The sequence below is a fragment of the Streptomyces sp. SLBN-118 genome (assembly GCF_006715635.1).
Taxonomy (GTDB): domain Bacteria; phylum Actinomycetota; class Actinomycetes; order Streptomycetales; family Streptomycetaceae; genus Streptomyces.
In genome coordinates, this window is sequence record NZ_VFNP01000002.1 from 1986730 (window position 1) to 2101238 (window position 114509).

A 114509-nucleotide genomic window follows, 5' to 3' on the forward strand; every position below is an offset into this window, starting at 1 on the left:
CCATTCGGTAGAAGGTGCGGCCGCGGAGCTTGCGGTTGAGCAGCAGGGCGAGCCCCATGCCGATGCTGTAGTGCAGGGCCACACAGACAACGGTCCAGACGATGGTCCAGGTGAAGTGGGGCCAGAACTGGTGGTCGCCCCCGGAGAGGATCTCCGCGTAGTTGTCGAAACCCACCCAGGAGAAGCTGTCGGGGATCTTGTTGACGCCGATCGTCTTGCCGACGTTGTTGCTGTTGGCGTCGGTCAGCGACAGATAGATGCCGCGGATCAGCGGATAGAGCACGAGCACGCCGATGACCGCGACCACCGGGGCCACCATCGCCCAGGCGTACCAATTGCGGTTGTACGACTGCCTGATACGGCTGATCGGCCCGCGGCGCGGAGCTGGGCCACGCCGGGTCTTCTCGCTTCCGCCCTCGACGGCGACGGTCATCTTCGGCACCTTTACGACAGATTCTCAGGAGGGTGTACGGAGTGCGCCGTGGTGGTACGGCCGGGGTCTGCCGGCCGTACCACCACGGGCGGCAGTGTTAGGAGAAGTCCTTGAGCAGCTTCTTGTAGGACTCGGCGGTGGTGTCCAGGCCCTTCTGGGTGCTCACCTTGCCCTGCAGGATCGCGGTGAGGTTGGTGCCCAGGTCGGCGAAGAGCGAGCTGTACTCCGGCAGTTCCGGACGGGGCCGGGCGGAGCCGGCGAGGATCGCCTGGAACTCGGCGATGCCCGGGGTGGCCTTGACCTCGGCGGTGTAGGCGGAGGTGCGGGTCGGCAGGGTGCCGTTCTTCAGCGCGATCTTGGCCTGGGTCGCACCCGAGGTCATGAAGCCGACGAACTTCTGGGCCGCGGCCTGGTGCGCCTTGTCGGAGCCGGCGTAGACCGAGAGGTTGTGGCCGCCGGTCGGGGCGCCGGCCTTGCCGGTGGCGCCGGCCGGGACGCCGGAGATGCCGAGGTTGGCCTTGTCCTTGAACGCGGCGCCCTTGTAGATGTTCGTCAGCTCCCACGGGCCCTGGACGATCATCGCGACCTTGCCGGTGTTGAAGGCGTCCATCATGTGGGCGTAGGAGTCGGCGGTCACATCGAGCTTGGCGACACCCGGCGAGGCGAGGAGGGCCTTGCTCGCGTCGACGGCCTTGACGGCCTCGGGCGAGTTGACGGTGATCTTCTTCGAGGCGGCGTCGACCATGTCGGTGCCCTCGCCGAAGAGGAAGGGGAGCTCGAAGTAGGCGTCGGCGCGGAGCTGGAAGCCGTCGACTCCGGCCTTCTCCTTGACCGCCTTGGAGACCGTCTTGATCTCTTCCCAGGTGGTCGGGGCCTTGTCGTAGCCCGCCTTCTTCAGGATCTCCTTGTTCCACATCAGGCCGAGGGAGTCGGTGACGAAGGGGGCACCGTAGGTCTTGCCCTCGTACTGGGCCTGCTTGAGGAGCGAGGGGGTGATGTCCTCGGACTGCTTCAGCGCGTCCGTGCCGTCGAGCGGGGCCAGGAACTGCGACTTGGCCCAGGAGGCGGTCCAGCCGACCTCGGCGCGGATGATGTCCGGGGCGCCCTTGCTGCCGGCCGCGGTCTGGAACTTGTTCTGCGCCTGGTCGAACGGGACGTTGACGTAGTTGACCTTGATGTCCTTGTTGGCCTTTTCGAACTCGGCGATCATCGCCTTGTACGTGGGCGCCTCATTCGTCGCATTCGACGTGTCCCACCAGGTCAGGGTGACCGGGCCGGAGGCCTTGTCGCCGCTGTCGTCTCCGCCGCACGCCGTCGCTGCCAGTGCAAGGGCCGCTACCAGCGCGGTGGCCGCTATGCCACGCCGCATGTGAACTCCTTCAGAGATGCCCGAGATGGCGGAGGCGACCTTGGCCCCCTGCCGACCGCTCCCTCGCGGCGCCGGGTTCGGGCCAGAACGTAACAAGGATGAAAGAGAGTCGAAAGACCTTGCGGCAATTTTCTGCAAGAGCAGAGGATCGTTACATCCACGTGTCCTGACAGTTGCCGACGCATCGCTTGACGGCGGCCGTTTCTGCTGTCCGCGGCGCTCCGCAGTGGGCTGCAACTACTTTCGCAAGCTCTTGCAGGGCTGTTATTTTGGACCCCTGAGCACCGTCACCACCGGCCCCGTACCCACGTTGACCTCGTTAGTTGTACGTCCCCCCGCCCCGGACCTGACGAGAGGGACCCTGAATGACCCACGAGCTCACTTCCGCCGTCGGCCTTCCCGCCCCCACCGCGGCCGAGAGGCCGCTTGCTGCAAGCACTTCCAACCAGGGCCGCGGCTGGTGGCGCGATGCCGTCATCTACCAGGTGTACGTGCGCTCCTTCGCCGACAGCGACGGCGACGGCATCGGTGATCTGCGCGGGACCACCGAGCGGCTTCCGTATCTCGCGCAGCTGGGCATCCACGCCGTGTGGCTCACGCCGTTCTACGCCTCCCCGCAGGCCGACGGCGGCTACGACGTCGCCGACTACCGGGCCGTCGACCCGCTCTTCGGGAGCCTCGCCGACGCGGACGATCTTGTACGCACCGCCCACGAGCTGGGCATGAGGGTGATCGTGGACATCGTCCCCAACCACACATCGGACCAGCACCCCTGGTTCCGGGCAGCGCTCGCGGGCCCGACGGGCCAGTCGGCGGCGCGGGCCCGCGAGCGCTACCACTTCCGGCCCGGCAAGGGCCCGGCGGGCGAGCTGCCGCCCAACGACTGGCAGTCGGTCTTCGGCGGCCCCGCCTGGACCCGCACGGCGGACGGCGAGTGGTACCTCCATCTCTTCGCCCCCGAGCAGCCGGACCTCAACTGGGAGAACCGGGAGGTCCACGAGGAGTTCGAGTCGGTCATGCGTTTCTGGCTGGACCTCGGCGTCGACGGTTTCCGGATCGATGTCGCGCACGGCATGGTCAAGGCGGCCGGACTGCCGGACATCGGCCACAAAGAACAGGCCAGGCTCATCGGCTCGCAGAAACTGCCCTTCTTCGACCAGGACGGCGTGCACGAAATCCACCGCTCCTGGCGCAGGCTGCTCGACTCCTACCCCGGCGACAGGATCGGCGTGGCCGAGGCCTGGGCACCGAGCCCGGACCGGCTCGCGCTGTACGTGCGCCCCGACGAACTGCACCAAGCCTTCAACTTCCAGTTCCTGCGGTGCCCCTGGGACCCGGAGGCGATGCGCGCCGTGATCGACGAGTCACTGGCCGCGACCGCGTCGGTGGGAGCGACCACCACGTGGGTGCTCTCCAACCACGACGTGGTCCGCCACCCCACCCGTTACGGCGGCGGGCGGCGCGGCCTGCGCCGGGCCCGCGCGGCCGCGCTGCTGATGTTCGCGCTCCCCGGCTCCGCGTACGTCTACCAGGGCGAGGAGCTCGGCCTGCCCGAGGTCACCGAACTGCCCGACGAGGTGCGCCAGGACCCCGCCTTCTTCCGTGCAGCGGGCCAGGACGGCTTCCGTGACGGCTGCAGGGTGCCGATTCCCTGGACCGCCGAAGGCTCGTCGTACGGCTTCGGCCCCGGATCCAGCTGGCTGCCGCAGCCCGGGTGCTGGCGGGAGCTGTCCGTCGAGGCCCAGACCGGCGACCCGTGCTCGACGCTGGAGCTCTACCGCTCGGCGCTGGAGCTGCGGCGCCGGCTTCCGGCCGGTCCGATGCGCTGGCTGCCCGGGCCCGAGGGGCTGCTCGCACTGTCCCGGCCGGGCCTGGTCTGCACACTCAACACCACCGGATCCGTCATCGAAATCCCGTTGCCGGGACGGCTGTTGCTCTCCTCCGACGGTATGGAACCATCGGGAGACACAGCTCGTATTCCGGCCGATTCCTGCGTCTGGTGGGCAATCTGACATGCGACCGGTACAGTCCAATCCCGTGACCGCACGGCTCGCCGACATCGCAGCCCAGGCGGGGGTCAGTGAAGCCACAGTCAGCCGCGTGCTCAACGGCAAGCCCGGTGTGGCCGCGGCCACCCGTGAATCCGTACTCGCGGCGCTCGACGTCCTCGGATACGAGCGCCCGGTGCGCCTGCGGCAGCGCAGCGCGGGACTGGTCGGCCTGATAACGCCCGAGCTCGACAATCCGATCTTTCCGGCGCTCGCCCAGGTCATCGGCCAGGCCCTGACCCGGCAGGGGTACACACCGGTGCTGGCCACCCAGACCCCGGGCGGCTCCACCGAGGACGAACTCACCGAGATGCTGGTGGACCGCGGGGTCTCGGGGATCATCTTCGTCTCGGGCCTGCACGCGGACACCACCGCCGACATGCAGCGTTACGACCAGCTGCGCGGCCAGGGTGTCCCCTATGTCCTGTTGGGCGGCTTCTCGCCCAAGGTGAAAGCCCCCTTCGTCTCCCCCGACGACCGGGCCGCGATGCACCTGGCCGTGACCCACCTCGTCTCCCTCGGCCACACCCGGATCGGGCTCGCGGTCGGCCCCAAGCGCTTCGTCCCCGTGCTGCGGAAGATCGAGGGTTTCCAGCAGGCCATGGAGATCCAACTCGGCCTGACCGCCGAGGAGTCCGAGCAGCTGATCCAGCACTCGCTGTACAGCCTCGAAGGAGGCCAGGCAGCCGCCGGCGCCCTGATCGGTCTCGGCTGCACGGCCGTGGTCTGCGCGAGCGACATGATGGCGCTCGGCGCGATCCGGGCCGCGCGCGGTCTCGGCCTGGAGGTGCCTCGCGACATCTCCGTGGTGGGCTTCGACGACTCCCCGCTCATAGCGTTCACCGATCCGCCGCTGACCACGATCCGGCAGCCGGTCCTGGCCATGGGCCAGGCGGCCGTCCGGACCCTGCTGGAGGAGATCGGGGGCACCCCCGCCCCGCACAGCGAGTTCGTCTTCATGCCTGAGCTGGTGGTACGGGGCTCAACCGCTTCGGGGCCCGTACAGCGCCCCGCGGGGTGACTGGGAGACGCAGTAGTCCATAGGGTGGAGAGAATGCGTACTGAACCAGACCGAGGGATGATCGGTGTGGGACGCGAATCTGGCAGACTCTCTCCCCATGGGTGAAGCGACCGTGAAAACACTGGAAGGCCGGACGGCCACCCCGTCACCCATCGTGGACGAGGAACGCCCGGCGTCGACGTCTGCGCCGAGCGGTCGAGCGCGCTCACCGCGCCGTCCACGGCTGTGGTTCGAGATACTCCTGATCGCGGTCAGTTACTGGACGTATTCACTCGTCCGCAATGCGGTACCGGAGCAGAAGTCCGCGGCCCTGAGCAACGCGGACTGGATCTGGGGCGTCGAGCACTCCCTGGGCCTCGCCTTCGAGCAGTCGGTCAACCACGCCATGAACTCGGTGACATGGCTGATCGTGTCGATGAACTACTACTACGCGACGCTGCACTTCATTGTGACGATCGGCGTGCTGGTCTGGCTCTACCGCGGCCATCCGGGCCGTTATGCGGCCGCGCGTATGGCGCTCTTCGCAACGACCGCGGTGGCTCTCGTCGGTTACTACCTGTATCCGCTCGCTCCCCCGCGACTGATGAACGGCCACGGCTTCATCGACACGGTGCTGGTCCATCACACCTGGGGCTCGATGGCCTCGGGGAACCTGAAGAACATGTCGAACCAGTACGCCGCGATGCCGTCCATGCATATCGGCTGGTCGCTGTGGTGCGGCCTCATCATCGTGGCGCTGGCCTCCGCGCCGTGGGCGAAGATCCTCGGCGTCCTCTACCCGGTGGTCACCCTTGTGGTCATCGTGGCCACGGCCAACCACTTCTGGCTGGACGCGGTCGGCGGCATGATCTGTCTGGCCTTCGGCTTCGCCGTCTCGTACGCCTGGTACCGGGCGCTTCCACACCAGCTGCCGCAGCTGGTGGAGCAGCCGGAGCGGCCGGTCTGCCGGCTCCCCCGCCTCACCGCCAGGAGATAAGCCGCGCGGCGCTCGCCTCGAAGCGAGCGCCGAAGGAGCGCCGAGGGAGCGCCGAGGGAGCGCGGGGGCGTCAGCCCCCGCTGAGCCCACGCCCCCCGGCCGCTCCCCTACGCTCCGTAGAACAGCGCCTCCACCACCGCACGGGCGCGCCGCGTTATCCGCCGGTAGTCGTCCAGCATGTCCCCGCTGTGGCCCATGTGCGGCTCCCGCCCCGTCACCCCCGGCCCGTACCCCAGGTACCGCCCCACCGCCGCCAGCTCGCGGCCGTACGAGGGGAACGTGTCGCCCGGGCGGCCACGGACCAGCATCACGCCGTTGCGGACGCGGGTCGCCAGTACCCACGCCTCGTCGAGGATCTGCGCGTCCTCCGTGTCGATCAGGCCCGCCGCGTGTGCCGCCCGCAGGGCCTCGCGGGTGCGGGTCGTGCGCAGCCCGGGTTCCGCCCAGCCGTGGCGCATCTGGAGGAGCTGGACCGTCCATTCGACGTCGCTCAGCCCGCCGCGTCCGAGCTTCGCGTGAAGCGTGGGGTCCGCCCCCCGCGGCAGGCGTTCCGACTCCATCCGGGCCTTCAGCCGCCGGATCTCGCGGACGGCGTCCTCCCCGAGCCCCTCCGCGGGATACCGCAACGGGTCGATCAGGTCGATGAAGCGCCGCGCCAGTTCCTCGTCCCCCGCCATCGGTTCCGCGCGCAGCAGCGCCTGGCTCTCCCACACCAGCGACCACCGCCGGTAGTAGGCCTCGTAGGAGGCGAGCGTGCGGACCATCGGACCGCTCTTGCCCTCCGGCCGCAGATCCGCGTCGATCAACAACGGCGGGTCCGTCGTGGGCAGTTGGAGCAGGCGGCGCATCTCCGTGACGACCGCGTTCGCCGCCCGCGTCGCCTCCTGTTCGTCCACGCCCTCGCGCGGCTCGTGGACGAAGAGCACGTCCGCGTCGGATCCGTAACTCTGCTCGTGCCCCCCGAAGCGCCCCATGCCGATGACCGCGAACCGTGTCGGCAGCTCGTCGCCCCACTCTTCGCGTACCGCGGCCCGCAGCGCGCCCGCGATGGTCGCCGCGTTGAGGTCGGTGACAGCGCCGCCGACCCGGTCCACGAGCGCGCCCGGGTCCGCCTCGGCGGGGCTTTCCTCGGTGCCGTAGGAACCGATCAGGTCGGCCGCCGCGGTACGGAACAGCTCCCGCCGGCGTACGCCACGCGCCGCGGCCACGGCTCCCTCGGCAGTGTCGGCGCGCCCGACGGCCGCCAGGATCTCCTGCTCCAGGTGCTCGCGGCCGCGCGGCTTCAGGCCCTCCGGGTCGCCGAGCAGCGCCACCGCCTCGGGCGCCCGCAGCAGCAGGTCGGGGGCGAGCCGCCCCGCGGACAGCACGCGCGCCAGGTTCTCCGCCGCCGCGCCCTCGTCGCGGAGCAGCCGCAGATACCAGGGCGTCTTGCCCAGCGCGTCGGACACCTTGCGGAAGCCCAGCAGACCGGCGTCCGGATCGGCCGAGTCCGCGAACCAGCCGAGCAGCACCGGCAGCAGGGTCCGCTGGATAGCGGCCTTCCTGGTCATACCGGACGAGAGCGCCTCCAGATGCCGCAGGGCCGCCGCGGGATCCACGTAACCGAGCGCCTCCAGCCGCTGCCCGGCCGCCTTCGGGCTGAGCCGCGTCTCGCCGGGCGTGAGCTGTGCGACGGCGTCCAGCAGCGGCCGGTAGAAGAGCTTCTCGTGCAGCCGCCGTACGACCGCCGCGTGTCGCTTCCACTCCTTGTTGATCTCGGCGACCGGGTCCGTACGCAGCCCGAGCGAACGCCCCAGGCGCCGCAGATCGGCCTCGGCCTCCGGCACCAGATGCGTACGCCGCAGCCGGTACAGCTGGATGCGATGCTCCATGGCTCTCAGAAAGCGGTACGCGGCATCCATCTGGGCGGCGTCCGCGCGTCCCACATAGCCGCCCGCCGCCAGCGCCCGCAGGGCCTCCAGCGTGGTGCCGCTGTGCAGTGTCGCGTCGCTGCGCCCGTGGACCAGTTGCAGCAGTTGTACGGCGAACTCGACGTCACGCAGCCCGCCGGGGCCGAGCTTGAGCTCGCGTTCGATCTCGGCCGCAGGGATGTTGTCGACGACGCGGCGGCGCATCTTCTGCACGTCCGGGACGAAGTTCTCGCGCTCGGCGGCCTGCCACACCATGGGCGACACTGCCTCGATGTAGTCCTCGCCGAGGCCCGGGTCCCCGGCGACCGGCCGGGCCTTGAGCAGGGCCTGGAACTCCCAGGTCTTGGCCCAGCGCTGGTAGTACGCGACATGGCTGGACAGGGTGCGCACCAGCGGGCCGTTGCGTCCCTCGGGCCGCAGATTGGCGTCGACGGGCCAGATGGTGCCCTCGACGGTCGTCTCGGAGCAGATCCGCATCAGATGCGAGGCCAGCCGGGTCGCGGCCTGCATGGCCTTGCTCTCGTCGGCGCCGTTGGCGGGTTCGCCGACGAAGATTACGTCCACGTCGGAGACGTAGTTGAGTTCGTGGCCGCCGCACTTGCCCATGGCGACGACGGCCAGCCGGCACTGCGCCGCGTCGCCGGGCGCCGAAGCCCGGGCGATGGCCAGGGCGGCGCGCAGGGTGGCCGTGGCCAGATCGGCCAGCTCCGCGGCGGTCTCGGCGACATCGGTCGTACCGCACACGTCGCGGGCCGCTATGGACAGCAGGCACCGCCGGTAGGCGACGCGCAGCGACACCGTGTCGGTGGCATCGGCGAGTCCGCGCTCGAAGTCCGCGACGCCCGGGTGCAGATCGGCCGCCTCGTAGGTGATGAGCGCCTGCCAGTCGCGCGGGTGGCGGGCGAGATGGTCGCCGAGCGCCTCGGACGTGCCGAGCACGCCGAGCAGCCGGTCGCGCAGGGGCTTCGCGGTGATCAGGGTGTCGAGGAGGCCCTGCCGGCCGTCCGGGGGCTGCGCCTCGACGAGCCGTACGAGGCCGCGCAGCGCGAGGTCGGGGTCGGCGACGGCGCCGAGCGCGTCGAGGAGGACGGGGTCGGAGCGTACGGAGGCCATGTCGGCGAGGCCCAGGAGCCCCTCTGCGGCGGACGGATCGGTGAAGCCGTGCCGCAGCAGTCGCGTGAAGGTACTGCTTCTGCGCCCCGACACCGTCATCCCGTCGTCTCCCGTCCTGCCCGCTCAGGGACCGTCGCGCCCGATTCAGAGCACTGATTCGAGCCTAGGCCCCTGTACGGCCCGCCGGGCGATGAATAAGGGCGCCGGCCGCAGTCTGCACATTCGGTGACCCGAGCCGGAAGGACCACGCCATGCCCGAGAACGAACCCGTGACCAAGCTGGACGCCCGCTACAGCGACGAAAAGGCCACCGCCGACGAGTGGGCCGATGCGGTCGAGCGCCTGAAGGCGGCCGAGGTCTACTGGCTGTCGACCGTGCGCCCCCAGGGCCGTCCGCATGTCACCCCGCTGATCGCCGTCTGGCACGACGGCGGGCTGCATTTCTGTACCGGCGCCGACGAGCGCAAGGCGAAGAACCTCCGCGACAATCGGGAGGTGGTCCTCACCACCGGGGCCAATGCCCTCGATGAGGGCTACGACGTGGTGGTCGAGGGCTCGGCGGAGCGTGTGAGCGACGAGACACGACTGCGCGCGCTGGCGGAGGCGTACGTCGAGAAGTACGGCTCGGACTGGACCTTCGAGGTCCGCGACGGCGTATTCGTGCACCAGGGCGGCACCGCGCTGGTCTTCCGCGTGGAACCGCGCACGGCCTTCGGCTTCGCGAAGAGCCCGTACAGCCAGACCCGTTGGCAGTTCACCGAGTAGAGGAGCTCCACCGATGGCACCGGCAGAACCGATGGAACTGACCCTTGAAGTGATCATGATCCCGGTCACGGATCTCGACCGGTCGAAGGAGTTCTACGCGGAGGGCTGCGGCTTCAACGTCGACCTCGACCAGGAGGTGGCCCCGGGCATCCGCATCATCCAGATGACCCCGCCGGGCTCGCGCTGTTCCGTCTCCATGGGCAGCGGCCTCCCGGGCAGCCCCGGCCAGACCCCGATGGCCCCCGGCTCGCTCCAGGGCCTCCAACTGTGCGTGACGGACATCGAGGCGGCCCGCGCGGCGTTCGTCGAGCGGTCGGTGGACGTCAGCGAGATCCAGCACGTGGGCGCGGGCGGCTGGGAGGACGGCCCGGGCGAGACATGGAACTCGTTCATGTTCTTCCAGGACCCGGACGGCAACGGCTGGGTCGTCCAGGAGGCTCCGGCACCCCTCTCGGAGCGCTGAGCAGACGCGAGTTGCGTGATGTCGTACCGCGTCACACAACTACGCACCGTGATGAGCCCGTTGTCCAACCCACGTATCTTTCCGCCGACTTGGCCGACGTTTCCGCCCGCCCCTTTCGTCACCCTCAGTGATCATAAATGTGGCATGCGCGACAAAAGGCACCTATCTTGAGGGCAGGTGACGCGATACTTCCGTGACTAAGGACAGTTATGGGCACTCCGCGCGTACTCGTGATCGAAGACAATGTGGATGTCAGTGCCCTGCTGAAGCGTCATCTCAGTGGGCTGGGGTGCCAGGTGGCGGTCGCGGACACGGGTGAAGAAGGCCTGGAACGCGCCTTTGCCGACCCGCCCGACATGGCGATCATCGACATCATGCTGCCCGGTATCGACGGCCGGGAAGTCATCCGCAGACTGCGCGCGGACACCCGTACCAGCACGTGCCACCTCGTCGTCTCCACAGTGCTCGACCCGGAGGACGTGACCGAGTTGGCAGTGGACGCGATGCTTGCCAAACCCTTCCGGCGCTCGAGCGTGATGCGCCTCATCGACTCCTTCCGGAATTCCGCATCCCAGGAGACGTAATGCCTCGAGTTCTCATAGCCGATGACGATGGCGACATACGGGACCTCGTCGCGTTCAAACTGACCCAGAGCGGTTATGAGGTCATCGCCGTGGAGGACGGCATGGCCGCGCTCAAGGCAGCGCGCAGCGAGCCGGTGGATGTCGCCCTGCTCGACATACGCATGCCCGGCATGTCAGGCCTGGATGTGTGCCGCGAACTCCGCGCGGCGCCCGAGACCGCGTCACTCCCCGTCATCCTGATCACTGCCCGCTCCCAGGAGGGAGACGTCGAGACGGGTTTCGCCGCTGGAGCCGACGACTACATCATCAAGCCGTTCAGTCCGCGCGAGCTGAGCAGCCGCGTCCAGGCCGTGCTCACGAGGGCCACGCGGTGATCGCCACCGGACTCGTCACCGGCGCGCTGCTGTGCCTGACGTCCGTCGTGGTGCTGCTGGGGGTACTGATCGTCGGCCTGCGCGTCGTCCGCCGGTACCGGCATCGCCGGAGAGACCGGATCGTGGCGCCGGTGAGGGGGGTGCTGCTGGAGCTCCTGTGCGCGGAGGAGGACGAGCAGACAGAGGCGCTGGACCGGCTCACGGAGCTCGACGACCGCACCTGGGGGGCTCTGGAGCCAACGGTGGCGGTGATGTTCGGCAAAATCACCGGACAGGCCAGGACCGCGCTCATCCAGTTGTTCGAGCGCCGTGGGGCCACCGCGCATGCCGTGGCGGATCTGGGCCGCCGCGGCGCGGCCCGCCGGGGTCGCGCCGCGGAAGTGCTCGGCCAGCTGCGCCACCGGCCCGCGGCACCACCCCTGTGCCGCCTGCTGAACGACCACGACCCGGAGGTGCGGCTGGTCGCCGCGCGGGCGCTGGGTCTGATCGGAGAACCCTCGGTCGTTCCACAGCTGCTGGAGTGCCTCTACGGACCGCGGACCGTGCCGCCCGCCGTGGTCACCCGGGCGCTGACGTCCTTCGGGCCGGAGGCGCTGCGAAGCATCGCGGCGGGCCTGCACCACCCCGAGCCGCTGGTCCGGGCCGTCGCGATCGAGACGCTGGGCGCGATCGGCGGGGTCTCCAGGACCGCCGAGATCGCGCGTGCTCTGAGCGAGGACAGCCATGCGGAAGTGCGTATCAAGGCCGCCCGCGCGCTGGGCAGGCTCGGCATGCCCGACGGCCTTGAGCCGCTGCTGACCGCGGTGGACCCCGGTCAGCCGGTCGCCCTGCGCACGGTGGCCGCCGGGGCCCTGGGCAGCCTGGGTGCCGTGGCCGCCACGGCCCGGCTGCGGGAGCTGCTCGGCGACCCGGATGATCATGTGGCCGCCACCGCGGCCCGGTCGCTGCTGCGGCTCGGCGAGGCGGGCAGTGCCGACCTGCGGGCGGCTGCCGAGGGCCGCCCGGGCGACCGGGCGGCGGCGCAGGCCAGGGGGGCCCTCGCGGAGTCGGCTGCCGTGGGCGCGTCCTCCGCTCCCACGGCCGAGGTGGTCCTGTGAGTGTGGGGAGCGCTGCCGACATCCTGAGCCCGGTGAACGCGACCGGCGCCTGGAGCCTGGCGAGCGACGAGTCGTCGGGATGGCTCATTGACGCGGCGCGCACCCTGATCGCGGTGAGTGACGGCGCGATCCTCACGTACTTCGCCCTCATCAACACCAGCTATCTGCTGCTGATCCTCCTCGCCGTGGGAGAGCTCGTCAGAAGGCTGCGCCGGGCGCCCTTCGCAGGCTACGACGACACCTCCGCGAGCCCCTTCACCCCGCCGGTGTCGCTGATCATGCCCGCGTACAACGAGGAGGCGGGAATCGCGGAGGCGGTCCGGGCCATGCTCCTGCTGCGCTATCCGGTCTTCGAGGTCGTCGTCGTCGACGACGGCTCCAGCGACGGGACGCTGGATGCGCTCCGGGGGGCCTTCGGCCTCGTCGAAGTGGACCGCGTCGTGCCCGACGACGTACAGGTGCGCGGCGCGGTGGAGTCGGTCCATCTCCCCAGGGGCGGACCGGTGCCGCTCGTGGTGGCTCGCAAGGCGAACGGCGGCAAGGCCGACGCGCTCAACGCCGGAATCAACCTGGCGCGCTATCCGCTGCTGTGCATGGTCGACGCGGACTCGATCCTGGACTCCGAGTCGCTGCTCGCGGTGGCCAAGCCGTTCTGCGACGACCCGATGCGAGTCGTCGCCACCGGCGGCGTGGTCGGCATCGCCAACGGCTGCACCGTCGTCGCGGGCCGGGTTGTCGAGCCCCGCGTGCCCCAGGAGCTGCTGGGCCGCATCCAGGTGGTCGAGTATCTGCGGGCCTTCATGCTCGGACGTACCGGGTGGTCGAAGATCGGCGGCCTGCTGGTCATCGCCGGCGCCTTCGGTCTCTTCCGCAGGGACGTGGTGGTGGCGGTGGGCGGCATGGACGCGAACTGCATCGGCGAGGATGCAGAGCTGGTCGTCCGTATGCACCGGTATCTGCGTGACCAGGGCCGCGACTACCGCATCGTCTTCGTCAGCGAGCCGATCTCCTGGAGCGAGGCGCCGTCCACCGCGAAGATCCTGGGGAAACAGCGGCGGCGATGGCATCGCGGGCTGACAGAACTCCTGCTCAAGCACCGCCGCATGATCGGCAATCCCCGGTACGGCCGGATCGGGCTGGTGTCGCTGCCCTTCTACGTGGTCTTCGAGCTGCTCGCCCCGGTCGTCGAACTGGCCGGTCTCGTCCTGGTACCCGTGGGCCTGCTGGTCGGAGCGGTCGATCCGGACTTCCTGTGGCGCTTCCTTCTCGTTGCGTACGGCTACGCCCTGGTCGTCAGCCTGGTTTCGCTCGCGGTGGAGGAATACGCCTTCCACCGTTTCGCGCGGTCGCGGGACATCTGGGGCGCCGTGGTCGGCGCGATCGCGGAGAACCTCGGATACCGCCAGCTCACAGCGTGGTGGCGACTGCGTGGCATGTGGGACGCGCTGCGCGGCGCTCCGCAGGTGTGGGGCTCCATGACCCGCAGCGGATTCACCGAGTCCGACGAGGCGCGAGCGAGCGAAGGTGATCGTGCATGAGCGGACGCAGAGGACGTGGCGGCGACTCCGTGACGCGACGGCTCGGCATCGCCTTCTCTGTGATGACCGGCCTCATCCTGCTGGTCGGGGCGGGAGTGCTGACCGCCACGTTCATCGGCCACGGGGCGAGCGACGAGATCGTCGACCGGACACAGCCGGCCCTCGCCGACAATCTGCGGCTGCACGGCGAGGCTTCCGACATGCAGCGTTCCATGCGCGGCTATCTCCTCACCGGCGATCAGAAGCTGCTGGATGCCTACCGGGCGGCACGCCAGGCATACCCGGCCGTACTCGCCTCCGCCCTTGAGCACGGCGATCCCGCGACCGACCGGAATCTGAGGACACAGGCACAGCAGCTCCAGGCATATGTGCGCATCGCCGACCAACAGGCGGGAGTCACACAGAGAAGCGAGCAGGCGGCGCGGCTCACCCGCGAGGGCGCCGTCCGGTACAACGCGTTCGCGGCCACCAACCACGAGCTTGAGGTCCGGTTGAGCGAGGACGTCCAGCGGATGGACGAGCATGCCGACAGGATCGTCCGGGTCAGCGCCGCGTGGGTCGCCGGCCTGCTGCTCGCGGCGCTGGGCGCCACCGTCTTCACATCGCTGCGAACCACCCGTGCGCTGGTCCGGCCCCTCAAGAGCGTGGAGTACACACTCGGCCTGCTCACCGCCGGGGAGTACTCGGCACGGGCGGTGGAGCACGGGCCCGCCGAGATCCGCGCGGTGGCCCGCTCGGTGAACACGCTCGCCGACGAGGGGGACCGGCTGCGCGAGATCGAGGACGAGCGGCGCCGGCTGTCGGAGATCGCCCGGCAGGTCGGCATCCGGATCCGCGAACGCCTCGATGTGGATGAGGTCTTGGACACGGCGTGCGCGGGGATCGGCGAGGGTCTGGAAGCCGACCATGTGTTCATCCTGCTCACCCAGGAGGACAGCCAGGTGGTCCCGGTGGTCCGGGCATGGAGCGCGGAGCAAGGTCTGCTCTCGGCCAGGGGGCTTCAGGCACTCCCTCCCATCCCGTCAGAGGTGGTCCGCGACCACTACCGGCGAGGAGCGACCTGGTCCATCGACAATCTCCCCGAATATCTCTCCGCCGGTGTACCGCTGCCGGACGCCCCCGGGTCCTTCGGCAGGACGGGCCTGCCGGAGGAGAATCGCGACGCGGCCAGGTCCCTCGGCCTGTATTCGGTCGTGATGACCCCGATCGGAGTGGGGGAAGAGCCACTCGGAGCCGTATGCCTCTCCCGCAGTGACCCGGAGCACGTCTGGCACGCCGTGGAGATCGACATCGCGGAGTCGATGGCCACCGGTGTCGGCCGGGCGCTGCACAACTCGATGCTCTACGGGCAGGAAGCGAGCCTGGTGGAGAAACTGCGCGCGCTGGACCGGGCCAAGAGCGACTTCCTGTCGACCGTCTCCCACGAGTTGCGGACTCCGCTGACCAGCATCGTCGGATATGTCGAGCTTCTGACGGACGACGACACGGGCCCTCTCACGGAGCCGCAGCGGCGCATGCTGGACGTCATCGACCGCAATGCCAACCGACTGCGCTCGCTGATCGAGGATCTGCTGACGCTGTCCCGGATCGAGTCCGGCGCCTTCACTTCGCAGAGGGAGGACGTCGATCTGAGCCGGCTGGTGAGTTCGGCGGTGGACGCCATGAGGCCCGCCGCCGAGGCGGCTTCCGTCCGGCTGGAGACCGACTGCCCCGAAGAGCCCCTCGTACTGGAGGCGGACAGCGACCAGTTGGACCGGGTTCTGATGAATCTGCTGTCCAACGCGGTGAAGTTCACCCCGACCGGCGGGGAAGTACGCGTCCGCGCCGCGCGGGAGGACGGCGAGGTGATCCTCAGTGTCAGCGACACCGGTATCGGCATCCCCAAGCAGGAGTGCCAGCAGCTCTTCAGCCGGTTCTTCCGGGCCTCGAACGCCGTGGACCAGGCCATCCCGGGCACCGGGCTCGGACTGACCATCGTCCAGACGATCGTGACGAACCACGGAGGCACGACGGAAGTCACCTCCGAGGAGGGCCGGGGCACGACGGTGACCGCACGGATGCCGCTGGTGACAGCGGGCAGGACCGCGCAAACCGTGACCGATCGGTGAGCCACCGTGAGCGATCGCGGCCGGCCAGGAGGTGAAACCCGATGAAGCTGCCGCTGCGAAGCCGCCGCACGTGCGCCGCGATGGCGTCCGTGCTCGCCGTCCTCGCCGTCGGCTTCGGCCCGTCGACCGCGCGTGCCGCCCCGCCGTCCACCGACGAGTGGGCCGTCGAGTGGACCGATGACTTCGGGGGCGGAGCCGGGACCGCGCCGGACTCCAAGAACTGGATCACCGACGTCGGCACCGGCTATCCCGGCGGTCCGGCCCAGTGGGGAACCGGTGAGGTCCAGCGGTATACGAACGACCCGGCCAACCTGAGCCAGGACGGCCACGGCAACCTGCGCATCACTCCACTGCGGGACAGCGCCGGACGATGGACGTCCGGACGCATCGAGACGCGCCGCAGTGACTTCCGGCCGGCGGACGGCAAGAAGCTTCGCATTGAGGCCCGCCTCCAGCTCCCCGGTATCACCGGCCCCGCGGCCGCGGGCTACTGGCCGGCCTTCTGGACTCTCGGCCGGCCCTTCCGTACAGGCGAGGGAGTGTCACCCACCGTGGGCGAGTTCGACGTGCTGGAGAACGCCAACGGCGTCAACCGGGTGTGGGGCGCCATGCATTGCGGGACGAGCACGGGCGGCCCCTGCGAGGAGAGCACCGGCCTCAATGCCGACACCGCCTGCCCGGGCTCGGAGTGCACCGGCCACTTCCACACCTACGCCGTCGAGTGGGACCGCAGCGTCGAGCCGGAGCGGCTGACCTGGTCCGTGGACGGCAGGCCCTACCACTCCGTCAGCTCGGCACAGATCAACGAGGCCACCTGGGACGCCGCCACGGGCCACGGGCACTTCATCCTCCTCGACCTGGCCATCGGCGGCGGCTTCCCCAAAGCCATCGCCGGGCACAGCACGCCCACCCCGAACACGCGCCCCGGCAGCCCCATGCTCGTGGACCACGTCACCGTCCGTACTACAGGCGGGTCAGACTGACCCGGGCCGGTCGATCTCGGCCCACACGGTCTTGCAGGGCGCGGGCCCCAGCACCGTCCTTCAGCGATCGGCGTACGCCTCGACCAGCAGCAGGCCGCGCCCCGACTCGCCCTCGGGGAGCGGGCCTTCAGTCGCGTGGGGCAGCAGGTCGGCCCGGGTGTCGGTGACTTCGATACGCACCGTCCCCATATCCGTGAGGCGGACGGCGAGGCGGAAGTCCCGTCCCGCCACCCGCCCGTGCAGCGCGGCGTTCGCGGCGAGCTCGGCGACGATCTGCCCGGCGGCCTCGTACGGCTGCCCCCAGTCGGTGAGTTGCCGCACCGTCAGCCGACGGGCGAGCCGCGCTTCGGCGCGTGGGCGAGAGGAGCACGGTGAAGTGGCGTACAGCAGTCATGGTTCGGGTGATTTCTTGGTTCACATCACTCAGCGTGGCCGCCCGCACCTACTCTGAACAGTAATGAAGTCGGTACGCAGCGTAACCGTCCGGGTGGCGCCCGGGTGTGTCCGGACGGTGCGGACGGGTGGAGGTCGGCGGCATGGACGACGGTACGGAGCAGCAGAATTGGGACGACGAGAGCGGGGCGGTCCTCAGGGCGGTGGGCCGTCAGCTCAAGGCGTGGCGGGAGTCGGCGGGGCTCCGACAGGCGGAGCTGGGGACAGCCATCGGGTACAGCGAGGAGCTGGTCTCCTCCGTGGAGCGCGGGCGGCGGGCGCCGAAGGACGTGTACCTGCAGCGGGCGGACGACGTGCTGGGCGCGGGCGGCAAGATCATCGCGATGCAGAGGGACGTGGTGGAGGTCCGGTACCCGAAGAAGGTACGGGACCTGGCGAAGCTGGAGGCGGAGGCAGTTGAGCTCGGCGCGTTCAACAGCTCAGTGGTCCAAGGGCTGTTGCAAACGGAGGACTACGCGCGGGCGCTGTTCCGCATGAGGCGACCTCTGTACACCGAGGACGTCATCGAACGCGAGGTGGGTGCACGGATGGCACGACAGGACATCGTCGACAAGACGAAGGCTCTGCCCGTCTTCAGCTTCGTTCAGGACGAGGTGACTCTGCGCCGCCCGGTCGGCGGCAGAATGGTGCAGCGTAAGCAGCTCGAACGGCTGTTGGAGGTCGGGCAGTTCCGGAACGTCGAGATCCAGGTCATGCCGACAGGCCGGGAGGAACATGCGGGTCTGACCGGCGGGTTCCGCATCTTCAAGCTCCAGAGCGGCGCGACACTGGGGTATTCGGAGGTGCTGCACTTCACGCGTCTGATCCCCGAGCCGAGGGAGGTGCAGTTCCTGGAGATGCAGTATGGAAGCATCCGAGCGCAGGCTCTCACGCCACGGGAGTCGCTGGCCCTCATCGAGAAAGTGCTGGGAGACACATGAGTATCGAGCCGGAGTGGTTCAAGAGCAGCTACAGCAGCGGCGAGCCTGGCTCCGACTGCGTGGAGGTGGCATGGCGCAAGAGCAGCTACAGCACCGGCGAAGCCGGCTCCGACTGCGTCGAGGTCGCGACCACCACCCGCGCCGTCCACGTACGGGACTCCAAGAACACGACCGGCCCACAGCTCGCCCTCGCGCCCCAGGCATGGGCAGACTTTGTCACGTACGCAGCCGACCACTGACCCCGGAGGCCCCGTATGGACTGGACGCTCGAAGTGATCGTGGTCCCCGTCTCGGACGTGGACCGGGCCAGGGACTTCTACCGCGACAAGGTCGGTTTCGCGGTCGACGTCGACACCCGTGTCACCGACACCATGCGCATCGTCCAGCTCACGCCTCCCGGCTCGGGCTGCTCGATCGTCATCGGAGAGGGCATCGGCGGCCCCGACGGCAAGGGGCCCGAGCCCGGCTCGTACTCAGGGATGCAGCTCGTCGTCGCGGACATCAAGGCGGCGCACGCCGAGCTCACCGAGCGTGGCGTGGACGTGTCCGACCCGGTGGAGATCGCACCGGGCGACGGCGGCACCTTCATGTACTTCGCGGACCCGGACGGCAATACGTGGGCGGTGCAGGAGTACCGCGTACGGGCCACGAAGCCGCTGTACGAGGTGCTGCGCCCCGGCACGGCCGACAGCGACTGAGGGTGCCGCGCCCGACAGTTCGGGGCCGACGGTCGATGACCATCGGCCCCGGCTGGGTGCAGTTCGTCCCGCTCAGAGCACCGGGAGGTTCTTGCGCAGTTCGAAGGCCGTGACCTCGCTGCGGTACTCCTCCCACTCCTGCTTCTTGTTCCTGAGGAAGAAGTCGAAGACGTGCTCGCCCAGCGTCTCGGCGACCAGCTCGCTCCGCTCCATGAGCGTGATCGCCTCGCCCAGGTTCTGCGGCAGCGGCTCGATCCCCATCGCCCGGCGCTCCGCGTCCGACAGCGCCCACACGTCGTCGTCCGCGCCGGCGGGGAGTTCGTAGCTCTCCTCGATGCCCTTGAGGCCCGCGGCGAGCAGCACCGCGTACGTCAGATACGGGTTCGCGCCGGAGTCGATGGAGCGGACCTCGACGCGGGCCGAGCCCGTCTTGCCCGGCTTGTACATCGGGACGCGGATCAGCGCCGAGCGGTTGTTGTGGCCCCAGCAGATGTACGAGGGGGCCTCGCCGCCCGCGCCCGCGCTGCGGGCGGAGCCGCCCCAGATGCGCTTGTAGGAGTTGACCCACTGGTTGGTGACGGCCGAGATTTCCGCCGCGTGCCTGAGCAGGCCCGCGATGAAGGAACGGCCGACCTTGGAGAGCTGGTATTCCGAGCCGGACTCGTAGAAGGCGTTCCGGTCTCCCTCGAAGAGGGAGAGGTGGGTGTGCATGCCGGAGCCGGGGTACTCACTGAAGGGCTTCGGCATGAACGTCGCCTGGACGCCCTGCTCCAGCGCGACCTGCTTCATGACCAGGCGGAAGGTCATGATGTTGTCGGCCGTGGAGAGCGCGTCCGCGTACCGCAGGTCGATCTCCTGCTGGCCCGGCGCGCCCTCGTGGTGGCTGAACTCCACCGAGATGCCCATGGATTCGAGCATGGTGATCGCCTGACGGCGGAAGTCCATGCCGACATTCTGAGGGGTGTGGTCGAAATAGCCCGAATTGTCGGCAGGGGTGGGCCGGGTGCCGTCCAGCGGCTTGTTCTTCAGCAGGAAGAACTCGATCTCCGGGTGGGTGTAGAAGGTGAAGCCCAGGTCGGAGGTCTTGGCGAGGATCCGCTTCAGTACGTACCGCGGGTCCGCGAAGGAGGGCGAGCCGTCCGGCATCAGGATGTCGCAGAACATCCGCGCCGTGCCTGGGGCCTCGGCCCGCCACGGCAGAATCTGGAAGGTGCTCGGATCCGGCTTGGCGATCATGTCGGACTCGTAGACCCGCGCGAAGCCCTCGATCGCGGATCCGTCGAAGCCGATGCCCTCGTCGAAGGCCTGCTCCAGCTCGGCGGGGGCCACCGCGACCGACTTCAGAAAGCCGAGAACATCGGTGAACCACAGGCGCACGAAGCGGATGTCGCGCTCCTCGAGGGTACGGAGCACAAATTCCTGCTGCTTATCCATTTCCACCCATCCTTGCTGGTAAAGCCGCCTGCTCCGCACGAGCATGCCATCCGTGGGTTTCGGGCGCGTTGCACGCCTCGTCCCAATGGCACCTGTACCGACGAGCCCATTGTCGGTCAGAGCCCGCAGCGAGACGACCCTCAGGCCTCTCTCAACGCGTCCGCCACGGCCAGTGATGGCTGTTTGACGGTCCCGTATGAGGTGCCGGACGCGCCCGCACACTACGATCTGCGCCCATGGGGGCTCCCCGGCTCAGCGACATCGCGCGCACCGCGCGTCCCATGGCACTGCTCAGTGCCGTGGCGACGCTCCTCGGCGCGCTCTTCATCTGTCTGAGCCCGCCCGCCGGGCATCACACGGCCGCGCCCGCCTCCACGTCAGGCTCCACGTCCGCGTCGGGCGATGCGGCGGCCGCGTACACCTGCCCGTACGACAAGGGCGCCTGCGGCCTGATGCCGCTCGTCAAACCGGCCGTGCTCACCGCGCCCCCGCTGGACGCGCCCGTCGAGGCCGGGGCACAGCCCCCGCACCTCGGCGCACCGCCCGCCGGGGCGTCGCTGCCCCGCTCGGGAGCGCAGCCGCGGGCTCCCAGCCTTCACGTCCTTCAAGTGTTGCGGACCTGAGCGGTCCCGCCTCCCCCACAGCCCCTTGATCACTTCATTGACGAAGGACGACACATCATGGCTCCTCGCACCAACGACCGCAAAGCCCGAATAGAGCAGATGCGCCGCGCCGAGCAGGCCCGCGAGCGCCGCAGCCGGATCATCACGATCGCCGTCAGCGGAGTCGTCGTGGCCGGACTCGTCGGCTTCGGCGTCTACGTGCTCAACAAGGAGTCGGACAAGAAGGACCAGGAGCTCGCAGAGGCCAAGGCTCCCGTCACCGGCGAGAAGAGCTGGGACGCGAAGAAGCTCGGCCGCACGCACGTCACCAAGACGGTCTCCTACCCGATGAAGCCGCCGGTCGGCGGCAACCACAACCAGGTGTGGATGAACTGCAACGGCGACGTCTACAAGGAGCCGGTCCCCGACATGAACGCCGTGCACTCGCTGGAGCACGGCGCGGTCTGGGTCACCTACAACGACAAGGCCTCGGCGGCCGATGTGACCAAGCTGAGCGAGAAGGTCAAGAAGACCCCGTACACGCTGATGAGCCCCTTCAAGGACCAGGCCGGGGCGATCATGCTGAGCGCCTGGGGCAAGCAGCTGACGGTCGACAGCGCGAGCGACCCGCGCGTGAGCCAGTTCTTCACCAAGTACGTGCAGGGCGCGCAGACGCCCGAGCCGGGCGCCGCGTGCACCAACGGACTGGGCGGCAAGTGATCCGTATGAGCCGTCTGTCGCGAACGCACTGGGCCGCGATCACGGCGGTCGTGCTCGCGCTGCTGTTCGCCGGGGCCGCGACCATGGCCTCGGCGGGCGGCAGCGACGACTCCACGTCGCGCACGCCGCCCGCGGATTCGGCCGACGCGGGCTTCGCCCGGGACATGTCGGTCCATCACCAGCAGGCGGTGGAGATGTCCTTCGTCGTCCGGGACCGTACGCGGGACGACGAGGTGCGCCGGCTCGCGTACGACATCGCCAACACCCAGGCCAACCAGCGGGGCATGATGCTGGGCTGGCTGGATCTGTGGGGGCTGCCGAAGCTGTCGGCGGACAGCGAGCCGATGGCGTGGATGGGCGAGGAGCATGCGCACGGGTCCGGGCACGGCGGGCACGCCGGGTCCCCGGCCGGGGACGGCGCCCTGATGCCGGGCATGGCGACCAGGGCGGACCTGGACCGGCTGGGCAAGGCCAGTGGCAAGCAGGCGGAGATCGAGTACCTCCAGCTGATGATCATCCACCACAACGGCGGGATCTCGATGGCCGAGGGCTGCGCGAAGCGCTGCACGGTCGGCCCCGAGAAAGCGCTCGCCGAGGGCATGGTGGCGGCGCAGCGCTCGGAGGTCGAGCTGATGGTGGACCTGCTGCACAAGCGGGGCGCGGAGGTCCGTACGTCGTAGGCCGCCGCTGCCGTACCGGGGGCTCCGCCCCGGGACCCCCGCGCCTCGATCTCCCCCAGACTTCGTCCGGGGGACCCCCAAGGGCTGAAATTTCCCGCCGGTCGGCCTGAAGATTCAAGCCGACCGGTGGAAGTCCAGCCCGCCCCACGATTGAGGACATCCCGCCTAAGGTCGCATACAGGGGTCGGGGACGAAGCCCCCGGCTCGCGCCGCGAAACAGGCGCACGGGTCTGGGGCGAAGCCCCCAGTTCGGGAAGGGTCGGGATGGGGAACAGGCCCGCCGCAGGCGCACCCACCCCACCCCGCACCCCCCGCTGCGGTCGCGTCCTTCGAACGGCCCAATGACAATGGGTTCGCACGGGCCGTCACGGCATGCCAGGAGGTACGAAGCCATGACCACAGCCAGAGACATCATGCACCCCGGCGCCCAGTGGATCCCCGCGCACGAGACCCTCGACCGGGCCGCGCAGCTGATGCGCCAGCTCGATGTGGGCGCGCTGCCCATAGCCGACTCCAGCGAACGGCTCTGCGGCATCCTCACCGACCGTGACATCGTCGTGGGCTGTGTGGCCATGGGCCACGACCCCTCGCGGATCACCGCCGGCGACATGGCCAAGGGCACCCCGCGCTGGATCGACGCGGGCTCCGACGTGGGCGAGGTACTGCAGGAGATGCAGGGCCACCGTATCCGCCGGCTGCCGGTGATCGAGAACAAGCGGCTGGTGGGGATGATCAGCGAGGCCGATCTTGCGCGGCATCTGACCGACGAGCAGATCCACACCTTTGTGGAGCAGGTCTACGCGGAGGGCTGAGACCACGTCGTACGTACGGCCCGTCCGTCGCTCGCCGCGGCCGATCCGTCCAGGACCGCCCGTGCCACCGCGTCGGGGCGGTCCAGCATCATCAGATGGCCTGCCGGTGCGACCGTCTCGAAGCGGGCGCCCAGCAGCCGGGCGAGGGCGTGCTGGCGCTCCAGCCAGCGTTCGCCCGCGGCGTTCGCAGCGAGCACGGTGACCGGGACACCGGGCAGGGCGTACCGCTCGCGCAGGGCGAGGAGTTCGGCGGCGACCGCACGGTAGTGAGTGTTCTCCAGGAGGCCGCCCTGCAGCACGCGTGAGGTGGCGTAACAGCGGCGCACGAGCGCGGCCGGGGCCGGGTCGCCGCCGCCGGTGCGGGAGAGGCGGACGACGGCGCGGCGGGTGAGCGGGCCGAGGGCGGCGGGGACTCCCGCGGCGGACAGAACCCGGCCGAGCGCGCGGGCCGCGGCGGTGCGCACCGCGGGCGCGGCGGGCACGCGCGCATGCTCCTCGATCGACGAGTCGACGAGGACGACGGAGGCGGTGCGGGCGGGGTGCAGCCGGGCGAAGGCCTCGGCGTGGAACCCGGCGATCGAGTGCCCGACGACGGTGGCGGGCCCGTCCAGGCCGAGCGCGTCCAGTACGCCCGCGATGCGGTGGGCCTCTCCCGCCGCGGACGGCGGCACGGCGGCGGCGCCGCTCAGTCCGTGACCGGGCCGGTCGAAGCGGACGACGGTGCGGTACGGGGCAAGCAGCGGGACGACGGGGTCCCAGTCGAACCAGCTCATCGCGAGCCCGGCGCTCAGCACGCAGACCGGTCCGCTGCCTTCGACGACCACATGGTGTGGCACGTCTCCCACTCGTACGAACGTCACCGTCGCTCCTCCTCCCGCGCCATCCACAGCGCGAGCACCGGTGCCAGCCTGCCACGAACGGGATATGGAGCGGGTGTGGCCCACGCGTCGATACATACCCGGTGGGGGTAAGCTGCGGACCATGGTCATCGGTCGGCGCTCGCGTTTCGGACAGCTGGTGCTGTTCTTGGCGTTGCTGTTCGGCATCGCCACGATGCATACCCTGGGCCACCCGGTGGCGGATCACGGCTCAGGCGCGGCGGGGAACGCGGCCCCACCCTCGCAGGTCGCCACGGTGTCCCACGGACACCACCACGCCGCAGGCCCCGCAGACGCCGCAGGCCCCGCAAACGCCCAGCCGTCTTACGCCGGGCCGGAAGTGCCCGCCCTGGCCATGGATCCGATGAGCGTCTGCCTCGCCGTGCTGGACACCTTCACGGTCGTCCTGGTCGCCGCCGGGCTGTTGCGCACAGACCACGGCGCGCTGCTCGCGGGCTGCCACGCCCGGATACTCCGCGCCCTGCGGCCCAATCCGCCTCCCCGCAAGACCCTCCTCGCCAGGCTGTCGGTGCTGCGGATCTAGAAGCGGGTCCCGCCGCCCCGACTTTCCGCGCTCCGAGCGGAGTCCAGAAGCAGCAGACGCGCCCATCCGCACGCATCACCACACACCACGAGGTGCTCTCAGTCATGCGCACTCATTCCACCGATCTCACCCGCCGTACCGTGCTCGGTGCGGCAATCGCCGCCGCCGGCACGGGAGTTCTGGCCGCCTGTTCCGGATCGCCGGGCACGGACCACGGATCGATGAACCACGGCGCAACCCCCGCGGCGGCCCCGGACGGCTATGTCAGCCCCAACGGACCCGAGGTCGCAGCCGCCGAGCTGAAGCGGGGCTCGGGCCCCGTCCGCACCGTGAAGCTGACCGCCACGCCCACCCCGCTGGACCTCGGGGACGGGCTCAGGGTCAGATCCTGGGCGTACGGCGACCGGCTGCCCGGCAAAGAGGTCCGCGTCACGGCGGGCGACACACTCGCGCTCACCCTCGCCAACCATCTGCCGCAGTCCACCTCACTGCACTGGCACGGCATCGCCCTGCGCAATGACATGGACGGCGTCCCCGGCGTCACCCAGAGCTCCGTCGCGCCGGGCGGTTCCTTCACCTACCGCTTCGCGGTCCCGGACCCGGGGACGTACTGGTTCCATCCGCACTCGGGTGTCCAGCAGGACCGCGGGCTGTACGCCCCGCTGATCGTGGAGGACCCGAAGGAACCCCTGGTGTACGACAGGGAGTGGGTCGTCGTCCTGGACGACTGGGTCGACGGGGTCGACGGCTCCACGCCAGAGGCGGTGCTGGCCGAGCTGAGGCACGGCATGGCCGGACACTCCGGCGAGGACATGTCCATGGACATGCCGATGGACACGGCGTCCCCGTCCCCCTCCCCGAAGGCGGCCGCGGCCGCCAAGGGCCCGTCCCGGATGATGATGGGCGCGACGAGCAAACTGCTCGGCGGCGACGCGGGCGATGTCGCGTATCCGTACTACCTGGTCAACGGACGGACGGCCAAGGCTCCCTCGGTCTTCAGGGCCTCGCCGGGCGACCGGATCCGGCTGCGCATCATCAACGCCGCCGGGGACACTCCCTTCCGGGTGGCGCTCGGCGGCCATGAGCTCACGATCACGCACACCGACGGCTTCCCCGTCGAGCACGCCGAGGTCGACAACCTGATCCTGGGCATGGGCGAGCGGTACGACGTCCTGGTGACCGCGGGCGACGGCGTCTTCCCGCTCATTGCGGTCGCGGAGGGCAAGGAGGCACCGGGCAGGGAGGCTGCCGCGATGGCGCTGCTGCGCACCAGCAGCGGCAGCGCACCCACCGCCTCCGTACGTCCGAGCGAGCTGACCGGCAGGCTGCTGACCCCCAACCGGCTCAGGGCAACCGAGTCCGCCGCCCTTCCCGAACGGAAGCCGGACCGCACGATCCAGCTGCGTCTGACGGGCAATATGACGCAGTTCAACTGGGCCTTCGACGGCAAGCCCTACGCCCCGGGCCAGCGCCATCCGGTCCGGGCGGGCGAGCGGGTCCGGCTGGTCTTCGTCAACAACACGAAGATGTGGCACCCGGTCCACCTCCACGGCCACACCTTCGCCCTGGCGAACCCGGCCGGCCTGCGCAAGGACACCGCGGGCGTCCTGCCCGGCAGGACGGTGGCGGTGGACTTCGACGCCGACAACCCCGGCCTGTGGATGATCCACTGTCACAACGTCTACCACTCGGAGTCGGGGATGATGACGGTGCTCGGTTACCAGAGGTAGCACCCTGGGCGCCCCGCGAAGCGGTACGCGGGACGTGGGGCGCCCCACATCTCCCCGCCGGGACATCGCGTCAGAGAGACGATTACACTGAGCCGCGTGCCTCAACTACGCCTCGCTCTGAATCAGATCGACTCGACCGTCGGTGACCTCGCCGGCAACGCCGAGGCGATCGTGCACTGGACCCGGCACTCCGCCGAGCAGGGGGCGCACATCGTCGCCTTCCCCGAGATGGTGCTGACCGGCTATCCCGTAGAGGATCTGGCCCTGCGGTCGTCCTTCGTGGAAGCGTCCCGGGCCGCCCTGCGCGGGCTCGCTGTGCGCCTCGACGAGGAGGGCTTCGGCGAGCTGCCGGTCGTCGTCGGCTACCTCGACCGCTCCGCGCGGGCCCAGCCCCGCTATGGGCAGCCCGCGGGCGCACCCCAGAACGCCGGGGCCGTGCTGCACCGCGGCGAGGTGGTGCTGGCCTTCGCCAAGCACCACCTGCCCAACTACGGCGTCTTCGACGAGTTCCGCTACTTCGTGCCGGGCGACACCATGCCGGTGATCCGGGTGCACGGCGTCGATGTGGCGCTCGCGATCTGCGAGGACCTCTGGCAGGACGGCGGCCGCGTCCCGGCCACCCGTTCCGCGGGGGCCGGGCTGCTGATCTCGATCAACGCCTCGCCGTACGAGCAGAACAAGGACGACACCCGCCTGGAGCTGGTGCGCAAGCGCGCCCAGGAGGCGGGCTGCACCACGGCGTATCTGGCCATGATCGGCGGACAGGACGAGCTGGTCTTCGACGGCGATTCGATCGTCGTCGACGCGGCCGGTGAAGTCGTCGCACGGGCCCCGCAGTTCGCCGAGGGCAGCGTGGTGCTGGACCTGGAGCTGCCCGCCGCCTCCGCCGAACCGCGGGAGGGCGTGGTCGACGACGGGCTGCGCATCGAGCGCGTCGTCCTCTCCGAGGAGCCCGTCAAGGCGTACGAGGCGGAGCTGACCGGCGGCTACGCCGAGCGTCTCGACGACGACGAGGAGGTGTACTCCGCGCTGGTCGTGGGCCTGCGCGCGTACGCCGCCAAGAACGGCTTCCGTTCGGTGCTGATCGGCCTGTCCGGCGGCATCGACTCCGCACTGGTCGCGGCGATCGCCTGCGACGCGCTCGGCGCGCAGAACGTCTACGGCATCTCGATGCCGTCGAAGTACTCCTCGGACCACTCCAAGGGCGACGCGGCCGAGCTGGCGCGCCGTACGGGGCTCAACTTCCGCACCGTACCGATCGAGCCGATGTTCGACGCGTACATGAGCTCGCTCTCGCTGACCGGTCTCGCGGAGGAGAACCTCCAGTCGCGGCTGCGCGGCACGATGCTGATGGCGGTCTCCAACCAGGAGGGCCACATCGTGCTCGCGCCGGGCAACAAGTCCGAGCTGGCGGTGGGCTATTCGACGCTCTACGGCGACTCGGTGGGGGCGTACGGGCCGATCAAGGACGTCTACAAGACGTCCGTCTTCCGGCTCGCGAAGTGGCGCAACCGCGCCGCCGAGGAGCGCGGGCAGGTCCCGCCGATCCCGGAGGCCTCGATCACCAAGCCGCCGAGCGCGGAGCTGCGCCCCGGCCAGGTCGACACCGACTCCCTGCCCGACTACGACGTACTGGACCGGATCCTGGAGCTGTACGTCGACCGGGACCAGGGCAAGGACGCGATCGTGGCGGCCGGCTTCGACGAGGAACTGGTCGCCAGGACCCTGCGGATGGTGGACACGGCGGAGTACAAGCGGCGCCAGTACCCGCCGGGCACCAAGATCTCGGCGAAGGGCTTCGGCAAGGACCGGCGGCTGCCGATCACGAACCGCTGGCGGGAGACGACGCACTGACCTGTGGGTCCGGGGTACGGGGGCTTCCCGCGGCGGCGACGCGCGAGGGGCCCCTTTTCCCGTCCCGTCGGCAGTCCCACCGTCCAACGCGAGGCTGCGCCCCAGACCCGTGCGGGGGCTCCGCCCCAGACCCCCCGCTCCTCAAACTCCCCCAGACTTCGTCCGGGGGACCCCCAAGGGGCTGAATGCACTCGGGACCGCGCCCAAATCGCCGTCGAGGCTGGAATGCGCGGCCGGGCCGCGCATGTCAGCCCGTCCGGCGTTTGAGGGCATGCGGCCGAAGGTCGCATACGGGGCCAGGGGGCGAAGCCCCCACCCCCGCGCCGCGTACCAGGCGCAAGGGGGCTGGGGGCGTGCCCCCAGTTACGGGATGGGGGGTACCTCCCACGGCCGCCAGGCCGTAGGGGGACAGGCGGGGCTGGGAACGCTCAGAGCTCGATGCGCGCCGCGATCGGCAAATGGTCGCTGTCCGTCTTGGGAAGGGTCCAGGACGAGATCGGCTCCACGCCCTTCACCAGGATCTGGTCGATCCTCGCCATCGGGAAGGACGCCGGCCAGCTGAAGCCGAAGCCGTCGCCCGCCGCCCCCTGCGTGGAGCGCATCTGGGAGGTGATGGACCTCAACGAGCGGTCGTTCATGGTGCCGTTGAGGTCACCGAGCAGCACGACCTTGCCGGTCCGCTCGTGCGCGATCGCCTCCCCCAGCGCGTCCGCGCTGTTGTCGCGCTGGTTCGCGGTGAAGCCCGCGTTGAGCTTGACCCGTACCGACGGCATGTGCGCGACGTACACCGCGACCGCACCCTCGGGCGTCCGCACGGTGGAGCGCAGCGCGCGCGTCCAGCCGAGCCGGATGTCCACGGGCGACGTGTCGGTCATCGGGTACTTGCTCCACAGCCCCACGGTGCCCTGCACGGAGTGGTACTTGTACGTCCCGGCCAGCGCCTGTTCGTACGCCGAGACCTGACCGACCGGCAGTTCCTGCAGCGCGAGCACGTCCGCGCCCGACGAGGCGACCTTCTTCGCCGTGCCCTCGGGGTCGAGGTTGCCCGCGTTGACGTTGTGCGTGGCGACGGTCAGATCGCCCCCGCCGCCCGACTTGCCGGTGACCAGGCCGCCGAAGAGGTTGAGCCAGACAATCGACGGCAGCAGCAGTGCGATCAGCGCGGTGGCCGAACGCCGCAGCACGGCGACAACCAGGATCACGGGGATGAACACGGCGAACCACGGCAGAAAGGTCTCGCTCAGGCTGCCCAGGTTGCCGATGCGGTTGGGGACTTGCGCGTGCAGGATCATCAACAGGGCGATCAGTACGGCGAGTGCGGCGAGCACGAGGCCGCGCCGCCAGATGCCTGGGTCGCCCCGCCAGCCGTCGAGCAGGCTCCGGAACCGGGCTCCGGTGCGCCCGTTCTGGGGCCTGCCGTGACCGGTCTCCGTCTTGTACGCCTGCGCCATGGAGCTTTCCTCACTGCCTTGCGTCACACCGACCTCGCCGTCGACAGTAGGCGACGACGGGTGTTTCGCCGCCGTCGCCGGACGGCCGTTCTGCCTCGATGACGACAGGACGACGTACCGGGTTCCTCGTATCGGGCCAGGTGAGGGCGCTGTGACAGAACCCGAACACTTCGGGCAGCAGCCCGGACGGCGGTTCGGAATGCTTCAGCGTGGCGCGCGTACACCCTGGAGGACCGCGTCCACGATCCGTTCCGCGCCGCCCTCTTCGGGTGTGCCTTCGGGGCGCAGCACGGTTCGGACCAGCATCGGTCCCACGAACAGGTCGCCGAGGAGTTCGATGTCGATGTCGGAGCGGATCTCGCCGCTCTCGATGCCGCGGCGCAGGACGGCTTCCATGAGTTCACGGCGGGGGGCGACGGCGGTGCGGTGGTACAGCTCCCACAGTTGGGGATAGTTCTGCATCTGCGCGAAGACGCTGTGCAGGAGCGTGGAGGACCGCTTGGCGAGACCGCGTCGGCGCAGCATCTCGACGAGCGCGACCAGGTCGTCCCGCACGGAGGTGCCGGGCAGGGGCGGAGCGACCGGTTCCATGGACCGTACGACGTCGAGAAGGAGGGCTTCCTTGCCTTCCCAGCGGCGGTAGATGGTGGCCTTGCCGACCCCGGCGGTGCGGGCGATGCGCTCGATGGACAGCTCGGATATGGGGACGCCTCCTTCGAGGAGCCGCACGACGGCTTCGACGATGGACCGCTCGGCCGCCTCGCTGCGGGGCCGCCCTCGCCTTGGGTTCTTGCGTTGCTCCGCCTGCTGCCGCTCCATCTGCTGCTGCTCCCTCAGGGGCACGTTCGCTCCCTCCCTCACCTTGTCCGGTCCCCTCCGTGTCCAGCCCTCGCCCGTTTTTCCGATTCTCCCCGCCCCCGCCCGAAGCCCGGCCGTCGGCTCCGGGGGAGCGTTCGCGCAATGCAGGGCGCTCAGTCGCGCGCGGCCGTCTCCGGGACGCGTTCAGGGCCTTGGCGGTCCGGTCCCGCGCCCGGTCGGCCGGGCAGGAACGCCCCGACCACCACGGCACCGATGACGGCGATGGCCGCCGAGCAGAGTGACGTCAGATGCATGGCGTCGAGGAAGGCCTCGTTCGCCGGGCCGATCAGTGCCTTGCCCGCCGGGCCGAGCCTCTCCGCGGCGGCGAGGGTGGCCTCGATGGACTCGCCTGCGGCATTCCGTGCCCCGGCGGGCAACACGCCGAGGTGACCCTCGATCCCGTTGCGGTAGTGCGTGGCCAGCAGCGAGCCGAGTACGGCCACCCCGAGCGCGCCGCCGATCTGGCGGAAGGTGTTGTTGACCGCGCTGCCCGAGCCGGCCTTCTCCCGCGGCAGCAGCCGCACCACCAGGTAGGTCACCGGCGTGGAGACGTGTGCCATGCCCACGCCCTGGGCGAGGAAGGCGATCTCGATCGCCCATACCGGGGTCGAGGTGTCGAACAGCGCGAACGCCCAGAACCCGACCGCGATCAGCAGCATGCCCGCCGCGCAGGTGACCCGCGTACCGAACCGGGCCACGGCAAGCCGGGCCCGCGGCGCGAAAACCATCTGTGCCGCGGCCATCGGCAGGATGAGCAGCCCGGCCCGCAGGGCGCTGTAGCCGCGCACGCTCTGCAGATAGAACGCGGAGAAGAAGGTCAGGCCCATGAGGGCGAAGAAGACGAGCGCGACCGCGGCGACGGCCGCGGAGAAGGCGGGCTTCTTGAAGTACCCCATGTCGAGGGCGGGATGCCTGCTGCGCTTCTCGTGGAGGACGAAGAAGACGAGCACGGCGAGCCCCAGGGCCACCGGGCCGACCACGGACCGGGCCGTGAAGTCGCCCAGCTCGCCGGCGTGGATGATCCCGTACACCAGCAGCAGCATGCCGACGATCGACAGCACGACGCCGAGGGGGTCGAGGCCGCCGGGGTTCGGGTCCTTGGAGTCCGGCACCAGAAGTGCGACGCAGACCACGGCGATGATGACGACGGGCACGTTGATCAGGAAGATCGAGCCCCACCAGAAGTGGTCGAGGAGCATTCCGCCGGTGACCGGGCCGACGGCGATCGCGACGCCGACGCTGCCCGCCCAGATCCCCATGGCCTTGGGCTGCTCGTCACGCTCGAAGACGTGCACCAGCACGGCGAGCGTGGCAGGCATCACAAAGGCGGCGCCGAAGCCCATCAGCGCCCGGTAGGAGACGAGCTCGGCGGGTGAGCCGGACAGCGCGGCGAGTCCCGAGCCGAAGCCGAACAGGGAGGTGCCGAAGAGCAGGACCTTCTTGCGGCCCACACGGTCGCCCACCAGGCCGGCGGTGAACAGCATCCCGGCGAGGACGAGCGTGTAGGAGTTCATCGCCCATTCGAGCTCGCTCTGGGTGGCACCGAGGCCGTGCGGCGGTGGGCTGGCGATCGTTTTGACCGCCACATTGAGGATGGAGTTGTCCAGCACGACGATGATCAGGCTGAACATCAGGACCGTGAGGATCGCCCACCTGCGGCGGTGCACGGCTTCGGGAATCCGCGGGGCGGGTCTGCCGGACGGGATCGTCATGGGGGCAGCGTAACTCAATTTCGATACGAGACCGTCTCGTATCGAAAGCCGAAGAGAAGGTGCCGGATGCCCTTCCGCGCGGGCGGCACGAGGTGCCACCATGGACCTGATCCGGGGACGCCGTCAGGGCGCCTCGAGATGACGAAGGAGCCGTTGGCCATGACGCTTCAGGCTGCCCAGAGGCCCACCGACAGCAGCAAGGCGCTGTACGGCGGCAAGGGCACTCGCCGCATCACCGTCCACGACATCGCCGCCGCCAAGGAGCGCGGCGAGAAGTGGCCGATGCTCACTGCTTACGACGCGATGACCGCATCGGTCTTCGACGAGGCCGGCATCCCGGTGATCCTCGTCGGCGACTCGATGGGCAACTGCCATCTCGGCTACGAGACCACCGTGCCGGTCACCATGGACGAGATGACCCTGCTCTCCGCAGCCGTCGTACGGGGCACCAGGCGTGCCCTGGTCGTCGGCGACCTCCCCTTCGGCTCGTACCAGGAAGGCCCGGTCCACGCCCTGCGCAACGCCACCCGGCTGATCAAGGACGCCGGTGTCGGCGCGGTCAAGCTGGAGGGCGGCGAGCGCTCGCTGGGCCAGACGGAGCTTCTGGTGCAGGCCGGTATCCCGGTCATGTCGCATCTGGGCCTGACCCCGCAGTCCGTCAACACCATGGGCTACCGCGTGCAGGGGCGCGGCGACGAGGCGGCCCACCGGCTGATGCGCGACGCCAAGGCGGCGCAGGACGCGGGCGCCTTCGCCGTCGTCCTGGAGCTGGTCCCCGCGGAGATCGCCGCCGAGGTCACCCGCAGCCTGCACATCCCGACCATCGGCATCGGCGCGGGCCCCGACACGGACGCCCAGGTGCTCGTCTGGACCGACATGGCGGGCCTGACGGGCGGCAAGGTGCCGCGCTTCACCAAGCAGTACGCCAACCTCCGCCAGACGCTCGGCGACGCCGCGAAGGCCTTCGCCGACGATGTCGTCGGCGGGGCGTTCCCGCAGGAGGAGCACACCTTCCACTGAGCCATCTCCGGCACCACCGACAGCCCGCCGACATCCCCCATCGGCGGGCTGTCGTCCTGCGTGAGGCCCCGAAGCCCCGGTGCCCGAAGCTCAGGAAGCCTCCAGGAGCCCCGGCACGTAGCCTTGAAAGTGGACTCGGGGCTTGCTTGCATCACCCTTCGGGAGGCGGTCGACATGGCCGGAATCGTGCGCAAGACCTTCGACTCCCCGGAAGAGACCCGGCCCTTCGCCGAGGGAACCGGGAAGCTCGACCTCGTCACCGGCGAAGGCGGGCCGCCGGTCGGCCGGGCCGTGTACGAGCCGGGCTGGAAGTGGTCCAAGCACATCAAGCCCATCGTCGGCACCGACAGCTGCCAGTCGCACCATGTGGGCTATGTCGTCAGCGGCCGGATGAAGGTCGTCATGAACGACGGCGAGAGCGAGGAGATACGCTCCGGCGACTTCGTCGACATCCAGCCCGGCCACGATGCCTGGGTGGTCGGCGACGAGAGTGTCGTCGTGCTCGACTGGGCCGGTTTCGTCGACTACGCCAAGCCCGCATCCTGACCTGCCCTTTCCTGGGCGTCGGCAGGCTGTAGCCCGCCTGTCGGCAGCTTGTCGGCAGCTTGTCGGCGACGCCCGTCATCGTTGGCGGCATGACGCGAATCGACAAGAACGCCGTCGAGGTACGAGGCCTCGTCAAGCATTACGGCGACACCAAGGCGCTGGACGGGGTGGACCTCGATGTCCGCGAGGGCACCGTCCTCGGTGTCCTCGGCCCCAACGGCGCCGGCAAGACCACCCTTGTGCGCTGCCTGTCCACCCTCATCACCCCGGACGCCGGCCGTGCCGTCGTCGCGGGCTACGACGTGGTGAAGCAGCCGCGGCAGCTGCGCCGCACCATCGGACTCACCGGCCAGTACGCCTCGGTCGACGAGAAGCTGTCGGGCTGGGAGAACCTCTACATGATCGGGCGGCTGCTCGACCTGCCCCGCAAGGACGCCCGCCGCCGGGCCGACGAGATGCTGGAGCGCTTCTCGCTCACCGACGCGGCGAAGCGGCCCGCGCTGCAGTACTCCGGCGGTATGCGGCGGCGGCTCGACCTGGCCGCCTCGATGATCGGCAGTCCGTCCGTGCTCTATCTCGACGAGCCGACGACCGGCCTCGACCCGAGGACCCGCAACGAGGTCTGGGACGAGGTGCAGCGGATGGTCGCGGAGGGGGCGACCGTCCTGCTCACCACCCAGTACATGGAGGAGGCCGAGCAGCTGGCGAGCGAGCTCACGGTCATCGACCGCGGGCGGGTCATCGCCAACGGCCGCGTCGACGCACTCAAGGCGAAGGTCGGCGGGCGCACCCTCCAGATCCGGCCCAGCGATCCGGCGCAGCTGTCCGCCATGGCCCGTGCGCTCGGCGAGTCCGGCCTCGACGGCATCGGCGGTGCGACGGTCGTCCCCGACGAGGGTCTGCTGTACGTACCGATCCTGAGCGATGCGCAACTGACTGCGGTCGTGGGCCTGTTGGGCACGCACGGCTTCGGCATCGCGCACATCGGCACCCATCTGCCCAGCCTGGACGAGGTGTTCCTGGCCATCACGGGCGAGAAGACGCCCGTGTCCGACACGATTCCCGAGGAGGTCGCCGCATGAGTACGGCAACTGCCACCACCGCTCAGTCGCCGGCTCCCGCGCCCGCCCCGGCCAAGAAGGCACCGGCCGGCGAGGGCCGGATCGGCCTGCGGGGCAATCTGCGGCACATCGGCGCGCTGGTACGCCGCAACGCCCTGCAGATCAAGCAGGACCCGGAGTCGATGTTCGACGCCGTGCTGATGCCGGTCATCTTCATTCTGCTGTTCGTGTACGTCTTCGGCGGGGCGATCTCCGGCAAGGGCAACCAGCAGCAGTACGTCAACTACGTGGTCCCCGGCATGATGGCGATGATGGGCATGAACATCTCCATGGCTGTCGGCACCGGCGTCAACGACGACTTCAAGAAGGGCGTGATGGACCGCTTCCGGTCCATGCCGATCGCCCGCTCCTCGGTCCTCATCGCGAAGATCGTGGTCGAGGTCGGCCGGATGATGGTCGCCGTGACCATCCTGCTCGGCATGGGCTTCCTGCTCGGCCTGCAGATCCACACCTCGGTGCTCGAACTCCTCGTCGCGGTCGGCCTCTCCATGGTCTTCGGCGCCTCGCTGATGTGGATCTTCATCCTGCTCGGTCTCACCATGAAGACGCCCCAGGCCGTCCAGGGAGTGGCCATGATGGTCCTGATGCCTCTGCAGTTCGGCTCGTCGATCTTCGCCCCGCCGACCACGATGCCCGGCTGGCTGCAGACCTTCACCGACTACAACCCGCTGTCCAATCTGGCGGACGCGGCACGGAATCTGATCAACGGCGGCCCCATCGCCCACTCCGTGTGGATGACGCTGGGCTGGTCGGCGGCGATCACTCTGGTCACGGCACCGCTCGCGGTCGCCAAGTTCCGCAAGAAGACCTGATCCCGACGTGGGGTCACACCAGGGCGGCGGCCTCATCCAGGGTGAGGCCGCCGCCTTCGGCGTATGCGCTCTCGTATGCGGCGTCCCCGAGCACCCCGCGGACCGCCACCTCGGAATCGGCCCGGCTCTCGCGCTCGTAGCGGGGCGAGAAGTGGCCCCGCGGCAGCAGGGCGTCGGACGCCCCGAGTATCCGGGCCGCGTCCCGGGCACGTTCGGGCTGCGCCATGGCCAGCGCACCGGCAGAGGTCACCAGGTGCAGCGAGGGCATCTGCGGAGCGACCATCAGGGTGAGCGGGTCCCGCGCCTTCTCCAGCGCGTGGCGTGCCCTGCTCAGGGACCGCTCGTAGTCGCCCTCGACGAGGTCGAGCCGGGCGAGGAAGCCGGTGATCATGCCTTCGAAGATCGCCATGGTCGCGGACTGGAACTGCGTCAGAATCACGTCGACCTCGGCACGCGCCTCCTGGACGCGGTCGTTGCGTCCCAGCCAGAGCGCCAGGTACAGCCGGGCGAAGACCGTCGAGTCCCGGCCCGCCCTCCTGACATCGGCCAGCACGTCACGGATCAGGGCCTCGCCCCGCTCGTCCTCCCCCATCTCCAGCAGGACACCGCCGAGACGGGAGCGCAGCACCGCCGTCTGGGCCTGGGCACCGACCTGCTCCGCGTATCCGATGGCTGACGTGAAGTCCTCGGCGGCGAGCGGGTATTCGCCGCGGTTCTCGCGCGCCTCGCCGCGCGCGGACAGCGCCTCCGCCGCACCGAAGGCATCGCCGATCCTGGTGAAGATCTCCAGCGCCTCCTCCGCGTCGCGGGCCGCGTCACCGGCCCACTCGCTGCGGTTGGCGAGCACATTGGCCCGTGCCTGGAGCGATACGGCGAGCTCCCATTCGTATTCGAGCGCGCGGCAGGTCTCGGTGGTCTTGTCGAGCAGGATCCTGAGCTGCTCGGCCTCTCCGGTCATCACGACGGCGAAGAACCAGAGCGAAGCCGGGGGGCGGCAGGTCTGCGGCAGCCCCGGCCGGTAGGCCTCGGTGATCCGGCGCAGCCGCTCCCTCTTCTCCGGCGTCGTCCACTCGTCGACGTCGTAGTCGATGAAGACCATCCGGATCAGCGCGGCACCGCGCCGGGCCTCCTGGAGCAGCTCGGGGGACATGGGCGGCGGCGCGTCCGTGATCCGTTCGGTGATCGGCGGGGCGGGCACGACGGGCGGTGCGAAGGGGTCCGGGCCCAGCTCGCCGGCGACCGTGGCCCAGTGCCGGGCCTCGGTACGCAGATCCCGCATCTGCCAGTACCAGGACAGGCAGACGACGAGGAACAGCGCCTCCTGCTCGTCGCGGGCGGCGACGGCGTGGCGCAGTGCGGTGCGCAGATTCTCGTACTCGAGCTGGAGCAGGTCCAGGGCGGCTCGCTGTCCGTGGCCGCGCAGGAGCGGGTCGGTGACGCGTGCCAGCTCCCGGTAGTGGACCAGGTGCCGCCGCTCCACGGTGCTGCGTTCGGCGGCCTGGTCGAGGCGTTCGGACGCGTACTCCCCGACGGTTTCGAGGAGGCGGTAGCGCATCTGGCCGTCGGGGGCGGCGACGACGAGCGACTTGTCGATGAGGGATCCAAGGACGTGGGCGACATCGAGGTCCGCGTCGCCGCAGACGGCCTCGGCCGCGGGGAGGTCGCAGCCGCCCGCGAAGACCGACAGCCGCCGCAGTACGGCACGTTCGGCGCCGTCGAGGAGGTCCCAGGACCAGTCGACGACGGCCCGCAGGGTCTGCTGGCGCGGCAGTACGGTACGGCTGCCGCTCGTCAGCAGGCGGAAGCGGTCGTCGAGGCGGTCGGCGATCTGGCGCGGGGTGAGCATCCGCAGGCGGGCGGCGGCGAGTTCGATGGCGAGCGGCAGTCCGTCGAGCCGGTGGCAGATCTCGGCGGCGGCCTCCGGGTCGTCATCGATACGGAAGCCCGGCGTGGCCGCGGCGCCGCGATCGGCGAGCAGGCGCAGCGCCATGGGGTCGGGCAGCGGGTCCACCGGGCGCACCAACTCGCCCGGAACGCCCAGCGGTTCGCGGCTGGTCGCCAGTACGGTGACGCCCGGGCAGCTTTCGAGCAGTCGCTCGGCGAGGGCGGCGGCGGCGCCGACGACGTGCTCGCAGTTGTCGAGGAGCAGGAGCATCTGGCGGCGCGCGCAGTGCTCGATCAGCCGCAGGAGGGCGTCGTCGCTGTGCCCCTCCGCGGCCCTCAACTCCTCGGCACCGGCGCCGCGCAGCACGGTCTCGCGCGCGCCGAGCGTGGTGAGGACGGCTTCCGGGACGGTCTCCGGGTCGTCCACGGGCGCGAGTTCGGCAAGCCAGACCCCGTCGGGCCACGGGCTCTGTCCGGCCGCGTCGACCCGCTCGGCGGCCTCCTGGGACAGCCGCGTCTTCCCGGCGCCACCGGGGCCGAGCAGCGTGACGAGCCGGGCGGCGGCGAGGTCGCCGTGGATGGCCTCGATGTCGGCGTCGCGCCCGACGAAGGAGGTGAGGCGGGCGCGCAGGTTGCCGGGGGCGCACGGCCGCTGCGCGGAGCCGTTCCCCACCCCGCCCTCCCCCCGTCCCGAACCGGGGGCAACAGCTTCGCGCGTGTGGGGTCCGGGGCGGAGCCCCGCTTTGGGCAAAGGGGAGGGCGACAGCAACTGCCCGTGAAGCGCGCGCAGTTCGTGGCCCGGGTCCGCCCCCAGGCTGTCCGCAAGGAGGCACCGCACCTCCTCGTACGCCGCCAGTGCCTCGGCCGCCCGCCCCGCGTCCCGCAGTGCGCGCAGACGCAGCACCTGGAGGCGTTCGTCCAGCGGGTGCGCCTCGCACAGCGCGGTGAGTTCCGGCAGCGCCTCCTCCGCGCGGCCGAGCGCGAGCGCCGCCGCGAGCCGGGCCCGGCGGGCGTCCAGGCGGCGGGCCTCCCAGCGTGCCGCCTCGGACGTACGGTCCGGGAGGTCGGCCAGCACCGGCCCCTGCCACAGCGCCAGCGCGTCGTCGAGCAGCGCCGCCGCCTTGACCGCGTCGCCCTCGTCCAGGGCCCGCGCCCCCTCCCCCGCGAGCCGGTCGAACCGGTGCAGGTCCACGTCGTCACCCGCCGCGCACAGCCGGTATCCGCCGCTGTCCGCGGAGGCGACCGCCGCGTGCCCCAGCGCGCGCCGCAGCCGCCCGACGAGCGCCTGGACCGCGCCCACCGCGTCCGCGGGCGGATCGCCGTCCCATACCTCGTCGACGAGGACGCCGACCGGGACCGTACGCCCGGCCCGTACAGCCAGCACGGTCAGGAGCGCGCGCAGCCGCGCACCGCCGAGCGCGACGGGGGTGCCGTCGTCGTGAAGTGCCTGCGTGGTGCCGAGAACCCGATAGTGCACTCGCCCATTGTCACCGGTGCCCATCCGGGGCGGCGCAGCAGGAACCCCCGCAACCCCCCGGGACGTTCTCCCCACGTCACCGGTACGGTCGATCCGCATGTCCCTCCCCCTCTCCCTCCCCTACGCCCCGGCGGGCGTGGGAGGACTCCCAAGTCTCCTGGAGCCGCACCCATGACCACCGCCACCTCTCGCCACAGCGACCGGCGCATCAGTCCGGTGTTCCTCGGGATCGTCGCCGTGATGGGCGTGACCGGGTGGGCTGTGTGGACGGACTTCGCGGCGAGCCCCGGCCTGGCCGTGTTCCTCTTCGTCACCTCGGCGTGGATCGTCTCGCTGTGTCTGCACGAGTACGCGCACGCCCGCACGGCACTGCACAGCGGTGACATCTCCATCGGTACCAAGGGCTATTTGACCCTCAACCCGCTCAAGTACACGCATGCGCTGCTGAGCATCGTACTGCCGGTGCTGTTCGTGATCATGGGCGGAATCGGTCTGCCCGGCGGTGCGGTCTTCATCGAGCGGGGCCGTATCCGGGGCCGCTGGAAGCACAGCCTGATCTCCGCGGCGGGGCCGCTGACGAATGTGCTGTTCGCGCTCGCGTGCACCGCGCCGTTCTGGCTGGACGCGCTCGACGGGGTGCCGTTGGTCTTCCGCTTCGCGCTCGCGTTCCTGGGGCTGCTCCAGATCACGGCCGCGATCCTGAACTTCCTGCCGGTGCCCGGTCTCGACGGATACGGCGTGATCGAGCCGTGGCTCTCGTACAAGATCCGCCGCCAGGTCGAGCCGTTCGCCCCCTTCGGGCTGCTCGCGGTCTTCGGTGTGCTGTTCATCCCCGAGGTGAACCACGCGTTCTTCGACGCGATCCACGCGATCCTGCGGGGGCTCGGCATCAGTGAGGCGGAGACGTACTGCGGTCAGGACTTCTACCGCTTCTGGCAGACGAGCGACTTCTGCGAGTCGGTCGTCAGCCGGTAGCCCCGCGGGCCTGGCGCTCGGCCTTCGCCCGGCGCAGGTAGTACCAGGCCATGTTCGACGCGAGCCCGGCCAGCAGCACCCACACGATCCCGATCCAGAGGCCCTGCACGAAGGACACGACGGCTGCCGCGACGGCGAGGACGCAGACGACGAGGGAGTACAGAGCGAGGCGGGGCATGGGGTACGGCTCCTTTCCGGGTACTGATGGCGTACGCCGTCCAGTGTCCCCCATGCCCCCGCCTGCCCCTGCCATCGACTACACGTCGGTGACACGCAGCCCCGCGTGCGCCTTGTGGCGGCGGTTCACCGAGATCAGATTGGCGACCAGCGACTCGACCTGGTGGGCATTGCGCAGCCGGCCCGCGAAGACCCCCCGCATGCCCGGGATGCGGCCCGCCAGCGCCTGCACGATGTCGGTGTCCGCGCGTACCTCGCCGAGCACCATCACATCCGTGTCGATCTCCTCGATCGACTCGTCCTGCAGCAGTACGGCGGACAGATGGTGGAAGGCGGCGGTCACCCGCGAGTCCGGCAGCAGGACGGCGGCCTGCTCGGCGGCGCTGCCCTCCTCCGGCTTGAGCGCGTACGCGCCCTTCTTGTCGAAGCCGAGCGGGTTGACGCAGTCGACGACGAGCTTGCCCACCAGCTCCTTCTGCAGCGTCTCCAGGGTCTTGGCGTGCCCGTCCCACGGCACGGCCACGATCACCACGTCGCTGCGCCGGGCGCACTCGGCGTTGTCGGCGCCCTCGATACCGAGGCCGAGCTCGGCGGCCGCGGTCTCTGCGCGCTCCACGGCGCGGGACCCGATGATCACCTTCTGGCCCGCCCTGGCCAGTCGGTAGGCGAGCCCGCGGCCCTGGTCGCCGGTGCCGCCGAGAACGCCGATGACCAGGCCGGATACGTCGGGAAGGTCCCAGGGGTCCTTGGCCGGGGCCTTCGGCGCGGTGCCTGCGCTGTCACGAGAAGTCATGCGCCCGACCCTACTTCCTGGTATCGACACACGATCGGGTGAGCCGGTGGAAATCCTGCCCGCCCTCTGCACCCGTGGTACACGATGCGGGGCCATGGATGCTGTACGCGTCGCACTGCTGCGTGAAGTCCTGGCCGGTACGGAGTGGCCGGCGGCGACCCGGCGGTTCGCCCGCACGCTGCGCTCGTCGGTGGTGCCGCAGGGCGGCGGGCTGCTGCTGGTGGGGACCGAGGAGTACGAGCCGTGGCATCTGGCCGCGCACCTCGTGGACGAGGCGGCCTGGTCCGGACAGCCGGAGCTGACGCCGACGCTCGTACGGCACCGGGTGCGGCCCGGGGACCCCGCCCAACTGGCCGTCGGGCTCGGCAGGCTCCAGGCGGCGCGGCGCGGCGAAACCCTGCTGGTGGTGGCGCCCACACGGCCGGACGCGGGGCTTCTTGAACGGGTGCACGACGCACGGCGGGCCGGGGCGACGGTGCTGGCGCTGGACGGCGGTGACGCGGAGGTGCACGGCCTGGCGCACGAGGCGCTGACGGTGAGCGACCGGGTGGACGAGGTCGACATCGACACGGTGCAGCATCTGGTGAGCGCGGCGGCCGGGGAGACCATGGTCCCCGCGGCACGCGGTCGGCGGCGGCTCAGGGACCGGCTCTCCCGGCTCGCGGACCACCTGACGTCCCCGCCGCCCGCCCGCTGGTAGTCCCGGGGCTCCGCCCCGGACGGGCGGAGCGGCCGCACATCCGGGGCGGGCAGGGAACGCGCCGCAGGCAACCCGCGGCGCGGACCCCCGCACCATCACGCCGAGTCGTCGTCCCCCGCCGTCGCAGACTTGTCATGCCATCGCGGATCCGTCTCCCACTCCAGATTCCTCTCCCGCGCGGTCTCCATCGCCTGCTCCGCCTCCCCGCGCGTCGCGTAGGGGCCGAAGCGGTCCTTCGCCGGGCACTCCGGGCCCTCTTCGACCTTCTTGTGCTCCAGGCAGTAGAACCACTCGCCGGGTTTTCCGACCGTGCGCTTCTTGAACAGGGCCATCGTCGGCTCCTTCCTCTCCCGCCATGCTGCCCCACACCTTCCCCGTCAGCCCTTCGGGCAAGGGCGGGACCCCCTCGTTAGACTCGCGGCATGTCTGGCCAGTCGCTGCTCGTACCAGGGGAGCTCTCTCCCATCCGATCCGTCCCCGGAAACATCCGGCGCCCCGAGTACGTCGGAAAGCCCGCACCGACGCCGTACACCGGGCCCGAGGTCCAGGACTCCGACACCGTCGAGCGGATGCGTATCGCCGGCCGTATCGCCGCCCAGGCGATGGAGGAGGCCGCCAAGCACATCTCGCCCGGCGTGACCACGGACGAACTGGACCGGGTCGCACACGAGTTCATGTGCGACCACGGCGCGTACCCTTCCACCCTCGGCTACCGCGGCTTCCCGAAGTCCCTGTGCTCCTCGATCAACGAGGTCATCTGTCACGGGATTCCGGACTCGACCGTCCTGCGCGACGGCGACATCGTGAACCTCGACGTCACGGCATACATCCACGGGGTGCACGGCGACAACAACGCCACCTATCTCTGCGGCGACGTCGACGAAGAGTCCCGCCTGCTCGTCGAGCGGACCCGGGAGTCCCTCAACCGCGCCATCAAGGCGGTCAAGCCGGGCCGCCAGGTCAACGTCATCGGGCGGGTCATCGAGTCGTACGCCAAGCGCTTCGGCTACGGCGTGGTCCGCGACTTCACCGGTCACGGGATCAACTCCTCGTTCCACTCCGGGCTGATCATCCCGCACTACGACGCGGCGCACGCGACCACCGTCATCCAGCCGGGCATGACCTTCACGATCGAGCCGATGCTCACGCTGGGCACGCACGAGTACGACATGTGGGACGACGGCTGGACCGTGCTGACCAAGGACCGCAAGCGGACCGCGCAGTTCGAGCACACGCTCGTGGTGACCGAGAACGGGGCCGAAATTCTTACGTTGCCCTGATCGCTCCGAGGGGTAGGGTTTTTACCGACAGGACGTCGGGAACACAGCGGCTTAGGTAAGCCTAAGCAGGAGGGTCGGGCGTGGCAGGCGCCCGTGCCGCCATCGCTTCCTTTCCCGTCCCCATCGGTCCCAGGAGGCCAGCCTTGGACGCCACGACCACGTCCGGTACGCCCTTCTCGACGGTCATCCGTGTCGCCTCGCACGCGCAGCACACCGAGGCGGAGACCTCGACCTTCATGAGCGACCTGCTCGGCGGCCGGCTGGGGGTGGAGGCGTACGCGCGCTACACCGAGCAGCTGTGGTTCGTGTACCGGGCGCTGGAGGACGGCGCCGCTTCACTCAGGGACGACCCGGTCGCGGGACCCTTCATCCAGCCGGAGCTGATGCGTACGGCAGAGCTGGAGCGCGATCTGGCGCACCTGAGGGGCGCGAGCTGGCACGACGGGCTCGCGCCTCTGCCCGCGACCGCCGCGTACGCCGAGCGGGTCGCACGGTGCGCGCGCGACTGGCCCGCGGGCTATGTCGCGCACCACTACACCCGCTATCTCGGGGATCTCTCGGGCGGCCAGATCATCCGCGACAAGGCGGAGAAGACCTGGGGCTTCGCACGCAAGGGCGACGGGGTGCGGTTCTACGTCTTCGAGCAGATCCCCAACCCGGCGGCGTTCAAGCGGGGCTACCGGGAACTGCTGGACGCGGTGAACGCGGACGATCTGGAGAAACAGCGGATCGTCGACGAGTGCAAGCGGGCATTCGACTACAACGGCGCGGTGTTCCGGGAGCTCGGAGCCGCCACCAAATCAAGTCGAAGGGGCCCGCTCAGCGCATAACAGGGCCGAGTTCCCGCTCAGCGCATAACGGGAACGGGAGCCGCGAGGCGTACGCGGCCACCGATCTCGATCGTGCCGTCGGGGCCGGGAGCGGTCAGGATCTGCGAACCCCCGCCCTGCGTGATGTTCAGCGCCCGCCCCAGCCGGTCGGTGAGCAGCAGCGCGGCGGCGCCGGTTGCCTCGTCCTCGTCGATACCGTCGCCCCGCCCGGGAAAGGCGCGCGCCCGGACCCGGCCGGCGGCCTCGTCCTCCCACGCCCACGCGTACACCCACTCACCAGGCGCCGGCACCTCCAGCGCTTCGACCTCGGCAGCCGAGCCGTACTGCCGAAGCGTACGCGGCGGCGCCCACTCGGCGCGTGCCGTGATCCAGGTGAACTCCCCGTCCTGGCGGACCCACACCTCGCCCGCGGGAGGGGTCACCACCTCCAGATCGAGCAGCCAGGCGGCACCGACGAGGGGGTGCCCGGCGAAGGAAAGGCGGAGGCCGGGGGTGTAGATGTCGACGACGCCGCGCTCGGGGTCGTCGACGAACACGGTCTCACTGAAGCCCAGCCCGGCAGCGAAGGCCTGCCGCGACGCCGGGTCGGGGAAGGCCCGGGGGTCGCGGACGACGGCGAGGGTGTTTCCGTGGCGGCCGTCGGCGCCGCAGAAGACCTGAAGTACATCGAGCACGTCGCGTTCGTTCACCCCGACATTGAAGCAGCCACCTCGATGCGGGTGACGCCGGACGGCGGGCAGAGCGACGGGCGGGACCAACCCACTGACAAATCAGGTAAGGCAAACCTGAACTGACGGCGACTCGGGCCGAAAGACCTCCCTTCGCACGAGGGTCGACTGGACAGTGGGGCACCCCATGGCAGACTGCGGCCGACCGCTGTTAGACAACGAACAAGAGGAAGGTGCATCGGTGCGCACAACTCGCCTTGCAGGTGCGGTGGTTGCCGTGCTCGCTCTCGCCCTGACGGCCGGTGGATGCGGCAGTACGGACGACGCCGGACCGGCCACGAACGGGAAGCCGGCCAGGGCCGGTGTCGCCGCCGCGCCCGACCGGGTCGAGCCACTGGCCGCGGCACCAAAGCCACGGGTGCCCGCCACCGTGACATCGGCGGACGGGAAAAAGGTCACTGTCGCATCGACCGAGCGGATCGTGCCGCTCACACCGGCGCTGAACGAGATCGTCTTCACCCTCGGCTTCGGCAAGCAGGTCGTCGCCCGCGACAACTCGACGTCCTTCGAACAGGCCCGGAAACTGCCCGTGGTGACACGCGATCACAACGTCTCGGCGGAGAGCGTGCTGTCACTGAAGCCGACCGTCGTCCTCGCCGAGACCCTGACCGGCCCGGCCGAGGCCCTCGACCAGATACGCGACGCGGGCGTCCCGGTCGTACTGGTCAAGCCGGGCAAGAGCCTGGCCGATGTGGGTCCGCGGATCGACGCGGTCGCGGCGGCGCTCGGCGTCACGTCGGCGGGCAACGAACTCAGGACGCGCACGCAGACCCGTATCGACGCGGTCCGGAAGAAGATTCCACAGTCGAAGGACGGGAAGAAGCCGCGGGTCGCGTTCCTGTACCTGCGGGGCTCGGCGTCGGTCTACCTGATCGGCGGCAGCGAATCGGGAGTGACGTCGCTGCTGGAGGCGGCGGGCGCGGTGGACGCGGGCAAGGAGTCCGGCCTGACGAAGGACTTCACGCCGATCACCAGCGAGGCGCTGGCCAAGGCCGCGCCCGAGGCACTTCTGGTGATGACGGACGGGCTGGAGTCGGTGGGCGGCGTGGACGGGCTGCTCAAGGTTCCGGGCGTGGCACAGACCCCGGCGGGCATGGACCGCAAGGTCGTCTCGGTCGATGACGGGGTGATCCTGAACTACGGGCCGCGGACGGACCAGGTGCTTCAGACGCTGGTCGACCAGCTCAACGCGAACGGAAGCTGAGGATGTCGTCCACGTCTGCGGAGGAGGCCCGGGCAGTACCCGGGCCTCCGGCCCCCGAGCCGGGTGGTGAGGTGCCGGGTGGTGCGGTACCGGAGCGCGCGGTGCCCGACGGCGCGGTACCGGATGCTCACGTCGCGCGCGACGATGCGTCACCGGGTAGCCCCGAGCCCAACACACCTGCGGTGAACGGGTCTTCCGACACCGGTGCGCACCCCGACAGGGCCGAACGGCGACGGGCATACCTGCTCACCGGGTCCCTCCTGCTCTCCCTCCTCATCCTCTCCCTCCTCTCCGCCGGGTTCGGCGCCTACGACATCCCTCTCGGTGACGTCGTCTCCTCCCTCCAGCACCGCGTCGGGCTCGGCGGGCACGCCCTCGATCGCGTCGGGGAGAGCGTCCTGTGGAATGTCCGGCTGCCGCGCGTCGTGCTCGCGCTGCTCGTCGGGGCATCCCTCGGGTGTGCCGGCGCCCTGATGCAAGGCGTCTTCGGCAATCCGCTCGCCGAGCCCGCCATCATCGGGATCGCCTCCGGCGCGGCCGTCGGTGCCGTCGGGGCCGTTGCGCTCGGCCTGAGTTTTCTCGGGAACTGGACCGTGACCGCCTGCGCGTTCGTCGCCGGTCTTGTGACCGTCCTTGTCGTGTACTCCCTGTCGCGTTCGGGCGGAAAGACCGAGGTCGTCACGCTCATCCTCACCGGCATCGCCGTGAACGCCTTCGCCGGCGCCCTGATCGGGATCTTCATCTTCTTCGCGGACAACGCCCAGATCACCCAGATCACCTTCTGGCAGCTCGGCTCGCTCTCGCAGTCGACCTGGCCGAGGGTGCTCGCCGTACTGCCGTGCGCAGCCGCCGGGCTCGCCGTCGCGCCGTTCTACGCACGCAAACTGGACCTGCTCGCCCTCGGCGAACGGCCCGCCCGGCACCTCGGGGTCGACGTCGAGCGGCTGCGTATCGCCCTGGTGCTCGTCGTCGCGCTGCTCACCGCCGCCGCTGTCGCCGTGGCGGGGATCATCACCTTCGTCGGCCTGCTCGTGCCGCATCTGCTGCGTATGGCGCACGGCTCCGGCCACCGCTATCTCATTCCGGGCAGCGCGCTCGGCGGTGCGCTGATGCTGGTCGCGGGCGACCTCGCCGCCCGGACCGTCGCCGAGCCCGCGGAGCTTCCGCTCGGCGTGCTGACCGCGCTGTTCGGCAGTCCGTTCTTCTTCCTGCTGCTGCGCAGGACCCGTCGTAAGCAAGGGGGTTGGGCATGAGAGCCCTGAAGCGTCTCTTCGCCGCGCGTGGGCGCGAACTGCCCGCTCCGGCCGCCCCGGGCAGCCCTCTCGTCGAAGCACGCGGCCTCCATGTGCGGCTCGGGCAGCGCGACGTGCTCGGCGGTGTCGATCTCTGTGCCCATGCCGGGGAGGTGCTCGCACTGGTCGGGCCCAACGGTGCCGGGAAGTCGACGATGCTCGCGGCGCTCGCCGCCGATCTGCCCGCGGCGCGGGGCGAGCTGCGTATCGCGGGCCGCCCGGCCGCCGAGCTGTCGGCACCCGATCTCGCCCTGCGCCGCGCCGTGTTGCCCCAGTCCGCCACCCTGTCGTTCCCCTTCCCGGTGGAGGACGTCGTACGGATGGGACGCGCGCCCTGGGCCGGTACCGCCTTTGAGGAGCAGGACGACGTGGCCGTCGCGGAGGCGATGGCCGCCACCGAGGTGGCGGGGTTCGCGGCGCGGCCCTTCTCCGCACTGTCCGGAGGCGAGCGCGCCCGCGTCGCCCTCGCCCGCGTGCTCGCCCAGCGCACGTCGCTGCTGCTGCTCGACGAGCCGACCGCCGCGCTCGATCTGCGCCATCAGGAACTGGTGCTCCGCGTCTGCCGGGAGCGCGCCGCGGCCGGGGACGCCGTCGTCGTGGTGCTGCACGATCTCGGTCTCGCCGCCGCATACGCCCACCGGGTCGCCGTGCTGCACGCCGGACGGATCGCGGCCGAGGGTCCGCCCGCGGCCGTTCTGGACGACGAGATGCTGAGCCGGGTCTACCGGCAGGCGGTCGAGGTGCTGCCGCACCCGCGGACCGGGGCGCCGCTGGTCGTCCCGAAGAGGGAGTTGTTTACGTTTGCATGACCTTGTCGTGACGGTGCTGTGTCCGTAGCCCACATGTGAGAGCTACATCACTGCACGGGTGGGTATCGGTGAGGTAAGCCTCGGTTAAGTTAGGTCAGCCTCACCGCCCGAACCCGGTACTCGTCCTTTGTGGAGCCCGTATGCGACCCGTCCGTCTGTCCGTCGTCACCGCCGCAGCAACCGTCGCGGCCTTGACCGCCGTCACGGGATGCTCCGAGAAGAGCGATGCAAAGGCTTCCGACGGAGCGATCTCCGTCACGGCGAAGGACGACTCCTGCGAGGTGTCGAAGAAGGAGTTCCCGGCAGGCCATGTCGAGCTGGCCATCGAGAACAAGGGCAGCAAGGTCACCGAGGTCTACCTCCTCTTCCCGGACGACCGCATCGTCTCCGAGCGCGAGAACATCGGCCCCGGCACCAAGCAGAAGCTCACCGCCGAGGTGAAGGCGGGCAACTACGAGATCGCCTGCAAGCCCGGCATGAAGGGCGACGGCATCCGCCAGAAGGTCACCGTCACCGGCGGCAAGGCCGCCAAGCGGAGCCCCGAGATGGACAAGGCCGTCGCCGATTACCGCACTTACGTGCAGGCCCAGGCCGACGAGACCCTGCCCAAGGTCAAGGTCTTCACGGACGCCGTGAAGGCGGGCGACATCGAGGCCGCGAAGAAGGCGTACGCCGACTCCCGTATCGGCTGGGAGCGCACCGAGCCGGTCGCCGAGTCCTTCGGTGACATCGACCCGAAGGTGGACCTCCGCGAGGACGGCCTGGAGAAGGGCCAGAAGTGGACCGGCTGGCACACGCTGGAGAAGGCGCTGTGGCAGGACAAGAAGATCGGTCCGGCGGAGAAGGCCCTCGCCACCACCCTCGTCACCGACCTGACCGCCTGGCAGAAGCGGGTCGGCACGGCGGAGATCACGCCGACCTCCATGGCCAACGGCGCCAAGGAGCTGCTCGACGAGGTCGCCACCGGCAAGGTCACCGGTGAGGAGGAGCGCTACAGCCACACCGACCTGGTGGACTTCAAGGCGAACGTCGAGGGTGCGCAGAAGTCGTACGAGCTGCTCAAGCCGGTCGCGTCGAAGAACGACCCGAAGCTCGTCGCCGAACTGGACAAGCAGTTCGCCGCGCTGAACGCGCTGCTCGACAAGTACCGCAAGAGCCCCGCTTCGTACGAGTTCACCTCCTACGACAAGGTCGGCAAGGCGGAGCGCAAGGAACTGTCGGACGGCGTCAACGCGCTGGCCGAGCCCCTGTCCAAGCTCGCCGCCGCCGTCGTGAAGTAAGGGGGGACCACACCATGTCCGAAGAGACTGCCAACAACCAGGCCCCGAGCCGTCGTTCGCTGATCGGCTGGGGCGGCGCGGGGCTCGCGCTCGGTGCCGCCGCGGCAGGCGGCGCCGCTGTCGCCCTGACCCGACAGGACACGCCGCCCGTGCCCGCCGCAGTGAGCGGCGCGGCCGTGCCCTTCCACGGCACGCACCAGGCGGGTATCACCACCCCCGTACAGGACCGGCTGCACTTCGCGGCCTTCGACGTGAAGACGAAGAACCGCGCCGAGCTGGTCCAGATGCTCAAGGACTGGACCCGGGCGGCGGAGCGTATGACGGCCGGACAGGTCGTCGGCGAGGGCGCGTTCGGCGGCCTCGACGAGGCGCCGCCGGACGACACCGGCGAGGCCCTCGGTCTCAAGCCGTCCCGCCTCACGCTCACCATCGGCTTCGGCCCGTCCCTGTTCGCCAAGGGCCGCTTCGGCCTGGAGGGCAAGCGACCGGCGGCCCTGGTCGAGCTGCCGGCGTTCCCCGGGGACAATCTCGACGCGGCGATCAGCGACGGCGACATCTGCGTGCAGGCCTGCGCCGACGACCCACAGGTCGCCGTGCACGCGATCCGCAACCTCGCCCGGATCGGCTTCGGCAAGGTCGCGGTCCGCTGGTCGCAGCTGGGCTTCGGCAAGACCTCCTCGACGACGCCCGAGGAGCAGACCCCGCGCAACATGATGGGCTTCAAGGACGGCACCCGGAACATCGCCGGTACGGACAAGGCCGCGCTCGACAAGCATGTCTGGGTCTCCGAGAAGGAGGGCTCGGGCTGGCTGACGGGCGGCTCGTATCTCGTCGCGCGCCGGATCCGGATGAACATCGAGACCTGGGACCGTACGCCGCTCAAGGAGCAGGAAGACATCTTCGGCCGGAGCAAGGGCGAGGGTGCGCCGGTCGGCAAGGCCAAGGAGCGCGACGAGCCGTTCCTGAAGGCGATGCTGCCGACCGCGCATGTGCGGCTCGCACACCCGGACTCCAACGGCGGCGCGCGGATCCTGCGGCGCGGCTACTCCTTCACCGACGGTACGGACGGTCTGGGCCGCCTGGACGCCGGACTGTTCTTCCTCGCCTACCAGCGTGACGTCCACAAGGGCTTCATCCCCGTGCAGCGCAGTCTCGCCGGGAGCGACGTCCTCAACGAGTACATCCAGCACGTGGGTTCGGCGCTGTTCGCCGTCCCGCCGGGCGTCCGCGACAAGGACGACTGGTGGGGCCGGGCGCTGTTCTCCTGACCTAGAAGGGACCCGACGTGTTCGGCAACTACCTGATCGGGCTGCGCGAGGGCCTGGAGGCCAGCCTGGTCGTCTGCATCCTGATCGCGTATCTGGTGAAGACGGAGCGCCGCGATGCGCTCGGTCCGATCTGGATGGGCATCGGGGTGGCGATCGCCCTCTCCCTCAGCTTCGGCTTCGCACTCGAATACGGCTCGCAGGAGCTGACGTTCGAGGCGCAGGAGGCGCTCGGCGGCTCGTTGTCGATCGTCGCGGTGTGCCTGGTGACCTGGATGGTCTTCTGGATGCGGCGCACCGCGCGGCATCTGAGGGCCGAGCTGCACGGCAAGCTGGACGCCGCGCTGCAGATGGGCACGGCGGCTCTGGTCGCCACCGCGTTCCTCGCGGTGGGCCGCGAGGGCCTGGAGACGGCGCTGTTCGTCTGGGCATCGGTCAGGGCTGCCACCGACGGGGAGGGGACGCAGGCGCCGCTCATCGGCGTGCTGTTGGGCATCGCCACCGCGGTCGTGCTGGGCTGGCTGTTCTACCGGGGCGCGCTGCGGATCAATCTCGCCAAGTTCTTCACCTGGACCGGCGGCATGCTGGTGGTCGTGGCGGCGGGTGTCCTCGCGTACGGCGTCCACGACCTGCAGGAGGCCCGCTTCCTGGGCGGTCTGACGGACAAGGCCTTCAACATCACGACGACGGTCCCGCCGGACAGTTGGTACGGCACGCTGCTGAAGGGCGTGTTCAACTTCCAGCCGGATCCGACCGTCCTCCAGGTCACGGTGTGGGTGCTCTATCTGATCCCGACGCTCGGCCTGTTCCTGGCCCCGGTAGGGTTCGGACGGTCAGTGGGGCTCAAGGATCAGAAGGCAACCGATGAGAAGGCCGATTCGGGTGGAAAGGCTGCGCCTGGCGACGGCGGGGCTGACGGCGGTGACGGTGCTGTCCCTGACGGCGAGCGGGTGCGTGACGGTGCACGGGGAGCGGGCAGTCGTACCGTCGGCGACGGAGGCTGAGGCCGCGCAGGCGCTCGCAGACTTCACCGACGCGTACAACAAGGCCGACAAGGCCTATGACCCCGTTCTGGACGCGGAGCATGTCACCGGTGCGCTCGGCGCGATCAACCAGGCCGGTCTCAAGGCACGCAGCGTCAACTACCCCGACGGCAACCCGCAGCATGTGCCGCTGGAGCTGACCGACGCGAAGTTCACGATCCCGAAGAAGGCCGGCTGGCCGCGCTTCTTCATGGCCGACGTCGACTCCAACCGCGACCAGGACCAGGGCAGTCAGGACAACCGCTGGGTGCTGGTCTTTCTGCGCAACAGCCCGGACGACCTGTGGCAGGCGGCGTATCTGACGATCCTGCGGCCCGACGCGATTCCTGCCCTGAAGACCGACGGGGACGGCTTTGCCGAGCCGGTCGACCCGGACAGCGCGGCGGTGGCGGTCGCTCCCCTCGATCTGAGTGAGGAGTACGCCTCGTACATGCAGAACGGGAAGCCGGAGCACTTCAAGGACGGGCCGCACACATCCGAGTGGCGCGCGGAACGCAAGAAGGACGAGAACCTGCCGGGGATACGGACGCAGTACATCGACCAGGCGCTGGACTCCGACGACTTCGCACCGCTGGGGTTCGTCACGCAGGACGGCAGCGCGCTGGTCTTCTTCACCGTACGCAACTACGAGCGGCAGATCGCCGCGAAGGGTGTGCGGCTGAGTGTCGTCCCGGATGTGAAGGCGCTGCTGACGGGTGAGGTGAAGTCCACGCTCATCAAGGAGCGGATTTCCAGCCAGGCGGTGACGGTTCCGGTGGGCGGCGCGGGCAGCGGCAAGGTCGATGTGCTCGGACGCCTTACGGGCCTGACGGCGGCCAAGGGTTCGTAGCCGGGCCGGAGTCGGTGGCTGCCTGGGGCCTGATCCGGCCGAGAGGCCCTAGCGTCCGAGCGGCCAGGCCACCGCGTGCTGGTCCACCGACTCGTTCTCGCCCGCATACTTCGCGCACGCGTCCGTCAGCGTCTCCAGCAGCGTCAGCGGGTCGGGCAGCGGATGTTCCAGGCCGCGTACCCACTTCATCTCAAGGCCGCCGGGCAGCCGCGCGGGCGGCAGGAGTACGTAGCTGCCGCGGCAGTGCCAGCGCAGCCCGGGGTGCTCGTCCATCGTCTCCGGATGGCAGTCCAGTTCGCAGGGCCACCACTCGTCCTCCTCCTCCGGTGTGCCGCGGGTGGCGGTGAAGAACAGCATCCGGTCCTCGCCGTCCTCGGCGACCGGGCCGACCTCGATGTTCTGGTCGAGGAGCCGTTCGAGGGCGCTGCGGCCCGCCTCCAGCGGTACGTCGAGCACGTCGTGGACCATGCCGGTCGCGGTGATGAAGTTCGCGTCCGGCTGTCCTTTCGCCCAGCGCTCGATCTGGCCGCGGTCGGTCGTGGACTGCGTCTGCCAGGCGAAGGAGACGGGGTGCCTGCCCGGTGTGGGGCAGCCGATGCGTTCACAGGAGCAGCGGTAGGAGACCGGGTGCGCGGCGGGCGCGATCGGCAGTCCCGCGGCGGCGGCGGCGAGCAGCAGGGGCGTACGGCGGGAGTCGTCGGCTTCGGTGTTCTCGGGGCGCCGGCGCAGCCACTTCGGCAGCCGGCTCTCCTTGGACAGCCTGTTCTCCGTGCCGCGGATGCGGCCGATACCGTCGCCCATCTATCCCCTCACACCTCACGCTCGCCCCACGCGGACTCTGCCATGGTCCCACCATCCTGCTCCCCGGGTGGCCACGGCCCCCGACCGGGGTCCCTTCCGGCATATTCCGGGAGTCGGCAGGGGGTCGCGCCGGGCCGGGGCAGGGTCGCGGCGGGCAGCCGTTCGGTGCTGGCCCGGCTCTTCCCGGACGCGCTGATCGCCGATGAGCAGGACGCGGCGGAGCTCGGCCTGAACGCGGTGAGCGACGGCCGTCATGTGCTGCTGCCTCAGTCGGCGGTGGGGCTGTTCGAGCCGCTGCGGGACCGGGGGTTCGAGCCGATGGGCATGGACCTGAGCGAGTTGCTGAAGGGCGGCGGCAGCGTGAAGTGCTGTACGCAGGAGCTGCGGGTCTGAAGCGACGGGTCTGAGGCTGTCGGGTCTGAAGCGTCGGGTCTGAGGCGTGACGCTCACTCGTCGTGGGGCGGCCAGGGGTCGCCCCACGACGCGTCGCGCGCCGATCTGTACAGCGCGCCGTGGCGCTTGGCCACGTTGTCGCGGCGCAGCCCGTCGGTGTCGGTGCACAGGTCGAGCAGGACCAGGCCCTTGCGGATCTGGGGTTTGCGGGTGACCCGGGAGGCGGCCGGGTTCGCCGGGAAGCGCACCGCGGCGACATAGCTGAACTTCTCGTCCTCGTACGGCAGTGAGCCGCCCTTGACCTGCCGGTGGAGTGAGGAGCGGCTGACCCTCGCCGCGAAGTGGCACCAGTCCGCGCCCGGCTCGATGGGGCAGGCGGCGCTGTGGGGGCAGGGCGCGGCGACGGTGAGGCCGGCGGCGATCAGGCGGTCACGGGCCTCGATGACGCGGGCGTAGCCGTCGGGGGTCCCGGGCTCGACGATCACCACGGCCCGGGCGGCGCGGGCCGCCTCGGAGACGACCGCGTCGCGGTCCTTCGCGGTGAGCTCCTTGAGGACGTACGAGACCGTGACGAGATCAGTGCTCTCTATACGGAGCGCCGCGCTGATCCGTGAGCGCTGCCATTCGGCGGCGCGCAGCGCGGGAACACCCGAGGCGAGGGCCAGTTCACGCCCCAGCGCCAGCGCGGGCTCTGCCCAGTCCAGGACCGTGGTGCGGGGGGCGTTCTCCTCCCACGCCTCGGCGACCGCCCAGCTCGCCGCGCCCGTCCCGCCGCCGATGTCGGTGTGCGTCGCCGGAATCCACTCGGGCGCGGCGGCCCGCAGCGCCGCGAGCGCGGACCGTACCGCCTCGAAGGTCGCGGGCATCCGGTACGCGGCGTACGCGGCGACGTCCGAGCGGTCCCGCAGCACCGGGGCGTCGGTCGGGGTGTTCCCCCGATAGCTGGCGATCAGCCGGTCGACTGCCTGCGCGGCCTGCTTCGGCGGCAGCCCGTCCAGCAGCGCGGCCAGGGCGGTGCGCAGGGCTTCCGCGGTGGGGAGTGTGGCGTTCACCGGGAAATTCTAGACGCCGCTTCCGGCAGCTGCGGCGGCACGGAACCAGGACGATACCGGGACGGAACCGAACTCCTGGGAGCCAGGCGGCAGTTGCTACGCTGAGCGCCTGCACCGCACACGGAACGTGCTGCACCGCCCACGGGGGGACCATGACACAGCGGGTCGTGCGCCTGGCCCTGGCGGCCGGGGTGACCGTGCTGGTCCTGCTGCTCCTGCTGACTATGTGCGGCACGGGCGAGGGTGGCGCGGACGGCGGCAAGCCGCGCAAGCCCGTCCGGCACAGCGCGGCGCCCCTGACCCGGCTCACCGTTCCCTCCGCGTACGACACCGGGCAGGGCTGGGAGATCACCAACGCCTCGTCCGAGTACGCGATCGCTCGGAACAGCGGCCGCGTCGGCTATCTGGAGCGGGCCCGGGACGACAGCTTCCGGCTTCGCACCCTCGACGCCGCCACGGGCAGGCCCGGCTGGACGGGGCTGCCGTGGCATCCGCCCGCCGCTTGGGGCACCGCCACGGGCGAGCGGTTTCCGCGACTGCTGTCCGTCGCCAAGGACGGCCGCGAGTACTTCGTGACCTGGTCCTTCGGCAAGGCGGGCGAGGACGCGCTGACGCCCGCGGACACCTTTGTCGCGCTCGACGTGTACGACGTTTCCGACGGCGCCCGGCAGCGGGTCGAGGTCCCCTGGCCGGCCGCGCCGATTGTCTCGGGCACCGGCCCCGGCATCCTCATCAGCGACGGCCGCACCCGGACCGCGGTCGTCGACCCGGTCTCCGGCCAGGTGACCCGGGTGCCGGAGGGTGCACTCGGCCACCCCAAGGGCTGTACGGGCTGCCGCAGGCTCACCGAGGTCCGCGCGGTGACCGCGAAGGGCCTTCTGGTGAGCGGGGCCCCGGGGTTCTGGGTGCGCGGCGGCTTCTCCAGCCGCGATGTGGCGCCGGCCCGTACCGACCCGGCCTCGGGCGTGCCGACCTCGATCGTCCCCGGCCGCGTACTGGCCAAGTGGCAGCCCGCGAAGGGCGGCGCGGGCAGCAAGGACGCCGGGGCGTACGACATCTGGGCGGTGCACGACGCGGCGACCGGGAAGCCGCTGGCTCAGGCGCGGTGCCACAAGCCCGCGATCGAACCGGGCGAGTATCCGCAGGCCGTGCTCGCGACTCGCGGCGGCTATCTGGTCGCCGGGAACCTGGCCTTCGACCTGGAGCGCGGCACGGGGCACTGCTTCGAGGAGTCGGACGGCTCCAAGCCGCTGACGCTCACGTCGGTGACGGACGCGGGCACGGCGTACGGAGCGACCAGCGCACTGAGCCCGGCGGACGCACTGGCCGGCGGCGGGGACCCGATCGAGCTCGACCTGGCCACCGCCGTTCCCCAGGCGCTGTCCCCCAATGTCCGGCTGCCCGCCGCGGAGGCCGCGGGCGTCGGGATCTTCAGCTGGACGGACGCGAAGGACCGGCTGCATCTGATCGGCTACCCGCGCCGCGAGCGGTGAGCCCGGCGTGCGCAGTGGCCCGGTTTACGAGACCGACTGCTCGGGGCGGCGCTGCCAGGGGCGGCACAGCCCCAGGAAGCAGCCCAGCGCGCCCAGCGCGCAGGTGAGTTGGACCACCGCCATCGGGACGGCCGTCTGCTCGCCCGCGATCCCGACGAGGGGTGAGGCGATCGCGCCGACGAGGAACGCGGACGTGCCGATCAGCGCGGACGCCGAGCCCGCGGCGTGCGGGGTGCGCAGCAGGGCCAGGGCGTTGGTGTTGGGCATCACCAGACCCATCGCGGACATCAGGACGAACAGGCCGGCCGCGACGGGCAGCAGGCCGACCCTGCCGAAGACCCCCGAGGTCATCAGCAGGAGCGCGCCCGCAGCGAGCGTGACCACGCCCAGGGCGAAACCCAGCGCCTTGTCCAGGCTGACCCTGCCCACCAGCACCTTGCCGTTGATCTGGCCGAGCGTGATCAGGCCGATGGAGTTGACGCCGAAGAGCAGGCTGAAGGTCTGTGGGGACGCGCCGTAGATCTCCTGGACGACGAACGGCGAGGCGGAGATGTACGCGAACAGCGTGGCGAAAGCGAGCCCGCCGGTGAGCGTGTAGCCGGTGAAGACCCGGTCGGCGAGCAGCCCGCGCATGGTGCGCAGGGCTTCGCCGACGCCGCCGCCGTGCCGCCGCTCCGGCGGCAGGGTCTCGTGCAGCCACTTCGCCGCCGCCAGCGTGAGCAGAATGCCGACGGCGGTCAGGACGACGAAGATGCCGCGCCATTCGGTGATCCGCAGCACCTGGCCGCCGATCAGTGGAGCGATGATCGGGGCGGTGCCGGATATCAGCATCAGGGTGGAGAAGAAGCGTGCCATCTCGTCGCCGTCGTACAAGTCCCGGACCACGGCGCGGGCGATGACGATGCCCGAGGCACCCGCGAGTCCTTGCAGCAGCCGGAAGCCGATGAGCAGTTCGACGGTGGGGGCCAGCGCGCAGATCGCGGTGGCCGCGACATACACGATCATCCCGACGAGCAGCGGACGGCGTCGGCCCCATTTGTCGCTCATGGGGCCGACGACGAGCTGCCCGAGGGCCATGCCCGCGAGGCAGGCGGTCAGCGTGAGCTGGACGGTGGCGGCGGGTGCGCCGAGCGACCGGGTCACCGCGGGAAGCGCCGGGAGGTACATGTCCATGGAGAGCGGCGGCAGTGCGGCGAGACCGCCGAGGACGAGCGTGACCAGGAGGCCGACGCGGCGCGCTGCCATGACGGAAGCGGGCGCCGCGGCGGACACGGGAGCTTGTGCCGATGCGGAAGCCGGGGCGGATGCGGGAGCCGGGGGCGATGCGGAAGCCGGGGCGGCGGCCGGTATGTGTCCTTCTGTACTTCTCTGGCCGCTGTCCGGCTTCGGCATCACGTCTCCATGTCGTTGAATCCTTCCCTATGCTCTCAGCTCCGCCGCAGTGGTCGAGACCCTTTCGAGACGTCCCGGGCGGCAGGCCGCTGTCGGGCTCGTACGGACGGGTCGCGAGCCGTGTCCACAGCAGCACGAAACGGGGCTTCGGGTCTCCGGAGGCGACACCGAGGGTGAAGGGATCCTCGGTGATCTTCTTGGCGTCGAGTTCGGCGGCGTGAGCGATGCCGGGCAGATCGACGGCGAACGCGAGTGCGGCGGCAGCACCGGTGACGGTGAGAAACCTGCGGCGGCCAATGTGCCGGGCGGCGGCCCGGAGCTCGGGTGCGTGCGGTGCGGGTGTCATGTGCCCCTCCCCTGACGGCTGTTGTCCCTTCGCATTGGAGTAGGCGCTGAGGACCCCGTGTTGTCGAGTACACAACATCCGCGTGTCGGCCGGATGAGTTCCACGTACAGATACGGGACTACGCTGCGCGTCCATGAACGCTGTTGCGAAGATTGCCGTGGTGACGGGAGCTGGTTCGGGCATCGGCCGGAGCGTGGCGGTGACACTGGCGCAGGCGGGCTGGTCGGTGATTCTGGCGGGCAGGCGGGCGGAGACCCTGGAGGAAACGGCGTCGCTGGCGGGCGGGGATGTCCTGTGTGTCCCCACTGATGTGACCTCACCGGCGGATGTCACCACGCTGTTCGCGACCGTGCGCGAACGCCACGGCCGAGTTGGCCTGCTGTTCAACAACGCCGGCGCGTCCGGCCCACGCGTCCCCTTCGAGGACATCTCCTACGAGGACTGGCTCGCGGTGGTGGACGTCAACCTGACCGGCGCGTTCCTTTGCGCGCAGGCGGCGTTCCGCATGATGAAGGAGCAGTCACCGCAGGGCGGAAGGATCATCAACAACGGCTCGATCTCGGCGCACGTGCCGCGCCCACACTCGGCGCCGTACACGTCGACGAAGCACGCGATGACGGGTCTGACGAAGTCGCTGTCGCTGGACGGGAGGGCGTACGGAATCGCGTGCGGCCAGATCGACATCGGGAACGCGGCGACGGAGATGACGCGGCGGATGCGGGCGGGGATTCTGCAGGCGAGCGGGGAGGTGGTGGTGGAGCCGGTGATGGACGCGGGAGATGTGGCGAGGACGGTGCGGCACATGGCGGAACTGCCGCTGGAGGCGAACGTGCAGTTCGCCACGGTGATGGCGACGACGATGCCGTATGTCGGGCGGGGGTGAGGGGGGCGGGGTGCGGCGGGGTGGGTGGGCGGGGCGGGGTTGCCCGGTGCCGCGGGCGCGCCCGTTCGGGGCCGCTCCGGGGTGGAGCCGGGACTGCATGATTTACGGCGCGTCTCTGGCCTGCCGCGAGGTACAGGCGTCCCCGCGCCACAAATCACGCTCTACGTCCCGACTCCACCCGCTCCACGGCCCCCTTGCGGGCGACGCTTGTCGGTACCCCGCGCCCCGGTGCGCAGGTGCCGGTTCGGGCGGGGAAGTTGGCGCGGGCGGCGCGACCTCGCCGCCGCGAACACGCGCGCGAACCCCACCCGTGAATCTGTCGGCGCCGAATATCATCCGGGGACCCTACACACGGCAGGCGGCCTCTATGAATCACACCCTGGACCCCATCTGGGACACGGTTGACGACCTCCACACCTGGCTGGAGCAGGAGAGCGACCTGCCGCCCCAACAGGAGACGCTGCTGCGGATGTTGAAGCTCACCGAGGAGGTGGGCGAAGTGGCGCAGGCGGTCGTCGGCGCGACGGGGCAGAACCCCCGGAAGGGCGTCACGCACAGCTGGCAGGACGTCGAGTCCGAGCTGTGCGACGTGATCATCACGGCGATGGTGGCGCTGAGGACGCTGACGCCGAGCGCGTCGGAGGTCTTCGCGGGGCATCTGCGCCGGGTCTCCGAGCGCTCACTGGGCGCCGCGTCCTAGCGCCGGAGCTTCCCAGGGCAACGCATCGACCGTGCCCAGCGGCCAGCGGTGATCCTGCTTCCTCGACGGATCGAACTCCTCCGATTGACCGGAGCCCATCGCTGCGCTGGGAACACCGGCTCGCCTGAGCCGCTACCCTCCGAGGAATGGACGATGAATCGCTGTCCCAATGGGCCGAGCGCCGTGACGCGAGGATCGGACAGCTCCGCACCGTCCCTTTCGTGAGCGGCGACGGTCATCGGGGGTCGCATCTGAACCCTGACGCACCCCGTGCGATCCAGCGGTGGAACGGGCACATGTGGGAGCCCTACGGTTTCGCGGCGAACCTCGCGGAGGCGAGGCGCGTTCCGTTCCCCAACACCGAAGTCGCCCCTTCCTCGGGGTCGGCGCCGAAGCTTGGCCCCGGGACCGGCAAGCACCGGAAGCCTCGATCGCCGCGATAGCCCAGGCACCGAGCCGCAATTACCTGACACCGGTCCCTTTCTCTGAGCTACCGAGACGAGGCCATTCTCAGAGTCCGCATGCTCCCGCCTCACTGGGCTGCTGCCACTTGGCAGCGTGGAGAGCGGGGGTTCGTTCGTGCCGGCTGGAACCGTCGAGTTCTACTGCGAGTACCCGTGCGACAGTTGCCGGCGCAGCGGAGAGCGGTTCAGCTTCACACCATCTGTCACCTGCCCGGCTTGCGCGCGAAAGCCTGTCTTTCGAAGACTGATCGAGGGTCTGAGTTGAGTCAGACGGATTCAAGTAGGTCCAACTGGCGTGGAACTTGAGCTTGAGAATGGGCAGGTCAGCTGATCAGAACACACATCCAAGGGGCGGAGCTGCATCCAGGTTGCGAGCCTCCTGCTCGGCCATCAGGCCGTGCGGGAGGCACGCTTTCGAGTGGCCGGCTTGTGGGCGGGGCACGCTGAGCGGCCGCGGTGGTGACGATCGGTTGACCGCTCATTCTGGAGGCGACCGAGCCTCCGACGGTTTCGCGAAGGCAGGCCGAAGTGATCAACAGGCGACACGTATTGCGGGCAGGCACCCTCAGCGCCCTCGGCGCCGGGGCGGCGGCTCTGACGGCGCCGCCCGGTGCGGCTGCGGCAACCGAGGCAGCAAAGCCGGTCAGCCGTAGGGACTGGGAGCGGCTGGCTGCGTCACTCTCCCCCGGCGCCACCCTCTACCGGCCGCGAAACCCGGACTACCCTCCGCTGGCGATCCCGTTCAACCACCGGTACGCCCGGATCCACCCCGCCGGAATCGTCGCCTGCGCCACCACAAGGGACGTACACGAGGCGATCCGCTGGGCCCGCGCGGTGGGGCTGCCCGCCGTGCCTCGCACCGGACTGGGACACAACTACGCCGGCTACTCCACCACCACGGGTCTGCTGCTCAACATGAGCCGGATGAAGAGCATCGTCTCCACTCCGCAGCGGAGAGCCGCCCGTGCTCGGGCATACGGGCCGATCAAGGTCGTCCACGAGGCGGGCACCGTCACCGTCGGGGCCGGGGTCACCAACGGCGACCTGCACCCGCTGCTCGAGGACCAGGGCATCTTCGTACCGACCGGCCGCTGCCCCTCGGTCGGGGTCGCAGGACTGGTGCTGGGCGGAGGTATCGGCTTCAGCGACAAGATGTTCGGCCTGACCTGCGACCGGCTGGTCGCCACGACCGTCGTGCTGGCGGACGGCCGGGTAGTCAAGGCCAGTGAGGATTCGGAGCCCGATCTGTTCTGGGCCTGCCGGGGCGGCGCGGGCAACAACTTCGGGGTGCACACCTCGTTCACGCTCCAGTACGAGCAGTTCCAGGGCAACGTGGGGTTCTACCAGTTCCGCTGGAGCCTGGACTCCGTACTGCCGGTGATCGCGACCACACAACAGATCGTCCAGGACACCTTGAACAACAAGCGGTTCCACTGCCGCCTCGGCATCGGCACCCACGGGCGAACCCGGGACCGGATCCGCACGAACGCCAACGTCAATGTGATCGGCCAGCACTACGGAACCATCGATGAGTTGCGGGCGATCCTCGCCCCGCTGCTTGCCATCGGCACAGCCGACGAGCGTGCCCAGAACCGCGCCGCCGTCCGGGAAGTCACCCCGGCCCAGGCGACTACGCTGCTGAGCGCCACCACTCCCGTGGAGAAGTTCGCCTCCAAGTCAGGGATCCTGACCTCCCGGACACTCCTCACCGACGAGCAGGTCAGCGCCGCAGCCGAGCAGCTGCTCGCCTGGCCGGGCAGCGGCAACGAGGACGGAGCCGGGTTCGCGATGTTCGCGCTCGGCGGGGAGATCAACCAGGTGCCACCGGAGGCGACCGCGTTCGTGCACCGAGGCAGCGCGTTCATCTTGGCCGCCGAGACCAACTGGGCGGACTACGACCACCCCGATGTCGCCGCCGTGAATCTGCGCTGGCTCCAGGATTTCTACGACGCCATCTTTGACGGCACGCCCCCTGAGCACTCGTACCAGAATTTTCCCGATCCAGAGCTGAGGGACTGGCGCCAGGCGTACTACGGTGCGAACTACCCCCGGCTGGTCCACGTGAAGCGGCAGTACGACCCGAGCGGCTTCTTCGACTACCCACAGGCAATCGGTTCCTGATGCTCTCCCCCGGGCTCGGCGTGGGGGATGCTCGATGCTCTCGCGGCGGCGGCCTCTTCGTCCCGGGCCCTCCCGGCTGATCTACCGGCCGAGCACCGACGCCCGGCCGGACGGCCGCAAGAGCTTCGCCTGGAGCGATTACGGCGACCTGGTCCAGGCCGCGCACCAGCAGCTCGGCGGCCCGATCGTGCTGGTCTGACGGCGGCTGTGGCAAGCGGCTCTGATCCACTTGTTGTGGTGCCGGATCCCGGGTCGGACCCGAGGACCGGCCCGGCGGCGGTGACGACGGCCCTTGCCCGCCATTCGCCCTCGCGCCACCCGGACGGGGGATGGCTCGTGCGCCACGCCGACCTCCGAGACCTGGTGGGCGCCGGCCGGGTGACCTGGCAGGTCGGTTCTCCGCCCGGCCAGTCGACGACGCCCCGGTCGGCTTCGGCCTCCAGCGGGGACCGTCCATGTGCGTGCTCTGGATCAAGCTCCCGCGGGAGTCTCCCGGCTTCGAGTTGACACCCGGGATCCAGGCGACAAAAGTACCAATTGTGCATGTTCGAGCACGTTTCGTATTCGAAAATGCTTCCATTGCCGGCCCATCCATCGGTCCATCCACCTCAGCCCCGGTTATTGCGGGCTGCCTGCCTGCCTACGTGCCGCAGGGAGTTGTTCCGCGTTGCTGCCTCCCGCCTGAGCCCGGCGAGCCCGCCCCCGGCCGGTTCTCGCTCATCCGGGAACACGAGCAACGGCCTGCCCGACCGGCCCACGGCGTGGTGATGCGGCACACGTCGGCCGTCCGTGGCCGCGCGGCCACGGACGGCCGACGTGCCGTAGCGGTCGGGCCTCACGGCTCTCGCTTCACCCAGAAGGGAACAGACGCCATGGACAACACCAAAACCGACCTCTGGAAAAATCGTGTGCGCTGGGAGACCTGTCTGCAGCTGGCGCGCGAGCTGCTTCTGGTCGGCCCCGAGCCGAAGAACGAGGACCTGAGGCTGCGCTTCCTCGACGTCCTCATCGACCGGGGGCTGGCTCCCGGACAGCCGCCCGGGCGGCCGAAGGAGGTGCTGATCGTCGGGGCCGGGATTTCCGGTCTGGTGGCCGCGACGCTGCTCAAGCAGGCCGGCCACAAGGTCACGATCCTGGAGGCCAACGCCAGCCGGGTGGGCGGACGTATCAAGACCTTCCGCCGCCGGGAGGGCGAGGAAAAGGGGCCGTTCAGCGATCCGGCCCAGTATGCCGAGGCGGGAGCCATGCGGCTGCCCGACTTCCACCCCCTCACCCTCGCCCTGATCGACAAGCTCGGACTGAAGCGGCGGCTGTTCTACAACGTCGACGTCGACCCCCGTACGGGCTTCCAGAAGGCGCCCGTACCCCCGGTGGTCTACAAGTCCTTCACCGGTCAGGAGTGGAGATACGGACAGGACAGCCCCGACTTCCGGGAGCCCCACAAGCGGAACGACACCTGGATCCAGATGAACTCCGTCCAGGCCCGCCGCTCCGAGTACGCGGACGACCCCACGCTGATCAACGAGGGCTTCCACCTGACGGGGGACGAAGCACGGCTGACCACCAGCCAGATGATCAACGATGCTCTGGAAGAGGTCAGGGACTACTACTCCGTGACCGGCCAGGACGGCACGCAGCAACGCGTGAACAAGCCGTTCAAGGAGTGGCTCGAAGGCTGGGCGCGGGTGGTCCACGACTTCGACGGCTGCTCGATGGGCGACTTCCTGCGTGACCACGCCGGTCTGAGCGACGAGGCCATCGAGGCCGCCGGCTCGATCGAGAACCTCACCTCGCGGCTCCACCTGTCGTTCTTCCACAGCTTCCTGGGCCGCAGCGACATCAACCCGAACGTCACCTACTGGGAGATCGAGGGCGGCACCGAGATGCTGCCCGACAAGCTCGCCGAAGGCCTTCAGGACGAGCTGGTGATGGGACAACGGATGGTCCGCCTGGAGTACTGGGACCCGCGCCGGGACGGTGAGCGGCGCGAAGACGTGGGCCCGGAGCCGGGGCGCACCGTCGCGATCCACACCGAGCCCGAGGACTCCCTGAGCGGACCGCCCCGGGTGTGGAGGGGTGACATGGCGATCGTCACGGTCCCCTTCTCGAGCTTCCGCTTCGTCGAGGTGTCGCCGCCGTTCTCGTACAAGAAGCGGCGGGCCGTCATCGAGACGCACTACGACCAGGCAACGAAGGTGCTGCTGGAGTTCTCCAGGCGGTGGTGGGAGTTCACCGAGGAGGACTGGCGCCGGGAGCTGGAGTCCATCGATCCGGGCCTGTACGACTTCTACCAGCAGTCCGCCAAAGCCCCCGTGGAGCCCGCGGACGACCTGCCGTCCCAGCTGAGTTCACTGCCGACGGGGCTGCTCGGTGCCCACGGCAGCGTCCAGGAACAGCTCATCGACCCCAGGCAGCTCGAGTACTACCGCCAGGAGCCGCTGCGCGGGGCACCGCTTCGGCCGGCGACCAATGTGTTCGGGGGCGGTTCCACCACCGACAACCCCAACCGGTACATGTACTACCCCTCCCACCCGGTGCCGGGCAGCAAGGGCGGCGGAGTGGTCCTGGCCACCTACTCCTGGTCCGACGACGCGGCACGCTGGGACTCGATGGAGGACGCGCAGCGCTACGTCCACGCCCTGCGGAACCTGCAATTGGTCCACGGCCGCCGCATCGAATTGTTCTACACGGGCGCGGGGCAGACCCAGAGCTGGCTGCGCAACCCGTACGCCTTCGGTGAGGCCGCGATCTACACGCCGCACCAGATGACCAGCTTCCACCTGGATGCCGTCAAGCCCGAAGGGCCGGTGTACTTCGCGGGCGAGCACACCTCGCTGAAGCACGCCTGGATCGAGGGCGCCGTGGAGACGGCGGTCCGCGCGGCCATCGAGGTGCACGAGAAGGCGTCGCCTCCGTCCTACACGGTGCCCGTGGAACGCGAGGCGGGACGCGAAGCGGTGGACGAGCGACAACTCACGGAGGTGCAGGCAAAGTGACGGAGCAGCCCTCGACATGGAACGTGGCGCGGTACCTGGCCACTCGACTCGAACAGCTCGGAATCGAGCACCTGTTCGGCGTGCCCGGCAATCACCTGGGCCCGTTCCTTTCCATCATGAAGCAGCACAACCCGCAGGTGACGTGGGTGGGCACGCCGACCGAGGTCGGGGCCGGGTATGCGGCCGACGCCTATGCGCGGGCCCGCCACGCCGACGCCCCTGACGGCGGCTTCGGCGTCGGCGCCGTCGCCGTCACCTACAGCGTCGGAGCGTTCAACCTGCTCAACCCCATCGGGGGCGCCTACGTCGAGTATGTGCCGCTCATCGCGATCAACGCCTGCCCGACCTACGAGCAGTGGCTGAACTACCAGGCCATCGGCCTGCTCACCTCCCACATGAGCCAGCGTCGGGAGAGCAACCTCGACGTGTACCGCCAGGTCACGGTCGACGCGCAGGTGATCTCCAACCCAGGCCTGGCCCCAGTCCAGATCGACAGCGCCATCGTCGCCTGCCTGTCCGAGCGCCGGCCGGTGTACCTGGAGGTCATGGAGGACGTCTGGGCCGCGGAATGCGAAGCACCCCGGGGCCATCTGGCCCCCAGGCAGCGCCCGTTCACCCCCAAGAACCGGACCATGCTGGCCAAGGCGGTCTCCGCCGCCGTCGACCTCGTCAAACAGAAGGGGGGAGTACAGGGCTCGCCCATCCTGTGGGCGGGCGAGGAGATCGATCGGTTCCGTCTCTCCCAGCCCCTCACCGCGCTCGTGCAGGACACGGGGATGCCGTTCTGCACGACCGTCGGAGGCAAGTCCGTGGTCTCGGAGAACACCCCGGGATTCGTCGGCGTCTACAACGGCAAGGCCAGTGATCCGTACGTACGGGAGGTGTTCCAGCGGGCCAAGTGCCGCATCGGGCTGGGCACGTGGTCGACGTCGAAGAACCTCGGCGGCGAGCAGGACATCGGCGACGACTGGTGCGTGGCCGCACGCGAAGGAGTGAGCGTCGGCGCCTCCTACTACCCCGACGTCCAGCTGGAACGGTTCATCCCAGCACTGCGCGAGGCGCTGGTGACGGAGTTCGGCCCGGGCGCCTTCGCCGCCGACTACTTCGCCCTGGCGCACGCCGAAGGGGCGCCGGTGCCCGAGAGCACGGCCGCCTACCAGGCCCAGCTCAGCGCTACCGACATCCAGGTGGAACTGACGTACGACAGCTTCTTCCAGCACATCAGCGGCTTCCTCGACAGCCAGGCGACGGGCACAGGCACCCAGGCCACCTCACCGTTCACCCTTCTGTCCGACGCGGCGTTCGCCCTCCTGGGCTCGATGAACCTGCACACCGTCGAGCGCGCCGGATACCTGGCGCAGAACGCGTGGCTGTCCATCGGCTACTCGGTCGGTGCGGCCACCGGCGTCGCGATGGCCCGGCAAGCCGTGGGCAAACGGCCGATGGTGTTCGTCGGCGACGGCGCGTTCCAGGAGACGTGCCAGGAACTGTCCACACACACCCGGCACCGGCTGAACTCGGTGATCTTCGTGCTGGACAACGAGGGCTTCTACGGCATCGAGCAGATGCTGGTCAACCCGTGCTACTACCAGCAGAAGCCGTCCGACGGCGCCGACTTCTACAACAATCTGCACCAGTGGCACTACGACCAGCTGGCCAAGGTCTTCGGCTCGGCCAAGAGCCCGATGACCGGCATGACGGTCGCCACCCACACGGAACTGGAATCCGTACTGAAGCGCATCAGCGAGCCGAACGACCCGATCAACCAGGGACCGCTGCTGGTCCAGGTCCGCCTCAGCCGTCACGACTACCCCCGCGCCCTTCAGTACAAGATCAACGAGAACTGTCCCTGACGAGGCGCTGCACAGCTGACGGGCGCCTGTGCCAGAAGGCCAAGGCCTTCTGGCACAGGCGCCCGTGACGTGTGGTTCTTCGCCGTTGACGGTCATTCCTGGGAGACCTGCTCCAGCTTTTTGATCTGTGCGGTCACCAGGCTGTCCGGCAACTCGGCGAACACGCCGGTACCACTCCCGGTGTTGAAAATTCCGACGGTGGCACCACTGCGTACGACCGCCAGGGATACCGGCGGATCGCCCTTGATCGTCAGCTGAAAGGCCACTGCTTCGTCGCCGTCGTCGGGAGCGGTGATGGCTTTGACGGTGGCACGGGCGGGCACGCCGCCGTCGTAGGAGGTGCACTTGGCGAGGGACGTACGGAGGCCGGAGAGGATCTGCTCGGCGTCGGACTGGTCGTAGGCCATGAGGCCGATAGTGGTGGCGGAGCCGGCCGAGGGGCCGGAGGTGGCGTAGGCCATTTTGCTGACAACGGCTTTGGGAGACGGGTCGAGGTCGGCGACACGCACGTTCTCGACCGGCTGGCAGGCGGCGGGCTCGGCGATGGAGCCGCTGTCGGTCTGGCGCGAGGGCCAGTCGTCGATCTGGAAGCCGTCCGCGTCGGTGCCGGACAGCGCGGCGGACTTCAGCTGGGCGGTGCTGAGGGCGTCGGCGGGGGCCAGCGGCTGCTTGGTCGTCGTGGATGACTGCGGGGAGGAAGGGCTGCTCTTCGCGCCGGTGCCGCCGGTGTCCCCGGGGCTGTTCCTGCCGCTGCCGCATGCGGCCAGGAGCGCCGCGGTGAAGAGCACTGACACAGTCGCCTTGACCCGCACCTGCTGACTCCCCGCTCTCGGAATTGGTCGGTTCGATCTTTCCGGGCGGGACAGGCGTGGCGGTATCGGTGAGATTACGTAATCTCGTTGCGCAGCTCGGCGCGGGTCTGGAGAGCGGCGAGGGCGGCCCGGGACGTGACGCCGGTCTTGCGGTAGATGCGGGCGAGGTGGGTCTCGACCGTGCGGGGGCTGAGGTAGAGCCGGGTGGCGATGGCGGGGGTGGTGAGGCCTTCGGCGACCATGGCGGTGATCTCGCGTTCGCGCGGGGACAGGGACACAACGCCCGGCCGGTCGCCTGCGGCGGCGGACACGGCGGGGCTGTTCTCGTCCGCCAGGTTGACCAGCTGCTGGGCCCCGCCGGCCACGGCGAGGTGCCGAGCGCGCTCCCACATGACGCGGGCGCGCTCCGGTTGGCCGGTGGCCGCTGCCAGGGGGGCGGCGAGCAGCAGGGTGCGCGCCTCCCAGAGCGCCGATCCGCCACCGGCCGTCTCGGCCACCGCGAGGTCGGCCAGCTCGGCCGCCGCCGCCGTGTCACCGTGGCCGAGCGCGATATGGGCGGCGCTGCGCAGGGCGGAGGCTCGCTGCGCAGGCAGGCCCAGCTGCTCGGCCTCCTTCCGGGCACGTTCCGCCCAGGGCACGGCTGCGGCCGGGTCACCCAAGACGACCGTGGAAGCCACCAGCGCCTCGATGAACAGCGGTCGCATGGACGGCTGGAGTCCGTTCAGGTCGTCGCCGCCCGCACGCAGCAGGGCCGCCCGTGTGCGCGCGGGCTCGCCGACGTGGATCGCCGCGTAGCCAAGCAGGCACCAGGCGATGGACGCCCACCAACTGGTGCTCGTACCGGCCGCCGTAACCCCTTCCTCGGCCACCGCCAGTGCGGTCCGGTCGCCGGGCGGGAGGGTGTGGACCAGGGCATGGGCTTTCTTGGAGAGGACCAGCGCCAGCAGTTCGTCGCTGCCGATGCCACGGGCGATGGTCTCGGCCTCGTCTGCGAGTTCCACCGCCGAGGTGAGTCGGAGGGTCTGGATGTGGACATGCGCTTTGCACAGCAGCAGGTGCGGCAGGACGTGGAGTTGGCCGCCGCGCCGGGCGATGGCCAGGCCTCTGTCGGCGTGCCGTTCCGCGTCGGCGTACCGCTCCAGGAAGGTCTCCGCCCAGCCGAGGCGGGCCAGTGGCTCGCACAGGCCCGCGAGATCGTGGTCGGTCAGTGCGTCGACGAGCGCCGCCGCGCGATCGGTGACGTCCCGGGCGGCCGGCATGGCGCCTTCGTACGCCTCCCCGAGGGCCGCGACCGCGAGGGCGCCTGCCTCAGCAACCTCGTCGCCCAGCGACCTGGCCAGGTCGAGGGCGCGGAACAGGTCGGGACGCACCTCCGGGTAGTCGGTGGCGTGCGGCGCGGACGAGCCCAGTTCAAGGCCGAGTTCGATGGCCTGGGCGGGGGATGGACCGGGCGTACGGGAGAGTTCGCGGCGAAGCAGCGCGACCGCCTCTGTGTAGCGGCCGAGATGACGCTCCATCACAGCGCAGAGCGTCACGGCGGAGGCCCGTAAACCGGCAGCACCTGCGTCGTCCGGCGGTGACATGGCGATCACTTCGTGCAGCAGGTCCCGGCTCTCCCGCAGGCCCCCGCAGACGCCCAGCGCACGCGCCCTCCACAGCATCAGCTCACGCCGCCGCGCGGCGTACTCTGGCGTGTCCGGCAGATGCCGGAGCGCCACCTTCAGCCAGTGGGCGCAACTCGCGGGGGCGGTGGCGGCGGATCTCTCGGCTGCCTCGGCCAGCACGGCGACGGCCTCGGGGTTCCATCCGGTCAGCGACCGCTCGACGTGGTGGGCGCGTTCGGCGGCGGACGCGCCGGCTTCGGCCAGTCCGGCCGCGGCGAGGCGGTGCATCCGGGTCCGCAGGCCAGGGTCCGTGCTCTCGTGCACAACGGCCCGCAGCACCGGATGGCGCAGCGTCCACCGCCCGCCGTGGCCGGGGCGCAGCAGATCGCGGCCGGCCAGCGCGGCCAGGTCGGCGTCCAGTCCGTGGGCGTCGGACCTGTCCCGGCCGGTCACTACGGCGAGCAGGGCGGGAGTGGCATGGTGACCGAGGAGGGCCACCGCCTCGGCGGTACGGCGCTGCGCGGCGGTCAGCGGTGTCAGCTCGTCCAACAGGAGGGTGCCGAGCCCGTCGGCGTGCCGGGCCTGGAGGAGAGCGAGGAAGTACAGCGGATTGCCGTCGCTGGCGGCGTACAGCTCAGCGGCCCGGCCGGGCGGCAGGCCGGGGGCAAGACCAGGCGCCAACTCCTCGACGCACGCGCGCTCGGCGAGCGGCCCGAGGCCCAGCCGGAGCACCGTGCCCGTGTCAATGCCCCGGGTGAGCGCGGCGCTCAGGGAGGCCGTGGTCTGGCGGTCGCGCCGGGCCACGACAACCACGACGGAGGTGGACGGAGGATGCCGGACGAGGTGGTCCAGCAGCTCCAGGGACGCCGGATCCGCCCAGTGCAGGTCGTCCAGGGCCACGACGAGCCCGGGGCCGGTCTTGGCGATCCGTACGAGGAGCTTCGCTACCGACCGATGCAGCTCGAACCGGTCACTGACGCCGAGCCCAGAATCGAGGCCGGCGTCGACGTCGAGTTCGGCGAAGGCGTCGGTGAACGGCTGGTACGGGATGTGCCGCTCGTACTCTGTGGCCCGGCCGCGCAGCACCGTCATGCCCCGGTCCTCCGCCCGCCGGCAGAACTCGGCCATGAGCCGGCTCTTGCCGATCCCCGCCGCCCCGGTGACGTCCACCACGGCCGGCCGGCTGCCCCTCCCGGGCGCCTGGTCGAGCACCGCCTCCAGGAGCGCCAGCTCGGCCGCCCGGCTCACCAGCGGAGTCATGCCGTCCACACCATCACGTCCCTCCGCCGCTATCGCACTTGGCTGTTGGGAGTTTAGGTGCACCGGTTTTTGATCTTTAACCTGCGGGTTGGAACGCCCAACTCGCTCCAATTTTTGAGGCTCTTCTGAAGTGTGAAGCCTCCCCTTGATCGTGGACACCTGGAGACTGGGATCTTGAGGTTCCAGAGGAAGTAGCACCAGGTGGTAAGCAAGTACACGAAGCGGTACACCGAGGAGTTCAAGCGGGACGCGATCGCGCTCGTCGATTCCTCGGCCAAGACGGTCACCGCCGTCGCCCGGGAACTCGGCATCAGCTCCGAGTCCCTGCGCGGCTGGTACCGCCGGGCGAAGACAGACGGGGGCGAGGGCGAGTCCGGTGAGCTGACCAGCTCCGAGCGCGAGGAGCTCAAGCGGCTGCGCAAGGAGGTCCGCGAACAGCAGCAGACGATCGAGATCCTGAAAAGAGCGACGGACTTCTTCGTGAAGGAGAACGACCGGTGAACGAGCTGTACCGGTTGATCCATGCGGAGAAGGCGACTTAGAGGTCGCGCAGATAGGCGTGTACTCATGGACGGCGGTGCGGGCGTTCGTCCCAGTGGTGGGTCGTCCATGCCCGTCGGATCAGGCTACGCACGGTGATGATCGTGTCATCTCTCTCAACGAGCTTCGCTACTCGGAGAGTTGCGCGACGGCTGCCCCATGACCAGGGCTATGCAGTGATCGCTGCCCACCATGAGAAGGACTTCCAGAACAGCTCGCCGAACTTCTCTTCCCAGTGCGGCGCGGGTCCGTAGGGCCAGATCTGGGCGAACTGTCGGGCGGCGCGTTCGGTGATCGGGTCCCATGCAGCTCCGCTGGCGATGAAGACCCGTTGCCCTATGGTTGTCCACCATCCGGCTACGTTCTGCCACGCTGTACGGACCCTCGGTGCGAGCCGCGCTGCAGCACCATTCTGTTCAGGCTGGCACGGCGGTTCTTGCGCTGGGCCTGAGCACACCAGGCGAACGTGGTAGGACGGTCTATCAACCGACCGATAGGGAAGCTCCACATGCCTGACTCGACACCACCGCCTTGGGTTGACGACTTCTTTCCGTTCGCCACTCCGGCCGCTCTTGCCAGATTGGTGGACATCGCCTGGCAGCACGCCACAAGAGAGGGCTATTACGAGTGGTGTGAGCTGCTGTCTCACTATGGCTTCATGTTTGACCTGGAGTGCGTCCCGAGCCCGCCCGAGGGTTGGGAATGCTCGCCTGAGTTCGGCGAGGGTACACGGCGGCTTGGAGTGCCGTTCCTGGCTCCTCCGGAGTTCGTGCCGTTCGGCGCGCTGGGTGACGGAGGGTATGTCGGCTGGTTTGTCCCCGCGCCGGAGCTGGGCCGTGAGGATCATCCAGTCGGTCTGGTCACGGGGCACGAGCGTGGAGCGGTTCAGGTCGGCCGCGATACCAGGAGTGGACTGGAGTGGATGCTCTCGTGGACCTTGTACAGGTGGCAGACGGATGCGTCGCGCTGGGCTGCGACAGAGGCCCGGTCACACAAGCTGTTGGACAGACTCGCCCGTGAACTCGGCCTGCATCCCCATCCGGATCGCGGTCTCATACCGCAAGGGTCACCTGTCTTCGACGTTCCGGCCGGCTGGCGGCACGTACCCGGTGACGACGGTGTCGGCGTGCTCGCCGCAACGGATGCCTTTTCCGGCCATGCCCCCGTCGTCGGCTGCGTCCTTGAAGACGACCAGCCACTGGAGCTCGCATTGGCCGACGCGTCCCGAATGCTCGATGCCGGATACCCCGCCACCGCGCTCCTCGGCCTCAAGAACGCTTTCGCCAACGGGCCGGGCTGCCGCTTTGCCGACCTCAAGCCCTTGTGGAAGCAGGTATACCGAGACCTTGGCCGACCCCAACTCGCTGATCGACTGGATGAGATGACGGAGTCGATGTACCAGGATCTGCCGTGCTTCTGCGATGCCCCGCACGTATAGGGGTCCTACTCAAGAACAGCCGGAACACGTCCACCTCATGCTCGTAGTGCGGCATACAGCGCAGCCGCACCTTGCCTCCACCTGTCCGACCGTCCACTCCGTAGTAACCGCGTAGCTACTCCGGCGCCATGACGTTGTCGTTCCATGGCGGAAAGAGGTAGCCACCGGTGAGGCCCTGCAGGGTGGCTTGCACTTCAATCAAGGTGTTGATCTCGTCGAGTACCGCTTCGAGGTCGTCGAATGTGACCTCGAAGCGCCGGTCAAGGCCCGCCAACCCAGGCACATCGTGCGCCTCGGCTGTCTCTGTCGCCTCTGCTGTTACGTGCGGCGCGGTGCTCAGCCCCACCCATAGCACCGGCTCGCTGTCAGCACGCCGCCGCACGGCGAACCGGTCATCCGTGTCAACCACGTGCACGCCTCGCCAGCCGTCCGGCTGCATCGGCCAGGGTCACCGGCCCGGTGACGAACAGCAGGAAATACCCGCCCGACGCCATCTCAGCTCCTCGCTCCAAGGCTGATCGACGCACCAAGTCTGTGACGCCAGCGCCACTGCGACCCGTCGTCAACCTGCTCGTCTGCCCCTGCAGGACAGAGCCCAAGCGTGCCAGATCTCCGAGGCCAGAGCTCCGTCAAGTCACGTCCCCTGTAGTGGTGTAGCCGGATCGTTCCTCCTTGCGATGGACCACCGGCCGCAGGTCGATGACCTGCTTCATCTCCCGCCAGCCCCGTTCGACTTCGAGGAGCTGCTTATAACCGAGCGCGAGTCCTCGGCGGTCATCTTGGGGTCGGACGTGCGCAGCAGGTACTTGCCGTCCAGGTTCTCCTCGGCCTTGATCTTCGCGGCGTCGATGCGCAGCAGCCCGCCGGGCATGACGCGCAGGTAGCGGTTGAGTCCGGGCTTGGTGGAGATCACCCCGCGCAACTCGGCCCGCTTGGTCGGCGTGAGCTTGTCGGTGCCGTCGATCAGGTCGGTGAGGTGGGCGACGAGGCGGTCTCTGGTCTTCGCGTCGCGGTCGACGGCGTCGGGGTTGACGCAAATGACGAACCGCTCGTCCTCACGGCCGTACCTCCTTGACCCTCAAATTGTCCTGGACGTCCTGGTAACGGCCCTGGCGCGCCAGGGCCTCGGTGGCCTCGGCCGACCCGGAGCGCAGTTTCTCGCCGATGATGTAGTGGTGGTCGCGCAGATAGGCGGCGACTAAGGCGGCATTGGAGCCGTACGCTCAAGCTAGGCTTTGAAGGTCACTGCCGTTCTTGCCGCCGTGAGGGGGCCATGGCCGTCACATACTTGATGCTCGCGCGGCTGCCTGAAGGGGGCTTGGCCGACTTCGACGCTTATGAAAGCGCCGTTCTGCCACTCCTTGCCGAGTATGGAGGGCATCTTCAGCGCCGACTGCGCACTCTGGACGATCGGGTCGAGGCCCACCTTGTGACCTTTCCCAACAGCGAGGACCTCGCTGCCTACCGAGCGGATCCCCGGCGCTCTGCCGCTGCACCGCTGCTGGAGTCGTCTGGGGCAGTGGTCGAACTCCTGGCAGTACGCGACGTGCAGTGATGGGTGGCGGCAGATGAGGCAGGCACAGGCTCCGTGATCATGGAGTTTGCGACGCTCTGTGATCACCGGGGAGAGCTGTGCCTGTACTGCCATCATGGCTGACCGAACCGCTCTGGGGCCAATTCGCGGCCCTGCTGCCCGAGCGGCCGGAGTACCACCCGGACCATCCACTCGGCTGCCACCGGCGGCGCATCAGCGACCGGATCGTCTTCGACAAGATGCTGCAGCTGCTCCGCTTCGGCTGTTCTTATGAGGCGATCGCCGACACGACCTGCTCGGCCACCACGATCCGCAGCCGCCACGACGAGTGGGTACGACTGGGCCTTTTCGCCCGGCTCAAGCAGATAGCGCTCGACTCCTACGACCGGATCGTCGGCCTCGTCCTCGACCAGATCGCCGTGGACGGCTCCATTACCAATGGCTCCCGGAGGCGGCGAGGTGGCCGGGCGCTCCCCGGTCGACCGCGGCAAACAGGTCCTGAAACGCTCGGGCATGACGGACGGATACGGCATTCCGCTGGGTCGTGTCCTGGCCGGCCGTACCTGGCCCGACCCAGGTACGGGTCCCGAGGTCTTCTCCTTCATCGAGACCTTTCTGCAACCGCCGCCTGCGCAAGCACCGGGCTTTCGGCTACCTCACCCAGGCCGAGACCAGGCAGCGGCATCAGCACGCCCTCGCGGCATAACGATCACGTGTCCGAGATCACGGGGAAACTTCACTCCTGCGGGTGACCGACTTTGCAGACGCATCCCGCGATCACATGGGCAGGGTGACGATTCGTTGATCGGTCACCAACGACGCCGGCTCGCTTGCGATGGTCAGCCGCAGCGTCGCGCACCAGCGCGACAGAGCTCCCTTAAGGGCGGAACCGTACCGATCTAAGGAAGCAGGGAAGCTTCCTTACTCGGCTTTCATCATCTGGTCGAGCACCCTGGGTTCGTCACTTCGGAAGAACGGGTAGTCGGTGTAGCCGGTTTCCCCGCCGACGTAGAACGTGGACTGGTCGGCCGCGGTCAGGGGCAGGTTCTCCCGGTAGCGGCGGACGAGGTCCGGGTTGGCCAGGAATGGCACGCCGAAGGCGATGAGGTCCGCGCTGCCGTTGCGCACCGCCGCTTGGGCGCGTGCGAGATCGTAGCCGTTGTTGGCGATGTACACGCCAGCGAAACTCGCACGCAGGGCGCGGTAGTCGACTGTGCCCGTCTTGGTCATCATGTCGCCTTCGAGTATGTGCGCGTAGGCCAGGCCGCGTGGGCTCAGGCTTCGGAGGAAGTCCTCGAAGTGGGTCTGCGGGTCCGTGTCCGACATCGAGTTGAAGCTGTTCTCCGGAGTCAGGCGCACACCCACGCGCTGTGCCGGCCATATGGTGCACACCGCGTCGAGGACCTCGTTCAACAGTCGCATGCGGCCGGTAGTGCTGCCGCCGTAGGCGTCGGCGCGGTGGTTGCTCCCGTCGCGCAAGAACTGGTCGATGAGGTATCCGTTGCCGCCGTGGACTTCGACGCCGTCGAAGCCCGCCAGCTTCGCCAGCTCGGCGGCGTGCCGAAACTGCGCGACGATTCCCGGGATCTCGTCGAGTGCGAGCTCGCGCGGCGTAACGAAGTCCTGCATGCCCGAGTACGTGACGGCCCGGCCGGCAGGGCGCAGTGTGGAAGGGGCGACCGGTGTGGCGCCGTCCAGCAGGCTCGGATGGGATATCCGGCCGCAGTGTTGCAACTGCACGAAGATGTGCCCGCTCTGTTCGTGTATCGCATCAGTCACCCGCCGCCAGCTCGCCACCTGGTCATCGGTGTGGATTCCGGGGGTGAAGGGGTAGCCCACGCCCTGCGGCGAGACCGTAGTGGACTCGGAGATGATCAACCCGGCGGTGGCGCGCTGCCGGTAGTGGGTGGCCATCATCGGCGGAACGTGCCCGCTCCTGTCGGCTCGGTTCCGTGTCATCGGCGCCATCACCATCCGGTTGGCCAGCATGAGGTCACCCAGTGGCAAAGGCTCGAACAGGTCAGCAGGCATGAGGGTCTCCAGTGCTTTCGCGCGGGCATCGTAGGACAGTCGTCCTAGCGAGGCGTCACGCTAGGACGACTGTCCTATGCGTGTCAATCCTCGGCTCGATGGCGGCTCGCGGTGGCGGGGTGTCGTCGAGAGGCTGCCGATGGCTTCGGCTTGACGCCTCTAGGACGTCTGACCTAAAGTCGCCCTAGGTCAGACGTCCTACAGTGGCTGTGGCCGGTGAGAGCGTGTCAGTCGAAGGAGGAGCCGGTGAGTGCCGCAGCGACCCGTGATCAGATCGTCGAGGCCGCGGACCGGCTGTTCTACCAGCACGGTTACGAGCACACGTCGTTCGCGGACATCGCCGGCGCCGTCGGCTTGTCGCGGGGCAACTTCTATTACCACTTCAAGTCCAAGGACGCGATCCTGAACGCGGTGATCGAGGCCAGACTGGCCGACACCCGACGGATGCTGGAGGAGTGGGAAACCGAGCGGGCCACTCCGGTCGGCCGCATCATGCGGTTCGTCGAGATCGTCCTGAGCAACGGCGCGGACATCCAGGAGTACGGCTGCCCGGTGGGCACCTTGAACACCGAGCTGGCCAAGCTCGACCACGCCATGCTCGGCCAGGCCCGCGGGCTGTTCACGCTGTTCCGCACCTGGCTGAGCGACCAGTTCGCGCTGCTGGGGCACGCCGAGCAGGCCGACGAACTGGCCATGCACGTGCTCGCCTTCAGCCAGGGTGTCGCCGTGCTGTCCAACGCCTTCCGCGACGAGGAATTGGTCCGGCGGGAAGTCGACCGGATGCGCGACTGGCTGAGCACCTACGCGAAATGAGAGATCAGATGTTCGTGGTTCTGCTTCGGTTCTCCGAGAACAAGGGCGCCGCCGGCCAGCACATGAACGGCCACCAGGAGTGGATCCGGCGTGGCCTGGACGACGGCGTGTTCCTGCTGGTCGGCAGTATCCAGCCTGGTCTCGGCGGCGCGGTCATGGCGCACAACACGTCGCTTGCGGAGCTGGAGAAGCGGGTGAATGACGACCCGTTCGTGGCTGAGAACATCGTCAACGCGGAGATCATCGAGATCGCGCCGGGTATGGCGGACGAGCGACTGAGCTTCCTGTTGTGACGGCCCTGTTCCTCGGCCCGGACGGCGACCCGCGCTGGGAGCGGCGGCGCCCCGGACTTCCTCGCTTACCACGACACCGAGTGGGGATACCCGGTCGCCCGGGCCCGGCGGTGGCGGCGTGGCGGGCGGTGCCGGAATCCTGCGACCTGGTGGGGATGGCCCTGGGTGCGCGCGGGCCGGGGGCCGTACCAGGCACCGGAATTTCAGTGGTGGTCGCGTCCGCCGGTCCGTTCTTGCCGGAACAAGAACTGATCTCTCCCGCGTGGAGCGGGGGAGGCCCATCGGGTGGGTACCAGTTCGCCGGATGTCGGCTCGCCGACCGGCGCCCGGCTCAGTGCCCCGGGTCGCTGACCGGTTCGGCAGCCGCGGTCGCGGTCTCGCCAGCGGTTCGGGCCGACACGGGGACGGCCCCGGAGGGTGCCGACACCTGACCGTCCAGTGCGGTGTCGAGCGTTGCGCCGAGGGCCCCCGCCTGCCCGTGGGACCTCGGACGGAGGCCGTTCAGGAACGCGTTGAGCACGATGGCGGTGGTCGCGCCGAGCGTGACACCACTGTTCAAAAGCGAGGAGAGGTCCGCGTTCATGTTCTCCTTGAACAGCACGGGTACGGTCGCGGGCAGCAGGGCGGCAGCCAGCGAGACTCCGACGACCAGGGCGTTCTTCTCCTCCCTGAGGTCCACCTTGGCAAGGGTCTGGATGCCGGCCAGCGCGACCATCGCGAACATGACCGTCGCCGCTCCGCCGAGGACCGCGTGCGGCACCGACGCGACCGCGGCGGCGGCCTTGGGCAGCAGTCCCAGCACGATCATGAAGAGTCCCGCCGCGACGACCACGAAACGGCTCTTCACTTTGGTCATCCGTACGAGGCCGACGTTCTCCGCGAAGGCCACGTAGGGGAAGGAGTTCAGGGCACCGCCGAGCGCCGTCGCCGCGCCGTCGGCCCGCAGAGCCCTGGCCACGGTCTCTCCGTCGATCTTCTTGCCGACGATGTCACCGATGGCGTACGTGTCCCCGGTCGTCTCCACCATGGTGATCACCATGACGATCAACATCAGCACGATCGGGAACCACTCGAACCGTGGAACACCGAAGTGGAGCGGGGTGGTGACACCGACCCAGTCGGCTTTCCCGACGTCCGAGAAGCCGGCGTCGCCGAGGGCGAAGGCGACCGCCGTACCGCCGATCAGGCCGAGCAGGATCGCGATGCTCGACAGGAAGGGCCGGCCCAGCTTGATCAGCAGAAGAATGCCGAGCATGGTGCCCCCTGCGTAGGCGAAGTTCTTCGGATCGCCGAAGTCCTCGCTGCCGAGCCCGCCTGCCGCGTCGTTGAGACCCACCGGGATCAGCACAATGCCGAGCACGGTGATCACGGTGCCGGTGACCACCGGCGGGAACAGCTTAAGCACAGCCCTGAACGCCCTGGTCGGAAGCCAGGCGAAGGCGAACGTGGCCAGTCCGGCGGTGATGACCGCACCATAGATGACCAGCAGGGCGGCCGTGCCGCCGCCGGCCCCGAGGCCGATCGCGATCATCGGTGAGACGGCGGTGAAGGTGACACCCTGGATCAGCGGCAGCCTGGCACCTATCCTGCCCACCCCCAGGGCCTGGATGATCGAGGCGATGCCGCAGGTGAAGAGGTCCGCGTTGATCAGGTAGACGAGTTGCTCCCGGCTCAGTCCGAGAGCTCCGCCGACGATGATCGGAACGATGACGGCGCCCGCGTAGAAGGCGAGGACGTGCTGGAAGCCGTAGAGGGCGAGCTTCGGGAGGGGCAGCACCTCATCGACGGGGTGTCTGCTCCCGTCCCCCGAGGCGGACGCGCGGATCAAGGCGACTCGAGCCATTTCTTCTATGCCCTTCAAAAGGTAAGGAGTGGATTGCGATCCTGGTTGCTCAGCGAGATGGAAGCGGAGCGCCGGGATTCTGGCCATCCGCATGGAATAGGGCGTTGCGGTGTCACCGCGAATGCCTTGTTGTTCAGGACCGAATCAAACGCCCGACCCACGAGTAAGGGCATCGTCTGTGTATACAAAGGTGGCGGACGATCCTGGCGACCATGCCGTAGCTACCTCGGGGCGCCGACGCGAGTGCCGAGGTCTCAGGGCCGCCCATTGGGACCGTGGCCGGGGCGCTGGTACGGCGATCCGGTCCGGGATGAAAACCGCGCGATGTGCTGCCGGTACGGGCAGGCCCGCCGCAAACGGACACCGATGACCGTAGCCGTACGTTCGTACAATCGATGAGTCTGGCAGAACAGACCGTAGTCACGGCGGCTCCGCGCTCCTAGGTTGCAGCGCGTGCAGCCACCGCAGGCCCAGCAACCCACGCCTCCCACCCCGCCCTTTGACGCCCGGGCCGCCCGCAGACTGCGGGCGGCACTCGGCATGGGACCCCAGCACGTCGCCTACGACATGCGGGTCTCCTACGGGCTGTCCCATGTCACGCCCGAGCTGGTGATCGCCTGGGAGCGCGGCACCACAGCTCCCGGCCCGTCCGAACTCACAGCACTCACGGGTGTGTTGTGGTGCTCGCTTGGTGAACTCGTCGGTGCGCCAAGGACCTTGCGTCAGCATCGTGTGGCCTGCGGGCTCCCGCCCGAGGACGTCGCCCGGGGCGTCGGGCTGGAACTCCTGGCGTATCTGCGGATGGAGGAGGCCTGCGAGTGGACCGGTGACGAGCGGCAGTCCGCCGCTCTCGCCCACGTGCTCCACCTGTCGCTGCCCGACTTCGTCACCGTCACCGGGCAGGGCGGCAAACTCGCGAAACTGCTGCGCCGCGCGGTCACCACGCGTTGGCAGGCGCATGTGCGCCCGGTGGGCGAGCTGCTGCCCCTGGACCGGCCGGTCCTGGAAGCGGCACTGGAGGAGATGCACACCGAGTACCAGGGCCGGTCGCTGCGCAGCGCGGCAACCGCGCTGGGCTGGAGCCGGGGAAGGTACTACTCCCGCTCGGACGCGGAGCCAGAACCCGCCGACACCGGGCAGACGGAAGAGGACTTCCTCGACCGGATCGTCGAGATATTCTGGCAGGCGGTTCAGAGGACCACATACTGAGCCGGACAGTGACCTTCCGGGTGAATGGGTGTCGCCAGGTCGAATCGTGTCCGCTGGCTGCGTCACAGCCGGGCAGGGCTCTGACCAGCCGCAGCAGCCTGTCCTTGCCCACGGTGATGCCGACGGCGGAGGCCAGGCGGGCTCCCGCCCGGCCGGCCAGGGCCAGCCCGATCTGCGTCCACAGCCCAATCGGCACAAGTGCTACCTCGCTGCCGGCCTGCTGATCGGTTACCTGATCGGCACCCACCTGCACGGCACCCCGGCGCAGTCACCCGACACGCCGCGCCCGGGACACACTGCACCGGCCACCTCCGACCCGTACCGCACACGTACACGACCCTCAGTCTCGCCGCCTGGACCTGCTCCCCGCCGACGCGGCCCCGCCGGCCACCGAGATGATGCCCTTGGTCAATTCGGGCCCGACGAAGAAGGGCCCTTGACCTGCAATTACGCTGGTCATGGGCCCCAGGCGGCAGACGAGTCGGGCTGTACGCCGGGTTCTGTCGCCCGGGCGCCTCGCGGCGTCCGGGGAGACGGCCATCCATCTAGGACCGGCGTTGCCACCGGTCTCGTGCGGTCTACCCGCGGACTCGGGCGGGCAGCCCTCGAACGTCCGCGCAGGGCCGCCTCTTGCAGCGGCCCCTCTTGACCTTGCTCCAGGTGGGGTTTACCTAGCCGCCTGAGTCACCTCAGGCGCTGGTGGTCTCTTACACCACCGTTTCACCCTTACCGAGGACCGAGGTCCCCGGCGGTCTGTTTTCTGTGGCACTGTCCCGCGGGTCACCCCGGGTGGCCGTTAGCCACCACCTTGCCCTGTGGAGCCCGGACGTTCCTCGGGGAGGTCCGAAGATCTCCACGCGGCCGTCCGCCCGGCTCGTCTGCCGTGACGACCATGCTACCTGGCGTGCGCGGGGCCGAATCCCGCCGAGCTGGTGTGGGTGGGCGGCGCCGGGCGATCCTCACGTGAGGGCGGCGGTCTCCAGGTCGAAGGCGAATGACTCGGGGAGCGTCAGGGACTTGCCGAACGACACGGAGCACCGCTTGCCGTAGTCCTCGCCCTCCGGCTCACTGAAGAGCGTGACCGAAGACTCGTCGCGATCGACAAGCAGGTACAGCGGGATACCCCCGCGCGCATAGCAGCGCCGCTTGTCTTCACGATCGACCTTCGCCCGTGTCGACGTGACCTCGACGACGAGTTCCACACCGTCGCACGGCATCCAGGGGTCTGCACCCCGGAACAGCCGAAGCTCGGTAGGGGCAAAGGTGCCGTCGGGGATCACATGGCTCTTGGGGCAGCCTCCCCCGCTCGGCAGCTTGAGCCCTTTGTTCCCGGAGAAGTCCATATCTGCCTGTGAACGCCTTATTACCTGCTTCGCGATCGCACTGATGTAGTCCTCGTGATCCCCGTCCGGCGGCGGCGTCACTACGATTTCCCCCTCGATCAGCTCCGCACGGAAACCCTCCGGCGTCTCCAGCGCCAGGAAGCCCTCCAGCAGGATGTCCGCCTGCGTGAGCGGTTCATGCGGCATGGCACTCATGTCGCGCTCCTTCCTCGGTCGCTCGTCAGACTGGGACATCGCCGGGCCGCCCGTCGTGAGAAGGGGAGTCGTTCCCTCGATCGTGGCACACGATCACGGGAATCCGGAGGCGCTCACCGGCGATCGCTGGCCGTCGATGTGTACGGCGTGCTGCTGATGGTCGCCCTGCACGCGTCCTGTGTGACCCGGCCCCATGTGGTGGGACCGGACGGATCACTGCGGATCCGCTCCGGCGCGCTGTTCGACCTGCGGATGCAGGCGGACGAGATCGTCGGCGCCCGCGTCGAACGGCGTTGTCCCGAGGGGCGGTTGATCCAGTCGCGCGAGGACGGGTCGCTGGATCTGATCGTCGCGAGCCAGACGACGGTGGCGGTGGAGCTCGCGGCGCCTGTTCGCTACGTACGGCCGCTCGGGAAGCAAGGTCGTGCGCGGGTCGTGCGCTTCCACGCCGACGACCCGAAGGCGCTCGTCCAGGCCCTCACGCGGGTGCGAACCGCACCTTCGCCGATCCCGGGTCCGCCTGTGTGAGCCTCACCCGCAGCCGCTCGCCCAGGGGCAGTTCGGCCTCGCCGCCCGCGATCCGCGCGACCACCGCCGGGTCCTCCAGGTGGACCGTTCCGACCGCGAATTCGTCCTCCTCCACGTCCACCACGTAGGCGTCGAAGACCTCGCCGATCCGTTCCTTCAGCACCGCCGCCTCGATGAAGTCGACGCACTCGCGTTCCACCGTGTTGGCGCGGCGCGAGCCGTCCGCCATCTCCTTGGGCAGTGCCTCCAGCGCGGCCGAGACCCACTCGGGCGGCTCCTGTCCTGCCACGGCCGCCACGCACAGCTCGCCCGCGTACCGGTCCACGAGCCGTCGCAGCGGGGCCGTGCAGTGCGTGTACTCGTCGGCGACCGCCGCGTGGACCGCGGGCGAGGGCAGTTCGCCGCCCGTGAAGGAGCTGTAGCCCGCGCCGCGGAGCAGGGTCGTGCACTCCTCCAGGAAGGCGGCGTGGCGGGTGTTGTCCGGGTCGAGGGAACGGACCACGTCCGCGTACGAGACATGGTGCGGCCAGTCGATGTGCAGCGCCTTCGCCGAGCGGCGCAGCCGTGCCACCGCGCCGTCCGGGGCGGTGGGCAGCGTACGCAGGATGCCGGTGCCCGCCGCGATCATGAGGTCGGCCGCGGCCATGCCGGTGAGCAGCGAGATCTGGGCGTTCCAGGCGCCGGCGGGGAGTACGGCGCGGTATGCGATGGCGTACGAGCCGTCCCGCTCGACGATTTCCTGCTCGGGGACGTTCAGGGAGATCCCGCCGCGTTCGCGCTCCAGGTTCTCGCGCAGCAGCCCGATGTCCCTGAGCAGCGCCAGCGGCTCCTCGGCCGTGCCCGCGTCGATCTGCCGCTGCACGCCCTCGTAGTCGAGCTTGGCCCGGCTGCGGACGAGCGCGCGCCGCACCTCGGTCGCGACGGGGCGCCCCTCGGCGTCGAGGTCGATCTGCCAGAGCAGCGCGGGAGCCGGGTGGCCGGGCAGCAGGCTGGCCGCGCCTTCGGAGAGCACGGCCGGATGCAGCGGAACCTTCCCGTCCGGGAAGTAGAGGGTCTGGACGCGGCGATGGGCCTCGGCGTCGAGCACGCCACCGGGTGCGACGAATGCGGCGACATCGGCGATCGCGTACCGCACGCGGTATCCGCCGTCGCGGCGCGAGAGGTGCATCGCCTGGTCGAGGTCGACGGAGGCCGGCGGGTCGATGGTGAAGAAGGGGATGTCGGTGGCGTCGTGCTCGGGCAGGCGCGGGGCCCGGGCGGCCGCCTCCGCCTCGGCGAGGACCTCGGGCGGGAAGTCCTCCGGTACGTCGAGCGTCGTACGCAGCACGTGCAGCGCGGCCCGCAGCGGAGCCTCGGCTGCGCCGGTCACAAGCATCTTGCGGCGGGGCATGGACCGAGCGTATGGCGGGGCGGGGACCTTGGCACCCCGTACGCTGGCGCGGGGGCCGCGGGCGTGTTGTGGAAGTGGCGCCGTCCGCCCGAAGGGCGGGCCCCGCGGCGTCTGGCGAGTGCAATCGCAAGGCGGTGGGGGTACCCCCGGACGAAGTCTGGGGGAGATCGCCCTCGTACTGGACGTACTTGGGCGACTCCGACAACATCGCGTGGGGGCACCTCCCGTGCCCGAAGGGCTACGGGGGAGTGCGTGCCAGGCGTCGCGGGGCAGGCGCGACTTGCACAACACGCCCGCGCCCCCCGCCCCCGTGCGTACGAAGGAGTTGTGCCGTGCTCGTGCTGTTGCCGCCGTCGGAGGGTAAGGCCGCTTCCGGGCGCGGGGCTCCGCTGAAGCCGGAGTCGTTGTCGCTGCCGGGTCTTGCCGGGGCGCGCGCCGCGGTGCTGGACGAACTGGTCGAGTTGTGCGCCGCCGACGAGGACAAGGCGCGGGAGGTACTCGGACTGAGCGAGGGGCTGCGCGGCGAGATCGCTAAGAACGTGGAGCTGAGGACCGCGGGGACCCGGCCGGCCGGGGAGATCTACACGGGCGTCCTGTACGACGCGCTCAGCCTCGCGACGCTCGAACCGGACGCGCGGCGCCGGGCCCGGCAGTCGCTGCTGGTCTTCTCGGGGCTGTGGGGTGCGGTACGGATCACCGACCGGATCCCGTCGTACCGCTGCTCGATGGGCGTGAAGCTGCCGGGGCTCGGCGCGCTGGGTGCGCACTGGCGGGGGCCGATGGCTTCCGCCCTGCCCGAGGCGGCCGACGCCGGGCTCGTCCTCGATCTGCGGTCCTCGGCGTATGCGGCGGCGTGGAAGCCGAAGGGGGAGGTGGCGGGGCGTACGGCGACGGTGCGGGTGCTGCATGCGCCGACCCGGAAGGTGGTCAGCCACTTCAACAAGGCGACGAAGGGCCGGCTGGTACGGGACCTGCTGACGGCGGGCGCGAAGCCCTCCCGTCCGGCGGAGCTGGTGGAGGCGCTGCGGGACCTGGGGTACGTCGTGGAGGCGGAGGCTCCGGGGCGCGCGGGGCAGGCGTGGGCACTGGACGTGCTGGTCACCCAGATCCACTGATTGCATCCTCTGCAACGCTCGTTGCGTTGGATGGGGTCGCCCGGCAGGATGGCCGCATGCCCTCCGTCCTGGACCTCGCGCCCGTCGTTCCTGTGGTGGTCGTCGAGGACGCGGCCGATGCCGTACCGCTCGCGCGGGCCCTGGTCGCGGGCGGCCTGCCCGCGATCGAGGTGACCCTGAGGACCCCCGCGGCGCTGGACGCGATCCGCGCGATCGCCTCCGAGGTACCGGACGCGATCGTCGGCGCGGGCACGGTCGTCTCCCCGCAGAGCGTGGACGCGGCGGTCGCGGCGGGGGCGCGGTTCCTGGTGAGCCCCGGCTGGACGGACCGGCTGCTGGAGGCGATGCAGCAGTCGGGAGTGCCGTTCCTGCCGGGGGTCTCGACGGCGTCGGAGGTCGTGGCACTGCTGGAGCGCGGCCTGAGCGAACTGAAGTTCTTCCCGGCACAGGCGGCGGGCGGCACCGCCTACCTCAAGTCCCTTGCCGGGCCGCTCCCCCAGGCCCGTTTCTGCCCGACGGGCGGCATCTCGCGCGCGTCGGCGCCGTCGTATCTGGCACTGGCGAACGTGGGCTGCGTAGGGGGTACGTGGATGCTGCCGCCGGACGCGGTCGCTGCGCGGGACTGGACACGTGTCGAGACCCTGGCCCGCGGGGCGGCGCGTCTGCGCGACGGCGTGGCCTGAGGTCACGGGGGGGGGTGCGGGGACGCGGGACACCCCCGCGCCCCCACACCCTCCCCGCGGACGGCTGCCGAGCCGCCTGCCTGCGGGCCGCGTCCCGGCTCCGCCTCAGCGCAAGTGCGACGTGTCGTTCACCAGGCGCACCGACGCGTTGCCGTCGGAGTAGTACGCCACCGCCGAGACCGACGCCGCCGAGAGTTCCATCCGGAACAGCGACTCCGGAGGGGCACCGAGCGCCAGGCGGACCAGGGTCTTGATCGGGGTGACATGCGTGACCAGCAGGACCGTACGGCCCATGTAGCGCTCGATCAGTTTGTCGCGCGTCGCCGCGACCCGGCGGGCCACCGTGGCGAAGCTCTCGCCGCCGCCCGTCGGCAGCACCTTCGGCGAGGCCAGCCAGGCCGACAGGTCGTCGGCGTACCGCTCCTGGACCTCCGCGAAGGTCAGGTCCTCCCACGCGCCGAAGTCCGTCTCGCGCAGGCCCTCCTCGATGCGGACGTCCAGGCCGAGCCGGGTCGCGACCGTCTCCGCCGTCTCGCGGCAGCGCTTGAGCGGGGAGCTGACGATCTCCTGAACCGTGCCCCTCGCCGCCAGCGCCGCGGCGACGGCCTCCGCCTGGCGCATGCCCGCCGGGGACAGCGACGGGTCGGTGCCGCCGCTGCCCGAGAAGCGCTTCTCGGGGGTGAGCGGCGTCTCGCCGTGGCGCAGCAGTACGAAGGTCGCGGGCGTGCCCAGGTCGGCGGGCCCCCAGCCGACCGACGGTGCGGCCGCCTCCGGCCCGGCGACCGCTTCGTCCGGTTCCGCGACCGCTTCGTCGGCGGCGCCGCGGCCCGCGAGCGCCGCCCTCGCCTTCGCCGCGCCGGCCGTCGCGTCGCCGACCACCCGCGCCGCCTTCGCGTCAAGCGTGTCAAGGGCCGCCGTGGAGCGCGAAGGCTCCCACTGCTTGCCCTTCTTGCCCGCGTCCATCGCCTCGTTGGCCAGCCGGTCCGCGTGCTTGTTCTTCTCGCGCGGGATCCACTCGTACGTCACCTGCGACGCGGGGAAGACGCGCGCGGCCTCGGCCGCCAGCGGCTTCATGTCCGGGTGCTTGATCTTCCAGCGGCCCGACATCTGCTCGACGACGAGCTTGGAGTCCATCCGGACCCGGACCGAGGCGTCCGGGTCGAGGGCCTTCGCGGCCTTGAGACCGGCGATGAGGCCCTTGTACTCGGCGACATTGTTCGTCGCCACACCGATGTACTCGGCCGCCTCGGCCAGCGTCTCCCCCGTTGTCGGGTCGATCACCGCGGCGCCGTATCCCGCGGGGCCCGGATTCCCCCGGGAGCCGCCGTCCGCCTCGACGACGAACTCCCGCATTACAGACCCGACTCAGAGGTACGGACCAGAATGCGGCGGCAGTTCTCGCAGCGCAGCACCGTGTCCGGGGACGCCGCCTTGACCTCGTTCACCTCGGTGATGTTGAGCTCCAACTGGCAGCCCTCGCACCGGCGCTGGTAGAGGCGGGCCGCCCCCACCCCGCCCTGCTGGACGCGCAGCTTCTCGTACAGCTTGAGCAGATCCGCGGGCACGGAGCCCGCCACGACCTCGCGCTCCTTGGTGGCCGAGGCGATCTCGCCGTCGATCTGCTCCTGCGCGGCGTCCCGGCGGGCGGTCGCGTCGTCGACCTTGGCCTGGACCGAGGAGACGCGTCCGGTCAGCTCGGTGACACGCTCCTGCGCGGACTCGCGGCGCTCCATGACCTCGAGGACGACGTCCTCCAGGTCGCCCTGGCGCTTGGCGAGCGAGACGATCTCGTGCTGCAGGCTCTCCAGGTCCTTGGGCGAGGTGACGGCGCCCGAGTCGAGGCGCTGCTGGTCGCGTACGGCACGCTGGCGCACCTGGTCGACGTCCTGCTCGGCCTTGGTCTGCTCGCGGGCGGTGTCGCTCTCCTCGGTCTGCGCGGCGACCAGTAGATCGCGCAGCTGCGTGAGGTCCTTGGTGAGCGACTCGATCTCGGCGTGCTCGGGCAGCGTGTTGCGCTTGTGGGTGAGCTGCGACAGCCGTACGTCGAGTGCCTGGACGTCGAGAAGTCGGATCTGGTCGGCGGGCGCGGCGTTCAGTTGGGGGCTCCAGGAGAAGAGTGGTGGGAGGACCAGGGGTCTGTGACCGTGTGCGAGACGTGGACCCGAAGGCCCCAGCCGTGCCGGTCGGACATCGCGTCGAGCTGGGCGGCCGCCTGCTCGCACCAGGGCCACTCGGTGGCCCAGTGCGCGGCGTCGACCAGCCCCAGAGGTGAGTGCTGCGTGGCCTCGGAGGCCGGGTGGTGGCGCAGGTCCGCGGTCAGGAAGGCGTCCACGCCCGCGGCCCGTACGACGTCGAAGAGGCTGTCTCCTGAGCCGCCGCTGACCGCGACCCTGCGCACCAGGGCGCCGGGGTCGCCCGCGATGCGGATGCCCTGCGCGGTGGCGGGCAGCCGCTTGGCGGCCCGCTCGGCGAATTCGGCCAGGGTCTCGGGGTGGTCGAGCTCGCAGATCCGGCCGAGGCCGCTTTCGGGCACGAGGGGGCCGGTGACCCGCAGGTCCAGCGCGCCCGCGAGGGCGTCGGACACGCCGGGATCGGCGGTGTCGGCGTTGGTGTGCGCGACGTGCAGGGCGATGTCGTGCTTGATCAGGGTGTGCACGACCCGCCCCTTGAAGTGGGAGGCGGCGACCGTCGTCGTACCGCGCAGGTAGAGCGGGTGATGCGTGACGATCAGCTGGGCCCCGAGCCCGATCGCCTCGTCGGCGATCTGCTGGACCGGGTCCACGGCGAACAGGACGCGGGTGACCTCGGAGTCGGGGTCGCCGCAGACGGTGCCGACGGCGTCCCACTGTTCGGCCCGCTCGGGGGGCCACAGGGCGTCGAGCGCGGCGATGACTTCAGACAGACGGGGCACGGAGACAGGTTACCTGCGCTCCGCGCCCCGGTGGCCTGGGCTCCTTGGCCCAGTTGTTCACCGCGCTGTCACGGGCTGCCTCGCCAACTGACCGCCCCACCTCCGGCACGGTATTCCCGCTGAGCACACTCGTCCCCTGGCCCTCAGGCGAATCCCGGCCCGGCCACCCTTATGTGTGAAACGGCGGTCTGGCGCTGTTCGGCAGGAAGTGCGATACCTAGCTTCGTGACCGGAGGTGACGATCCCATGACAGCCTGTGCCATCGAGACCGCCGCGGCGAACGGAGCCGTGGCGCGTACAGAGTTCACGATCACCGCGGGCGGGAGCTACGCGGCCCGGCTGGCGGGGGACGGTGAGGCCCTGTTCGCCGAGCGGTGGACGCTCGACGGACCCGAGCCCTACGCGGTACCGCTCCCGCTGGGGCAGCCGGAGGAGCGGGACGCCGAGGTGCTGCCGCTGGCCGACGGGCGGGTACTGATCGGGCGGCGGGTGGAGCAGCGGCATACCTTCTCGCTGCTGTATCCGACCGGGCCGGGCACCGGTGAACTGCCCCTCGGCAGCGTCGAGTCGGCGGAGCTGACGCTCCTTCCGCCCTCGCCGGACGGTGTCTGCGCATACGCCCTGGCGCCCGGCGCCACGTCGACCGCGATCTGGCTGGTCGCGGGCGGGGCCTTCGGGCCCGAGCATGTCGCCGAGGTGCCGGGGCGCTGCTCCGGCGGGGTGTGGCTCGACCGTACGGGCCGGATGCTCGCCCTGGACCGGCAGTTGGAGGGCGGCCCGGTGAAAGCGGTGGTGGTCGACCTGGAGCGGGGCGGGGAGGTGACTCCGTTGCTCCAGATCACCGAGGACAGCGAAGACCGGCTGCTGCTGGCCGCCCCGGACAGCGGCCTGATCCTGATCCGCTCGAACGCGCCGGGCCACGACCGGATCGGCTGGGGCGTACTGGGCAGCCTGCGGCCCGTGCGCTTCCCGGAGTGCCTGCGGCTCGCGGACTGCGCGGTGAAGCCGTTCGCCGTGCAGCCGGGTCAGGTCCTCACCCCGGAGAGCTGCGCGGTGGCCCTGCGGATCGACGGGGCGGCGGGAAGCCGGCTGGGCATCTGGCGGCCGGCTGGACGGCGGCTGCACCAACTGGCCGCTCCACAAGGTTGGTTGGCGGGGGCCGGGCTGTGGAGCCGGGAGTGTGTGCTGCAACTGCCCTACGTGACGAAGTCGGTGCCGTGCGGGGTGGCGCGGCTCGACGCGTCGGCGCTCGCGCGGCCCGAGGTGATCACGGAACCGGCGGAGGTGGAACGCGCGGGAGGGGGACCGGACGGGGGTGCGGCTCCTGGTACGTGGAAGCCGGTTCCCTTGCGGGAGGCGCCGCTTACGGGGGGTACGGCGGCGCGGTGAGGGTGCGCCTGCGGCGGGCCTGTTCCCCACCCCGCCCCTTCCCGTAACCAAGGGCTTCGCCCCCTGGACCCCCGTATGCGACCTTCGGCCGCATGTCCTCAAACGCCGGACGGGCTGGATGTGCGGCCCAGCCGCACATCCAGCCCCGCCGACGCTTGGGGGTCGGCTCGGGGTCAAGCCGCGTGCTGGTGAGCCGAGTAGGTCAGATAGCCCGCGTCACCGCCCTGGTAGTACGTGGCCTCGTCGACGGGGCGATCGGAAGCCCGCCCCGCCCCGCTCGACCAGGTCGGGGTTGGCGAGGAAGGCGCGGCCGAAGCTGATGAGATCGGCGCCCAGGCCGAGCCGGTGGCCGGCGTCGTCCCGGCTGGTCTGCTTCGGTCCCATCGGAAGCACGGGGTTCATGACGAAGGGGTGCCCGGCCACGTCCGGCGCAGGGCGACGAGCACTTCTTCGTCGGCGGTGGCTTCGAGGTGCACGTATGCCAGCCCGAGGGGGGCCCATTCGGTCAGCAGCGCGGTGTAGAGCTCGCGGACGTCGCTCTCCTCGACTCCCCAGAAGGTTCCGCCCGGTGAGAGCCGGATACCGGTCCTGGCCCCGCCGACGGCCTCGACGGTGGCGGCGGCGGCTTCGACGGCGAACCTGATCCGGTTGGCGATCGGGCCTCCGTAGCGGTCCGTGCGCAGGTTGGCGCTGGACGAGAGGAACTGCGAGATCAGGTAGCCGTTGGCGCCGTGCAGTTCTACGCCGTCGAAGCCCGCGTCGACGGCGCGGCGGGCGGCCCGGGCGTAGGACTACGCGTGCTCGGGCACTTCGGAGGTGTCCAGCGCGCGCGGCGTCGCAGCGGGCTGCGGCCCCGTCGGGGTGAACACGTCGCCGACGGCAGGGACGCCGAGAGGCCGACCGGCTGCAGGCCGGTGTGTGTGAATGCGAGACCCGGCCGCCGTGCATGATCTGGGCGAAGATCCGTCCGCCGTTGGCGTGGACGGCGGCGGTCACGTGACGCCACGCCTCGACCTGCTCGTCGGTGTGCAGTCCCGGTGTACCCAAATTGGACTGCCCGATCACGCTCCGCCCGGGCCTGTCCAGCCGCACCATCACCGAGCTGCTGCCCTGCGTCGACGCGCCCAGCGAGGAGAACTCCGACTCTGCGCTGGATCGGATGGCACTGGAGCGAGAGCGGCTCTCCACGCACATCGCCGACCTCGTGCGGACCAGGGACACACTCGCCAGGCTGATGGCCACGACCCGGGCACACCGGGAACAGCTGGGGACGGCTGCGGTCGGCTGACCACCGCACGGGCTCGGGCGCGTACTACAGTGGCAACAGGGCCTCCTGGCACATGAGTTGGATTCGCAACCCGAGCAGCGAAGAAGCCTTGTCTTCACGAAACTGCACAGTCGTGGTCAGGCGTCTTCGGGATCCAGCTCGAAGGTGAAATAGATGCTCAGGCAGTAGGGCTCGTCCTCGTCGTGGAAGAAATCCCACGACACGTCTGACAGGCGGATGTTCTTTTCCCGCACCCATTCATGGGCTTTCTTGAAGGCTTCCGCGGCAGTTGCGGCGGGGAACAGCTTCCTGGCGATGGGATGAACCCCGGTCTCAGCGTCCGAGTCGTCGAAACCCTCCGGACCGTCCAGGCAGAAGTTGGGATCCAGCACCTGGGGTGCGCCCCTTCTAGTCGGTTTACCAGTACGAGTCGACAGAGGCTGATCCTCTGAGCACGACGCCCGGTAAGACCGCCGCACTACCCGGAAGGGTTGCTTCTGGCGACCACGCGGCGGTGCCGCAGCCGGTGTCTCCGGCCCGCAAGGGCGACGCCCTCCGTCGAGCGCCTGCGCCAGCCATGTGCAGGAAACTGACGAACCGCCACATCTGCCCGGCCCCCAGGTCGACTGTCCTGCTGGCACACAGGGGCGCACCACTCGGGGGGTGAAGCGCTGGTCGCTTTCACGACGGCGTGCCACGTGCGCCCATGCTCTCGTCGAGACGCGTAGTCGTGCAGCGGCCCCGGCCGGACAAATAGGGGGTTCCGGCCGGGGCCGCCTGGTGGGCGGCGGGGGGGGGAAGGGCGCCGCCCGGAGGCGTCGGGGACTGCTGACATCCCCAACACCTGGTCGGTGGAGGTCTACGTGATGTGGTATCCGACCGTTACCCGCGTGCCTCGGGAGGTGGTTCGGCGCTCGACCCACTCCGAGAGAAGACCGACAATCTGAAGGCCCCGGCCGCATTCGTCGATGTCCCGCTCCTCGGGTACACCTTCCTCCGGGGCCGCCGGGGCACCGAAGTCAGCAACCTCGATGCGCAGCTTCGAGGCCGTCTCCAGACTGATCATGACGCTGAGTTCCGCATTTCCGTGCTCGACGGCGTTGACCGCCAGTTCGTCGACAACGAGCACGATGGAGTCCCGGTCCTCCGGACCAACATTCCATAGCTCCAGTAAGCGCGCCGTCCACCGGCGTATGCCGGCCACCAGCTGCCCTTGCGCTGGGAGCGTCAGCACAGCCAAACCTCCACAAGTGGCCGCGCTCCCGCCCGCGCCCTGGTTGTCGTCGACACTGGCAGCGGCTTCCGGCAGCGGGAAATGGGTTACGGGGCCCGTCGTCATTGCAAACATCCCTCTCGGCTTGAGGTGGAGCCGATTTGACCTGTGCAGTGCTTTCCCCTGCACGATCCACGCCAGTTGGAACCGCCCGCTGATGGCCGTGGTCGTCCGGGGTCATTGCTCTCTTACTCATGAAGAGTCCGTCCCTCCTCTCCTATGACGCGAGTTGGCCAATCTCGTTCGGATTTCCTGCCGGCACTCCCCCGCCCGCATCACCCGACATACGCGGGTGCGAGTGCCGAGCGCATCAGCCGACGTGGTGTGCCTGTGCCATCAGCCGCAACGGTCCACAGGTCAGAGCCGTCGTCGCCTGGCACTGAATAGGCCACAGTGTGCGCGTCTGACCAGACCACCTGGTCGTCGATGCTGCGGCGTTCGGCGAGCGGGGTCTCGCGCAAGGTGCGGAGATCGAGCGCGTACAGCCGCCACGGCGCACCTGCAGGCGCCGTGACGCGCTTCTTGAAGACCAGACGGCTGCCGTCGGGGGAAAGGGATGGGCACTCGACGTTCTCGCGCAGGGTGCGCACCGTGCGGTTGGCGGCGTCACCACGTACGAGATACGTCCGGCCGCCGGTGGCGAGGGTCGCGTAAAAGTGGTGGTCGTCGGCGAACGTCACGCCCCAGAAGTTCACGTCGGCGGCGCGGTATGAGGAGCCGTCCTTGATGATTCGGTAATCCTCCAACCTCGCGTGAAGGTTCCAGCTGCGGGTGTCGAGGATCGCCGTCCGGGTTGAGAAGTTCGCCCCCGCATAGGTGTCACCGGTGACGAAGGCCGTCCAGGCGACCATCCGGCCGCTGGGGGAGACGCGAGCGCGAGTGGGGATACCAGGGAGCGAGTAGCTGCGCTGCTCACGCAGCCTGGCGTCGAGGACAACGGCGCGGTGGCCCTGGGGTGCGGAGCCCGCTTGGAGGCAGATGCCGGTGCCGTGTGCTGCATGGAAGCGCAGGCAGCGTACGCCGGAGGCGGCGCGCCGCGAAGCCGGCCGACCGGCGGGGACGCTGACGAGCTCGTCTCGGTGCGGGCCCCATGCCATGTTTCGGAAAACCACCCTCCGCGGGGCGTCTGCGTCCGCAGCGAGCGACACCTCCCCCACCGCGACGTGGGGGTCGTGGGCCTGCGGCCGGTCTCTACGGGCGCTGCGCTCGGCGGAGTGCCACACAGCTATGCCACCGAGCACGGCGAGCACTGCGGAGGCTGCGATGAGGACCAGCCATCGGCTTCCGCGGGTCATGGAGGCCTCGATTTCTTGTCGTGGGTTCGAACGGGTCATTCGCAGGATCTGCGAGGCCCAGGTTCCGGGTGGACTTCATGGGTGGCGCAGCCTCATGACTGGAAAGCCGCCTCCGGGCCGCGAAGGCCGTGCCTGCGGGGCCGCGTCATGCCGGAGGCTCCCCTACAGCGGGCCGGAGCACTGCCGTTGCCAGAGCGCAGGCGGCGAGCACGGCGGCTGCCGCCGGCAGTGCCGTATGGTCGCCCCATCTCGTCCAGGCCGCGCCAAAGGCCAGAGAACACCCGAAGCGGGCTACCGCCTGCCCGGTCTGGACCAGGGCGAGCCCGCTGGAGCGCAGCTCCACCGGCACGGCTCCCGCCGCTGCGGCCATCAACACCCCGTCAGTGGCGGCGTAGAAGCAGCCGTGCAGCGCGAGCACCGCAAGCACCAGTCCCAGTCCGTCCAGCGGCACGGACGAGGGCCACACCAACAGCCCGTAGACGCCCAGTAGGGCCACGTGTCCAGCGAGGAACTGCCCCCAGCGGCCGAACCGATCGGCCAGCCGGCCGAGTGGCACAGCCAGCGCAAGAAATACGGCGGCCGTGCCCACTGGCAGGAGGGCGAACCAGGCATCGGGAACACCGAGCCGCCGCTGCATCATCAAGTAGATGAAGGAATCGCTGACTGTGCCAAGTCCCAGCAGCAGCGCACCCAAGACGATACGCCGTAGATCGCGGCATCCCAGCAGGGCGAGCGTCGCCCGTAGCGTGGCGCGCGACGGCGAGAGCTCAGGCCCGTCGCACCACGCCAGGGCGTCGCCCGCTCCTCCCGCAGTCGACACCGGGCCCGGTACGCATCCAGAATCCGTCGCTGGTTGTGCGACACGTCCCGGCACGAACAACACCAGTACCAGCACGCCGAGCGCCGCGATGCAGAAGCTGACCGCGAAGACCGCGTCGTAACCGTCGACCGTGGCACGCAAGATCAGAAAAGCGACCAGCGGGCCGAGAAGCGCACCCGCCGTGTCCATCGCACGGTGCACACCGAAGGCCCGCCCCCGCGCTTCCGGCAACGAAGCCAGCGAGATCAGCGCGTCACGCGGGGCCGTGCGCAGGCCCTTGCCCGTACGGTCCGCCACCAGTACCGCCCCGATCAGCGGCAGGCTGTGCACTGCCAGCAGTGCTGGCTTGCACACCGCGGACAGGCTGTAGCCGAGGACAGTCACCGACTTGTGGCGGCCGCCGCGGTCGGCGAAATGCCCGCCAACCAGTCGCACCACGGACGAGATGCCGTGGTGGATGCTGTCGAGCAGCCCGAAGCCAAGCGGCGACAGTCCTAGGCCGACGACCAGATAGAGCGGCATCACGGCAGTGACCATCTCCGAGGAGATATCCGTGATCAGGCTGACCGTGCCGAGTGCAAGGACGGCGGGCGCGAGCGCCGGCCTTTGTCCGGAGCCGCGGCGCCAGGCAGCGTTCCCGCAGGGCGTAGGCGGCCTGCCACGGCTGTCCGCTACGTACACGTCAGGGCTCCAGGGGCACGCGACGTCCGGGGCCGTGGGCTTCCAGGTCTACGACGCGCTGAGCCCGGTCCCCCACGTTCCGGTCGCGCCTCACCCCCCTGTTCTCTGTCGCGTATACGCACTTCGGCCTCCCTGCTCGTGTTCATTGCTCCCGGCGCGACCATGCTGTCGGCTCACTCGGCTCCGGGCACAGGGCCGAACAACCGGCCTCCAGGACGTCCGTCACCGCCCGAAAGGGCGACGCCACGGATCACTGAGCGTGGCTGGCACGACCCGTCATCCCCGTCCGGGCATCACCGGTCTGCCGAGCCGGTCAGATCAGCCCCTGCCGCAGGGCATAGGCCACGGCATGGCACCGATTGCGCAGCTGGAACCGGTTCTGGATGTCATGGAGTATCTGCTTCACGGTGCGCTGCGAGTAGGCGACCTTGGCCGCGATCTCCGCGGTGTCGAGGCCTTCGGCGGCCAACCGCAGCACCTCAGCCTCGCGCTCACTGAGGCCATTGAAGTGGAGCCCTCGCGGCCTCAGCATGTGACGCTGGACCCGACCGACCTGCCCCAACAGCCGGCCCAACAGGTCTGGCGGGACAGCGCCATCGCCAGCCGCCGCGGACCGGACGACGGCAACCAGCCGTTCGGAGGTGGCCTCGCAGCGCCGGACCAGTCCCACCACGCCGAGTTCCGCCACAGAGACCAGGTCGCAGTCATCGATCTGCGCGATGACCAGCACGACCCGGGCAGGGCTACTACGAGCCGCCAGCCGCAGGATCTGCAGGGTCTGATCGGTGACCGCGTCGCCGACTACCACCGCGACTTCGGCACCCTCGGTCTGATCCGCCTCGACCACGAGAACCTCGGGACGTCGCCTGAGCTCACCGGTCACTCCTGCCCGCGAGATCGGATCGTCCGCGTAGATACAGACGTGGATACGCTCCATCCAACACCTCACCGAGTTCGACGACGTGCCATCGGCACCTGACGACAAGGTTCCTGCTCATGCTGGCCATCCACTCAACACAGACTGAACACACGCTGGGCGTCAGTTGTGTTGAGCCGCAGCAGCAGCCTTGTCTGCGTACTTCGTGAAATGCTCGGCCAAGCAAGAATCGGTAAGGATCTTCAGTGTGGCCACCGATCGGGGGATGACGGTGAGCGCGTAACGGGCGAGCCCTCGGGCTGTTGAGGGGGATGTCTCCCATCTCAGCTCTTCAGCCCGAGAGCTTCGTTGGTTACGTTGCAACGGGCAATGGTGGCGCCGGTGTACCGACGAGGTCCTCCATGAACTCCTGCGCTCCCAGGTCCGTGAGAAGGCCCGCCGATGAGAGGACCCGACCCTGGTGGTGCTGGACACGCAGAGTGTCCACGCTGCTGCCGGGGTCCCGCCTCCACGACCGGCCGGGACCCGGCGAAACGGGTGCCGGGCCGCAAACGGCACTGGCCGTGGACGTGCAGGGCATGGTCATCGCCGTCACCGTGCTCGCTGCCGGCACGCACGACAACGCCGCGGGCATCGCCCTGCTGGACCAGGTCACCGCCCACCGGCGGCACGTCCGCAAGGCGCTGGTCGACCAGGGCTTCAAGTGCGAGCCGCCCTATCGGCCTGCCTTTGGGGCGACCGATTGCGCCTCAAAGCCGGTCCGCACCAGTCTGCCGCCGCGCCGGGTGATTGGTGCTTGATGGGGGCACCGAGAGCAGCGAGCCGAGCCGTGAGGTGTGCCATGTGCCAACAGCATCACGAACCAGACCGCTCGGATGAGCTGCGGCCCAAGGCCGGCGAGGTGGAACGCGCCGACCTGGGCACGGAGTTCCCAGCAGCAACGGTCGGGCGATCGGACGTGATCGGTCCCATGGTGCTGCTGGCGTTACAGCGCACCGTCGGCAATGCCGCTGTCACTCAGCTGATCCAACGAGTCAGGGAACCCGAAGTCTCCGACCAGCAGGCCAGGCAAGGGCAGCAGCAGCGTTCCCCAGTGCTGGACATGGTGGGCAATGGTGGCGGGCAGCCGCTGGATGCCGGCATCCAGCGGGAGATGGAAGCCCGGATGGGCGACGACTTTAGCGACGTGCGCATCCATACAGGTGCTCAAGCCGACGCCTCCGCCAGGGCAGTGCAGGCCAAGGCGTACACCGTCGGCAAGGAGATCGTCTTCCGCTCCGGCGCCTACAACCCGCAAGCGGATGCGGGCAAGCACACCCTGGCTCACGAACTCACCCACGTCCAGCAGCAGCGCAGCGGACCGGTCACGGGCACCCCTACCGGTGGCGGCGTGGCAATCAGTGACCCCGCCGATCGGTTCGAGCAGGCCGCTGAAGCCAACGCCAGCCGGGTCATGTCCACCCCCGCCCTGGCGACCCCACCCGTACCCACCGGATCCGGCACCGCAGAATATGAACAGATGGTCCAGCGCTGCCAGCACCCCGATGAGGAACAGCCCATCCAGCGATGTCCTGTTGAGGCGCTCACTGCAGAACAGCCACCGGTTCAGCGCCTTACCGCCCAGCGAGCACCGGTCAACCCCCAAAGACCGGTCGTGCATACTCCTGTGCAGCGCGTCGACGATAAGACAGTGAGCTTCGGGCAAGGGAAGAATATTTCAGTCAAGGTTAGCCCTGAGTTCCCCGGGATTGGCATATATGTGGGGCGCCTGCCTGCGCAAAGGGTACGCGAGAACACCGCGATCGACGCCACGAATCCTGTCTACGCCGGCGTCTGGAAGAACATGACAGCACCTAAGGGTGTCGATCCCAACTTTGAGCAAACGGTATGGAAAAGTCTCCGCAAGATAAAAGGCACTCGCGAGGGCGAGGGCTTCATTGACTTCTTCAGGCAGGCGGCTCCAGTCCCCAAGCTGCCTGGAGAGAATGGCAAGTTCGAGTTCGTGAACGAGCGTGACGAACCGCTCGGTATCAATGTGCTGATCGTCCCGTCCGAAAAAAAAGGCGACAGTGAGGCTGTTGCGCTTGATCAGGCCCGTGCCGAGGGAGGCCTGGGTTCCGCGAGCATCGTGTACGTCGACACCAAGCACCTGCCCGGATTCAAGGACGATAGGGGAGAGAACATTGCATACGGGGTGGAGGATACCCTCACCCACGAACTGGGGCACGGGATGGACAACCTCGTCGGAATGACGCCAACAAAGGAGACCTTCGCGGTGGGACGCGGAGAAAAAATTCCGGCCATTGAGGCTCTGGCTTTCGGACGAGAAGGCTATATCCTGCAGGGCGGTGATGGGGCGGGCAAGGACGTCCAGTCCCAGATAAATGCATGGCGGACGGCGGCGGACAACAAAGCTGCCGCCGCCCGATCGCAGGTCCCCCAAGGCAGCCTTCAAGGGTTTGAGGCGACGCTGAAGGCCCGCCAGGACCTCAATCGGAGTCTCTACCAGGAAGCCAACCTTCTCGCAGGCAGGGGCATGTCGGTACGAAACCGGTACGGAGTCCCGGAAAATGTGGTCTACGAGATGACGACGTCTCATGAGGACGTCACCCAGGCGGACCTGAATAATCCGGATCATTCAACAAGGCTGAAAAAGACGGCTCTTCCTTGCCAAACCGGCTCGTGGTCTCATCTCGGGGGGTGCATCCCGGCACCACCTGGTGGGAAGAAACTGTCGGAGATGGACGGGGAAAAGGTTACGAAGGGCGCGCAGTCTGTTGCCGACACACTGAAGGGACACGGCAATCTGCAGCCTTTGGTGAAGAGGACGCGGGCGGAACCCAGGACGCAGCAGTACCTTCCGCCCACGAGGCAGCAGATTGACGATGCGATCTCCGCGGCGCAGAGAGTCCATCCAGGGGTGGACACCGCGATGAAGCATCTGGGCAGCGCGCAGGCTTTGGCCGGCTTCGCCCTTGACGTGTCCCAGGGCGAACCATTGCGCGCTGCCGCAGACGTGACGGCAATGCTTCCGCGAATCGGCCCTGGGCTAGGCAACGCACTGGGGCTCGCCGACAGTATCGTTCACGACGATCCGGAGGGTATCGCCGTCAACGCCATCGGACTGGGGGCTTTCATCGTGGCACAAGCCATACCTGTGATCGGCGAACTCGCCGACCTGGGTTTCGCGGCGTATGCATTGATCGAGACATTGAAATCCATGTTCGCCGGCCCTACGCTCGGACCAAAGGTGGATCTGGGTGGCGGGGTAACAAGACAACCGATCGTACCCGACTGGTGGCACAGACCCTTTGACTGGAAAGAGATCGATGAAAGAGCTAGAGCTATCTTCCCGCCGCCTGCGAAGGGTCCGGACGCGCCACCCCGCTGGGCGCAAGCCCTTGAACGTATGGATAACCAGCCATGGCAATTGCCGTAGGGACGATCCGTATCCTCTCGCTGGCCGCTCGATCTTCGAGCCGAGAGCACCGCGCGGCTCGCCAAAGAGCCGTCGACTGCTCTGCTGCGAGACCATGAACCGCCGCTCTCAGCCATATTCGCCTCTCACAGCACCGCCGGGTCTTGCCCCGCAGCCGGCTGTGTGGGTAACGGACGCTCTAACTTGACTCGGTCGGGAATCTTGGAGATTCCCGGTGCGCCAGCATGATCAGCGGGCATGCTCGGGGCTGTTTCGAAGACCGATGCAGTTGTCGAGGTGTCCGTTGTCGCTCTTTCCCCGTTTCCGGTGAGCAAGTCCCGTCTCTGACCGCGCAGATCGCGCGGGCGAGCAACCCGGGCGGTACGACGGCGATGTGGGTGAGAGACCGGCTGGACGGGGTGTGGTGCGACGAGGACTTCGCTGACTGGTACCCGCGCGACGGACGCCCCGGCATCTCGCCCGCCCAACTGGCCACCGTCAGTGTGCTGCAGTTCCTGCTCGGTCTGTCGGACCATCAGGCAGCGGAAGCGGTCCGCTGCCGCATCGATTTCAAGTACGCCCTGGCCATGGAACCGGACGATCCCGGCTTCCACCACAGCGTGCTGGCCGACTTCCGCCAGCGCCTCGCCCAGGACGACCGCGCCGACCGCCTTCTCGATCTGGCACTCGCCGTCATTCCGTCGGCGGCCACCCCACCTGCTGCCCTCGCAGTCCTCCAAGCTCGGGTTCGAGCCCCCCTCCGGCGACGGCGGGAACAAGGGCCTCTACAATCCTGTGCGTCGCTCAATGTTGAAGCGGAGGTGCAGATTGGTACCATCCTTGACTATCGACCCGCTGGATATATGGAATCCTCTGGCCCCCTCCTCGGGAAGCCCCTTCAGGCTATTGAACGTAGTGACGATATTTCCGGTTGTCTTTCCGTTGACTGTCGACGTCATAACCTTCAGGTAAGCCGCGTCTCCCTCACGGAAATCCAGGCGTGTTTGCTGGCCCAGCAATTCACCCAGAGTCTTTTTTGTATCCGGATTGTCGATGTTTCGGCGGTAGATTGTGGAGGGCAGCTCGTCCGGCAGATCTTGGGGACCCTTGGGCGCCCTGAGGAGTTCACGCCCCTTTTTGGCCAGCTGACTCCTCGAGAGATTGCCCACGCCTGGTTCCTTGAACAGCCTGTTTGCGGTCGCCCACTCGTTCATGAATGCTTCGCTCGCAAACCATTTATTCGGCGAGCTGTACCGGTAGTTCTCCATCATGACGGCAATTCCCTTGCCATCCTTGGTCTTCCCGTAAGAATTCTCGAAGTGGGCGCCTACGCCTTTCTCGTCGGGCGTGGCCGGCCGCCTATAACCCGCTGTGGTCTCCTCCAAGTCGTAGAAGTGTTCCAGTTCGGCATTGTCGCCGAACGCCTTCATCACGGGAGACCCGCCGGTGACTTTGGAAATCTCTTGCTCGCCAGTCTTCATGTCGGTCAGGTAGTTACTCCATCGCGTGGAGGCGTCCGGTGCGGCCCCCTTGCCTGCCGAAGCCGCCGACGGTCCAGCATGTTCGATGGGCCCTGCCTGTTGGCCTGTTCCAGATGACCTGTGCTCCTCTGCATTACCCGTCTGCGCGGGCCCTGATTTTACGTCTGCAGCATCTTTGACGGGTGCGCCGCCATGAAGGGCGCCTGGATTGGTGCCGCCGCGTTCCTGGTTCAATCGCTTCGCGAATGCGACGGCGGCATCGCGGCCTTTCTGCTTCAGCTCGGCGGCAATGCGGATCAGGTGATCATTCACGGTAGCGGCCATCTCACTCCCAGCGTGGCCCTGGGAAAGCGTGAAACGGTCGTGATGCTGCATGATTTGCCTGGCTTGGGTCTTGAGCCCCTCCTGTTCGGCTTTCGGAAGCCTGTCCAGGATGTTGCCCGCGTCCCCAAGCTGCAGGTCGGGCGCCGGGTCAGAGATGATCCTGTCTCCCTGACCGGCTCGCCCGGCAGCCTTCCCGCCCCCAGTAGCTCTCGTTGCAGCATTTTCCGTGGCGGTCGTCGCCGACCTGCCTGCAGCCTTCACACCCGCCACGGCTTCCCCCGCGGCCTTGGACCCTCCTTTCGCGGCGCTGGCTGCCAGCCCACGACCAGCACCCCCCGTAGGCGTAAACACCGAGAGGCCTTCGAAAATCCCGGCACCAGCCTTCGCGGAACTTTCCCCCGTCGAAAAACGACGCACACTCACCACGAATGATTTCCGATCGGACCAATCGCTGTACCCTACGTCCGTTCTGTAGCAGGGCGTCGGAAAGCCTGGATATATCCAGTTCCCCACTGCGGCGCTGCCCACCTGAGTCACAGGCCAGCTTTCCGCATCGGCAAGGCTCCAACTGGGTCCCGATGGAGCCTCCCTCAAGAGGCGGCCTCCGACCATCCAGTCTTTTTCGGATTCGCTCCACTCAACCTTCAGATGCGGGTCTGTACCGGGGTCAGGTGTGCCCTCCACCGCGCATCCGATGTTCTCTGCCATTGCCTCTATGGGACGCGATGCGAATTCCACGATCGGCCTAGCATTCTCTGCCTGTTGCTCCAAATGACCAGGGTCACAGGGTAGGGCGCCGGGCTGTCCGCAGCCGGGCGTATGGTAAAGGGACACATTTGCGCTCTCGCGCTGAACACGTACCCGTTCCTCAGCGGGCGCCTCATCAGGGCAGCGCTGAATGGCCTGCTCGTCTTCGGGGTGCGGGCAGCGTTGTACCCGCACCTCCTGCGCGTGCGGTTGGTCGGGGCAGCGCTGAAGCGCCTGCTCGTCTGCGGGGTGCGGGCAGCGTTGCAGGGGTTGTTCGTCTTCGGTGTCCACTTCCTCACCAGTGCTGCGCTGGACCGCGGAGCGGGCTGCGGCGATCCCAGCACCGACTGAGGGCGGTGTGGCGGGGGCGTCGCCGGACATGACCTTGACCGCATTGGCTTCAGCGGCTTGTTCAAAGGAATCGACCGGGTCGCTGATGGCCACGCCATCCCCGGTGGAGGTGCCGGCAACCGGTCCGGAGCGTTGCTGCTGGACGTGCGTGAGCTCATGCGCGACGGTGTGCTTGCCCGCAGCCGAGCCGGGGTTGTAGACGCCATCACCGAAGACGATCTCGTTCCCGACGGTGTAGGCCTTGGCCTGCACCGCCTTGGCGGAAGCCTTGGCCTTGGAATCGGTGTGGATACGCACGTCCCCGAAGGAGTCACCCAAGCGAGCCTCCATCTCCACACGAAGCGCTCCATCCATCGGCCGCCCGCCCCCCTTGCCCACCACATCCAACACCGGAGAACGAGGCAACTCCTCATGGACGGCTTCGGCTTCCACGGCGCGGGCACGCTGGAGGAGGTGAGTGACAGCGGCGTTACCAATGGTGCGCTGCAGGCTCAGCAGCCCCGAGACGCCCACCGCACGCAATCGGCCCGCTCCAGCCGCCCGGTACACCCTGCCCGGATCAGCTCGCTCAACGTGGTCGGACTTCGGTCCTGCCCCGGAGTGGTCCGGATTGTAGTCGTGGTCACGCATGGCCCACCGCCTTCCAACTCGCCCCGCACTCTCTAGGCCTGCTCGTGAAGCACCAGGGAGGCCTCGGAGCCGTGTGCACTTCGCCCGCCCGACGTCCTGACCGTGCCCACGGTGTGCTCGCCTGGTCAGCCCCAAGCCCTGTTGCCCATCCGCGGCCAGCGGAGGTAGGGCCCAAGGGCACGTTGGCTGACCCACCATGTGTCATGCACGGTTCTCCAGACAGCAGATACGCGACGCGTCCCCTCGCGAGCCGATACGGAGGACAGGGCGCCGGCTGCCGGTGAAGTCGCTGTCGTTGTGGAGGACGAGGTGCGCGGTGACCTTGATTGCCGGATGCTCCGTTGAGGAGATGCGGGAAAGGTCGACCGTCCCTTGGGGTGAGAAGGCCAACTTGGCGACGACGGTGCCGTTGGGATCGCTGACGGTCGCGGTGGAAGCGGCCAGGTTGACATTGGCAAGGTTGATTCTTTCCAGCGATGCCTTGGTGTACGTCTGCCCCATGGTCGTGTTCCCGTCACAGCGGAACGGCCTGAGGTCCAGGGTTGCCGAGGCTCCGCTGCGCAGGCATGGAGCTGATCCGGTGGCCGGGTCCATCGAGAAGAGCACCTGGGCGTCGCCCAGGCCCAGCAGGCACTGAGTGTCCGGATCGTGGGTGTAGCCGTAGTCCTTGGTATGCCCCCCGTTCACGCCTGGATGGCCGGTAGGGCTCGGGAACCCCTTGCACGGCCTGAAGTTCGTCCAGTCGTAACAGGACGTGGCACCGGGCGTCGCCCCCATGAAGGGGAAATAGCTGCGCAGCTCGCCGTTGAGCGCGGTGACCGTTGCAGGGTTGAACGTGTTCACATGCCAGTCGGGCGGCACAATTGTGTTGAGCTTGGCCGGTGGGGCGATCGAAGAGCCGTTGACGTCATAACACACGAAGGTCACCGGGGCAGGGCCGCTGACGCCGGCACACACCCCGATCGCCGTGCCAGAGCGGTAGTAGGGGAATACGGAGTACGTCCAGTAGCCTCCGTCCGCACCCAGGGGGTGCTTCTCCTGCCACCCGTTGCAAGCGGTCCCAGTAGCCGGGTCGAAGCAACCCATGACCGGCGGACCGTCGGTGGTGGAATAGCCGACCTTGGGGGAAGAGGTCACATAGATCTTCCCCCGGATCACTGACATCGCCCCGCCATAGTTGTACTGGCCGAGGCTCGACTTGTCGTCGTTGGGCGGCACGACGGGGTCGTATGGCTGCCCCTCGCAGGGATCCCCGGTAGCCATCACCATGCACAGCGCCTGGCCTGTGGTGCTGGCGGCGTAAACCTTCCCTCCCAGCGCCACCACTCCACCGATCCCGTTGACACTCGACGGTGTCCCGCCCCTCGGCTGGAGGGAGATGAATCCGCAGTTGGAGCGGTTGCCGAGGTCGACGCAACCGATCCCGACTGCGGTGGCGGTCACAGCCGGGTAGTACAACACGCCAGGCCGTTTCGGGTCGAAGACGTACTGCGGAACGAGAGCGGTCGAGATGTCCCCGACGCCGGCCGAGCCAAGCGGCCCGGGCACGGTGTTGAGCGGCTTTGGCCAGGGGCCACCCTGACAGGGCTTGCCATTCGTCGCATCGCCGCAGACGATCTTCGGTTTGCTCAACGCCGCCTCGCCATGGTGGTAGAGGTTCCACACCTCCAACGTCTTGGGGTCCGGCCGGTACAAGATCGGGGTGAAGCCATCGCCGCCGGTGGGCAAGGTTCTGGTCCCGATTGGTGCCGACAGCGACTGGTTGGTCGCGGTGGGGCCGCAGGGCGAACAAGCGCCGTCGACCCACTTGCGATCCTCAACCACGTGAACTGCCACTCGCGACGGCCGGGCCGATCGCTCCTCGGACGTCATTCGTGGAGAGCCGGGCAGCAACACCGCCGCGACGCACACCGCCGCGACGACAGTGACCACGCGGCGGAAGGTCATTATGCGCATCGATGACATTTTCGGTTCCTCAATCATGGGATCGCTGGAGGGGTTCACGGCCGCATGAAAAATGCGACCTCGGCGATGGCCACGCGGCGGTCCTTGGGGCCCAGGCTGTTCGTCACGGTCAGCCGGACGTGCTTCACGTCGCTCACGGGCATCCGAACGACCTGCTCGCCTGGGAGGTCAGCCAGTTGCGCGGTCTTCGTCTTCGTGCCCTTGGCGGAGACGGCTGCGATCTTCAGCTCGGCCGGGCGGCGCTGTGAGAGAAAGACCTGCTCGTTGGTTGATGCGCCGGGGAAGATGTGGATCTCCACCAGCCGGAAGGGGCGGGCGAAGTCGACTTCGAGGAATTCGCCCTCTGCCTTGCCCCGCAGGTTCGGTGCCCAGTACTCGTTGGTCGTCCCATCGAAAGCCAGAGTCGCCGAGCGGCCCGGTGCGGCGCTCGAAGCGCGCTGCCGATCTGCGAGCGGATGGATCTGCCGCGGTTTGGCAAGCTTGTCCTTAACCGCTTCGACGCCCGCTTGGATCTGGACTCGGGTGAGGTAGACGACGCACGCCAGCGTGAGCAAGACCGCCAGCGGCACGAGCCACCGCATGCGCAGCACCCGCCGACGCCGGCGATCCCCGGCGTGGAAGGAGGCCCGGCGGTTGAACGACCTGTGCCACCACGGCGGCGGGGGAACGATCACAGCGTCGGCCAGCGAAGCGGCGCACCGGCGGCAGAAGTTGCGGGACGATGCGTTTCCCGCCCCGCATGCGCCGCAGATCAGGTCCCCGGGGGTGAGGGCGGCCTCGTCGACGGGCGCCCGCACCTGCGGGCGCGGGCGGCTTCGCTCCCCTGGCCGCACCGCTTCCGGCTGGCGGTGGTCGTCTCGCGGACCGGCCGGTGACGTGTCGGGGTCGCGGGGCATCAAGAGGGCCGCGGAGCGGGCGAACTCGTTGTCCTCAATACCGCCTCGATTCAGCGCGGACGCTGTGTGGGCATCCGCCGCGGCCTCGCCACCGGTCCGCCGCTCGCGGCGTGGCGGATCGGCCGTGGTGCTGGCATCGGCCGTAGAAGGCGGAGCTGTGGCGGCGGGAGATCGAGTCTGCCCGGGGGCGCCCTCAGCGGCGCCCTCAGCGGCGGCTCGGGATGCATCTTGACTGGTGGCACCAGGTGTCCCGAGTGGCGCCGCCATGGGCATCGGGGGCACAAGGGGTACCGACAGCGCCCCCAGTGGTGCCTCCGGGGGTATCACGGGCATTGGAGGTACCGACGGGGCCACCGGGCGTATCGGGGGCACAGGGTGTACCGAGAAAGCGCCGGTCGGTACAGCCATCCCCGCCGTTGATGTGGCCCGGTACCCCCATCCCATGGCGAAACGCACCCGTTGGATCAGCCCTCGCCGCGGCACGGCCTCCCGGGGCGGGTGATGGAACTGGGTATGGACAGGGGTACGGTCCGGGGTGTCGACGGGGGAGGTGGAGGCCGTTCCCGATGCCGGTTGGTCCGGCAGCCGCACGCCGTCCCACTCGAGATATGCCCCGCAGATCGCGCAGAAGCGCCCTCCTTCCGTAACTCGGGCGCCACACTGCGCACAAATCACCATGAAGCAACTCCTCTTCGCATCAGCATCACTTCTCTGCAATCAGCCGGCCGCAGTGGCCTCCAGCAGTCATGCACCAAGGCGGAGACGGTCCGGGCGGGCACCGTCCGGCCGACACCGGTTCCCGCGATCACCTCGCCGAAGTCAGGCTCGTGGACCTTCGGGCTGTTCGTCCGGCGAGTGAGGCTCCGCGCGTTCCATTTCCACCACGTAGGGAATGTGCGCGGGGCGATTGGCAGCTACCACCCTGTCGACGGCACGCCGATCGATCGGTGCGGAGTCGGGCACGCGCAGTCGCACGGTCAGCCGCGGCTGTGACTGACCGGGCAGCGGTCCGCCCGGAGCCACGGACCAGCATGCGCCGCCGCTTTCCTCAATCTCTGGAGCGATACCGAAGACCACTTCCACCTGCTCGGCCAGGCCGCGGGGGGTGCCTCGACGGCGATGGAGGGCGACCGCGCAGGCCACAGCCTCCCGCTGCCGTTCCAAGGGCCAGTCGACGTCGATGGTCGCTCCGACCCATCCGGCCAGCCAGGCCAGAACATCGGCAGGGGCCAGAAAGGGGGCGAAGTAGGCAGTGAGATTGTCCAGCGTCGACAGGACGGGAGCCAACACCTCGTCGAAGGCGTCGGTCATTCTCTGGGTCAGCCCATCATCAGCGTAGATGGCGGGCAATTGCGACCCCAGAGGGTACGGTGATTCCAGCTCAGGTACGTGTGCGCGCATGAGTCTCCTCCCCTCAAGTTCCGACGAGCCTGACTTGGTGCTCGAAGGAGTAGACGAGTGCGTGCGGGTCGAGCACCACCTTGGGCACGGGAGCGCCGCGTTCTCCTGTGAGCGGGTCAGCCGGGAAGAGCCGGACATCCTCGACGAGTTCGACGCCGGGCAGGCGCTGTAGCACCGCGAAGACCTCCCCTGCCTGGACCGGCCGCCCGAAGGGCCATCCGGTGCCTTCCGCCCCCCCGGTCAGCGGGTTGAAGTAGGAGTACAGTGCGGCGAGAGCCTGAATGCGGAGGCGTTCCTGCCTCACATGCGCTCGGGCCTGCAACTGGGCGACCACGGTGATGCCCTGGTAGAACGGCGGCTCGACACAGATCCGGGCACCGATCGGACGGCAGACATCCAATCGCCGGCTGATCGCGGCCAGCATGTCGTCCGGAGGGACGAGATCCGCGAAGCGGATCTCGCCGTCGCCGACTTCCACCACATGAGGCACGACGAGGACACGCACGCCCCCCTCCTCGGCGCCCTGGCCGGCGGGAACGCAGCGCACTCGGGCTGCGCCCGGCGCGGCCTGCTGGGCCAGGTACTCGTAGTCCTCGACGGTGATGGCGCGATCCCGCGTCCGCAGCGTCATCGGGCCGCGCACCTTGGCGTTCTCGATGTCCTCACCATCGGTGCCCCCGAGGGCCGGCCGCCGGTTCTCGACCTGGGCGACGTAAGGCACCGAGCTGCGCAGTACGCGGATGGCGCCGCGGGCCACGTTGCCACGTCGGCCGCCGCCGTTGTGATAGCGCACCACCCGCACGGGCGCGCCTTTGGGCGGCACGGCCCCGTAGTGCCGCAAGGATCCGTCGGGTTCCCGCACCGCCGGCGGGAAGGCCACCTCGCCCGTGGTGTGATCGAGTCTGATGTGCCGGTCGGTGGGGCCGGATTCGGCGAAGCTGTCCACTTCGGTCCATGCCTGCCATCCGTTATCGGCGGCGACTTCGACGACGAACGGCTCGCCGGACGGGATGACCGGGGGACGGCTGACCGTGAAGCGCTGCCCTGGCACGCCCTCGCAGACCCCGAGATCCTCGTTGTTGACTGCTTTGGTGTTGAAGGCCTGGACGGTGCCGCCGATGGTGAAGGCTGTCACGGCCCGCACCGTGGGTGACGCCGAGTAGAACGGCTGGCCGGGCTCGGGCTGCACGGCCCGGCACCGCAGCCAGCCTGCGCGGCGGCGTGCCACCACCGAGACTGCGTGGGTGGGCGGAACGTGCAGCACCACCTGGCCTGGCCGGTTCAGCCCACCCGTCTCGTCCCGGTCGACCTCGCACGCCGTCCAGTCGGCGCCGTCCCAGGCCTCCCACACCAGAGGTGGCTGTCTTGGGTCGACGCCCACGCCCTCGACGTCGGAGTCCAGACGCAGCACCACCGCGCAGGAAGGGACCGCCTCCGACAACCCCACCAGCAGCACATCGCCCTCGGCCGGCGCCGCCGAGAAGCACGGTACGTCCCTGCCGTCGATGACCTCCTCGGTCCGATCGAACGGCTCCCCGTCGTGGGACGCGGTGACCAGGCAGGAGAACGCACAGGGGACGATGGGAAGTTGCCGGGCAGTGGAGAACACCACCGCGTCCTCGGTCTCGGTGCGAGTAGTCGCCACCTCGGTGCCCGCCGGGATGAGGACGGTCTCCTCCTGGGGTGACGACAGCAAGAGTGTGACGTCGGCGCGGGCCGCTGTCGGGGGGAACAGTTGCACCCCGATCAGATCGAGGAAGGCCAGGTAGTTCTTGTCCGGGACGCGGTTCAGCCGGTACATCAGCTGGTCGACCACATAGGCAAACGTCTCGATCAGCGTAACCCCGGGATCGGAGACGTTGTGGTCGCTCCACTCCGGGCACCGCCGCTGGACGAAGCGCTTGGACTCGTCCACCAGGTCCTGGAAACGTCGGTCGTCAAGATTGGGTGACGGCAGCATCAGTGTCCCTCTTCGGAGCCGGCGCTGGGCCGCGAGCCTCATCGCCATGCGACGGGATCACGTAGAACGGGAAGACCAGGTTGCGGGGATCGTTGGTGCCGCGGATGACATAGTGGATGTCGAGGTAGAGCGTCCCCGAGTCCGCATTGTCGAAGCTCACCTCAACGCTCTCGGTGTCGATACGCGGCTCCCAGCGTTCCAGCGACTTGCGCACCTCGTAGGCGAGTTGCCCGGCCGTCGCGGCGTCGCCAGGAGCGAAGACGAAGTCGTGAATGGCGCAGCCGAAATCGGGGCGCATCGGGCGCTCGCCGGGCGAGGTTCCGAGGATGAGGTGGATGCTCTCTTCGATCTCGCGGTCGTGGGTGACCAGCGCGATTGCGCCTGTGGTGTCGGTGCGTGCCGGGAAGGCCCAGCCGGCCCCAATGAATTGCGTGCCCATCTGCTAGCCCCCGATCAGGACGGACGGACTGCCGGCGATGATGGGTGCTCCGCACAGGGCTATGTCGCCTACGCGGGCGGCCGGACGGCCCCCGATCAGGACGGACGGGCAGCCGGGAGGACCAACCGCCGTCGGAGGGTGCAGGAGTGGCGGGGGGAACATACACACGTGCGGGGTTCCCACGACCGCCGCAGGCCGGCCTGCGATGAGAACGCTCGGCTCCCCCGGCGGCCCGATGACGCCCGGGTGCCCGGTGGGATCACCGACGCGGGCTGCTGGTGGCATGGATACCTCCTTCAGTTGATCCGGACGAGTGAGGCTTGGATGGAGCAGGACGGGCCGCCGTCGACCCGCACGCCGGACCGGCCGGTCACCGAGACGGACTGGCCGGTGAGCTCGAGCTCACCGGAGCCGGCGTCGACGCGCACGCCCTGGTCGGCCTTGACGGTGACCTTCTGCTTGGCCTCGATCACCACCGATCCGTCGCTGTGCACGGTGATCTGCGTGTTCTTCTGGTCGAGATCGAGCTTGAGCTTCCCGTCACCGGTCATGACCCGGACGCCCTTGGGGCCGCTGGCGCAGTCGAACATCTCGATGGCGTGGCCGCTGCGGGCGACGAAGGCGCGCCGGTTCACCGCGCCGCTTGTCCGGTCCACCAGATCGGTTTCGTGGGACGAGGGCTTGTCAACCCCGTTGTAGAGGCCGCCGACCACGTACGGCCGGTCCAGACAGCCCTGTTCGAAGCCGACCAGCACCTCGTCCCCGACCTCGGCTCCGAAGACGCCGCCGCCGTTCTTGCCGCCGAGCTGCGCCGTCCGGGCCCAGTCGCTCACGTAGTCCGGGGAGAGCCAGGGGAAGCAGAGCTTGACGCGCCCCTGCTGATCGGGATCCTTGGTGTCGCTGACGGTGGCGGTGACCAGGCCTGGTACGCGCGGCATGCGGGTCAGCGAACCACCGCCGGAAGTAAGCCCGAACAACGAGCTTTCGGCGGCTCCTTTGACGGTGATCCACGTCTGGTAGCCGTGAGCAGGATCGAAGACGTGGCGGCTCCCGGTGATCGTGTACTTGCCCTCGAAGGGTCTGCCCACTTCGGTGAGCGTCACCGGTTTGCCGGCACGCAGCTGAGGGTTCCCCATGGCCACTGCCTCCAGCTCGGCAAAGGATCCGGCGACGGTGGCCGCCAGGGCCTGTGCGGCGGCGTCGACCTGGTTCTGCGTGGTGTAAGGGGTGTCCGTGGTGACGAAGGTGGAGTCACCGAACGGGCGGACCACATCACCAGGAGCCATGCCGAGCGAGAAAGCCTCGGTGGTCTGCGCCTGTGCGCGGCCGACCACGGCCCGCTTGTCCTTGACGTCCCACCCGCGCACCTCGATTTGCTGCACCTGATCGACCGAGGTCACCGCGGCGCGGCACGTCAGCAGGTTGCGGCCCTTCTCCAGTACGAACGGGCTCTGTTCCACCGGTGTCGACACCCCGGGTGCGTGAGCCGCCTGGGCGGGCATGCGGAACTGGAACTGCTCTTGCAGGACGACGACTTCCGCGCCGACCTCCTCGGCCAGTGTCCGGATGAATTCCCAGTCGGTGATATTGGGCTGGATGACCTGGTCGAGCACCTCGGTCGTCGGGTCAACCCGGCCGATCCGCAGGCCCGCACGGTTGGCGACCGCGACCGCGATGTCGGAGACCGTCATCTGCTTGTAGCTGGCCACCCGCCGGCCGCGGAAGAGACGGTGTGAGTGGTCGAGACCCCGCACGACAGTGAACGTGCCGCCGGCGTCCATCTCGCCCTCGAGGGCGGTGACTTCGCCGGCGAGCAGCAGTTCCTGCACCGGATGGTCGCCGGCCTTCGCGTACAGCTTGACCGGGCTGCCGATCGAGATGCCGGTCGAGGACAGCACCGTGTGGTCGGGGTCACGGAAGCGCAGCAGGAACATGTCGGGCACGGTGGAGCTGTCGTCGACGTACCCGGCGACAAGCCGGACCGCGATGTCGGCGGGCAGCGGCCGGCCGTCGGCCTCCACGATCAGCGCGTTGGTGAACGTTTCGCCGGCCACGCCTGTCTCCCTTCCTCTCGGTGGCGCATCACGCCGACTCCCGCAGTTCGTCGCCGCCGGGAAGCAGCAGTTCGGTACCTGGGCGCAGGCGCATGGGGTCGTCGATACCGTTGGCCTCGGCGATGGCCCGCCAGGCGTTCGGGCTGCCGTACTCCCGCCAGGCCAGCGAGGCAACGGTGTCCCCGTCGACCACCCGATGCACTCGACGAGCGGCCAGTGCTCCCGAGGTGGGGTTCTGGCCAGGGGTCTCGCCACTGATCTCTTCGAGCGTGACCTGGCACGTGGCGCGCAGCGGCTGCCCTCCAGGGCCGAACAGCGAGTACTTCACCTGTACCTGGCTCACGTACGCCGTGAACCCGGTGAACCGGCCCCAGTAGAAGATCACCCACGGTGGCGAGGCCTTCTTCTGCTGGCGGCTCTCGCTCGTCGGTATGCAGCAGTCGGTGAGCTGCTTGACCGTCTTGACGACGTGGCCGTCATGGGTGTCGGTGGCGTCGAGGAACATTTCCAAGGTGAGCTTGCTCGGCTCGGCGCCGTTGAACTCCGGTGGTCCGGCCGTCTTGGCACCCCGTGCAGTCTTGCGCACCCATTTGGCCGATTTCGTCAGGCTCAGCTCTTTGGGATTGAACTGGAAGGTGATGCGGCCCATCGGAGGGCCGGGGTTCGTCGTATTGCCGTCGGCGGGCGGCTGGCGCAACTCCAGGAAGGCGCGCTCGAGTTTGGGCGGTATGCCGCCTCCGGTGCCAGGACCCATGCTGGGCACCGCCGGAACGAAGGGGATCGGTACGGTCATGGGACTTCCCCTCAGCTCCGGCCCGATTGGACGAAGCCGTGGTGGGCGATCTCAATGGTCTCGGTGGCGACCTTCGCCGAGTCGGTGCTCAGCGACGGGCCCTGCCACCGAACTGGCACGACGCCGAACAGGCTCCATTCCGCCACCACGCTGCCGTCGGCCCGCATCGCCATGATCTGGGCGGTGTGACGGGTCACCACCGCTGTCATGCTGGCGAACCATGCCGCCACCTTCTGGGTGTCGGCGGTGATGGGTCGGCTGAACTTGACGTTCGGATATTTCAGGCGGGTGGGCAGCTGCCAGACGAAGCCGTTGTTGCCGCCTTCCTCGCGCTGCTCCATCACCACCTCGCAGCCGAGTCCTTCGCAACTGTTGAACGAGCCCAGGCTCACGTCATCGATCTTGACCGCGAAGCAGACGCTGACCGCGGGGTCATCTGCGGGCATGCCGCCCTCCGTCCTTCTAAGTGCTCTGCCGGTCCGTTGTGGTGTGTCAGTGCCTGATGTCGAGCCGTCGTCCGGCACGTTCCCGGTCCAACCGCAGCTCCGCCTGGAGCAGGCGGCTCAGCGGGTGGAAGAGCCGCTGCACAAGCTCTTCGGTGTCGTGCGTCCCGTTGCCGCCCGCGGCCGCAGCGGAACCGGTACCGATGCGACCGTGATGCTCCGCGCGAAGCTCAGCACCGTGTCCGGCCTCGGCCGGGTCCTCGGCTGCCGGCTCCGGGGGCGGCGAGGAGACAGGAGGTTCCTCCGCCGCGCGTTGCACAGGCGGCACAGTCGGTGGAGGCTCTGCCGCCTGGCTGAAAACCACCGACCCACCCGGCATCCGCTCCGTGATGCCCGCCTCGACCGCGACCCTCCCGGCATCAGGGAGAGATACGGGCATGGGCGGGACAGATCCAGATAGCGCCCCCAGAACCGTCCGCTGGACCAGCGCGGGCCCAGCCGCCGACGGCAGGGAGGCGAGGCGACCCGCGGCCGAGTCGGTCGGACCGCCGCCCGGCGCGGTGAACCGGGAGATCACCGCTGTTGGCTGCTCCGGATGCGGCGACGCCGACTGCGCGGGAAACAGTCCCGGCCCGGACGCCTGCCCAAGGGGCCCTGGGTGAAGGACGACTCCGTGTGCGGCCGCCGATCGCTGGAGCGGTTGCACCCTGGCCACTTCAGCCGGCGCGGCCGTCTGCCGGTTCACCACCCCCGCTGAGGGAGGGCGGGGTGGTCGCCAGGCCGCAATGGCCGAGGGCTTAGGCACGGTGTGCAGGGCAAGCGGGCGTTCGGCCAGCAACTGCACAACCGGCCCGGTGGCCCCGAAACGCCCGGCATGCCCCGCCTGATCGTGCACCGAGGACACTGGATTCTCGGAGAGGGGAACCCGTTGGTGATCCACACGGTCGACCGGTCCGGCAGGCCGCTCACGATCGCGCGGATCCGTCGGCGCTCGCCGGCTCACCACCGACAGCGGCGTAGCGTCTTCGGCGGAGGGCGCCTGTGCATGCGTCGTGGATACGCCAGGTTCGGACTGCCGTTGGACGAGTGGCGGGCCCTCGCCGACCAGGAGCGCGACCGGATCTCCATGCTCCGCCGCACCGTGGGCCGCAGACGGGGGTTCGGCCGACTGCCTGGCTTCCTCGACGCTCGTTTCCGTCAAGGCAGAAGGCCGCACAAGGACCGGATCTGCCTGCGCCACAGGCCCGGTCACGCTGGACTGGTCCTGGGGTACGGCCGGCGATGGGTCCGCCGTGCGGGCAAGTGGAAGGGGCCCGGACGGCCCCGGAAGGCCCGCCTCAGGCACCGGGTCCGTGCCGGGCGGGCCCGCATCGGGCTTGAGCTGCACGGGCACCGGGGTTGCGGGCAGAGGCGCACCCAGACCCAGCCGCCGCGGTGCGGCAGACCCGGTCGAGTCCGCCGACGGCGGCACAGCACCTGACGACGCACTGTCCCCCGACACGAGTGGCAGGTTGCCGGGCGCGGGCTCGCGGGCGATGGACCTCTGTGCGAGGACGGGCCGCTCCGTCTGCGGTTCCGGTTCCGGCCGAGCATTCACCCCCGCACCCGGCAGGCGCGGGGCATTGCTCAGGTGCGTCGGCTCCGCCACCGCGGGCGGGTCCGCAGGCCCATCAACTGGCGCCGTCACGGCGGAGGGCACCGCCGAGGACACCTGCAGGCCGGACAGATCGACCGCTCGCGCCACCGTCGACAGGCCGGAATCGGGCACCCGAGCGGC

At 69.3% G+C, this 114509-nt stretch carries 99 protein-coding genes, 1 other RNA gene and 7 pseudogenes (1 of these 107 running past the window's edge); 60 read left to right on the top strand and 47 right to left on the bottom strand.

Annotated features, from left to right (window positions below; all coding sequences use genetic code 11):
- Window positions 1–433, bottom strand: the 5' end (the start) of a protein-coding gene (locus FBY35_RS27695) for a carbohydrate ABC transporter permease (RefSeq protein WP_142216689.1). Its footprint begins 566 nt before the window's first position; 433 of the gene's 999 nt are visible here — the first part of the coding sequence; its start codon is at window positions 431–433; its stop codon lies beyond the left edge, outside the window.
- Window positions 434–530: 97 nt separating this feature from the next.
- The gene (locus FBY35_RS27700) at window positions 531–1802 is read right to left on the bottom strand and encodes an extracellular solute-binding protein (RefSeq protein ID WP_142216690.1); all 1272 of its coding nucleotides are present in this window, start codon (window positions 1800–1802) and stop codon (window positions 531–533) included.
- Window positions 1803–2167: 365 nt separating this feature from the next.
- On the opposite strand from FBY35_RS27700, the gene FBY35_RS27705 reads away from it, so the two are divergent.
- From FBY35_RS27705 to FBY35_RS27715, 3 genes are all read left to right on the top strand, one after another.
- A complete protein-coding gene (locus tag FBY35_RS27705; protein ID WP_142216692.1) occupies window positions 2168–3814 on the top strand; it encodes a glycoside hydrolase family 13 protein in 1647 nt (548 codons plus the stop codon).
- Between the two features lie 25 nt (window positions 3815–3839).
- Window positions 3840–4871: a LacI family DNA-binding transcriptional regulator gene (locus FBY35_RS27710; RefSeq protein WP_142216693.1), complete on the top strand. Its 1032-nt coding sequence runs from the start codon at window positions 3840–3842 to the stop codon at window positions 4869–4871.
- Between the two features lie 97 nt (window positions 4872–4968).
- Window positions 4969–5847: a phosphatase PAP2 family protein gene (locus FBY35_RS27715; protein WP_142216694.1), complete on the top strand. Its 879-nt coding sequence runs from the start codon at window positions 4969–4971 to the stop codon at window positions 5845–5847.
- A 107-nt stretch (window positions 5848–5954) separates the two neighbouring features.
- Here the strand turns inward: FBY35_RS27715 and FBY35_RS27720 are convergent, their stop codons facing one another.
- Window positions 5955–8969 (bottom strand): bifunctional [glutamine synthetase] adenylyltransferase/[glutamine synthetase]-adenylyl-L-tyrosine phosphorylase, encoded by a 3015-nt coding sequence (locus FBY35_RS27720; RefSeq protein ID WP_142216695.1) that lies wholly within the window; start codon window positions 8967–8969, stop codon window positions 5955–5957.
- Between the two features lie 152 nt (window positions 8970–9121).
- On the opposite strand from FBY35_RS27720, the gene FBY35_RS27725 reads away from it, so the two are divergent.
- The 8 genes from FBY35_RS27725 (at window position 9122) to FBY35_RS27760 (ending at window position 16781) form a co-directional block, all read left to right on the top strand.
- Complete coding sequence (locus tag FBY35_RS27725) at window positions 9122–9634, top strand: pyridoxamine 5'-phosphate oxidase family protein (RefSeq protein ID WP_142216697.1); 513 nt, start codon at window positions 9122–9124, stop codon at window positions 9632–9634.
- Window positions 9635–9665: 31 nt separating this feature from the next.
- The gene (locus tag FBY35_RS27730; protein ID WP_142218201.1) at window positions 9666–10097 is read left to right on the top strand and encodes a VOC family protein; all 432 of its coding nucleotides are present in this window, start codon (window positions 9666–9668) and stop codon (window positions 10095–10097) included.
- 209 nt (window positions 10098–10306) lie between these two features.
- The gene (locus FBY35_RS27735; protein ID WP_142216698.1) at window positions 10307–10681 is read left to right on the top strand and encodes a response regulator; all 375 of its coding nucleotides are present in this window, start codon (window positions 10307–10309) and stop codon (window positions 10679–10681) included.
- Window positions 10681–11055 carry a response regulator transcription factor gene (locus tag FBY35_RS27740; RefSeq protein WP_142216699.1) on the top strand — a complete coding sequence of 125 codons (375 nt, stop codon included), beginning with the start codon at window positions 10681–10683 and terminating at the stop codon, window positions 11053–11055. The genes FBY35_RS27735 and FBY35_RS27740 overlap by 1 nt, the downstream gene beginning before the upstream one ends.
- Window positions 11052–12152 (top strand): HEAT repeat domain-containing protein, encoded by a 1101-nt coding sequence (locus FBY35_RS37810; RefSeq protein WP_142216700.1) that lies wholly within the window; start codon window positions 11052–11054, stop codon window positions 12150–12152. The genes FBY35_RS27740 and FBY35_RS37810 overlap by 4 nt, the downstream gene beginning before the upstream one ends.
- Window positions 12149–13690: a glycosyltransferase family 2 protein gene (locus tag FBY35_RS27750; protein WP_222123163.1), complete on the top strand. Its 1542-nt coding sequence runs from the start codon at window positions 12149–12151 to the stop codon at window positions 13688–13690. The genes FBY35_RS37810 and FBY35_RS27750 overlap by 4 nt, the downstream gene beginning before the upstream one ends.
- Window positions 13687–15798, top strand: a complete 2112-nt coding sequence (locus tag FBY35_RS27755) for an ATP-binding protein (protein ID WP_142216701.1) — start codon at window positions 13687–13689, stop codon at window positions 15796–15798. Before FBY35_RS27750 ends, FBY35_RS27755 begins: the two co-directional genes overlap by 4 nt.
- A 41-nt stretch (window positions 15799–15839) precedes the next feature.
- Entirely contained in the window at window positions 15840–16781 is a 942-nt protein-coding gene (locus FBY35_RS27760) for a family 16 glycosylhydrolase (RefSeq protein ID WP_142216702.1), read from the top strand.
- A 60-nt stretch (window positions 16782–16841) separates the two neighbouring features.
- Here FBY35_RS27760 and FBY35_RS27765 read toward each other — a convergent pair whose 3' ends face one another.
- Window positions 16842–17102 carry an ATP-binding protein gene (locus FBY35_RS27765; protein WP_313904711.1) on the bottom strand — a complete coding sequence of 87 codons (261 nt, stop codon included), beginning with the start codon at window positions 17100–17102 and terminating at the stop codon, window positions 16842–16844.
- 215 nt (window positions 17103–17317) lie between these two features.
- Between FBY35_RS27765 and FBY35_RS27770 the strand changes: the two genes are divergently transcribed.
- Genes FBY35_RS27770 through FBY35_RS27780 form a run of 3 tightly spaced genes read left to right on the top strand, consistent with a single transcriptional unit; the run spans window position 17318 to window position 18852 of the window.
- Window positions 17318–18154 (top strand): helix-turn-helix transcriptional regulator, encoded by an 837-nt coding sequence (locus FBY35_RS27770; protein ID WP_142216704.1) that lies wholly within the window; start codon window positions 17318–17320, stop codon window positions 18152–18154.
- The gene (locus FBY35_RS27775) at window positions 18151–18393 is read left to right on the top strand and encodes a DUF397 domain-containing protein (protein WP_142216706.1); all 243 of its coding nucleotides are present in this window, start codon (window positions 18151–18153) and stop codon (window positions 18391–18393) included. Before FBY35_RS27770 ends, FBY35_RS27775 begins: the two co-directional genes overlap by 4 nt.
- A gap of 15 nt (window positions 18394–18408) precedes the next feature.
- Window positions 18409–18852 carry a VOC family protein gene (locus FBY35_RS27780; RefSeq protein ID WP_142216707.1) on the top strand — a complete coding sequence of 148 codons (444 nt, stop codon included), beginning with the start codon at window positions 18409–18411 and terminating at the stop codon, window positions 18850–18852.
- A 72-nt stretch (window positions 18853–18924) separates the two neighbouring features.
- On the opposite strand, the gene glnA is transcribed toward FBY35_RS27780, so the two are convergent.
- The gene (gene glnA / locus FBY35_RS27785; protein WP_142216709.1) at window positions 18925–20286 is read right to left on the bottom strand and encodes a type I glutamate--ammonia ligase; all 1362 of its coding nucleotides are present in this window, start codon (window positions 20284–20286) and stop codon (window positions 18925–18927) included.
- Window positions 20287–20522: 236 nt separating this feature from the next.
- Between glnA and FBY35_RS27790 the strand changes: the two genes are divergently transcribed.
- From FBY35_RS27790 to FBY35_RS27805, 4 genes are all read left to right on the top strand, one after another.
- Window positions 20523–20909, top strand: a complete 387-nt coding sequence (locus FBY35_RS27790) for a hypothetical protein (RefSeq protein WP_142216710.1) — start codon at window positions 20523–20525, stop codon at window positions 20907–20909.
- Between the two features lie 57 nt (window positions 20910–20966).
- A complete protein-coding gene (locus FBY35_RS27795) occupies window positions 20967–21608 on the top strand; it encodes a DUF3105 domain-containing protein (protein WP_142216713.1) in 642 nt (213 codons plus the stop codon).
- A 5-nt stretch (window positions 21609–21613) separates the two neighbouring features.
- On the top strand, window positions 21614–22288 hold the full coding sequence (locus FBY35_RS27800) for a DUF305 domain-containing protein (protein WP_142216714.1): 675 nt from the start codon (window positions 21614–21616) through the stop codon (window positions 22286–22288).
- 392 nt (window positions 22289–22680) lie between these two features.
- A complete protein-coding gene (locus FBY35_RS27805) occupies window positions 22681–23100 on the top strand; it encodes a CBS domain-containing protein (RefSeq protein WP_142216715.1) in 420 nt (139 codons plus the stop codon).
- Here the strand turns inward: FBY35_RS27805 and FBY35_RS27810 are convergent.
- Window positions 23085–23960: an alpha/beta fold hydrolase gene (locus FBY35_RS27810; protein WP_142216716.1), complete on the bottom strand. Its 876-nt coding sequence runs from the start codon at window positions 23958–23960 to the stop codon at window positions 23085–23087. The two genes, FBY35_RS27805 and FBY35_RS27810, sit on opposite strands and share 16 nt — an antisense overlap.
- Window positions 23961–24081: 121 nt before the next feature.
- On the opposite strand from FBY35_RS27810, the gene FBY35_RS27815 reads away from it, so the two are divergent.
- From FBY35_RS27815 to FBY35_RS27825, 3 genes are all read left to right on the top strand, one after another.
- Window positions 24082–24522 (top strand): hypothetical protein, encoded by a 441-nt coding sequence (locus tag FBY35_RS27815; protein WP_142216717.1) that lies wholly within the window; start codon window positions 24082–24084, stop codon window positions 24520–24522.
- A 104-nt stretch (window positions 24523–24626) separates the two neighbouring features.
- Window positions 24627–26252: a multicopper oxidase family protein gene (locus tag FBY35_RS27820; RefSeq protein WP_142216718.1), complete on the top strand. Its 1626-nt coding sequence runs from the start codon at window positions 24627–24629 to the stop codon at window positions 26250–26252.
- Window positions 26253–26348: 96 nt separating this feature from the next.
- Window positions 26349–28106, top strand: a complete 1758-nt coding sequence (locus tag FBY35_RS27825; RefSeq protein WP_142216719.1) for an NAD+ synthase — start codon at window positions 26349–26351, stop codon at window positions 28104–28106.
- 428 nt (window positions 28107–28534) lie between these two features.
- Here FBY35_RS27825 and FBY35_RS27830 read toward each other — a convergent pair whose 3' ends face one another.
- The 3 genes from FBY35_RS27830 to FBY35_RS27840 form a co-directional block, all read right to left on the bottom strand.
- Window positions 28535–29557, bottom strand: coding sequence for an endonuclease/exonuclease/phosphatase family protein (locus FBY35_RS27830; RefSeq protein WP_142216720.1), 1023 nt, complete (start codon window positions 29555–29557; stop codon window positions 28535–28537).
- 204 nt (window positions 29558–29761) lie between these two features.
- Window positions 29762–30376 (bottom strand): TetR/AcrR family transcriptional regulator, encoded by a 615-nt coding sequence (locus FBY35_RS27835; protein ID WP_142218203.1) that lies wholly within the window; start codon window positions 30374–30376, stop codon window positions 29762–29764.
- Window positions 30377–30528: 152 nt separating this feature from the next.
- On the bottom strand, window positions 30529–32127 hold the full coding sequence (locus tag FBY35_RS27840; RefSeq protein WP_142216721.1) for an MFS transporter: 1599 nt from the start codon (window positions 32125–32127) through the stop codon (window positions 30529–30531).
- Between the two features lie 159 nt (window positions 32128–32286).
- On the opposite strand from FBY35_RS27840, the gene panB reads away from it, so the two are divergent.
- The 4 genes from panB (at window position 32287) to FBY35_RS27860 (ending at window position 35626) form a co-directional block, all read left to right on the top strand.
- The gene (gene panB, locus FBY35_RS27845; RefSeq protein ID WP_142216722.1) at window positions 32287–33147 is read left to right on the top strand and encodes a 3-methyl-2-oxobutanoate hydroxymethyltransferase; all 861 of its coding nucleotides are present in this window, start codon (window positions 32287–32289) and stop codon (window positions 33145–33147) included.
- A 174-nt stretch (window positions 33148–33321) separates the two neighbouring features.
- A complete protein-coding gene (locus FBY35_RS27850; RefSeq protein ID WP_142216723.1) occupies window positions 33322–33693 on the top strand; it encodes a cupin domain-containing protein in 372 nt (123 codons plus the stop codon).
- Between the two features lie 89 nt (window positions 33694–33782).
- Window positions 33783–34775 (top strand): ATP-binding cassette domain-containing protein, encoded by a 993-nt coding sequence (locus FBY35_RS27855; protein WP_142216724.1) that lies wholly within the window; start codon window positions 33783–33785, stop codon window positions 34773–34775.
- Window positions 34772–35626: an ABC transporter permease gene (locus FBY35_RS27860; protein WP_142216725.1), complete on the top strand. Its 855-nt coding sequence runs from the start codon at window positions 34772–34774 to the stop codon at window positions 35624–35626. The genes FBY35_RS27855 and FBY35_RS27860 overlap by 4 nt, the downstream gene beginning before the upstream one ends.
- A 13-nt stretch (window positions 35627–35639) precedes the next feature.
- Here FBY35_RS27860 and FBY35_RS27865 read toward each other — a convergent pair whose 3' ends face one another.
- The gene (locus tag FBY35_RS27865; protein WP_142216726.1) at window positions 35640–38987 is read right to left on the bottom strand and encodes a BTAD domain-containing putative transcriptional regulator; all 3348 of its coding nucleotides are present in this window, start codon (window positions 38985–38987) and stop codon (window positions 35640–35642) included.
- 171 nt (window positions 38988–39158) lie between these two features.
- Here FBY35_RS27865 and FBY35_RS27870 point away from each other — a divergent pair, with 171 nt between their 5' ends.
- Complete coding sequence (locus FBY35_RS27870) at window positions 39159–39962, top strand: site-2 protease family protein (RefSeq protein ID WP_142216727.1); 804 nt, start codon at window positions 39159–39161, stop codon at window positions 39960–39962.
- On the opposite strand, the gene FBY35_RS27875 is transcribed toward FBY35_RS27870, so the two are convergent.
- Window positions 39952–40194: a hypothetical protein gene (locus FBY35_RS27875; RefSeq protein WP_142216728.1), complete on the bottom strand. Its 243-nt coding sequence runs from the start codon at window positions 40192–40194 to the stop codon at window positions 39952–39954. The genes FBY35_RS27870 and FBY35_RS27875 overlap by 11 nt on opposite strands.
- A 24-nt stretch (window positions 40195–40218) precedes the next feature.
- On the bottom strand, window positions 40219–40932 hold the full coding sequence (gene npdG / locus FBY35_RS27880) for an NADPH-dependent F420 reductase (protein ID WP_142216729.1): 714 nt from the start codon (window positions 40930–40932) through the stop codon (window positions 40219–40221).
- Between the two features lie 94 nt (window positions 40933–41026).
- On the opposite strand from npdG, the gene FBY35_RS27885 reads away from it, so the two are divergent.
- Window positions 41027–41632, top strand: coding sequence for a hypothetical protein (locus FBY35_RS27885; protein WP_142216730.1), 606 nt, complete (start codon window positions 41027–41029; stop codon window positions 41630–41632).
- 95 nt (window positions 41633–41727) lie between these two features.
- On the opposite strand, the gene FBY35_RS27890 is transcribed toward FBY35_RS27885, so the two are convergent.
- Complete coding sequence (locus FBY35_RS27890; protein WP_142216731.1) at window positions 41728–41964, bottom strand: hypothetical protein; 237 nt, start codon at window positions 41962–41964, stop codon at window positions 41728–41730.
- 90 nt (window positions 41965–42054) lie between these two features.
- On the opposite strand from FBY35_RS27890, the gene map reads away from it, so the two are divergent.
- Window positions 42055–42912 (top strand): type I methionyl aminopeptidase, encoded by an 858-nt coding sequence (gene map, locus FBY35_RS27895; protein WP_142216732.1) that lies wholly within the window; start codon window positions 42055–42057, stop codon window positions 42910–42912.
- Window positions 42913–43055: 143 nt separating this feature from the next.
- Entirely contained in the window at window positions 43056–43742 is a 687-nt protein-coding gene (locus FBY35_RS27900; protein ID WP_142216733.1) for a heme oxygenase (biliverdin-producing), read from the top strand.
- 17 nt (window positions 43743–43759) lie between these two features.
- Here FBY35_RS27900 and FBY35_RS27905 read toward each other — a convergent pair whose 3' ends face one another.
- Complete coding sequence (locus FBY35_RS27905; RefSeq protein WP_142216734.1) at window positions 43760–44431, bottom strand: PhzF family phenazine biosynthesis protein; 672 nt, start codon at window positions 44429–44431, stop codon at window positions 43760–43762.
- 166 nt (window positions 44432–44597) lie between these two features.
- On the opposite strand from FBY35_RS27905, the gene FBY35_RS27910 reads away from it, so the two are divergent.
- The 7 genes from FBY35_RS27910 to FBY35_RS27940 all read left to right on the top strand — a co-directional run bounded on the left by FBY35_RS27910 (window position 44598) and on the right by FBY35_RS27940 (window position 52192).
- Window positions 44598–45674 carry an ABC transporter substrate-binding protein gene (locus FBY35_RS27910; protein WP_142216735.1) on the top strand — a complete coding sequence of 359 codons (1077 nt, stop codon included), beginning with the start codon at window positions 44598–44600 and terminating at the stop codon, window positions 45672–45674.
- A 2-nt stretch (window positions 45675–45676) separates the two neighbouring features.
- Entirely contained in the window at window positions 45677–46927 is a 1251-nt protein-coding gene (locus FBY35_RS27915) for an iron ABC transporter permease (protein WP_399208985.1), read from the top strand.
- A complete protein-coding gene (locus FBY35_RS27920) occupies window positions 46924–47775 on the top strand; it encodes a heme ABC transporter ATP-binding protein (protein ID WP_142216737.1) in 852 nt (283 codons plus the stop codon). Before FBY35_RS27915 ends, FBY35_RS27920 begins: the two co-directional genes overlap by 4 nt.
- Before the next feature lie 140 nt (window positions 47776–47915).
- Entirely contained in the window at window positions 47916–49055 is a 1140-nt protein-coding gene (efeO, locus tag FBY35_RS27925) for an iron uptake system protein EfeO (protein ID WP_142216738.1), read from the top strand.
- A gap of 14 nt (window positions 49056–49069) precedes the next feature.
- Entirely contained in the window at window positions 49070–50323 is a 1254-nt protein-coding gene (gene efeB / locus FBY35_RS27930) for an iron uptake transporter deferrochelatase/peroxidase subunit (RefSeq protein WP_142216739.1), read from the top strand.
- Window positions 50324–50340: 17 nt separating this feature from the next.
- Window positions 50341–51324: an iron uptake transporter permease EfeU gene (gene efeU / locus FBY35_RS27935; RefSeq protein ID WP_142216740.1), complete on the top strand. Its 984-nt coding sequence runs from the start codon at window positions 50341–50343 to the stop codon at window positions 51322–51324.
- Window positions 51233–52192, top strand: coding sequence for a hypothetical protein (locus FBY35_RS27940; protein WP_260848964.1), 960 nt, complete (start codon window positions 51233–51235; stop codon window positions 52190–52192). The genes efeU and FBY35_RS27940 overlap by 92 nt, the downstream gene beginning before the upstream one ends.
- A 48-nt stretch (window positions 52193–52240) precedes the next feature.
- On the opposite strand, the gene FBY35_RS27945 is transcribed toward FBY35_RS27940, so the two are convergent.
- Window positions 52241–52993 carry a bifunctional DNA primase/polymerase gene (locus FBY35_RS27945; protein ID WP_142216741.1) on the bottom strand — a complete coding sequence of 251 codons (753 nt, stop codon included), beginning with the start codon at window positions 52991–52993 and terminating at the stop codon, window positions 52241–52243.
- A 153-nt stretch (window positions 52994–53146) separates the two neighbouring features.
- Here FBY35_RS27945 and FBY35_RS27950 point away from each other — a divergent pair.
- Window positions 53147–53386: pseudogene (locus tag FBY35_RS27950) on the top strand (amidinotransferase); the annotation flags it as partial.
- Between the two features lie 53 nt (window positions 53387–53439).
- On the opposite strand, the gene FBY35_RS27955 reads toward FBY35_RS27950, so the two are convergent.
- Window positions 53440–54438, bottom strand: coding sequence for a small ribosomal subunit Rsm22 family protein (locus tag FBY35_RS27955; RefSeq protein WP_142216742.1), 999 nt, complete (start codon window positions 54436–54438; stop codon window positions 53440–53442).
- A gap of 152 nt (window positions 54439–54590) precedes the next feature.
- Between FBY35_RS27955 and FBY35_RS27960 the strand changes: the two genes are divergently transcribed.
- Window positions 54591–55931, top strand: a complete 1341-nt coding sequence (locus tag FBY35_RS27960) for a hypothetical protein (RefSeq protein WP_186357081.1) — start codon at window positions 54591–54593, stop codon at window positions 55929–55931.
- A 24-nt stretch (window positions 55932–55955) separates the two neighbouring features.
- Here FBY35_RS27960 and FBY35_RS27965 read toward each other — a convergent pair whose 3' ends face one another.
- Window positions 55956–57323, bottom strand: coding sequence for a multidrug effflux MFS transporter (locus FBY35_RS27965; protein ID WP_142216743.1), 1368 nt, complete (start codon window positions 57321–57323; stop codon window positions 55956–55958).
- A 79-nt stretch (window positions 57324–57402) separates the two neighbouring features.
- Window positions 57403–57669: pseudogene (locus FBY35_RS38135) on the bottom strand (alkaline phosphatase); the annotation flags it as partial.
- Between the two features lie 133 nt (window positions 57670–57802).
- On the opposite strand from FBY35_RS38135, the gene FBY35_RS27975 reads away from it, so the two are divergent.
- From FBY35_RS27975 to FBY35_RS28000, 7 genes are all read left to right on the top strand, one after another.
- Window positions 57803–58552, top strand: coding sequence for an SDR family oxidoreductase (locus FBY35_RS27975; RefSeq protein ID WP_142216744.1), 750 nt, complete (start codon window positions 57803–57805; stop codon window positions 58550–58552).
- A gap of 367 nt (window positions 58553–58919) precedes the next feature.
- The gene (locus FBY35_RS27980) at window positions 58920–59252 is read left to right on the top strand and encodes a MazG-like family protein (protein WP_142216745.1); all 333 of its coding nucleotides are present in this window, start codon (window positions 58920–58922) and stop codon (window positions 59250–59252) included.
- 146 nt (window positions 59253–59398) lie between these two features.
- Window positions 59399–59695, top strand: a complete 297-nt coding sequence (locus FBY35_RS36675; protein ID WP_142216747.1) for a DUF6087 family protein — start codon at window positions 59399–59401, stop codon at window positions 59693–59695.
- Between the two features lie 549 nt (window positions 59696–60244).
- Entirely contained in the window at window positions 60245–61837 is a 1593-nt protein-coding gene (locus FBY35_RS27990; protein ID WP_142216749.1) for an FAD-binding oxidoreductase, read from the top strand.
- Window positions 61838–61871: 34 nt separating this feature from the next.
- Entirely contained in the window at window positions 61872–62036 is a 165-nt protein-coding gene (locus FBY35_RS36215; RefSeq protein ID WP_160159326.1) for a hypothetical protein, read from the top strand.
- A gap of 673 nt (window positions 62037–62709) precedes the next feature.
- Window positions 62710–64833, top strand: a complete 2124-nt coding sequence (locus FBY35_RS27995; RefSeq protein ID WP_142216750.1) for an NAD(P)/FAD-dependent oxidoreductase — start codon at window positions 62710–62712, stop codon at window positions 64831–64833.
- Entirely contained in the window at window positions 64830–66686 is a 1857-nt protein-coding gene (locus FBY35_RS28000) for an alpha-keto acid decarboxylase family protein (protein ID WP_142216751.1), read from the top strand. Before FBY35_RS27995 ends, FBY35_RS28000 begins: the two co-directional genes overlap by 4 nt.
- Window positions 66687–66778: 92 nt before the next feature.
- Here the strand turns inward: FBY35_RS28000 and FBY35_RS28005 are convergent, their stop codons facing one another.
- Together FBY35_RS28005 and FBY35_RS28010 are read right to left on the bottom strand one after the other, a co-directional pair.
- Window positions 66779–67474 (bottom strand): hypothetical protein, encoded by a 696-nt coding sequence (locus FBY35_RS28005; RefSeq protein WP_260848837.1) that lies wholly within the window; start codon window positions 67472–67474, stop codon window positions 66779–66781.
- A 98-nt stretch (window positions 67475–67572) separates the two neighbouring features.
- The gene (locus FBY35_RS28010; RefSeq protein ID WP_186357082.1) at window positions 67573–70362 is read right to left on the bottom strand and encodes a LuxR family transcriptional regulator; all 2790 of its coding nucleotides are present in this window, start codon (window positions 70360–70362) and stop codon (window positions 67573–67575) included.
- A gap of 201 nt (window positions 70363–70563) precedes the next feature.
- Here FBY35_RS28010 and FBY35_RS28015 point away from each other — a divergent pair, with 201 nt between their 5' ends.
- A complete protein-coding gene (locus tag FBY35_RS28015; protein WP_142216753.1) occupies window positions 70564–70863 on the top strand; it encodes a transposase in 300 nt (99 codons plus the stop codon).
- 547 nt (window positions 70864–71410) lie between these two features.
- Entirely contained in the window at window positions 71411–72340 is a 930-nt protein-coding gene (locus FBY35_RS28020; RefSeq protein ID WP_142216754.1) for a hypothetical protein, read from the top strand.
- Window positions 72341–72455: 115 nt separating this feature from the next.
- Here FBY35_RS28020 and FBY35_RS28025 read toward each other — a convergent pair whose 3' ends face one another.
- Window positions 72456–72749: a hypothetical protein gene (locus tag FBY35_RS28025; protein ID WP_142216755.1), complete on the bottom strand. Its 294-nt coding sequence runs from the start codon at window positions 72747–72749 to the stop codon at window positions 72456–72458.
- Window positions 72750–73049: 300 nt separating this feature from the next.
- Window positions 73050–73253, bottom strand: coding sequence for a hypothetical protein (locus FBY35_RS37485; protein ID WP_260848838.1), 204 nt, complete (start codon window positions 73251–73253; stop codon window positions 73050–73052).
- 360 nt (window positions 73254–73613) lie between these two features.
- On the opposite strand from FBY35_RS37485, the gene FBY35_RS28035 reads away from it, so the two are divergent.
- Both FBY35_RS28035 and FBY35_RS28040 read left to right on the top strand, forming a co-directional pair.
- A complete protein-coding gene (locus tag FBY35_RS28035; protein ID WP_142216756.1) occupies window positions 73614–73895 on the top strand; it encodes a hypothetical protein in 282 nt (93 codons plus the stop codon).
- A 77-nt stretch (window positions 73896–73972) separates the two neighbouring features.
- Window positions 73973–74432 (top strand): annotated as a pseudogene (locus tag FBY35_RS28040) (transposase); the annotation flags it as partial.
- Window positions 74433–74795: 363 nt separating this feature from the next.
- On the opposite strand, the gene FBY35_RS28045 reads toward FBY35_RS28040, so the two are convergent.
- Window positions 74796–75905 carry an alkene reductase gene (locus tag FBY35_RS28045; RefSeq protein WP_142216757.1) on the bottom strand — a complete coding sequence of 370 codons (1110 nt, stop codon included), beginning with the start codon at window positions 75903–75905 and terminating at the stop codon, window positions 74796–74798.
- 246 nt (window positions 75906–76151) lie between these two features.
- Here FBY35_RS28045 and FBY35_RS28050 point away from each other — a divergent pair, with 246 nt between their 5' ends.
- Window positions 76152–76718 carry a TetR/AcrR family transcriptional regulator gene (locus FBY35_RS28050; protein ID WP_142216758.1) on the top strand — a complete coding sequence of 189 codons (567 nt, stop codon included), beginning with the start codon at window positions 76152–76154 and terminating at the stop codon, window positions 76716–76718.
- 8 nt (window positions 76719–76726) lie between these two features.
- Window positions 76727–77011, top strand: coding sequence for a YciI family protein (locus FBY35_RS28055; RefSeq protein ID WP_142216759.1), 285 nt, complete (start codon window positions 76727–76729; stop codon window positions 77009–77011).
- 331 nt (window positions 77012–77342) lie between these two features.
- Here FBY35_RS28055 and FBY35_RS28065 read toward each other — a convergent pair whose 3' ends face one another.
- Entirely contained in the window at window positions 77343–78854 is a 1512-nt protein-coding gene (locus FBY35_RS28065; protein ID WP_186357083.1) for a nucleobase:cation symporter-2 family protein, read from the bottom strand.
- A 444-nt stretch (window positions 78855–79298) separates the two neighbouring features.
- Here FBY35_RS28065 and FBY35_RS28070 point away from each other — a divergent pair, with 444 nt between their 5' ends.
- The gene (locus FBY35_RS28070; RefSeq protein WP_399208994.1) at window positions 79299–80063 is read left to right on the top strand and encodes an XRE family transcriptional regulator; all 765 of its coding nucleotides are present in this window, start codon (window positions 79299–79301) and stop codon (window positions 80061–80063) included.
- 473 nt (window positions 80064–80536) lie between these two features.
- Here the strand turns inward: FBY35_RS28070 and rnpB are convergent.
- Both rnpB and FBY35_RS28080 read right to left on the bottom strand, forming a co-directional pair.
- Window positions 80537–80940: RNase P RNA component class A (gene rnpB, locus FBY35_RS28075), an RNA gene on the bottom strand.
- 82 nt (window positions 80941–81022) lie between these two features.
- Complete coding sequence (locus tag FBY35_RS28080) at window positions 81023–81592, bottom strand: Uma2 family endonuclease (RefSeq protein ID WP_142218207.1); 570 nt, start codon at window positions 81590–81592, stop codon at window positions 81023–81025.
- A gap of 156 nt (window positions 81593–81748) precedes the next feature.
- On the opposite strand from FBY35_RS28080, the gene FBY35_RS28085 reads away from it, so the two are divergent.
- Entirely contained in the window at window positions 81749–82129 is a 381-nt protein-coding gene (locus tag FBY35_RS28085; RefSeq protein WP_142216762.1) for a hypothetical protein, read from the top strand.
- Here the strand turns inward: FBY35_RS28085 and FBY35_RS28090 are convergent.
- Window positions 82080–83519, bottom strand: coding sequence for an RNB domain-containing ribonuclease (locus tag FBY35_RS28090; RefSeq protein ID WP_142216763.1), 1440 nt, complete (start codon window positions 83517–83519; stop codon window positions 82080–82082). The genes FBY35_RS28085 and FBY35_RS28090 overlap by 50 nt on opposite strands.
- A gap of 332 nt (window positions 83520–83851) precedes the next feature.
- On the opposite strand from FBY35_RS28090, the gene yaaA reads away from it, so the two are divergent.
- Both yaaA and eda read left to right on the top strand, forming a co-directional pair.
- Window positions 83852–84634 (top strand): peroxide stress protein YaaA, encoded by a 783-nt coding sequence (gene yaaA / locus FBY35_RS28095; protein ID WP_142216764.1) that lies wholly within the window; start codon window positions 83852–83854, stop codon window positions 84632–84634.
- Window positions 84635–84690: 56 nt separating this feature from the next.
- Window positions 84691–85317: a bifunctional 4-hydroxy-2-oxoglutarate aldolase/2-dehydro-3-deoxy-phosphogluconate aldolase gene (eda, locus tag FBY35_RS28100; RefSeq protein ID WP_142216765.1), complete on the top strand. Its 627-nt coding sequence runs from the start codon at window positions 84691–84693 to the stop codon at window positions 85315–85317.
- Window positions 85318–85422: 105 nt separating this feature from the next.
- Here the strand turns inward: eda and FBY35_RS28105 are convergent, their stop codons facing one another.
- From FBY35_RS28105 to FBY35_RS28115, 3 genes are read right to left on the bottom strand one after another with little or no spacing between them, the layout of a single operon-like run.
- Entirely contained in the window at window positions 85423–86670 is a 1248-nt protein-coding gene (locus FBY35_RS28105) for a bifunctional RNase H/acid phosphatase (RefSeq protein WP_142216766.1), read from the bottom strand.
- Window positions 86670–87413, bottom strand: a complete 744-nt coding sequence (locus tag FBY35_RS28110; RefSeq protein WP_186357160.1) for a zinc ribbon domain-containing protein — start codon at window positions 87411–87413, stop codon at window positions 86670–86672. Before FBY35_RS28110 ends, FBY35_RS28105 begins: the two co-directional genes overlap by 1 nt.
- Window positions 87410–88228, bottom strand: coding sequence for a Nif3-like dinuclear metal center hexameric protein (locus tag FBY35_RS28115; RefSeq protein ID WP_142216767.1), 819 nt, complete (start codon window positions 88226–88228; stop codon window positions 87410–87412). The genes FBY35_RS28110 and FBY35_RS28115 overlap by 4 nt, the downstream gene beginning before the upstream one ends.
- 246 nt (window positions 88229–88474) lie before the next feature.
- Here FBY35_RS28115 and FBY35_RS28120 point away from each other — a divergent pair, with 246 nt between their 5' ends.
- Entirely contained in the window at window positions 88475–89617 is a 1143-nt protein-coding gene (locus tag FBY35_RS28120) for a hypothetical protein (protein WP_186357084.1), read from the top strand.
- Between the two features lie 173 nt (window positions 89618–89790).
- On the opposite strand, the pseudogene FBY35_RS28125 reads toward FBY35_RS28120, so the two are convergent.
- Window positions 89791–90685 (bottom strand): annotated as a pseudogene (locus FBY35_RS28125) (alkene reductase); the annotation flags it as partial.
- 7 nt (window positions 90686–90692) lie between these two features.
- Here FBY35_RS28125 and FBY35_RS37490 point away from each other — a divergent pair.
- Window positions 90693–90905, top strand: a pseudogene (locus FBY35_RS37490) (MerR family transcriptional regulator); the annotation flags it as partial.
- A gap of 116 nt (window positions 90906–91021) precedes the next feature.
- Here FBY35_RS37490 and FBY35_RS28130 read toward each other — a convergent pair.
- From FBY35_RS28130 to FBY35_RS28150, 5 genes are all read right to left on the bottom strand, one after another.
- Window positions 91022–91276, bottom strand: coding sequence for a hypothetical protein (locus FBY35_RS28130; protein ID WP_142216769.1), 255 nt, complete (start codon window positions 91274–91276; stop codon window positions 91022–91024).
- A 467-nt stretch (window positions 91277–91743) separates the two neighbouring features.
- On the bottom strand, window positions 91744–92223 hold the full coding sequence (locus FBY35_RS28135; RefSeq protein ID WP_160159327.1) for an ATP-binding protein: 480 nt from the start codon (window positions 92221–92223) through the stop codon (window positions 91744–91746).
- A gap of 209 nt (window positions 92224–92432) precedes the next feature.
- Window positions 92433–93452: a PD40 domain-containing protein gene (locus FBY35_RS28140; RefSeq protein ID WP_142216771.1), complete on the bottom strand. Its 1020-nt coding sequence runs from the start codon at window positions 93450–93452 to the stop codon at window positions 92433–92435.
- 145 nt (window positions 93453–93597) lie between these two features.
- Window positions 93598–94953 carry an MFS transporter gene (locus FBY35_RS28145; protein WP_142216772.1) on the bottom strand — a complete coding sequence of 452 codons (1356 nt, stop codon included), beginning with the start codon at window positions 94951–94953 and terminating at the stop codon, window positions 93598–93600.
- Between the two features lie 313 nt (window positions 94954–95266).
- A complete protein-coding gene (locus FBY35_RS28150; protein WP_142216773.1) occupies window positions 95267–95890 on the bottom strand; it encodes a LuxR family transcriptional regulator in 624 nt (207 codons plus the stop codon).
- 325 nt (window positions 95891–96215) lie between these two features.
- Between FBY35_RS28150 and FBY35_RS28155 the strand changes: the two are divergent.
- The 3 genes and pseudogenes from FBY35_RS28155 to FBY35_RS37495 all read left to right on the top strand — a co-directional run.
- Window positions 96216–96534 (top strand): annotated as a pseudogene (locus tag FBY35_RS28155) (transposase); the annotation flags it as partial.
- 137 nt (window positions 96535–96671) lie between these two features.
- Window positions 96672–99269 carry a DUF4157 domain-containing protein gene (locus FBY35_RS36220; protein WP_160159328.1) on the top strand — a complete coding sequence of 866 codons (2598 nt, stop codon included), beginning with the start codon at window positions 96672–96674 and terminating at the stop codon, window positions 99267–99269.
- Window positions 99270–99640: 371 nt separating this feature from the next.
- Window positions 99641–99865 (top strand): annotated as a pseudogene (locus tag FBY35_RS37495) (transposase); the annotation flags it as partial.
- Between the two features lie 168 nt (window positions 99866–100033).
- Here FBY35_RS37495 and FBY35_RS28170 read toward each other — a convergent pair.
- From FBY35_RS28170 to FBY35_RS28220, 11 genes are all read right to left on the bottom strand, one after another.
- Complete coding sequence (locus tag FBY35_RS28170) at window positions 100034–102781, bottom strand: DUF4157 domain-containing protein (RefSeq protein ID WP_142216774.1); 2748 nt, start codon at window positions 102779–102781, stop codon at window positions 100034–100036.
- 201 nt (window positions 102782–102982) lie between these two features.
- Window positions 102983–104785, bottom strand: a complete 1803-nt coding sequence (locus FBY35_RS28175) for a hypothetical protein (protein WP_142216775.1) — start codon at window positions 104783–104785, stop codon at window positions 102983–102985.
- A complete protein-coding gene (locus FBY35_RS28180) occupies window positions 104782–105327 on the bottom strand; it encodes an NADase-type glycan-binding domain-containing protein (RefSeq protein ID WP_142216776.1) in 546 nt (181 codons plus the stop codon). Before FBY35_RS28180 ends, FBY35_RS28175 begins: the two co-directional genes overlap by 4 nt.
- Before the next feature lie 1134 nt (window positions 105328–106461).
- Window positions 106462–107043 (bottom strand): phage tail protein, encoded by a 582-nt coding sequence (locus FBY35_RS28185; protein ID WP_142216777.1) that lies wholly within the window; start codon window positions 107041–107043, stop codon window positions 106462–106464.
- A gap of 13 nt (window positions 107044–107056) precedes the next feature.
- Window positions 107057–109006, bottom strand: a complete 1950-nt coding sequence (locus FBY35_RS28190) for a putative baseplate assembly protein (RefSeq protein WP_142218209.1) — start codon at window positions 109004–109006, stop codon at window positions 107057–107059.
- Window positions 108981–109442, bottom strand: a complete 462-nt coding sequence (locus FBY35_RS28195) for a GPW/gp25 family protein (protein ID WP_142216778.1) — start codon at window positions 109440–109442, stop codon at window positions 108981–108983. Before FBY35_RS28195 ends, FBY35_RS28190 begins: the two co-directional genes overlap by 26 nt.
- Before the next feature lie 3 nt (window positions 109443–109445).
- A complete protein-coding gene (locus FBY35_RS28200) occupies window positions 109446–109727 on the bottom strand; it encodes a PAAR domain-containing protein (protein WP_142216779.1) in 282 nt (93 codons plus the stop codon).
- A gap of 11 nt (window positions 109728–109738) precedes the next feature.
- Complete coding sequence (locus tag FBY35_RS28205) at window positions 109739–111496, bottom strand: VgrG-related protein (protein ID WP_142216780.1); 1758 nt, start codon at window positions 111494–111496, stop codon at window positions 109739–109741.
- Window positions 111497–111524: 28 nt separating this feature from the next.
- Entirely contained in the window at window positions 111525–112289 is a 765-nt protein-coding gene (locus FBY35_RS28210) for a LysM peptidoglycan-binding domain-containing protein (RefSeq protein WP_142216781.1), read from the bottom strand.
- A gap of 11 nt (window positions 112290–112300) precedes the next feature.
- Window positions 112301–112735, bottom strand: coding sequence for a phage tail protein (locus tag FBY35_RS28215; RefSeq protein ID WP_142216782.1), 435 nt, complete (start codon window positions 112733–112735; stop codon window positions 112301–112303).
- Between the two features lie 46 nt (window positions 112736–112781).
- Entirely contained in the window at window positions 112782–113171 is a 390-nt protein-coding gene (locus tag FBY35_RS28220; RefSeq protein ID WP_142216783.1) for a hypothetical protein, read from the bottom strand.
- Window positions 113172–114509: the final 1338 nt, after the last annotated feature.

What these genes read in the sequence shown, in the direction of transcription:
- FBY35_RS27700 (WP_142216690.1), bottom strand. Translation starts at nt 1,802, where the DNA reads ATGCGGCGTGGCATAGCGGCCACCGCGCTGGTAGCGGCCCTTGCACTG.
- FBY35_RS27705 (WP_142216692.1), top strand. Translation starts at nt 2,168, where the DNA reads ATGACCCACGAGCTCACTTCCGCCGTCGGCCTTCCCGCCCCCACCGCG.
- FBY35_RS27715 (WP_142216694.1), top strand. Translation starts at nt 4,969, where the DNA reads ATGGGTGAAGCGACCGTGAAAACACTGGAAGGCCGGACGGCCACCCCG.
- FBY35_RS27720 (WP_142216695.1), bottom strand. Translation starts at nt 8,969, where the DNA reads ATGACGGTGTCGGGGCGCAGAAGCAGTACCTTCACGCGACTGCTGCGG.
- FBY35_RS27725 (WP_142216697.1), top strand. Translation starts at nt 9,122, where the DNA reads ATGCCCGAGAACGAACCCGTGACCAAGCTGGACGCCCGCTACAGCGAC.
- FBY35_RS27730 (WP_142218201.1), top strand. Translation starts at nt 9,666, where the DNA reads ATGGAACTGACCCTTGAAGTGATCATGATCCCGGTCACGGATCTCGAC.
- FBY35_RS27735 (WP_142216698.1), top strand. Translation starts at nt 10,307, where the DNA reads ATGGGCACTCCGCGCGTACTCGTGATCGAAGACAATGTGGATGTCAGT.
- FBY35_RS27740 (WP_142216699.1), top strand. Translation starts at nt 10,681, where the DNA reads ATGCCTCGAGTTCTCATAGCCGATGACGATGGCGACATACGGGACCTC.
- FBY35_RS27755 (WP_142216701.1), top strand. Translation starts at nt 13,687, where the DNA reads ATGAGCGGACGCAGAGGACGTGGCGGCGACTCCGTGACGCGACGGCTC.
- FBY35_RS27760 (WP_142216702.1), top strand. Translation starts at nt 15,840, where the DNA reads ATGAAGCTGCCGCTGCGAAGCCGCCGCACGTGCGCCGCGATGGCGTCC.
- FBY35_RS27770 (WP_142216704.1), top strand. Translation starts at nt 17,318, where the DNA reads ATGGACGACGGTACGGAGCAGCAGAATTGGGACGACGAGAGCGGGGCG.
- FBY35_RS27775 (WP_142216706.1), top strand. Translation starts at nt 18,151, where the DNA reads ATGAGTATCGAGCCGGAGTGGTTCAAGAGCAGCTACAGCAGCGGCGAG.
- FBY35_RS27780 (WP_142216707.1), top strand. Translation starts at nt 18,409, where the DNA reads ATGGACTGGACGCTCGAAGTGATCGTGGTCCCCGTCTCGGACGTGGAC.
- glnA (WP_142216709.1), bottom strand. Translation starts at nt 20,286, where the DNA reads ATGGATAAGCAGCAGGAATTTGTGCTCCGTACCCTCGAGGAGCGCGAC.
- FBY35_RS27790 (WP_142216710.1), top strand. Translation starts at nt 20,523, where the DNA reads ATGGGGGCTCCCCGGCTCAGCGACATCGCGCGCACCGCGCGTCCCATG.
- FBY35_RS27795 (WP_142216713.1), top strand. Translation starts at nt 20,967, where the DNA reads ATGGCTCCTCGCACCAACGACCGCAAAGCCCGAATAGAGCAGATGCGC.
- FBY35_RS27800 (WP_142216714.1), top strand. Translation starts at nt 21,614, where the DNA reads ATGAGCCGTCTGTCGCGAACGCACTGGGCCGCGATCACGGCGGTCGTG.
- FBY35_RS27805 (WP_142216715.1), top strand. Translation starts at nt 22,681, where the DNA reads ATGACCACAGCCAGAGACATCATGCACCCCGGCGCCCAGTGGATCCCC.
- FBY35_RS27815 (WP_142216717.1), top strand. Translation starts at nt 24,082, where the DNA reads ATGGTCATCGGTCGGCGCTCGCGTTTCGGACAGCTGGTGCTGTTCTTG.
- FBY35_RS27820 (WP_142216718.1), top strand. Translation starts at nt 24,627, where the DNA reads ATGCGCACTCATTCCACCGATCTCACCCGCCGTACCGTGCTCGGTGCG.
- FBY35_RS27830 (WP_142216720.1), bottom strand. Translation starts at nt 29,557, where the DNA reads ATGGCGCAGGCGTACAAGACGGAGACCGGTCACGGCAGGCCCCAGAAC.
- FBY35_RS27835 (WP_142218203.1), bottom strand. Translation starts at nt 30,376, where the DNA reads ATGGAGCGGCAGCAGGCGGAGCAACGCAAGAACCCAAGGCGAGGGCGG.
- FBY35_RS27840 (WP_142216721.1), bottom strand. Translation starts at nt 32,127, where the DNA reads ATGACGATCCCGTCCGGCAGACCCGCCCCGCGGATTCCCGAAGCCGTG.
- panB (WP_142216722.1), top strand. Translation starts at nt 32,287, where the DNA reads ATGACGCTTCAGGCTGCCCAGAGGCCCACCGACAGCAGCAAGGCGCTG.
- FBY35_RS27850 (WP_142216723.1), top strand. Translation starts at nt 33,322, where the DNA reads ATGGCCGGAATCGTGCGCAAGACCTTCGACTCCCCGGAAGAGACCCGG.
- FBY35_RS27855 (WP_142216724.1), top strand. Translation starts at nt 33,783, where the DNA reads ATGACGCGAATCGACAAGAACGCCGTCGAGGTACGAGGCCTCGTCAAG.
- FBY35_RS27860 (WP_142216725.1), top strand. Translation starts at nt 34,772, where the DNA reads ATGAGTACGGCAACTGCCACCACCGCTCAGTCGCCGGCTCCCGCGCCC.
- FBY35_RS27870 (WP_142216727.1), top strand. Translation starts at nt 39,159, where the DNA reads ATGACCACCGCCACCTCTCGCCACAGCGACCGGCGCATCAGTCCGGTG.
- FBY35_RS27875 (WP_142216728.1), bottom strand. Translation starts at nt 40,194, where the DNA reads ATGGGGGACACTGGACGGCGTACGCCATCAGTACCCGGAAAGGAGCCG.
- npdG (WP_142216729.1), bottom strand. Translation starts at nt 40,932, where the DNA reads ATGACTTCTCGTGACAGCGCAGGCACCGCGCCGAAGGCCCCGGCCAAG.
- FBY35_RS27885 (WP_142216730.1), top strand. Translation starts at nt 41,027, where the DNA reads ATGGATGCTGTACGCGTCGCACTGCTGCGTGAAGTCCTGGCCGGTACG.
- FBY35_RS27890 (WP_142216731.1), bottom strand. Translation starts at nt 41,964, where the DNA reads ATGGCCCTGTTCAAGAAGCGCACGGTCGGAAAACCCGGCGAGTGGTTC.
- map (WP_142216732.1), top strand. Translation starts at nt 42,055, where the DNA reads ATGTCTGGCCAGTCGCTGCTCGTACCAGGGGAGCTCTCTCCCATCCGA.
- FBY35_RS27910 (WP_142216735.1), top strand. Translation starts at nt 44,598, where the DNA reads ATGGCAGACTGCGGCCGACCGCTGTTAGACAACGAACAAGAGGAAGGT.
- FBY35_RS27915 (WP_399208985.1), top strand. Translation starts at nt 45,677, where the DNA reads ATGTCGTCCACGTCTGCGGAGGAGGCCCGGGCAGTACCCGGGCCTCCG.
- FBY35_RS27920 (WP_142216737.1), top strand. Translation starts at nt 46,924, where the DNA reads ATGAGAGCCCTGAAGCGTCTCTTCGCCGCGCGTGGGCGCGAACTGCCC.
- efeO (WP_142216738.1), top strand. Translation starts at nt 47,916, where the DNA reads ATGCGACCCGTCCGTCTGTCCGTCGTCACCGCCGCAGCAACCGTCGCG.
- efeB (WP_142216739.1), top strand. Translation starts at nt 49,070, where the DNA reads ATGTCCGAAGAGACTGCCAACAACCAGGCCCCGAGCCGTCGTTCGCTG.
- FBY35_RS27945 (WP_142216741.1), bottom strand. Translation starts at nt 52,993, where the DNA reads ATGGGCGACGGTATCGGCCGCATCCGCGGCACGGAGAACAGGCTGTCC.
- FBY35_RS27960 (WP_186357081.1), top strand. Translation starts at nt 54,591, where the DNA reads ATGACACAGCGGGTCGTGCGCCTGGCCCTGGCGGCCGGGGTGACCGTG.
- FBY35_RS27965 (WP_142216743.1), bottom strand. Translation starts at nt 57,323, where the DNA reads ATGCCGAAGCCGGACAGCGGCCAGAGAAGTACAGAAGGACACATACCG.
- FBY35_RS27975 (WP_142216744.1), top strand. Translation starts at nt 57,803, where the DNA reads ATGAACGCTGTTGCGAAGATTGCCGTGGTGACGGGAGCTGGTTCGGGC.
- FBY35_RS27980 (WP_142216745.1), top strand. Translation starts at nt 58,920, where the DNA reads ATGAATCACACCCTGGACCCCATCTGGGACACGGTTGACGACCTCCAC.
- FBY35_RS36675 (WP_142216747.1), top strand. Translation starts at nt 59,399, where the DNA reads ATGGACGATGAATCGCTGTCCCAATGGGCCGAGCGCCGTGACGCGAGG.
- FBY35_RS36215 (WP_160159326.1), top strand. Translation starts at nt 61,872, where the DNA reads ATGCTCTCGCGGCGGCGGCCTCTTCGTCCCGGGCCCTCCCGGCTGATC.
- FBY35_RS27995 (WP_142216750.1), top strand. Translation starts at nt 62,710, where the DNA reads ATGGACAACACCAAAACCGACCTCTGGAAAAATCGTGTGCGCTGGGAG.
- FBY35_RS28010 (WP_186357082.1), bottom strand. Translation starts at nt 70,362, where the DNA reads ATGACTCCGCTGGTGAGCCGGGCGGCCGAGCTGGCGCTCCTGGAGGCG.
- FBY35_RS28020 (WP_142216754.1), top strand. Translation starts at nt 71,411, where the DNA reads ATGCCTGACTCGACACCACCGCCTTGGGTTGACGACTTCTTTCCGTTC.
- FBY35_RS28035 (WP_142216756.1), top strand. Translation starts at nt 73,614, where the DNA reads ATGGCCGTCACATACTTGATGCTCGCGCGGCTGCCTGAAGGGGGCTTG.
- FBY35_RS28045 (WP_142216757.1), bottom strand. Translation starts at nt 75,905, where the DNA reads ATGCCTGCTGACCTGTTCGAGCCTTTGCCACTGGGTGACCTCATGCTG.
- FBY35_RS28055 (WP_142216759.1), top strand. Translation starts at nt 76,727, where the DNA reads ATGTTCGTGGTTCTGCTTCGGTTCTCCGAGAACAAGGGCGCCGCCGGC.
- FBY35_RS28065 (WP_186357083.1), bottom strand. Translation starts at nt 78,854, where the DNA reads ATGGCTCGAGTCGCCTTGATCCGCGCGTCCGCCTCGGGGGACGGGAGC.
- FBY35_RS28080 (WP_142218207.1), bottom strand. Translation starts at nt 81,592, where the DNA reads ATGCCGCATGAACCGCTCACGCAGGCGGACATCCTGCTGGAGGGCTTC.
- FBY35_RS28090 (WP_142216763.1), bottom strand. Translation starts at nt 83,519, where the DNA reads ATGCCCCGCCGCAAGATGCTTGTGACCGGCGCAGCCGAGGCTCCGCTG.
- eda (WP_142216765.1), top strand. Translation starts at nt 84,691, where the DNA reads ATGCCCTCCGTCCTGGACCTCGCGCCCGTCGTTCCTGTGGTGGTCGTC.
- FBY35_RS28105 (WP_142216766.1), bottom strand. Translation starts at nt 86,670, where the DNA reads ATGCGGGAGTTCGTCGTCGAGGCGGACGGCGGCTCCCGGGGGAATCCG.
- FBY35_RS28120 (WP_186357084.1), top strand. Translation starts at nt 88,475, where the DNA reads ATGACAGCCTGTGCCATCGAGACCGCCGCGGCGAACGGAGCCGTGGCG.
- FBY35_RS28135 (WP_160159327.1), bottom strand. Translation starts at nt 92,223, where the DNA reads ATGACGACGGGCCCCGTAACCCATTTCCCGCTGCCGGAAGCCGCTGCC.
- FBY35_RS28140 (WP_142216771.1), bottom strand. Translation starts at nt 93,452, where the DNA reads ATGACCCGCGGAAGCCGATGGCTGGTCCTCATCGCAGCCTCCGCAGTG.
- FBY35_RS28150 (WP_142216773.1), bottom strand. Translation starts at nt 95,890, where the DNA reads ATGGAGCGTATCCACGTCTGTATCTACGCGGACGATCCGATCTCGCGG.
- FBY35_RS36220 (WP_160159328.1), top strand. Translation starts at nt 96,672, where the DNA reads ATGTGCCAACAGCATCACGAACCAGACCGCTCGGATGAGCTGCGGCCC.
- FBY35_RS28170 (WP_142216774.1), bottom strand. Translation starts at nt 102,781, where the DNA reads ATGCGTGACCACGACTACAATCCGGACCACTCCGGGGCAGGACCGAAG.
- FBY35_RS28180 (WP_142216776.1), bottom strand. Translation starts at nt 105,327, where the DNA reads ATGCGGTGGCTCGTGCCGCTGGCGGTCTTGCTCACGCTGGCGTGCGTC.
- FBY35_RS28185 (WP_142216777.1), bottom strand. Translation starts at nt 107,043, where the DNA reads ATGCGCGCACACGTACCTGAGCTGGAATCACCGTACCCTCTGGGGTCG.
- FBY35_RS28195 (WP_142216778.1), bottom strand. Translation starts at nt 109,442, where the DNA reads ATGGGCACGCAATTCATTGGGGCCGGCTGGGCCTTCCCGGCACGCACC.
- FBY35_RS28200 (WP_142216779.1), bottom strand. Translation starts at nt 109,727, where the DNA reads ATGCCACCAGCAGCCCGCGTCGGTGATCCCACCGGGCACCCGGGCGTC.
- FBY35_RS28210 (WP_142216781.1), bottom strand. Translation starts at nt 112,289, where the DNA reads ATGACCGTACCGATCCCCTTCGTTCCGGCGGTGCCCAGCATGGGTCCT.
- FBY35_RS28215 (WP_142216782.1), bottom strand. Translation starts at nt 112,735, where the DNA reads ATGCCCGCAGATGACCCCGCGGTCAGCGTCTGCTTCGCGGTCAAGATC.
- FBY35_RS28220 (WP_142216783.1), bottom strand. Translation starts at nt 113,171, where the DNA reads ATGCCCGTATCTCTCCCTGATGCCGGGAGGGTCGCGGTCGAGGCGGGC.